91 protein-coding genes, 6 tRNA genes and 1 CRISPR repeat array (1 of these 98 running past the window's edge) are annotated in these 115,343 nt (G+C 62.1%); of the genes, 73 read left to right on the forward strand and 24 right to left on the reverse strand.

Going from position 1 to position 115,343, the window contains the following annotated elements; all coding sequences use genetic code 11:
• The 5 genes from J3T93_RS00005 to J3T93_RS00025 all read left to right on the forward strand — a co-directional run.
• On the forward strand, positions 1-935 hold a 935-nt coding region (locus J3T93_RS00005; protein ID WP_267430076.1), incomplete at its 5' end, for a hypothetical protein.
• Positions 936-949: 14 nt separating this feature from the next.
• On the forward strand, positions 950-1,264 hold the full coding sequence (locus J3T93_RS00010) for a hypothetical protein (protein WP_267430077.1): 315 nt from the start codon (positions 950-952) through the stop codon (positions 1,262-1,264).
• Between the two features lie 69 nt (positions 1,265-1,333).
• Entirely contained in the window at positions 1,334-2,578 is a 1,245-nt protein-coding gene (locus J3T93_RS00015) for a GH25 family lysozyme (protein ID WP_267430078.1), read from the forward strand.
• 13 nt (positions 2,579-2,591) lie between these two features.
• Positions 2,592-2,831: a phage holin gene (locus tag J3T93_RS00020; RefSeq protein WP_267430079.1), complete on the forward strand. Its 240-nt coding sequence runs from the start codon at positions 2,592-2,594 to the stop codon at positions 2,829-2,831.
• A gap of 74 nt (positions 2,832-2,905) precedes the next feature.
• Positions 2,906-3,247 carry a hypothetical protein gene (locus tag J3T93_RS00025; RefSeq protein WP_267430080.1) on the forward strand — a complete coding sequence of 114 codons (342 nt, stop codon included), beginning with the start codon at positions 2,906-2,908 and terminating at the stop codon, positions 3,245-3,247.
• 113 nt (positions 3,248-3,360) lie between these two features.
• Here the strand turns inward: J3T93_RS00025 and J3T93_RS00030 are convergent, their stop codons facing one another.
• Genes J3T93_RS00030 through J3T93_RS00045 form a run of 4 tightly spaced genes read right to left on the reverse strand, consistent with a single transcriptional unit; the run spans position 3,361 to position 5,690 of the window.
• On the reverse strand, positions 3,361-4,224 hold the full coding sequence (locus tag J3T93_RS00030) for a tyrosine-type recombinase/integrase (RefSeq protein WP_267430081.1): 864 nt from the start codon (positions 4,222-4,224) through the stop codon (positions 3,361-3,363).
• Positions 4,212-5,060 (reverse strand): hypothetical protein, encoded by an 849-nt coding sequence (locus J3T93_RS00035; protein WP_267430082.1) that lies wholly within the window; start codon positions 5,058-5,060, stop codon positions 4,212-4,214. The genes J3T93_RS00030 and J3T93_RS00035 overlap by 13 nt, the downstream gene beginning before the upstream one ends.
• Positions 5,053-5,388, reverse strand: a complete 336-nt coding sequence (locus J3T93_RS00040; RefSeq protein WP_267430083.1) for a helix-turn-helix domain-containing protein — start codon at positions 5,386-5,388, stop codon at positions 5,053-5,055. The genes J3T93_RS00035 and J3T93_RS00040 overlap by 8 nt, the downstream gene beginning before the upstream one ends.
• Entirely contained in the window at positions 5,385-5,690 is a 306-nt protein-coding gene (locus tag J3T93_RS00045; RefSeq protein WP_267430084.1) for a hypothetical protein, read from the reverse strand. Before J3T93_RS00045 ends, J3T93_RS00040 begins: the two co-directional genes overlap by 4 nt.
• A 159-nt stretch (positions 5,691-5,849) precedes the next feature.
• On the opposite strand from J3T93_RS00045, the gene J3T93_RS00050 reads away from it, so the two are divergent.
• Positions 5,850-6,116, forward strand: coding sequence for a hypothetical protein (locus J3T93_RS00050; RefSeq protein WP_267430085.1), 267 nt, complete (start codon positions 5,850-5,852; stop codon positions 6,114-6,116).
• A 3-nt stretch (positions 6,117-6,119) separates the two neighbouring features.
• Here the strand turns inward: J3T93_RS00050 and J3T93_RS00055 are convergent, their stop codons facing one another.
• Entirely contained in the window at positions 6,120-7,418 is a 1,299-nt protein-coding gene (locus J3T93_RS00055; RefSeq protein WP_267430086.1) for a tyrosine-type recombinase/integrase, read from the reverse strand.
• A gap of 489 nt (positions 7,419-7,907) precedes the next feature.
• Here J3T93_RS00055 and spxB point away from each other — a divergent pair, with 489 nt between their 5' ends.
• The 7 genes from spxB (at position 7,908) to J3T93_RS00090 (ending at position 17,398) form a co-directional block, all read left to right on the forward strand.
• Positions 7,908-9,662, forward strand: a complete 1,755-nt coding sequence (gene spxB / locus J3T93_RS00060) for a pyruvate oxidase (protein ID WP_267430087.1) — start codon at positions 7,908-7,910, stop codon at positions 9,660-9,662.
• Positions 9,663-9,765: 103 nt separating this feature from the next.
• Complete coding sequence (locus J3T93_RS00065) at positions 9,766-10,155, forward strand: Rid family detoxifying hydrolase (protein WP_267430088.1); 390 nt, start codon at positions 9,766-9,768, stop codon at positions 10,153-10,155.
• A 43-nt stretch (positions 10,156-10,198) separates the two neighbouring features.
• A complete protein-coding gene (gene argS, locus J3T93_RS00070; protein WP_267430089.1) occupies positions 10,199-11,956 on the forward strand; it encodes an arginine--tRNA ligase in 1,758 nt (585 codons plus the stop codon).
• Positions 11,957-11,983: 27 nt separating this feature from the next.
• A complete protein-coding gene (locus J3T93_RS00075; protein ID WP_267430090.1) occupies positions 11,984-13,555 on the forward strand; it encodes a diaminopimelate decarboxylase family protein in 1,572 nt (523 codons plus the stop codon).
• A gap of 111 nt (positions 13,556-13,666) precedes the next feature.
• The gene (locus J3T93_RS00080) at positions 13,667-15,007 is read left to right on the forward strand and encodes a homoserine dehydrogenase (protein ID WP_267430091.1); all 1,341 of its coding nucleotides are present in this window, start codon (positions 13,667-13,669) and stop codon (positions 15,005-15,007) included.
• Entirely contained in the window at positions 15,007-16,059 is a 1,053-nt protein-coding gene (gene thrB / locus J3T93_RS00085; protein ID WP_267430092.1) for a homoserine kinase, read from the forward strand. Before J3T93_RS00080 ends, thrB begins: the two co-directional genes overlap by 1 nt.
• Entirely contained in the window at positions 16,049-17,398 is a 1,350-nt protein-coding gene (locus J3T93_RS00090; RefSeq protein ID WP_267430093.1) for a Maf family nucleotide pyrophosphatase, read from the forward strand. Before thrB ends, J3T93_RS00090 begins: the two co-directional genes overlap by 11 nt.
• Before the next feature lie 22 nt (positions 17,399-17,420).
• Here the strand turns inward: J3T93_RS00090 and J3T93_RS00095 are convergent, their stop codons facing one another.
• Positions 17,421-18,365, reverse strand: a complete 945-nt coding sequence (locus J3T93_RS00095) for an AEC family transporter (RefSeq protein ID WP_220237465.1) — start codon at positions 18,363-18,365, stop codon at positions 17,421-17,423.
• A gap of 144 nt (positions 18,366-18,509) precedes the next feature.
• Between J3T93_RS00095 and dapE the strand changes: the two genes are divergently transcribed.
• From dapE to rplA, 12 genes are all read left to right on the forward strand, one after another.
• Positions 18,510-19,739, forward strand: coding sequence for a succinyl-diaminopimelate desuccinylase (gene dapE, locus J3T93_RS00100; RefSeq protein WP_267430094.1), 1,230 nt, complete (start codon positions 18,510-18,512; stop codon positions 19,737-19,739).
• A 236-nt stretch (positions 19,740-19,975) separates the two neighbouring features.
• Positions 19,976-22,621 (forward strand): Rne/Rng family ribonuclease, encoded by a 2,646-nt coding sequence (locus J3T93_RS00105; RefSeq protein ID WP_416378805.1) that lies wholly within the window; start codon positions 19,976-19,978, stop codon positions 22,619-22,621.
• Between the two features lie 155 nt (positions 22,622-22,776).
• Positions 22,777-23,085: a 50S ribosomal protein L21 gene (gene rplU / locus J3T93_RS00110; protein WP_024626855.1), complete on the forward strand. Its 309-nt coding sequence runs from the start codon at positions 22,777-22,779 to the stop codon at positions 23,083-23,085.
• Between the two features lie 32 nt (positions 23,086-23,117).
• The gene (rpmA, locus tag J3T93_RS00115) at positions 23,118-23,369 is read left to right on the forward strand and encodes a 50S ribosomal protein L27 (protein WP_015022457.1); all 252 of its coding nucleotides are present in this window, start codon (positions 23,118-23,120) and stop codon (positions 23,367-23,369) included.
• Between the two features lie 124 nt (positions 23,370-23,493).
• A complete protein-coding gene (obgE, locus tag J3T93_RS00120) occupies positions 23,494-25,173 on the forward strand; it encodes a GTPase ObgE (protein WP_267430095.1) in 1,680 nt (559 codons plus the stop codon).
• Positions 25,170-26,312, forward strand: coding sequence for a glutamate 5-kinase (gene proB, locus J3T93_RS00125; protein WP_267430096.1), 1,143 nt, complete (start codon positions 25,170-25,172; stop codon positions 26,310-26,312). Before obgE ends, proB begins: the two co-directional genes overlap by 4 nt.
• A 43-nt stretch (positions 26,313-26,355) precedes the next feature.
• The gene (locus tag J3T93_RS00130; protein ID WP_267430586.1) at positions 26,356-27,564 is read left to right on the forward strand and encodes a pyridoxal phosphate-dependent aminotransferase; all 1,209 of its coding nucleotides are present in this window, start codon (positions 26,356-26,358) and stop codon (positions 27,562-27,564) included.
• A 120-nt stretch (positions 27,565-27,684) separates the two neighbouring features.
• A tRNA-Trp gene (locus tag J3T93_RS00135) sits at positions 27,685-27,760 on the forward strand.
• A gap of 44 nt (positions 27,761-27,804) precedes the next feature.
• Positions 27,805-28,029 (forward strand): preprotein translocase subunit SecE, encoded by a 225-nt coding sequence (gene secE / locus J3T93_RS00140; protein ID WP_029678149.1) that lies wholly within the window; start codon positions 27,805-27,807, stop codon positions 28,027-28,029.
• A 30-nt stretch (positions 28,030-28,059) separates the two neighbouring features.
• Positions 28,060-28,902 carry a transcription termination/antitermination protein NusG gene (nusG, locus tag J3T93_RS00145; protein ID WP_267430097.1) on the forward strand — a complete coding sequence of 281 codons (843 nt, stop codon included), beginning with the start codon at positions 28,060-28,062 and terminating at the stop codon, positions 28,900-28,902.
• Positions 28,903-29,040: 138 nt separating this feature from the next.
• A complete protein-coding gene (rplK, locus tag J3T93_RS00150; RefSeq protein WP_015022451.1) occupies positions 29,041-29,472 on the forward strand; it encodes a 50S ribosomal protein L11 in 432 nt (143 codons plus the stop codon).
• 64 nt (positions 29,473-29,536) lie between these two features.
• The gene (rplA, locus tag J3T93_RS00155) at positions 29,537-30,226 is read left to right on the forward strand and encodes a 50S ribosomal protein L1 (RefSeq protein ID WP_029678147.1); all 690 of its coding nucleotides are present in this window, start codon (positions 29,537-29,539) and stop codon (positions 30,224-30,226) included.
• A gap of 90 nt (positions 30,227-30,316) precedes the next feature.
• Here the strand turns inward: rplA and J3T93_RS00160 are convergent, their stop codons facing one another.
• Positions 30,317-31,549 carry a PucR family transcriptional regulator gene (locus tag J3T93_RS00160; RefSeq protein WP_267430098.1) on the reverse strand — a complete coding sequence of 411 codons (1,233 nt, stop codon included), beginning with the start codon at positions 31,547-31,549 and terminating at the stop codon, positions 30,317-30,319.
• Positions 31,546-33,438, reverse strand: coding sequence for a DUF6020 family protein (locus J3T93_RS00165; protein WP_267430099.1), 1,893 nt, complete (start codon positions 33,436-33,438; stop codon positions 31,546-31,548). The genes J3T93_RS00160 and J3T93_RS00165 overlap by 4 nt, the downstream gene beginning before the upstream one ends.
• Positions 33,439-33,615: 177 nt before the next feature.
• Here J3T93_RS00165 and J3T93_RS00170 point away from each other — a divergent pair, with 177 nt between their 5' ends.
• The 8 genes from J3T93_RS00170 (at position 33,616) to J3T93_RS00205 (ending at position 50,028) form a co-directional block, all read left to right on the forward strand.
• Positions 33,616-34,722 (forward strand): biotin--[acetyl-CoA-carboxylase] ligase, encoded by a 1,107-nt coding sequence (locus J3T93_RS00170; RefSeq protein WP_267430100.1) that lies wholly within the window; start codon positions 33,616-33,618, stop codon positions 34,720-34,722.
• 64 nt (positions 34,723-34,786) lie between these two features.
• Positions 34,787-36,622, forward strand: a complete 1,836-nt coding sequence (locus J3T93_RS00175) for an acetyl/propionyl/methylcrotonyl-CoA carboxylase subunit alpha (RefSeq protein WP_267430101.1) — start codon at positions 34,787-34,789, stop codon at positions 36,620-36,622.
• Positions 36,619-38,190: an acyl-CoA carboxylase subunit beta gene (locus J3T93_RS00180; protein ID WP_267430102.1), complete on the forward strand. Its 1,572-nt coding sequence runs from the start codon at positions 36,619-36,621 to the stop codon at positions 38,188-38,190. Before J3T93_RS00175 ends, J3T93_RS00180 begins: the two co-directional genes overlap by 4 nt.
• 49 nt (positions 38,191-38,239) lie before the next feature.
• Positions 38,240-47,581: a type I polyketide synthase gene (locus J3T93_RS00185; RefSeq protein ID WP_267430103.1), complete on the forward strand. Its 9,342-nt coding sequence runs from the start codon at positions 38,240-38,242 to the stop codon at positions 47,579-47,581.
• A 254-nt stretch (positions 47,582-47,835) separates the two neighbouring features.
• The gene (locus J3T93_RS00190; protein ID WP_220236335.1) at positions 47,836-48,195 is read left to right on the forward strand and encodes a hypothetical protein; all 360 of its coding nucleotides are present in this window, start codon (positions 47,836-47,838) and stop codon (positions 48,193-48,195) included.
• Positions 48,196-48,399: 204 nt separating this feature from the next.
• Complete coding sequence (locus J3T93_RS00195; RefSeq protein WP_267430104.1) at positions 48,400-48,816, forward strand: hypothetical protein; 417 nt, start codon at positions 48,400-48,402, stop codon at positions 48,814-48,816.
• Between the two features lie 306 nt (positions 48,817-49,122).
• On the forward strand, positions 49,123-49,584 hold the full coding sequence (locus J3T93_RS00200; RefSeq protein ID WP_267430105.1) for a holo-ACP synthase: 462 nt from the start codon (positions 49,123-49,125) through the stop codon (positions 49,582-49,584).
• Between the two features lie 370 nt (positions 49,585-49,954).
• Positions 49,955-50,028, forward strand: a tRNA-Gly gene (locus J3T93_RS00205).
• A gap of 1,118 nt (positions 50,029-51,146) precedes the next feature.
• Positions 51,147-55,688: a CRISPR direct-repeat array (repeat unit 28 nt; unit sequence GTGCTCCCCGCATACGCGGGGATGATCC).
• 305 nt (positions 55,689-55,993) lie between these two features.
• On the opposite strand, the gene J3T93_RS00210 is transcribed toward J3T93_RS00205, so the two are convergent.
• Complete coding sequence (locus J3T93_RS00210; protein ID WP_267430106.1) at positions 55,994-56,200, reverse strand: hypothetical protein; 207 nt, start codon at positions 56,198-56,200, stop codon at positions 55,994-55,996.
• A 1,182-nt stretch (positions 56,201-57,382) separates the two neighbouring features.
• On the opposite strand from J3T93_RS00210, the gene J3T93_RS00215 reads away from it, so the two are divergent.
• Positions 57,383-58,099: a hypothetical protein gene (locus J3T93_RS00215; protein ID WP_267430107.1), complete on the forward strand. Its 717-nt coding sequence runs from the start codon at positions 57,383-57,385 to the stop codon at positions 58,097-58,099.
• A gap of 181 nt (positions 58,100-58,280) precedes the next feature.
• Here the strand turns inward: J3T93_RS00215 and J3T93_RS00220 are convergent, their stop codons facing one another.
• Complete coding sequence (locus J3T93_RS00220) at positions 58,281-59,522, reverse strand: hypothetical protein (protein ID WP_267430108.1); 1,242 nt, start codon at positions 59,520-59,522, stop codon at positions 58,281-58,283.
• 343 nt (positions 59,523-59,865) lie between these two features.
• Between J3T93_RS00220 and J3T93_RS00225 the strand changes: the two genes are divergently transcribed.
• Entirely contained in the window at positions 59,866-60,051 is a 186-nt protein-coding gene (locus J3T93_RS00225) for a hypothetical protein (RefSeq protein WP_267430109.1), read from the forward strand.
• Between the two features lie 175 nt (positions 60,052-60,226).
• On the opposite strand, the gene J3T93_RS00230 is transcribed toward J3T93_RS00225, so the two are convergent.
• The 3 genes from J3T93_RS00230 to J3T93_RS00240 all read right to left on the reverse strand — a co-directional run bounded on the left by J3T93_RS00230 (position 60,227) and on the right by J3T93_RS00240 (position 62,242).
• Positions 60,227-61,492, reverse strand: a complete 1,266-nt coding sequence (locus tag J3T93_RS00230; RefSeq protein WP_267430110.1) for a hypothetical protein — start codon at positions 61,490-61,492, stop codon at positions 60,227-60,229.
• Between the two features lie 64 nt (positions 61,493-61,556).
• Positions 61,557-61,856, reverse strand: a complete 300-nt coding sequence (locus tag J3T93_RS00235; RefSeq protein ID WP_267430111.1) for a hypothetical protein — start codon at positions 61,854-61,856, stop codon at positions 61,557-61,559.
• 56 nt (positions 61,857-61,912) lie between these two features.
• Complete coding sequence (locus J3T93_RS00240) at positions 61,913-62,242, reverse strand: DUF4176 domain-containing protein (protein ID WP_267430112.1); 330 nt, start codon at positions 62,240-62,242, stop codon at positions 61,913-61,915.
• Between the two features lie 392 nt (positions 62,243-62,634).
• On the opposite strand from J3T93_RS00240, the gene rpsO reads away from it, so the two are divergent.
• The 19 genes from rpsO (at position 62,635) to J3T93_RS00335 (ending at position 87,540) form a co-directional block, all read left to right on the forward strand.
• Entirely contained in the window at positions 62,635-62,904 is a 270-nt protein-coding gene (gene rpsO, locus J3T93_RS00245) for a 30S ribosomal protein S15 (protein WP_220236320.1), read from the forward strand.
• Positions 62,905-63,154: 250 nt separating this feature from the next.
• On the forward strand, positions 63,155-65,914 hold the full coding sequence (locus J3T93_RS00250; protein WP_267430113.1) for a polyribonucleotide nucleotidyltransferase: 2,760 nt from the start codon (positions 63,155-63,157) through the stop codon (positions 65,912-65,914).
• Positions 65,915-65,993: 79 nt separating this feature from the next.
• Positions 65,994-66,578, forward strand: coding sequence for a LemA family protein (locus J3T93_RS00255; RefSeq protein ID WP_267430114.1), 585 nt, complete (start codon positions 65,994-65,996; stop codon positions 66,576-66,578).
• Entirely contained in the window at positions 66,575-68,839 is a 2,265-nt protein-coding gene (locus tag J3T93_RS00260) for a DUF2207 domain-containing protein (RefSeq protein ID WP_267430115.1), read from the forward strand. The genes J3T93_RS00255 and J3T93_RS00260 overlap by 4 nt, the downstream gene beginning before the upstream one ends.
• A 78-nt stretch (positions 68,840-68,917) precedes the next feature.
• Positions 68,918-69,799 carry an aldo/keto reductase gene (locus J3T93_RS00265; RefSeq protein ID WP_267430116.1) on the forward strand — a complete coding sequence of 294 codons (882 nt, stop codon included), beginning with the start codon at positions 68,918-68,920 and terminating at the stop codon, positions 69,797-69,799.
• Positions 69,796-70,776: a polyphenol oxidase family protein gene (locus J3T93_RS00270; RefSeq protein ID WP_267430117.1), complete on the forward strand. Its 981-nt coding sequence runs from the start codon at positions 69,796-69,798 to the stop codon at positions 70,774-70,776. Before J3T93_RS00265 ends, J3T93_RS00270 begins: the two co-directional genes overlap by 4 nt.
• Before the next feature lie 118 nt (positions 70,777-70,894).
• Positions 70,895-71,686, forward strand: coding sequence for an IspD/TarI family cytidylyltransferase (locus J3T93_RS00275; protein WP_220236315.1), 792 nt, complete (start codon positions 70,895-70,897; stop codon positions 71,684-71,686).
• A 22-nt stretch (positions 71,687-71,708) separates the two neighbouring features.
• A complete protein-coding gene (locus J3T93_RS00280; protein ID WP_220236314.1) occupies positions 71,709-72,428 on the forward strand; it encodes a pyroglutamyl-peptidase I in 720 nt (239 codons plus the stop codon).
• 144 nt (positions 72,429-72,572) lie between these two features.
• Positions 72,573-74,303 (forward strand): DivIVA domain-containing protein, encoded by a 1,731-nt coding sequence (locus J3T93_RS00285; RefSeq protein ID WP_267430118.1) that lies wholly within the window; start codon positions 72,573-72,575, stop codon positions 74,301-74,303.
• Between the two features lie 176 nt (positions 74,304-74,479).
• Positions 74,480-75,463 (forward strand): CPBP family intramembrane glutamic endopeptidase, encoded by a 984-nt coding sequence (locus tag J3T93_RS00290; RefSeq protein WP_267430119.1) that lies wholly within the window; start codon positions 74,480-74,482, stop codon positions 75,461-75,463.
• A 112-nt stretch (positions 75,464-75,575) separates the two neighbouring features.
• Positions 75,576-76,940, forward strand: coding sequence for a C1 family peptidase (locus J3T93_RS00295; RefSeq protein ID WP_267399362.1), 1,365 nt, complete (start codon positions 75,576-75,578; stop codon positions 76,938-76,940).
• A gap of 169 nt (positions 76,941-77,109) precedes the next feature.
• Positions 77,110-78,231, forward strand: coding sequence for a 3-deoxy-7-phosphoheptulonate synthase (locus J3T93_RS00300; RefSeq protein WP_416378816.1), 1,122 nt, complete (start codon positions 77,110-77,112; stop codon positions 78,229-78,231).
• Entirely contained in the window at positions 78,228-79,448 is a 1,221-nt protein-coding gene (locus J3T93_RS00305) for a 3-deoxy-7-phosphoheptulonate synthase (RefSeq protein ID WP_267399364.1), read from the forward strand. Before J3T93_RS00300 ends, J3T93_RS00305 begins: the two co-directional genes overlap by 4 nt.
• Positions 79,449-79,512: 64 nt before the next feature.
• Positions 79,513-80,247 carry a 5'-methylthioadenosine/S-adenosylhomocysteine nucleosidase gene (gene mtnN / locus J3T93_RS00310; RefSeq protein ID WP_267399365.1) on the forward strand — a complete coding sequence of 245 codons (735 nt, stop codon included), beginning with the start codon at positions 79,513-79,515 and terminating at the stop codon, positions 80,245-80,247.
• A 377-nt stretch (positions 80,248-80,624) separates the two neighbouring features.
• Positions 80,625-81,146 carry a 50S ribosomal protein L10 gene (rplJ, locus tag J3T93_RS00315; RefSeq protein ID WP_024626821.1) on the forward strand — a complete coding sequence of 174 codons (522 nt, stop codon included), beginning with the start codon at positions 80,625-80,627 and terminating at the stop codon, positions 81,144-81,146.
• Positions 81,147-81,248: 102 nt separating this feature from the next.
• The gene (gene rplL / locus J3T93_RS00320; RefSeq protein WP_015022403.1) at positions 81,249-81,629 is read left to right on the forward strand and encodes a 50S ribosomal protein L7/L12; all 381 of its coding nucleotides are present in this window, start codon (positions 81,249-81,251) and stop codon (positions 81,627-81,629) included.
• Between the two features lie 384 nt (positions 81,630-82,013).
• Positions 82,014-83,579 carry an FHA domain-containing protein gene (locus J3T93_RS00325; protein ID WP_267430121.1) on the forward strand — a complete coding sequence of 522 codons (1,566 nt, stop codon included), beginning with the start codon at positions 82,014-82,016 and terminating at the stop codon, positions 83,577-83,579.
• 8 nt (positions 83,580-83,587) lie between these two features.
• Complete coding sequence (locus tag J3T93_RS00330; RefSeq protein WP_267430122.1) at positions 83,588-87,295, forward strand: helicase; 3,708 nt, start codon at positions 83,588-83,590, stop codon at positions 87,293-87,295.
• The gene (locus tag J3T93_RS00335) at positions 87,295-87,540 is read left to right on the forward strand and encodes a hypothetical protein (protein ID WP_267430123.1); all 246 of its coding nucleotides are present in this window, start codon (positions 87,295-87,297) and stop codon (positions 87,538-87,540) included. Before J3T93_RS00330 ends, J3T93_RS00335 begins: the two co-directional genes overlap by 1 nt.
• 9 nt (positions 87,541-87,549) lie before the next feature.
• Here J3T93_RS00335 and J3T93_RS00340 read toward each other — a convergent pair whose 3' ends face one another.
• From J3T93_RS00340 to J3T93_RS00355, 4 genes are all read right to left on the reverse strand, one after another.
• Complete coding sequence (locus J3T93_RS00340) at positions 87,550-87,960, reverse strand: MscL family protein (RefSeq protein ID WP_373312880.1); 411 nt, start codon at positions 87,958-87,960, stop codon at positions 87,550-87,552.
• A gap of 140 nt (positions 87,961-88,100) precedes the next feature.
• Entirely contained in the window at positions 88,101-88,988 is an 888-nt protein-coding gene (locus J3T93_RS00345; protein ID WP_267430124.1) for an SAF domain-containing protein, read from the reverse strand.
• Positions 88,989-89,060: 72 nt separating this feature from the next.
• A complete protein-coding gene (locus J3T93_RS00350; RefSeq protein WP_024626815.1) occupies positions 89,061-89,273 on the reverse strand; it encodes an FmdB family zinc ribbon protein in 213 nt (70 codons plus the stop codon).
• A 101-nt stretch (positions 89,274-89,374) separates the two neighbouring features.
• Complete coding sequence (locus J3T93_RS00355) at positions 89,375-90,052, reverse strand: 5-formyltetrahydrofolate cyclo-ligase (RefSeq protein WP_267430125.1); 678 nt, start codon at positions 90,050-90,052, stop codon at positions 89,375-89,377.
• A gap of 80 nt (positions 90,053-90,132) precedes the next feature.
• Here J3T93_RS00355 and J3T93_RS00360 point away from each other — a divergent pair, with 80 nt between their 5' ends.
• From J3T93_RS00360 to rpmG, 13 genes are all read left to right on the forward strand, one after another.
• Positions 90,133-90,786: a GNAT family N-acetyltransferase gene (locus tag J3T93_RS00360; protein WP_267399373.1), complete on the forward strand. Its 654-nt coding sequence runs from the start codon at positions 90,133-90,135 to the stop codon at positions 90,784-90,786.
• A gap of 76 nt (positions 90,787-90,862) precedes the next feature.
• Positions 90,863-92,293 carry a hypothetical protein gene (locus tag J3T93_RS00365; RefSeq protein ID WP_267399374.1) on the forward strand — a complete coding sequence of 477 codons (1,431 nt, stop codon included), beginning with the start codon at positions 90,863-90,865 and terminating at the stop codon, positions 92,291-92,293.
• Between the two features lie 178 nt (positions 92,294-92,471).
• Entirely contained in the window at positions 92,472-92,765 is a 294-nt protein-coding gene (gene groES, locus J3T93_RS00370; RefSeq protein WP_015022393.1) for a co-chaperone GroES, read from the forward strand.
• A 119-nt stretch (positions 92,766-92,884) separates the two neighbouring features.
• The gene (locus tag J3T93_RS00375) at positions 92,885-93,985 is read left to right on the forward strand and encodes a histidinol-phosphate transaminase (RefSeq protein ID WP_267430126.1); all 1,101 of its coding nucleotides are present in this window, start codon (positions 92,885-92,887) and stop codon (positions 93,983-93,985) included.
• Between the two features lie 178 nt (positions 93,986-94,163).
• The gene (gene nrdI, locus J3T93_RS00380; protein WP_267430127.1) at positions 94,164-94,652 is read left to right on the forward strand and encodes a class Ib ribonucleoside-diphosphate reductase assembly flavoprotein NrdI; all 489 of its coding nucleotides are present in this window, start codon (positions 94,164-94,166) and stop codon (positions 94,650-94,652) included.
• Between the two features lie 65 nt (positions 94,653-94,717).
• The gene (nrdF, locus tag J3T93_RS00385; RefSeq protein ID WP_229132307.1) at positions 94,718-95,713 is read left to right on the forward strand and encodes a class 1b ribonucleoside-diphosphate reductase subunit beta; all 996 of its coding nucleotides are present in this window, start codon (positions 94,718-94,720) and stop codon (positions 95,711-95,713) included.
• Between the two features lie 175 nt (positions 95,714-95,888).
• Positions 95,889-96,386: a class Ib ribonucleoside-diphosphate reductase assembly flavoprotein NrdI gene (gene nrdI, locus J3T93_RS00390; RefSeq protein ID WP_015022389.1), complete on the forward strand. Its 498-nt coding sequence runs from the start codon at positions 95,889-95,891 to the stop codon at positions 96,384-96,386.
• Between the two features lie 51 nt (positions 96,387-96,437).
• Positions 96,438-98,633 carry a class 1b ribonucleoside-diphosphate reductase subunit alpha gene (gene nrdE / locus J3T93_RS00395; protein WP_267430128.1) on the forward strand — a complete coding sequence of 732 codons (2,196 nt, stop codon included), beginning with the start codon at positions 96,438-96,440 and terminating at the stop codon, positions 98,631-98,633.
• Between the two features lie 169 nt (positions 98,634-98,802).
• Complete coding sequence (gene nrdF, locus J3T93_RS00400) at positions 98,803-99,798, forward strand: class 1b ribonucleoside-diphosphate reductase subunit beta (protein ID WP_220236288.1); 996 nt, start codon at positions 98,803-98,805, stop codon at positions 99,796-99,798.
• 116 nt (positions 99,799-99,914) lie between these two features.
• Positions 99,915-99,996: transfer RNA gene (locus J3T93_RS00405), tRNA-Tyr, on the forward strand.
• A gap of 1 nt (position 99,997) precedes the next feature.
• Positions 99,998-100,069: transfer RNA gene (locus J3T93_RS00410), tRNA-Thr, on the forward strand.
• Positions 100,070-100,073: 4 nt separating this feature from the next.
• A tRNA-Met gene (locus J3T93_RS00415) sits at positions 100,074-100,147 on the forward strand.
• 46 nt (positions 100,148-100,193) lie between these two features.
• Entirely contained in the window at positions 100,194-100,361 is a 168-nt protein-coding gene (gene rpmG / locus J3T93_RS00420; protein WP_015022386.1) for a 50S ribosomal protein L33, read from the forward strand.
• 160 nt (positions 100,362-100,521) lie between these two features.
• Here the strand turns inward: rpmG and J3T93_RS00425 are convergent, their stop codons facing one another.
• The 5 genes from J3T93_RS00425 to J3T93_RS00445 form a co-directional block, all read right to left on the reverse strand.
• On the reverse strand, positions 100,522-101,853 hold the full coding sequence (locus tag J3T93_RS00425; protein WP_267430129.1) for an O-acetylhomoserine aminocarboxypropyltransferase/cysteine synthase family protein: 1,332 nt from the start codon (positions 101,851-101,853) through the stop codon (positions 100,522-100,524).
• 112 nt (positions 101,854-101,965) lie between these two features.
• On the reverse strand, positions 101,966-103,747 hold the full coding sequence (locus J3T93_RS00430; protein WP_267430130.1) for an ATP-binding cassette domain-containing protein: 1,782 nt from the start codon (positions 103,745-103,747) through the stop codon (positions 101,966-101,968).
• Positions 103,744-105,564: an ABC transporter permease gene (locus J3T93_RS00435; RefSeq protein ID WP_267430131.1), complete on the reverse strand. Its 1,821-nt coding sequence runs from the start codon at positions 105,562-105,564 to the stop codon at positions 103,744-103,746. Before J3T93_RS00435 ends, J3T93_RS00430 begins: the two co-directional genes overlap by 4 nt.
• 9 nt (positions 105,565-105,573) lie before the next feature.
• A complete protein-coding gene (locus J3T93_RS00440) occupies positions 105,574-106,764 on the reverse strand; it encodes an ABC transporter substrate-binding protein (RefSeq protein WP_267430132.1) in 1,191 nt (396 codons plus the stop codon).
• Positions 106,765-106,814: 50 nt separating this feature from the next.
• Complete coding sequence (locus tag J3T93_RS00445; RefSeq protein ID WP_267430133.1) at positions 106,815-107,879, reverse strand: uroporphyrinogen decarboxylase family protein; 1,065 nt, start codon at positions 107,877-107,879, stop codon at positions 106,815-106,817.
• Between the two features lie 392 nt (positions 107,880-108,271).
• Between J3T93_RS00445 and J3T93_RS00450 the strand changes: the two genes are divergently transcribed.
• From J3T93_RS00450 to dapC, 4 genes are all read left to right on the forward strand, one after another.
• Complete coding sequence (locus tag J3T93_RS00450; protein WP_416378806.1) at positions 108,272-109,501, forward strand: FAD-binding protein; 1,230 nt, start codon at positions 108,272-108,274, stop codon at positions 109,499-109,501.
• Positions 109,502-109,594: 93 nt separating this feature from the next.
• A complete protein-coding gene (locus tag J3T93_RS00455) occupies positions 109,595-111,118 on the forward strand; it encodes an amino acid permease (protein ID WP_267399386.1) in 1,524 nt (507 codons plus the stop codon).
• A 57-nt stretch (positions 111,119-111,175) separates the two neighbouring features.
• The gene (gene fdxA, locus J3T93_RS00460) at positions 111,176-111,493 is read left to right on the forward strand and encodes a ferredoxin (RefSeq protein WP_015022367.1); all 318 of its coding nucleotides are present in this window, start codon (positions 111,176-111,178) and stop codon (positions 111,491-111,493) included.
• Between the two features lie 70 nt (positions 111,494-111,563).
• Complete coding sequence (gene dapC / locus J3T93_RS00465) at positions 111,564-112,718, forward strand: succinyldiaminopimelate transaminase (RefSeq protein ID WP_267430134.1); 1,155 nt, start codon at positions 111,564-111,566, stop codon at positions 112,716-112,718.
• On the opposite strand, the gene dinB is transcribed toward dapC, so the two are convergent.
• Positions 112,715-113,986 carry a DNA polymerase IV gene (gene dinB / locus J3T93_RS00470; RefSeq protein ID WP_121914074.1) on the reverse strand — a complete coding sequence of 424 codons (1,272 nt, stop codon included), beginning with the start codon at positions 113,984-113,986 and terminating at the stop codon, positions 112,715-112,717. The two genes, dapC and dinB, sit on opposite strands and share 4 nt — an antisense overlap.
• Before the next feature lie 226 nt (positions 113,987-114,212).
• On the opposite strand from dinB, the gene J3T93_RS00475 reads away from it, so the two are divergent.
• A tRNA-Ser gene (locus tag J3T93_RS00475) sits at positions 114,213-114,299 on the forward strand.
• A gap of 203 nt (positions 114,300-114,502) precedes the next feature.
• Here the strand turns inward: J3T93_RS00475 and J3T93_RS00480 are convergent.
• Positions 114,503-115,165, reverse strand: coding sequence for an IMPACT family protein (locus tag J3T93_RS00480; RefSeq protein ID WP_267430135.1), 663 nt, complete (start codon positions 115,163-115,165; stop codon positions 114,503-114,505).
• A 108-nt stretch (positions 115,166-115,273) separates the two neighbouring features.
• Here J3T93_RS00480 and J3T93_RS00485 point away from each other — a divergent pair, with 108 nt between their 5' ends.
• Positions 115,274-115,343: the 5' portion of an AbrB family transcriptional regulator gene (locus J3T93_RS00485; protein ID WP_220236268.1), read on the forward strand. It continues 563 nt past the right edge of the window; 70 of the gene's 633 nt are visible here — the first part of the coding sequence; it begins with the start codon at positions 115,274-115,276; the stop codon falls past the right edge of the window.

Consider the following 115,343-nt stretch of genomic DNA (forward strand, 5'->3'; position numbering starts at 1 on the left):
AAGTCAAGGCGGACGAGATCGACGTGGGCACGCTGGCCGCCGCCATCGTCAAGTCGGGCAGCTTCGCCACCTCGGACGGGCTGGTGGGCTTCGATTCGTCGGGCTTCTGGGCCAAGGACCGGCAGGGCCGGTACCTGTTCCGCGCGTCCCAGGACGGCGTGCAGACGGTGGGCGGGGTGCAGACCGCGTCCAGCGGGGACAGGATCCAGCTGAGCCAGACAACCATTCAAGGAACGAATGTAGGCGGCTTACAAGGAATTGGCGATGATCCCAATCACCCTTATTGGCTGATATGGGGCGAACATGAAAAGTCTGGCAATACAATAAAATCAAAATTGTTTGTGGGAACAAGTCCACAACAACCTGAATTTACCGCAACAATTAGTGATACAACAAATACAGCTTCTGTGATCGCAAAAACTGTAGGCATTACTGGTGACGACGTGCATCTGGGCGGCAGCCATGGCCTGCATCTGGATGCCGGGTCGATATGGGCCCGGGGGGTCAGGCTTCCTGTCAGCCTCCACGCCTGGGGCGGCTACGCCGACCATGCCGGCGCTTGGGAGATATCCTTCAGGTCGGCCCAGACGCGCTACGGCGACCAGCCGGCCGTCATCGCGCCGGCCTTGCAGGCGGCAGGCTTGCGCATACCCGTGTCAGGGTACTGGCTGGTCTACGGGTCGATCAACATCGGCGGGTCGGGCACCCCGACCGTCAGCCTGGGCGTGTACGACCAGGCCAGCAAGTCCATCACCTCCTACGGCGAGGGCTATATCGCTGATTTCAGCACCAGCGCCAACACCTGGCTTAGCCAGGCCATGCCGCCCACCCTGCAATGGCTGGACGCTGGCGATGTGATCATGTGGCGGACAAGCGCCGGAGTCAACATCGGCGGCGGGGCGAACAGCCTGTGCGCCGACCTGATGCCCTTCTGATAGGAGGCTGCCGAGTGTCTGACCTGCTGATGGCCCTGGTGGAGGCGGTGATCCCCATGCTCCTGACCGCGATCGGCGGGGCCTGCGGCTGGCTGTTGAAAAGCCATCGCAGGGAGGAGGCGCGCGACCAGGCCATGGAGGCGGGCCTGCGCACGCTCCTGCGGGCCGAGCTGCTGGAGATCCACGCCAAGTACGTGCCGCTCGGGCGTATCCCTGTGGCGGTCATGGATGAGGCCGAGCGCGTCTACCTCGCCTACCACCGGCTGGGCGGTAATGGGACGGGGACCAAATTGTACGAGGAGCTGAAGACCCTGCCCGCCGTGGACTGACTAGCCCGTCAACTGCCTTTGCCACCCATCCGGGTGGCTTTTTTCATGCCTACACAAAGGAGGATATGCATGCGTTTATCTCATGCCCGCCATGCGCGGGCCAAGCCCCGGTACGCTCGTATTGGCATCGGGGTGCTGGCCGCCTTGGCCATGCTCACGCCTGGAGTCGCCTACGCGGACGCGGGTTTCGACAACGCGTCCTGGCAGGGCTGCTACAACGCGCAGGCCGCCAGGGCCTCGGGAGCCTCATTCTCGATCACCAAGATCACCGAGGGGACCGGATACGTCAACCCGGCAGCCGACTGCCAGCTTCAGGCCAACCGCGCCGCGGGCCTGCGCATCGGTGCCTACGGGTACGCGCGCCCCGAGTACGGCAACAGCCCGGAGGCCGAGGCAGACTTCTTCAACGCCCAGGCGAACGCTCGTGGCCTGGTGCACGCGGGGGTGATCCCCTTCCTGGACTGGGAGCCGCCAGCATCCCAGCGGGGCAACACGGCGTGGGCGAAGCGGTGGCTTGACCGGGTGTCCGCCTACTGGGGCACCAAGCCGATCATCTACATGCAGGCCTCCAACATCACGGCAGGCGACTGGAGGGCAGTGGCGGAAGCCGACTACGGGCTGTGGGTGGCCGGCTATCCGCGAGGCTACCAAGGGGAGCGGCTGCGCGACCCGGGAGCCCCGCCCTACTCGGTGGCCCCCTGGCCTTTCGCCGCCGCCTGGCAGTACTCCTCTTCGGGGCACGTGCCCGGCGTGGGCAATGCAGTGGACGTCAACTGGTTCTACGGTGACGCGGCGACCTGGGCCAAGTATGCGAACGCCCCGGTCGGCACCCAGCCCAACCCGGTCACCCCGTCGCCCACACCCGCTCAGGGTGCTCCTGTCGGTGACGCCAACACCATCGCCACTGCGGTCATCCGCGGCGACTACGGCAACGACCCGCAAAGGCATGCCCTCCTGGGCAACCGGTATGCGGAGGTCATGGCCGTGGTCAACGAACGGCTGCGAGGCGGCTCGGGCGGCGGCACGGGCTCCGGCGTGTACGTGGTGCGCCCCGGCGACTGCATGAGCGCCGTTTTCGGCGGCTCCTGGCCCACCGTGGCACAACTCAACGGCATCCGGCCACCGTACACGATCTACCCCGGCCAGCGCCTCGCCACCGGGGGAGGCCATGGCGGCGGCCGGTCCGTGACCGTGCGCCGGGGTGACACGCTCTCCGGCATCGCAGCCCGACTCGGCATACCACAAGGCCAGATCCACGGCTACCGGTCCGGCAACCCGGGCCTCATCTACCCGGGCGAAACCCTCAACTATTAAGGAGGTGAAAATCATGACCGATACGAATCCAGCGGGCCAGGATCACGGCTACCTGCTGCCCGACAAGGTGTACCAGACGCTCAAATGGGCCGCCCTGGTGCTCCTGCCCGCACTGGCCGTCTTCGCCAACACGGTCGGCCCGACTCTGGGCCTGCCCCATGTGGACGCGATCGTGACCACGCTCAACGCGCTCGGGCTGCTCATAGCAGCCTGCATCGGCGTCAGCCAAGCCAAGGCAACCACAGGCAAGTAACCCACTATCATTTCGCCCCTGTTCCGGGAGACCGGAACGGGGGCGATTTTTGTATTTAGGGCTATGCTTATGTTATGGACAATCAATATAAGCCGTTTGACGAAGAGCTCATCCGCGATGTGAGGAAATGGTGGCCTCTGCTGACTTCTGAAGAGCAACAGACCATCAAGGGAATATACCCGGTAGGCCGAGAATTTAAAGATACTGAAACGCTCCCGGTCGGATTGGCTGAGAAAATAGAGCGATACCGGCGGTCAGCGAGTTTCGGGACGATTATAATGGAAGAACCTGGGCAGACCGGCCCTGTTGAGCCGTCTCATCCATTTATGCCTGACCTCTTTGAAGTTGAGGTGGAAGAGCTGCACAAAATATGGAAAGAAGAAGAGAATAAAACTACGCCTCAAAAGCGAGGTTGATTTGCTCCCCCTTGAGGGGAACAGGCCATCCTTGCTGTGCACTATCCTCTTTGCATTATTCCACGTCGTCCCCCGCCCTGCCTCTCAATGAAGCCCACTCGGCTGGGCCTTCCTTATGCGAGGTATTGGCTGAGCGTGTTGGTGGCTTTGCCTTGGACTGCGCGGTGGGTCATGTCGTAGTAGTCGAGCATCTGCTTGTGCGCCCATCCGCCTGCGGCCATGATGTCCTGGTCGGGCACGCCGGCCTCCCTGGACAGGGTGGCGAAGGTGCGGCGCAGGCTGTGCGGGGTGATCCGGTTGAGCCCGAGGGGCCCGGTGAGCGCGTCGAAGATGCTCATCATGCACCTGTGTGTGAGGCGGTCTCCTTTTCTGCCCAGGAAGATCGGGCCGGAGCGTCGGCGGCCGATAAGCCGGTCCAGGGCGTGTGCGGTGCGCGGGCTGATGGCGACGTTCTGCTCCCAGCCGCCTTTGCGATGCAGGTGGAGGATGGGCGGATCCCCGTGCTTGTAGTCCTCGATGTCCAATCCCAGCGCCTCGCTGATGCGCAGGCCGTTGAGCAGGAGGAGGCAGATGAGCGCGCCGAGTCTGGGATCCTGGTCCTGCTCGGCCGCGTCCAGGAGGGTGCTGGCCTGGTCCCGGTCCAGCCAGGTGCCTTCCGAGTGGGTGCGTCTGCGCGGACGGCGCACGAGCGGGGCGGGGTCCCTGTCGATCAGGCCGCGATGGTAGGCGTCGGTGTACAGTCTGCTGACTATGCCCATGGCCCCGTACTGGGTGTCGACGGAGTACCCCATCGTCTCGCGCAGCCAGCGTCCGTACAGCTCGATGTGCTCGTGGCCCACCTTCCACGGGTCTATCAGGTTTTCATGGCACCAGCGCAGCCAGTCGGCCAGATGGGACCGGCAGTATTTGCGCGTGTTGGGTGCCAGGCCGGCCACATGCAGGGCGATCAGCTCGTCCATGCTCATCATCGACGCCATATGCGCACGGTTTCCTTCCTGATGAGGGGCTTGTCGGCCGGCCCTTTCACATAGGGCGGGATCCACTGGCGGCGGCGCTTCGCGTGGTCTTTGCCGTAGGGCTGTTCACGCCAGAATCCGCGCACGATCCACCGGTGCGTGTACTCGCGGGTCTTCTCGCCAGGCTCGGCCGCCTGTCCTGGACGGTGGAGGTTCTCCCGCAGGATCAGCATCTTCACCTTGGGGATCTCCTCGCGCGCGTACCGGGCGGGCACCCGGTCCAGCGGGGTGACCTTCGGCGTACGGCTCTCGCTGATCGTGGGCTGCCCGCTCAGAGCCCACACGGCAGTCAGGATGTCGGCAAGCAGATCCAGTCGCACGCCATCCGGGAGCGTCACGCGGCCGAGTGGGAGCCGCGGGTCGCACACGTCGATGAAGGCCTGCTCCCTGGTGAAGATCTCGGTGTCGACTCTCCAGGGCTTGCCGGCGGAGGGATCCGTGCTTCTGAAGACGGTCCATGCGAGCGCGTCAACCGTGCAGGTGACCCCGTCCGGGAAGCAGTCCAAGGGAGGGCAGGGAAGCCCGTCCTGGAAGACAATGAAGCCTTTGTCGCTGGGAGGTTCCACTTCGGGGAGGTCTCCGGCCTGGGCTGTGTCCGTGGCCAGGGTCGTCATGTCCCGGCTCACCCACCACACCGGTGAGGTGCGCAGCATGTCGCCCGCGTCCCATGACCGGGCCAGCATCCTGTCGACGGCCGTGATTGTTATCCCGTGGCTGCTCTCCCATGCCGCAAGCCGGTCCCTGATGTAGGGCAGCCATATGGGAGTCAGTTTTGGAGTGCGTTTCCTTCTACTCATCGTCGTCCTCGTACACGATGCGCGCCCCGGTCTGGCAGGCCACCTGCTTGGCCACCATCCGGTGCCAGGCCGGCGGCATGACCTGCGGCCCGTTCTCATCCAGGCGCGGCACCGGCAGCGGGTCCCGCCCGGCCGCCACGCCCTCGTCGATCGCGGTCTTGGTGAAGACCTCCAGATCATGCAGGGCGGACTGCACCGAGTCGGGGATGGGGACCCGCCCGTTCTCCCAGCGCTGCACGCTCTGTCGGCGCACCCGCATATGGGTGGCGAGCCACTTCACCGTCAGGTGAAGCGACTCGCGTGTGCTCTTAAACTCCGCTGGAGTCATGATTCCTTGGTCTTGTCGTTGCGCTGAAGGATGCCATCGACGTCCACATCCCTGGCCGCCTGCGCGACGGCCTCGCGGTCGATGTCGGCCCCGGCCTCGCAGGTGGCGATGCCGCTGGCGGTCACATCCACACCCAGGGGGGTGACGGCCTTGTTGAGCTCGTCCACGTAGTCGGCCACCGCCTGGTCGATATCGAAGTCATCCGCGAAGTCGCCGGCCGCCGTGGCGATGATGTACCGGAAGTCAGGAGCCGTCTTGTCGATGATGGAAGCGAAGCTGTCGGTGTATGTAGTGCTGGTCATGATCTTTAGCCTTTCTGCTAAGCGGGAAGCCCTTGCTTCCTGCTGACATCTATAAATGTAGCACAGCGTGGGCACAGTGCAACTCATGCTATTTTCGGGCGTGTCGCAACTGCGCGATGCCTACAGCGGACACCAGAAAAGCCCGCTATCATGCCCCATATGCCCTATATCCCCGATGACATCAGCCAGATACCCGACAACCACCCCTCGTACATCCCCGCGCCGGAGGACCGCCGCGAGCGCCTCACCATCCTCCTGCACAAGCGGCTCGACCAGGTCATCGACCAGGAGCAGCAGCCAGGCCTAAGCAGGCAGGAGAGGGAGAGGCTCGCAGGACTCCACCAGCAGATCCGCGCCGACATGGCCGCCATCAGGTACGGAGCCACCGAGAAGACAGTCAGAGACCTGGAGCGAGAATACAAGTAGGGCCTACTCGCCGCTCCACCCGATCTGCTCCAGGCCCAGGCTCTCGTCCAGCGTCTCCATGGCTTTCAGACGCTCGGCATCATCCGCATGACGATAGTGCTCCACCATCGCGTCTGAGGAGTGGCCGACTATCTCGCGGATGAGCTGGAAGTCCACGCCTTGGGATGCCAGGAGCGTGACCACGCTGTGCCGCGTCTCATGGCCGGTATGCTCGGCGGGGTTGATGCCGGCAAGACGCATGAGGGCGCGGAATGCGGCCATGTCTTCCTTGGAGCCGATAGGTGACCCATCTGGGTGGCAGAAGATGAGATCGTATGGGCTTGGACGTGTGGCTGTGGCTTTACGGTATCGGCTCATGACCTCTTGGAGCGGGGGCACGATGGGCACGCCTCTGCCGGTCTGGCTTTTCGGTCTGGTGAGCGCGTAGGAGCCTGACAGGTGACGCATGTCATACCCGTCCGGGATGCGCCATCGGGCCTGCGGGCACAATCCTCCCTTGTGTTTCCCGCAGGGATACTCACCGTCGATGGGGTCTCCGCAGCCGTGGTCCCTAGGGACAGTCTGGAGTTTCCACGACACCGTATATATATTGGTACGCCGATTATAGTCCGCCCAGGTGGCTCCTAGTATCTCGCCTTGCCTCATGCCGGTGAGGAGCCTCCACCACCAGATCGCACCCTCGGTGACGCCCATATGCGATGCTGCGTCCAGCATGGCTTTGATCTCTGGCACGCTGAAGGCCCCGCGCTTGTCCACTGCGTCCTTGTTGGTGGGCGGCTTGACGGCGATGACGGGGTTGCTTGGGATAAGACGATCGGCCACCGCACTCTGCATGATCTGGTTCAGGCAGGTGCGTATCTGCTTCTTCAGACTGACCCCCGCAGGCCCTTTGACCTCGCCCTTCTGCGTATAGGCACTGGCGTTGTTGAGGATGTCGTGGATGGTGCTGGGCACGACCGATGACAGCTGCAGGTAGGCATAGTCCTTAAGATGTCGGGTGATTACGGTCTGATATTCGGCGTAGGTCTTGGGGTCCACCTCATGGTGGCGCTGGTCAAGCCACTTGGCTGCATACTCTCCCAGCCTGATACGCGAGTCGGTCGGTGCACCGTGCTGCTGTATCTCCTTGAGAAGGGCATTGAGCTTGGTCTGGCATACCCTGTATGTGGTGGCGGTGACGGTCTTGCTTTTGGGCTTGCCGCTTGGGTAGTAGCCGATGGGGACTACTGCTCTGTATCTTGTCTGTCCATGCCTGTCTTTGTATGCGCGTGCCCGGTATCTGCCTGTGGAGCTTCGTCCCATCCTCGTATCCTGCCTGTGTACGGTATGTGTACGGTATCCAATCGTACACTGACTGGGTACCGATTGGATACTGATTCTTCTAAAATGGCGTTATTCCAACGTTTCTGAACCTGAGATTGGCTTGCTTCCGCCCATGAAAAACAGTCTACCATCTAACTCCGGAACAGAAGGTCGAGGGTTCGAATCCCTTCGAGCCCACCAGGATGAAACCCCTGCAACGAGTAAGAGTGCGGGGTTTTTCTTTATATGACCCCCGTCTGTCATTGTGCCCGGGATCATGAGCATGGCACCTACTGAATGAAATGAGCGCACGCTATGCGTCGCGAATATGTGCGGTGAATCACTAAGCTTTTGAGGAACATGGCCCTTGGCCCGCTTGCTTCCACGATTTCAGGTGCCATAGTGAAAGGGTAAGACCAAACGTTGGGGAGGACCGACGCTTCCGCATTGTGGCGGAGCCTCCTTTCCCGGTGAAGCAAAGGAGTTCGCATGGCCAATCGAATCAATGCAGGGGATGCTGTTCTTCACGTCCTGGAGCAGTGGGGGGTGCCGCGGATCTATGGCCTGCCCGGCGGTTCCTTCGACTCCATGATGAATGCCATCCACAACGAGCGCGAGCACATCGACTTTATCCAGGTCCGTCATGAGGAGGCCGGAGCCCTGGCCGCTGCCGGCGAAGCCAAGCTGACTGGCCGGATTGGCGTCTGCTTCGGCTCGTCTGGCCCAGGGGCTGTCCACCTGCTCAACGGCCTCTATGATGCCCGTGAGGACGGCGTGCCGGTGCTGGCCCTGGTGGGCGAGGTGCCCCAGGCCTTTATGAACATGGACTTCTTCCAGGCCATGGATGAGGTGCCTATCTTTACCGATGTGGCCGTATTCGCTCGGGCCGCCACCAACGCTCAGGGGCTGCCTGCCCTAGTAGACGAGGCCATCCGCCGCGCCTACGCCAGCCACGGGGTCTCCGTGGTCATCATTCCCAAGGATCTGGCTTGGGCCGAGATTGACGACCGCCCGGTGGCATCTGCGTCTAACTTCCGCGAGCCGGAGCCTCTGAAGCCCGCGGCCGACCAGGTCGGCAAGGCGGTGGAGACCATTCAGTCCGCCAAGGCTCCGTTGCTCTACTTTGGTCAAGGCGCTGCCGGGGCCCGCGATGAGTTGGTCGCCATGTCCGAGCGTTTCAAGATGCCCATGGTCTCCACCTTCCCGGGCAAGGGGATTGTGGAGGACACCTATCCTGCCTATCTGCAGTCGGCCGGCCGTGTGGCCACCAAGACCGCCACGGAGGCCATCTACACTTCTGATCTGACGGTCTGGGTGGGTTCGGACAACCCCTTCGGGTCCATGTTCGTCACTCCCAGCACCAAGGTCATCCAGATCGACCTGAACCCGGTCAAGCTGGGCAAGCGCTTCCAGGCCAACGTAGTCTTGGCCATCCAAGCCGATGCCCGCGAGGCCCTCAAGGCAATAACCGCCGCTGGCCAGGACCAAGAGGAGTCCGTATTTTACAGGGCCTGCCTGCGCAGCAAGGAGAACTGGGACCAGTGGCTGGCCTCCTTTAACGAAGACACCCGCACACCCCTGCGGCCCGAGCCTGTTTACCACGTCATCGATCAGCAGCTTGAGGACAATGACATTGTCATCCCTGACGTGGGCAATGTGGACATTGACTTCCTGCGTCTGCTGCATCTGAAGCCGACCAACCGCTGGACCGTCTCCGGCAAGCATGCCACCATGGGCTACGCCGTGCCGGCTGCCTTGGCTGCCAAGCTGGAGCATCCGGAATCGACCGTCTACTCCCTGAGCGGCGACGGCGGATTCGCCATGCTCGGCGAGGAGGTGTTGGCCCAGGTCAAATACAATGCCCCGGTCATCAACGTGGTCTTCTCCAACCGTTCTCTGGGCTACATCGAGGCCGAGCAGCGCGACGACAGCCACCAGCCCCTGAGCGGAGTGGATCTGCCCGACACTGACTGGGCCAAGGTCGGTGAGGGCATGGGCGCTTTGGGCTTTACAGTGCGCACGGTGGCCGATGCCCGCCACGCCTTCTCCGAGGCTCGCAAGGCCGACAGATCTTCGGTCATTGACGTCAAGCTGACAGGAGCCAGCCCTTTGGATACCCGCTACATGCGGTTCCCGGAGACCTGCTCGGATCCGGACCAGGTCGAGCAATTCGTCAAGACCTACGAGGCCGGCGATCTGCGCTCCCTGGCCTACTGGATGGGTCAGGAGGCTCGCAAGGGCTGAGACTGGTGCCGCTTCTGCCGGGCGGGGACTCCTATAGTGGACGGTGTCCGCCCGGGGCTTCGGCCCGGCATGGGTGCGGCGGACCTGAAGAAAGGACGGACTCATGGAAGACGGACCGGAAAAGATCGGCACGCCCTATGCGCCCCGGGCCTTGGGGGCTTACAGCCAGGCTGTGAAGGCCGGGGGCTTTGTCTTTGTCTCCGGACAGCTGGGCATCGACCCGGACACCGGCGAGCTGGTGGAGGGCACTGCGGCTGACCAAGCCACCCAGGCCCTGAAGAACGTCAAGAACATCCTGGATGCAGCCGGCACCGGCATGGAGAAGGTGGTCAAGGCCACCATTCTTATGCGGCGGGTGGAGGATTTCACCCAGGTGGACCAGGCCTACTCCCAGGTTTTCATCGGCTCGGTGCGGCCGGCCCGCGTGGCCTTTGGCGGTGCGGACATCCCTAAAGGGGCCCTGGTCGAGATCGAGGTCGTGGCTCTGGCCTGAGACAGGCCGGCTACTGGTCTCCGATGTCGCTAGACTTGGGGTCATGAGTCCTGAAGCACTTGCCCGTATCATCTCTTCGACCGCCGTCCAGATGGCCCAGTCAGGCCGCCTGGGAAGCCTGGAGCCCGACATGGTTCCTGACGCCGACCATCTGGCGATCATGCGCCCCAAGGACCGTTCCCACGGGGACTGGTCCACCAACATCGCCATGCAGCTGGCCAAGAAGGCTGGCATGAGGCCTGCCGAACTGGGTCAGGCTCTGGCTGAGGCACTGCGAGAGGCCGAGGGGATCGCCCAGGTGGATGTGGCCGGCCCCGGCTTCATCAACATAACCCTGGATTCGGCTTCGGCGGCCGCTGTGGTCGATGCAGTCCTGGAGGCGGGCCCAGCCTATGGGAGCAACGATCACCTGAACGGGCGCACGCTCAATCTGGAATTCGTCTCGGCCAACCCCACGGGTCCCATCCATATCGGCGGCACACGGTGGGCGGCTGTGGGCGACTCCATGGCCCGTGTCCTGGAGGCCAATGGAGCCAAGGTGGTCAGGGAGTACTACTTCAACGACCATGGCACGCAGATCGACCGCTTCTCCCGTTCGCTGGTGGCGGCGGCCCACGGCGAACCTGTGCCTGCTGACGGCTACAAGGGTTCGTATATTGACGAGATTGCCTCTCGAGTGGTCAAGGAAGCTGCCGACGAAGGGCAGGACATCCTGGCCATGCCCAGAGTGCGCGACGAGGACGGTGCCGAGGGTGACAGCCCCCAGCGCGAGGCCTTCCGCACCCGGGCTGTGCCCATGATGTTCGCCGAAATCCAGCAGTCCATGCGCGACTTCCGGGTCAATTTCGATGTCTGGTTTCATGAGAACAGCCTGTATGAGTCCGGCCAGGTGGACCGGGCCATTGACGAGCTGCGGGCCAAGGGCGACATTTTCGAGAAGGACGGGGCCACCTGGTTCCGCTCCACTACCTACGGCGACGACAAGGACCGGGTGATCATCAAGTCCGACGGCCACGCAGCCTATGTGGCGGCCGACATCGCATACTACCTGGACAAGCGGCGCAGGGCCAAGGATCCCTGCGATGAAGCCATTTACATGCTGGGTGCCGACCATCACGGCTACATCGGCAGGATGATGGCCATCTGCGCGGCCTTCGGTGATACTCCAGGCGTGAACATGCAGATCTTGATCGGCCAGATGGTCAACGTCATCAAGGATGGTCAGACCGTGCGCATGAGCAAGCGGGCAGGCAACGTGGTCACCATCGACGACCTGGTGGATGCCGTGGGCGTGGATGCTGCCCGGTATTCCCTGGCCCGCACCGACTACAACCAGAGCGTGGACATCGACTTGGACCTGCTGGCCTCGCACACCAACGACAACCCCGTTTACTACGTGCAGTACGCGCACGCCCGCTCCAGGAATGTGGATCGGAACGCAGCCCAGGCGGGCATCGACCGGTCCGGGGCCGATCTGTCGCTGCTGGACACTGCCGCCGACAATGATGTCCTGGGTGTCCTGGCCCTTTATCCCAATGTGGTTCAGACTGCCGGCGATCAGAAGGCGCCCCATCGGGTGGCCCACTACCTGGAGCAGCTGGCTGGGGTCTATCACCGTTGGTACAACCTGGAGCGTGTGGTGCCCATGGAGCCTACTGGCAGCGCGGATTTGGATAAGGATGAGGACAGGAACCCGCAGCCAGCTCGTGCGGCGGCGCGTCTGCGGCTCAATGACGCCGTGCAGCAGGTCATCGCCAATGGTCTGGGTCTGCTGGGCGTCCAGGCCCCGGACCGTATGTAAACCCTCAAGGTCACTGGAAGGTCGTCGATGGAAACAGGGATGTGCGGGCTGGGGCCCGAAGGTTTCTGGCCCGGAGCTCTGAAGCGGGACAGCCAGGGCATGCTGACCATACACGGGTGCTCCATGGGTGATCTGTCCAAGCTCTACGGCACTCCCATCTATCTGATGGATACCGCGATGATGACGGAACGGGCCTCGGCCTTCCGCCAGGCGGTTCTGCGCGACCTGGGTGGTGCGACCACCAGGGTCAGCTACGCCGGCAAGGCCTTCCTCAGCAAGGAGACCGTGCGGATCATGCTGCGCCAGGGGCTGGATATCGACACCTGCTCCCTGGGCGAGATGCTGATCGCTCGTGCTGCCGGCGCACCTGGCCGCCGCCTGGTCCTGCACGGCAACAACAAGTCCGATCAAGAGATCGACCTGGCTGTAAGGGAGGGCTACAGGGCCATCGTCATCGATGCGCCTGACGAGCCTGCCCGGATTGCCGCTGCTGCAAGGGCCCATGGGCGTCGCGCCAAGGTCATGCTCCGGGTGACTGTGGGCGTGCATGCCGGCGGTCACGAATATATTTCCACTGCCCACGAGGATCAGAAGTTCGGCATCCCCTTGTTGCCCCAGGGAACCGACGTAGGTCTGCTGGACCTTGGGCCTGAGCCTGGTTCCTCCGAACGGGCTGGGGCAGCGATTTCGGCGGCCACGAAAGGGAACGGCTCCTCGGCTCCTGGCGATTCCGTGCTCTCGCCCTCCTCTTCAGCCCTGTATTCGGTTGCCGACGGGACTGCTGGACCGTCTGATCCCGCCCGGATCAAGGCCATGTCCGTCCTGGCTGACGGACCGGCCATCGCGATGCTCAAGGAGATTCGCTCCCACGAGCGGGAACTGGAACTGGTGGGCATCCATACTCATATCGGGTCCCAGATCCATGATTCCTCGGCCTTCATCGAGGCCGCCCGGCGCATGATGCTGCTGCGGCACACCTTCTGGGCCACCGACGGATACCTGATGCCCGAGGTGGATCTGGGGGGAGGCTTCTCCGTGCCCTACACTCCGGATGAGGATCGAATGGATCTGGACCAGACCCTGACCAGTCTGGGAGCCGACATGGTCGCCATCAACCGTCGTCTGGGCATGCCCATGCCAGTCATTGCCTTCGAGCCCGGCCGCTGGATTGTGGCACCCTGCGGCATGAGCCTGTACCGGGTGGGCACCGTCAAGCCCGTCCCCCTGTCTGACGGAAGCGTGCGCACCTACGTTTCAGTTGACGGAGGCATGAGCGACAACATCCGTCCGGCCCTCTACGGTGCCGAATACACCGCTGTCCTGGCCAACAGGCATGGAAGCGGGGACCGGATCCAGGTCCGTGTGGTGGGCAAGCACTGTGAATCGGGGGACATCCTGGTGCAGGATGTGCCTCTGCCGGCGGACATCCGCCGGGGTGACCTGCTCCTGGTGCCGGTGACCGGCGCCTACGGGCGAACCATGGCCAGCAACTACAACCAGGCCCTGATCCCTCCTGTGGTGGGCCTGGACCAGTCCGGCGCCCATCTGATGTTGCGGCGGCAAACCATGGATGACTTGCTGTCCTTGGACCAAGGATGAATCCCGCTTCGGATGAAAGCGGCCGTTGGTGTGGATACGGGTGTCGGATTGGCTTTCTAAGATGGAGCAACACACGGTGACCGGCCCCGTTGGGGCGGATGGAGGATCCATATGCCCAAGAATGCGCAACAGCAGGAGGCCCTCAGGCCTATCCGCATAGCACTTCTAGGGGCAGGGACCGTAGGTTCCCAGACCGCTCGCCTCCTGGTGGAGCAGAGCCAGGACCTGGCCAGCCGAGTGGGTCGTCCCCTGGAGTTGGTGGGTATCGCTGTCCTCAATCCTGACAAGGTCAAGGCTGATTGGATTGATCCGTCCCTGCTGACCACAGACTCAGCGGACTTGGTCACCCGGGCGGACATCGTCATCGAGCTGATCGGCGGCATGGAGCCGGCCCGCACCCTGCTGCTCAAGGCCATCGAGTCTGGCGCCAGCGTGGTCACCGCCAACAAGGCCCTGCTTGCCCAGCACGGCCCTGAGCTCTACCAGGCTGCCGAGAAGCGGGGCGTCGACATCTACTTCGAGGCGGCCGTGGGCGGGGCCATCCCCATTGTGCGGCCCTTGCGCGAGTCCTTGGTGGGCGACGTCATCACCAGCCTGGTGGGCATCGTCAACGGGACCACCAACTACATTCTGGATGAGATGACCACCAAGGGTCTTCAATTCGATCAGGCCTTGCGCGATGCCCAGGACAAGGGCTTTGCTGAGGCGGACCCCACTGCCGATGTGGACGGGCTGGATGCAGCCGCCAAGGCTGCCATCATGGCCACGCTGGCCTTCCACACCGATGTGCGCCTGGATGATGTTCCCGTGGAGGGTATCCGCGCCATCACCGCTGACGATATCGCGGCCGCACGGACCGAGCACCGGGTCATCAAGCTTCTGGCCGTGGCCGAACGCAGCAAACAGGGCATCTCCGCCCGGGTCTACCCGGCGTTGATCCCCGACAGCCACCCTCTGGCCTCGGTCCATGGCAGTTTCAACGCGGTCTTCGTCACCGCCAAGGCCGCTGACGACCTCATGTTCTATGGTCGGGGTGCCGGCGGAGCGCCCACGGCATCAGCGGTTGTGGGGGACGTAGTCACCGAGGCTCGCCACATATTCCAGCATGGCATGGGCCCGCGGGTTCCCATGTACGCGAATATCCCCATGGCTCCGTTGAATTCATCCCGTGCCGCCTTCGCCGTCCGTTTTCTGATTCACGACAAACCCGGCGTGCTGGCGGCCATCGCCCAGGTCTTTTCCGAGGCGGGCATCTCCATCAATGGAGTCAACCAGGACATCAAGCCCACCCTGCATGACCCGGGCTACAGCGGCGAAATTCAGCAACTGCGCGTGGTCACGCACCTGTGCGACGAGGTGACTCTGCGGCGGGTGGTCGAACGGATCTCCGCCTTTGACTCGGTCACCGGGCAGGCGTCCATCCTGCGCGTCTTCGATCGGCAGGCCCAATGATGACCGCAGCCGTTGAGGGCCCGTCTACTGTTCGGGTGCGTGTGCCAGCCACCAGCGCCAACTTGGGCTCAGGTTTCGATGCGGTCGGCCTGGCGCTGGACTACCATGACGAGATCGTCTTCACCCGTTCCGTGGACACGGGCGACACCACCGCCTATGTGGTCATCAAGGGGGAGGGGGAGCGGACCCTGCCCCGAGATGAGACCCATTTGGTCGTCTCCGCTTTCAGGCGGGCCTGCCAGGTCTTCGGGCTGCCAAGGTTCGGCTTCATCATGCGCGCCGTCAACCGGATTCCCCAGGCCAGGGGTTTGGGATCCAGCGCCGAGGCCATCGTGGCCGGGATCGCTGCGGCTGCGGCCTTCGCCCATGCCGGTTCCCTGCGCCGTGATGCCGTCTTTGCGCTGGCTGCCCAGATCGAGGGGCATCCCGACAACGTGGCGCCAGCTGTCTACGGGGGGCTGACCGTCTCCTATGATCTGGCCACGGGCGAGGGGGTGGGTTCCCTGCCCATCGCCGGGGGTGCGCCCTTGGAGGGCGGCTACCACACCCTGCGCTACAAGGTGGCCCCAGCCGTCAAAGCCACGGTTTTTGTTCCCGGTGCCCATCTGTCTACACAGAAGGCCCGACAGGCCCTGCCCAACCAGGTGCCCTATGCGGATGCCGTTCACAACCTGTCACGGGCTGCCCTGATTCCCGGCGCTCTGAACCCTGGGTCACTGGATGACTTGGGAACTGACGCAGCCCAACAGGCCGCAAAGGCCAATGCGCTGCTCTTCGTAGCCACCCAGGACCGGCTCCATCAGCCATACCGGGCCGGGCTCATGCCCTCCTCAACCAAGCTACTGCAGCTCCTGCGTCGTCAGGGTTATGCGGCGGCGGTCTCTGGAGCCGGGCCCTGCATTATCGTCCTGCATTACGGGGATGCTGACAATGAGCTGCGGACCCTTGCCAAGGACTATTTGGATTCCGGCCGTTGGCGGATCCTATCTTTGGACGTTGATCGCAAGGGGGTCCAGGTGGAACGGGATCAGGAAGGCAATCGTGAACGTTGAAGACAGGCATATCCCGCTCATCCTGGCCTCATCCTCTCCCTCCAGGCATCGGCTCCTGATCCAGGCGGGCATTGACCCCATCATCCGACCCTCAAAGGTGGATGAGCCGGCTGTGCTGGCGAAACGGGCTCGTAAACTGGGTTGTCGCCCGGATGACCTGGATGTGCGCGAACGGGTCAGCGTCTTGGCTGAGGCCAAGGCTTCGGCTGTCCAAGGCACCATGGATGCCGTCAAGGATGCCGAGAGGCGCTCGCGGGGCGATCTGGTCACGTTCAGGCCTCTGGGACAGAATGATCCGGATGCATCCTCCAAGGATCCCATGGGCCGGGTCATCGGGTCCTGGGGCGGGATGTTCGGCGCCGGACGCGGACCTCTCCTGTTGGGTTGTGACTCGCTTTTCAGCATGGACGGCGCCGTCATGGGCAAGCCTCACCAGCCGGAGCGTGCTCTAAAGCGGCTGATGGCCATGCGTGGCCGAACCGGCACCCTGGTCACCGGCCACTGTCTGATTGATCTGGCCACCGGCCGACGGGCCCGAGCGGTCAGCAGCGCTCAAGTGACCTTCGGAGACTATGACCGGGCATCCATGCAGGCCTATACAGCCACCGGCGAGCCCCTTGAGGTGGCCGGATCCTTCACCCTGGAAGGATTGGGCAGCGCTTTCATCCAAGGCATCCAGGGCGATCCCAGCGGGGTAATGGGATTGAGCATGCCCACTCTGCGCGCCCTGGCCCAAGAGCTGGGTGTCTCCTGGCCTGACCTGTGGGCCCGATGGGTCCTGCCCAAGCGGCAGGGGGCAGACGGATCGATGCGTGGTCCTGAAGGCCTGGTCGCCCCCGTGGAAAACGTCCATCAGCCTGGCGATGGATGGGTGAACTGCGCCTGCGGCAAGCGGCACTGGGGGCTCAACGGGGCTGCCGGAGTCTTGCTGGCCCGGCTCGATGCCCGCACGGGTGCGCCGGTCAGCGTGCTTCTGCAGCACCGGGCCCGCTGGAGCGCCGAGGGAGGCACCTGGGGTGTGCCTGGCGGTGCCATCTCCGACGGGGAGAATCCCCTGGAGGGCGGCCTGCGCGAGAGCTATGAGGAGGCCAACATCCGCCCGGAGGACATTCAGGTTGTGGGCTCCTACCTGGAGGACCACGGCCCCTGGGGCTACACGACCATCCTGGCTTTCGAGCGTCCCGGCCACCAGGTAGAGCCTCGCATGAATGACGATGAGAGCATTGCCCTGGAATGGGTGGATCTGGACAAGGTCGCCGGCCTGCCCCTTCTGAAGGCCTTCGGACGGGACTGGCCGCACTTCCGGCAACACTTGGAGACCCTGGCGGCCGAAGGCTGAGCAGAAGGCCTGGTCCGGCGTGTCAGCTCAGGAGCAGTGCAACCAAGGCGATGACCACGGGCGAGCTAATCGTGCTCAGCAGGATGCCGTCCCTGGCGAAGGTGGTTCCCACCTCGTAGCGGGCCGCGTAGTTGTAGACGTTCTGGCCTGTAGGCAGGGCCGCAAGAACCACACACCCGTACAGTTCCGCTCCGCTGAAGCCCATCATGAACCGGGCCAGCAGGTAGGCGATTATGGGCATGACCAGATTCTTCAGGATCACCGCGCAGAGGGTGGCACGACGGTCGGCGCCCCGGCCCATGGGCCGTGAACCCCGCAGTGACATGCCAAAGGCCATGAGGATCATGGGCACGGCCGACTGTCCGATCATGTCGATGGGCTTGTAGACGAAGTCGGGGATGATGAAACGACCGGCTTGGGCGCTGATGGCCGAGACCACTATGCCGCCTATGGAGCCGATGAGGATGGGCTGCTTCAGGGGCTGCTTGAGTATGGTTTTGACCGAGAGCTTGCCAGAGGTGGTCGCGTCCAGGACGGTCAGCCCGATTGGGGTGAACAGGGCTTGCTGCATGACTAGGATGGGTGCCACCAGTGAGGGATTGCCCAGAATATAGGTGGCTACGGGCAGCCCGATGTTGTTGGAGTTCAAATAGAGGGAGTCCAGGGCGCCGATGGTGGCTTCTGCAGCTGGCAGGTGGAAGCTGGCTGCGTTCAGGGCCACGAAGAGCAGTCCCACAGCCGCCGCCGACAGGAAAGCCACGATGATGCTGGGGTGGAAGATTATCGACAGCTTCTGCTTGGAGAGGATGGCGAACATCAGGCAGGGCGTTGACACAAAGAATGAGTATTTGTTGAGCACCAACTGGGCCGTGGGACCGCCAACATCGAAGCGGGCGGCCACATAACCCACGGCTATGACCACACCGATGATGAAGAACCCCTCCATGGCACTGAGCAGTCCAGGCACTCCGGCATCCTCCTCGTCTCGCATGGTGGACGGCGGCCTCCCAGGCGGAGGGCCACCGCTTCCGTCGTCCCCATTGTGCCACCCGGGCATCATGCTTGCGGCTGTAGGTCCATCCGCGCTCCTTCGGCCCGCTAGCATGGCACTATGGCCAAGAACGTACAGACGGATATTGATCTTCTCTCCGGCGTCCGAGGGGCCGAACCTGCCCAGGCCCTGGCAAGAATACTGGAGTCCATGACCGCCCTGCCCTCGGTCAGCGGTCAGGAGGGCCCCCTGGCCGATGCCGTCCAAAGGGCCCTGTCCTCACGGGCTGATCTCTTGGTCCGGCGGCTGGGCGACACGGTGGTGGCCTCCACACAGCTGGGTCGTCCCCACCGGATCGTCCTTGCCGGGCATCTGGACACCGTGCCCGTGGATGGGAACCTGCCCCCGCGCTGGCTGGAGCCCGGCGCTCCGGACATCCGCGCTGACCTGGCCGCCGCCCACCCCGGTTCCCGGGTGCTGTACGGCCGGGGCACCGCCGACATGAAGGCCTCGGATGCCGTCTTCCTCCACCTTGCGCTCACTCTGCAGGAGCCGGTCTATGACCTGACCTTCGTCTTCTACGACCATGAGGAGGTTCAGGCCGATCTGAACGGGCTGGGCCGGGTGGTGGCTGCCCATCCTGACTGGGTACGCGGGGATTTCGCCATCATCGGCGAGCCCACCGACTGCGCCATCGAGGCTGGCTGCAACGGAACCATGCGTTTCGATCTGATCACCCACGGCACGACGGCCCACTCCGCCCGGGCCTGGATGGGCAGCAATGCCATCCACGCTGCCGCGCCCATTCTGGACCGGCTGGAGCAGTACCATCCGGCCACGGTGAAGGTGGATGGCCTGGACTATCGGGAGGGGCTCAACGCCACCATGATCGAGGGCGGCCTGGGCACCAACGTCATCCCCGACCGCTGTCGGGTGCATGTCAATTACCGGTTCGCCCCCGACAAGAGCCTGGCCCAGGCCAAGGAGCTGATGATGGGTCAGCGGACGGGCGCTGAGCTGGGCAATGGTGAACACATGGCTCTGGGCGGAGTTTTCCAGGGATTTTCGGTGCGCATGTGCGACGAATCGCCCGCGGCCCGTCCTGGTCTGGACTCGCCTTGGGCGCGTTCGCTGGCGGACCTGGTCGCCCGAACCACAGGTCAGCAGCCTCGCGCCAAGCTGGGATGGACCGATGTGGCGCGGTTTTCAGCCCTTGGCCTACCAGCCGTCAATTTGGGGGCGGGGGATCCCCTGCTGGCCCACAAGGCCGACGAACAGGTGCCCCTGGATGACCTGGTTCGGCTGGAAGCCATACTGGTCGAATGGCTCAATGGACCTGGTAGCCGCTGATCTGTGACATACTAGAGGACGGTGGTTCTGCCTGACCACTTGCAGCGTAGGCGTTGATCCCCCCGGACGGAGACCCAGTGATCCGTGTGGGCGTCGGTGTCCGCCTGCGTCAGGAAGACTTTTTGCCAAGGCGTTTCGATCGGGCGCACGCAGGTGCGCGGCTGCAGTGAGAGTGCAGCGTGAGGACGGATCGGAACCGTGAGAGCGGCGCGAGGCGGCGTGCCGCAAGGAGCATTGTGCCCGAAAAAACGAATACTGAGGATACCCAGGATAATAGGTCCGCTATCAGGGATGGACAGGAAAGGCAGGTCGACCAGACCGCTGGTTCCGGCACCCGTCGCCGCGCTGGACGGCGTGTGGTCAGAGTGGCCGGTGCTGCTGGTGCCGACGTGCCTGTGAAGGTCGAGGCTGAGAAGCGCAAGGCCTCCCGCAAGGCCAAGGAGGAAGACGACGAGTCCAAGCCCTCTGCCACCCGTCGCCGTCGCGCCCGCAAGCCCAAGGAGGATCAGGCGGCCGATCAGGACGTCCAGGTGGATGAGAGTGAGACCAAGCCGACCAGGACGACCACTCGTCGTCGCACCCGAACTGCTGCCCGCCGACGCACCGAGGTGCATACCCAGGAGGGCGAGGCTGATCAGGAGCGTCAGGAGCGTGCCATTGAGGCTGTGGAGGCACTGACCTCGGGCCGTAGTCAGAGGTCAGGTCGGAAGGCCGAAGAGCAGGATGAACGCCCGCGCGCCTCCCGCCCCCGTCCTATGACATCCCTGCTCTTCCAGGAGCCCGTCATCCCCGCCACCCGGCCTGAGCACGATGAGCGCGACAAGCGGGATGATGAGGACGAGGATGCCGAGCAATCGCCCAAGGTCTCTCGCCGGAGCAGGTCCAGGAACACTTCTGAGGGCGGTTCGCGCCGTTCCCGCAGGCTCAACGCTGAGGAGCGTAGGGCCGCCGACGAGGTGGAGCGCATCGAGGAGGATCTGGACCACGAGGGCATCACCTTCGTGAACGACGAGGACCAGGAGCAGGACGAGGATCAGCAGGAGTCCGGCACCCGCACCCGTCGTCGCCGCCGTGCCAAGAGCGATGAGGAGGACTCCGAGAAATCCGTTTTGACTCGCCGCCGCCGTCGCGGGCACGAGCAGGAGAAGGACAAGGATGACGAGGACGAGGCCCCGCTGACCCGTCGCCGTCGCCGGCGCAGGGGTTCCAAGTCTGCCGAGGGCGAGTCAGAGGAGCCCAGCGCCCGCCGTTCCCGCAAGCAGCAATATATCGACGAAATCACCGATGTGGAGGGCTCCACCCGCCTGGAGGCCAAAAAGCAGCGTCGGCGGGACAACCGCCGCGAGCGCTCACGTCAGTCCCAGCTGGTCGAGCAGGACTTCCTGGCCCGCCGCGAAAACGTCAACCGTCTGATGGTGGTGCGCGAGAAGGAGCACCATACCCAGATCTCGGTCATTGAGGACGACATCCTGGTCGAGCATTACGTCTCCGACATCCAGGAGGTCTCCACTGTCGGCAATATCTACCTGGGCCGGGTCCAGAACGTCCTGCCCAGCATGGAGGCCGCTTTCGTGGACATCGGCCAGGCCCGCAACGGTGTGCTCTATGCCGGCGAGGTCAACTGGGATTCCACCCGTCTGGAGGGCCAGCCCCGCCGGATTGAGCTGGCTTTCAAGTCCGGCGATCCTGTGCTTGTCCAGGTCACCAAGGATCCCATCGGCCACAAGGGTGCCCGCCTGACCTCGCAGGTCACGCTGGCCGGCCGTTTCCTGGTCCTGGTGCCCTCGGGCGGCATGACCGGCGTCAGCCGCAAGTTGCCCGACCGCGAGCGTTCCCGCCTTAAGAGCATCGTCTCTAGGGTGGCTCCCAAGGATATGGGCGTCATCATCCGCACCGCGGCCGAGGGGGCCAGCGAGGAGGCCCTGACCAAGGATCTGGAGAACCTGCAGCGTCAGTGGAGCAAGATCGAGGACAAGCGCAAGGAGTTCCTGCACGGTAAGCGCCCCAAGCTCCTGCAGGGCGAGCCGGACGTGGCCATCCGCGTGGTTCGCGATATCTTCAACGACGACTTCGCCAAGCTGGTGGTCCAGGGCCAGAGGGTCTATGAGCGGGTCCGTAACTACCTGGAGACCATGGCCCCCGACCTGGAGGAGAAACTTGAGCACTGGGACCCGGCCGAGCACCAGGGCAAGGATGTCTTCGACCGCTGGAGCATCGACAGTCAGCTGCGCAAGGGCATGGAACGTCAGGTCTATCTGCCCTCCGGCGGCTCCCTGGTCATCGACCGTACCGAGGCCATGACCACCATCGATGTGAACACGGGCCGCTTCATCGGCAAGGGCAAGTCCCTGGAGGAGACGGTGACCCGCTGCAACCTGGAGGCTTCCGAGGAGATCGCCCGGCAGCTGCGCCTGCGCGACATCGGCGGCATGATCATGATCGACTATGTGGATATGGTCATGCCGGCCAACCGTGACTTGGTTCTGCGCCGCCTGGTGGAGTGCCTGGCCCGGGACCGCACCAAGCATCAGGTGGCCGAGGTCACCTCCCTGGGTCTGGTCCAGATGACGCGCAAGCGGGTGGGCCAGGGTCTGGTCGAAGCCTTCTCCGAGGAGTGCCCCACCTGCCATGGCCGAGGCTTCATCCTCCACGACAAGCCGACCATCTCCGCCTCCTATGCCGATCCATACGCGGTCAAGGGCGGCGACCCCTTCGTCAAGACCAACAAGCATGGGCATGGCTCCTCTTCCAAGGAGACCTTGTCCACAGGCTCGACACCTGCAGTCAAGGCCAAGCTGGCCAGGATCGCTGCGGCGGCCCAGGCGGCATCGGACGAGGACGATGCCCAGGCTGGGGCGGCGGATGTCGCCAAGGAGTCATAGACTGAATTCCGTTTTGTCGGCGGGGCAGGCGCATTTGACGACGCGGTGTGTTTGCTTCTATACTGGTTAGCTGGTGTTTGGACGGGTCCGTCAATCTTATGGCAGGGCTCGGATGCCGGACGCATACAGCTTTGGACAACAGGCAAGGTAGGGCTATGTACGCGATTGTGAAGGCCGGAGGCCATCAGGAGAAGGTCGAGGTCGGTGACCAGATCACGGTCAACCGTCTGGCTGCCAGGAAGGGCGAGTCGGTCGAGTTTCCGGTCGCGCTGGTCGTCGATGGATCCAAGGTGACCATGGCCGCCAAGGATCTGGCCAAGATCTCCGTCAAGGGCGAGGTCGTGGATGATGAGGCCAAGGGCCCCAAGATCAACATCCAGAAGTTCAAGAACAAGACCGGTGTGGCGCGCCGCAAGGGCCACCGCCAGAAGCAGACCGTGGTCAAGATCACGGCCATCGCCTGAGGGCCTAGCCCGAGGTAGGAAAGGAACCAGACATGGCACATAAGAAGGGCGCGTCCAGCTCACGCAACGGGCGCGATTCGAATGCACAGTACCTGGGCGTCAAGAAGTTCGGTGGCGAGGCCGTAGTGGCCGGCAACATCATCGTTCGCCAGCGTGGCACCAAGTTCCATCCCGGCCAGAACGTCGGCCTGGGCAAGGACCACACCCTTTTCGCCCTGACGGACGGAACCGTTCGGTTCGCCAACCGGCGTGACCGCAAGGTTGTTGACGTGCTTACCGCCTGATTGATCGGTATCGGCCAAGGGCCATCCCTGCCATAGGGGTGGCCTTTTGCATAATGTATGGGGATGCCGGGCATTCAGCTCTCAGGGGCCGCATGTCAGACAGGATTGAGTACCATGGGCCCCTATGAGTGCATTTGTGGATCAGGTCACCGTCCATGTCAAGGGTGGCGACGGCGGCAATGGGGCGTCCTCCATCCGCCGCGAGAAGTACAAGCCCCTGGCCGGGCCCGATGGTGGCGACGGCGGTCAGGGCGGCTCGGTCATTTTTCAGGCCGACGCCAACGCCACCAGCCTGCTGGACTACCGCTTCCTGCCGCACCGCCAGGCTGAATCGGGCACCATGGGTCTGGGCGGCGACAAGGACGGCAGCCGCGGCCAGGATCTGATTCTGCCAGTGCCGGTGGGCACTGTGGTCTTCACCGCCAAGGGAGGCCAAGGTCAGCGCAAGCAGCCGGGCGAGCGCCTGGCTGACCTGGCTCATGTGGGGGACCGGTTCGTAGCGGCCCAGGGTGGCGTGGGCGGATTGGGCAACCGCTCCCTGGCCACCAAGGCCAGGCGGGCTCCCGGCTTCGCGCTGCTGGGAGATCCCGGGCAGGAACGCGACCTGGTGCTGGAACTCAAATCCATCGCCGACGTGGCCCTGGTGGGTTTCCCCAGCGCAGGCAAGTCCAGCCTGGTGGCGGCCATGAGCGCGGCCAGGCCCAAGATCGCCGACTACCCGTTTACTACTCTGGTGCCCAACCTGGGCGTGGTCCAGGCAGGGGAGGGCCGCTTTACCATGGCCGACGTGCCAGGGCTGATTCCGGGGGCCTCCCAGGGCAAGGGCCTGGGGCTGGAGTTCCTGAGGCACATCGAGCGCACCGAGATCATCGCCCACGTCATCGATTGCGCCACCCTGGAGCCTGATCGGGACCCCATGAGCGACTATCGGGCCCTGGAGGAGGAGCTTTCCCGCTATGCCGACCGCCTGGAGCTTCCGCTGGGGGTCATCCCCATGGCCGAACGGCCCAGGGTGATCATCCTCAACAAGGCCGACCTGCCGGAGGCTCGCGAATTGGCCGAATTCGTGCGTCCTGACTTCGAGGCTCTGGGTCTCAAGGTCTTCATAGTCTCCACAGCCTCGCATCAGGGGCTCAAGGAACTAGGGTACTACCTGGCTGGTCTGGTGGATCGCCTGCGCAGGCAGCTGCGTGAGCAAGAGGAGGCCAGGCATGAGGAGCGCGTGGTCATCCGCCCCCTGGAGCGTCGGCGCAGGAATGCCGACCAGTCCGGGGACTTCACTCTTGAGCGGCATCAGACCCGGTCCGGACAGACCTGGTTCAGGGTCTGCGGAGCCAAGCCCGAGCGCTGGGTTCGCCAGACCAACTTTGACAACGAGGAGGCCGTGGGCTATTTGGCTGACTGCCTGGCTCGGATGGGCGTGGAGGATGCCCTGTGCAAGGCCGGAGCCAGACCTGGGGACGAGGTGCGCATCGGTCCGGGCGACGATGCGGTGGCCTTCGACTGGGATCCGAGTGTGGCGGCCGGCGCCGAAATGCTGGATGGCACCCCCCAGGTGGCCCGGGGCCGTGACCTGCGTCTGGAGGAGAGCCAGGGGCTCAACCGCCGCCGCACCAACAGCGAACGCCGTCGCCAGTACCACCAGATGATGGACGCCCGACAGGCGGTGCGTCAGGTCATGGAGCAAGAGCGGCGCCAGGGGCACTGGGCCGACCCCTCCGTGGACGACGATCCCCACGACAGGCAGGGCCTGCTAGGGCGCGGAGAAGCGGAAGCCGCCGGTTCGGAGGAGGCTGGGCAATGACCGGAGGGGAGGGATCCGACGAGGCCGCGGTCCGTTCCCGGGTGGCCCAGGCCCGCACCATGGTGGTCAAGGTAGGATCCAGCTCCCTGACCGATCTCCATGGGCACCTGGACCTTGGCCGCCTGCGTTCGGTGGTGGGCGCCCTGGCCTCTGCGGCCGTCAACGGCGCTCGCCTGGTCTTGGTCACCTCCGGGGCCATCGCAGCTGGTTTCGGCGCCCTGGGATTCGATGAGCGCCCTGGTGACGTGGCCACCCAGCAGGCTACGGCCTCGGTGGGCCAGGGTCTGCTCATGGCCCAGTACGAGATAGCCTTCGCCCGCTATGGCCTGCGTGTTGGCCAGATTCTGATCACCGCCCGTGACACCACTCATGCTGTCCAGTACCGCAACGCCCGACGCACCCTCTGCCGTCTGCTGGATCTGGGGGCCATCCCCATCGTCAACGAGAACGATGCCCTGGCCAGCAACGAGATTCGCTTCGGCGACAACGACCACCTTTCGGCCTTGATCGCCAACATCGTCAGTGCCGATGCCCTGGTCCTGCTGACTGACGTGGATGCCCTCTACACTGAACCCCCATCCAGGACAGGGGCGCGCAGGATCGGTTTCGTGCCCGATGTGGCAGCGATCAAGGACCAGGTGGATGCTCAGGGGTCCGTCTCCGGGCTGGGGACCGGGGGCATGTCCACCAAGCTGGAGGCGGCCCGCATTGCTGCGGCCTCCGGCATGCCCGTGGTCCTGACCTGCGCCGACCTCGCAGGCCCTGCCCTGGCCGGCGACCAGGTGGGCACCCTCTTCGCCCCCATCCATCCCCGGGGCTCTTTGCATCGGCTCTGGATCAAGTTCGCCTCCCGTCCCCGAGGCGGCTATTTGGTGGATCAGGGGGCTGTCAAAGCCCTGCGCGGCGGCCGGGCCAGCCTGCTGGCAGCTGGCGCCAGATCGGTCCAGGGCGAGTTTTCGGCCGGGGATCCTGTCTGGATCCACGATGCGTCTGGTCGCCAGGTGGCCAAGGGCCTGTCCGGCTACGATTCCGAGGAGGCCCAGGACATGCTGGGCCTAAACACCAAGGAGCTCCGCCGCCGACTGGGCGCCCACTATGCCCATCCGCTGGTGCATCGGGACTCTCTGGTCCTGGTCTGAGCACAGCCCTGGGGGTGCCAGGCAGTATCATAGCAATATGACTATGGCGCAATGGCAGACCCTGAGCAGACGCATAGATGCAGTGGCCCCCAGTGCCACTCTGGCCGTGGATTCAAAAGCCAAGGCCATGAAGGCCCAAGGCATGAATGTGATCAGCTTCGGCGCCGGCGAGCCCAACTTTCCCACGCCTGACCATATCGTGCAGGCGGCGGCCCGCGCCTGTCTGGATCCGCGAAATCACCGCTATACGCCCACAGCAGGCCTGCCCCAGCTCAGACAGGCCATCGCCGACAAGACCATGCGCGACTCGGGCTATCAAATCGACCCGGATCAGGTGGTGGTCACCAACGGCGGCAAGCAGGCCGTCTACGAGACCTTCCAGATCCTCTTGAACCCCGGCGATGAGGTCATCATTCCCGCACCCTACTGGACCAGCTATCCCCAGATGGTTCTGCTCGCTGGCGGTCGGCCGGTTCCGGTGCTCAGTGGAGCCGACCAGGGCTATATCCCCAGCCTGGAGCAGCTGGAGGCGGCCCGAACCGAGCGTACACGTGCCATCGTTCTCAACCTGCCTGCCAATCCTACCGGAGCGGTCTGGGACGACGACCTGGTGGCCGCCGTGGACCGCTGGGCCATGGAGAACCAGATCTGGGTGATCAGTGACGAAATCTATGAGCATCTGACCTACCAGGGGGCGAGCACCCCCTATCCGGGCGCTCTGGTGCCCCAGGTGCGCGATCAGCTGATCGCGGTCAACGGTGTGGCCAAGACCTATGCCATGACCGGCTGGCGGGTAGGCTGGCTGGTTGCACCCCTGCAAGTGGCCCAGGCGGCTGCCAAGCTTCAGGGGCATATGACCTCCAACGTGGCCAACGTATCCCAGCAGGCGGCCCTGGCAGCTCTGACCGGTGGCCTGAAAGACGTTGAGGCCATGCGGTCGGCCTTCGCCCTGCGTCGGCGGGCTATCGTGGATGCCCTGAACGCTATGGAAGGGGTGACCTGCCCAGAACCCCTGGGCGCCTTCTACGCCTTTGCTGACGTGACTGCCCTGCTGAATAGGCCGGTGGGTCCGGAAGGCACGGTCTGCTCTACTTCGGGTGAGCTGGCCGAGACCATCCTGGAGCAGATTCAGGTGGCGGCCGTGCCCGGTGAGGCCTTCGGCGCGCCCGGCTGCCTGCGCTTTTCCTATGCTCTGGCCGACGATGATCTGGCCGAGGGCATGCGGCGCCTTGGGGACTGGGTCAGCGCCTGATCCGGCTTCTGGGCAAAATGCTCTCGGGGCAACACGGTTGGACGCAATCCAACCTTTAGGCTAGACTTGCGATTTGGCGGTTTTTCCTCCCTGCCGAGTAGGCTGGTGGGAAGTTCCGATAGGGAAGTGGCGCAATTGGTAGCGCAACGGTCTCCAAAACCGTAGGTTGTGGGTTCGAGTCCCGCCTTCCCTGCCAAGGCTTGCAACAGATGATGCAGAACAAACGAAGGACGGATGACCATGGCACAGAAGGATGGGGCTGAGGAAGCCAAGCCGAACTTCTTCATGCGTATCGGGCTCTTCATCAAGCAGGTCATCGATGAGATCCGCAAGGTCGTGACCCCTACGGGCAAGGAACTGGTGGGCTGGTCCGTGGCCGTCTTCATCTTTGTGTTGCTGCTGATGGTCTTTGTGACCGTGATGGACTTCGGGCTGGGCAAACTGGCCTTCCTGATATTTGGCTGAGCCGTGACAAGGTAGAAGGTGGAGTGATCCATGAGTGATGATCTGACCAGAGAGGGATTGGACCCCGATCAGGCCGCAGAGCCGGTCCCGTCGGCGTCCGACGATGTCCCCACGCAGGAGGATGCCCAGGTCCAGGATCAGCCTCTCGGGTCCCCTTCTGAACAGGCTGAGCAGGACAGCACACCAGCTGAGCCTGCCCAGGCCGGGGCCACCCCGGTCGATTCTTCCGACTCCGACGACCAGATCGACCAGGAGGACCCCGGTCAGCGTGCCGTGGACGAGTTCTCCAAGAAGCTGCGCACTCTTGAGGGCAAGTGGTACGTTCTGCATACCTACTCAGGCTACGAGAAGCGCGTCAAGGCCAATGTGGAGTCCCGCGTGGCCTCCTTCGGTCTGGAGGACAAGGTCTTCCAGGTGGAGATCCCCATGGAAGAGGTCGAGAAGCACACCGACAAGGGCAAGAAGGTCGTCACCCGTGTGCGTGTGCCTGGCTATGTGCTGATTCGCATGTGGCCCGACGAGAACGCCCGCCGCATCATTCGCGACACCGAGGGCGTCACCGGGTTCGTCGGCCCCAGCAAGGAGCCGGCTCCGCTGACCCGCAAGGAGGTCGTCCAGATGATGGCTCCCATGATCGCCTCCGAGGCGCTGAAGGCCGCTGGGGACAAGCCTGAGGCCGCCAAGAAGCGCACGGTGGAGGTCTCCTATGCCGTTGGCGATCAGGTCACTGTCACCGAAGGGCCCTTCGCTACCATGGCCGCCGTGGTTTCCGATGTGGAGCCCACCACGCAGAAGTTGACCGTTCTGGTCTCCATCTTCGGCAGGGACACTCCTGTGGAGCTGGGCTTCGACCAGGTCGAGAAGATCGTCTGAGCGCCGTCGGCCGGTCCCCGGTCGATGCGATAATCGTCAAGCTTGTGCCCCCCTGTGGAGCGCATTTGGAAAGAACAGGTTGCGGGAGGGGACCTATGGTCTCCGACATCACCGCTTCGTAGAAAGAAGAACCAGCATATGGCTGCAAAGAAGAAAGTCACCGCGCTGATCAAGGTGCAGATAGAGGCCGGCAAGGCCAACCCCGCGCCCCCTCTGGGCCCGGCACTGGGTTCCCACGGCGTGAACATCATGGACTTCTGCAAGCAGTACAACGATGCCACCAAGGACAAGATGGGCCAGGTCATTCCCTGCATCATCACCGTCTACGAGGATCGTTCCTTCACCTTCATCACCAAGACTCCGCCGGCAGCCGATCTGCTGCGCAAGGCGGCCGGTGTCTCCAAGGGTGCCGGCAACCCGCTGACCACCAAGGTGGGATCCGTCACCAAGGCTCAGGTCCGCGAGATCGCCCAGACCAAGATGGAGGATCTGTCGGCCCGCGACGTCGAGGCCGGGATGAAGATCATCGAAGGCACCGCCCGTTCCATGGGCATCACCGTCACCGACTGAATTTTTTGTTGTGAGCGGTAGGGCATACGCTTGCCCGCACCGCGACTGCTGATAGGAGAAGCAGATGACCAAGCGTTCCAAGAAGTACCGCGAGGCGGCCGAGAAGGTCGATCGCACCAACCTGTACACCCCTGAGGAGGGCATCGCCCTGCTCAAGAGCATGCCCAAGCGCGGGTTTGACGAGACCGTAGAGGCCGTCTACCGTCTGAACGTGGATCCCCGTAAGGCCGACCAGCTGGTCCGCGGCACCGTCAGCCTGCCCAACGGCACCGGCAAGACCGTGCGCGTCCTGGTCTTCGCTCGTGGTCCCCAGGCGACTGCAGCCGCCGAGGCCGGAGCCGACGAGGTGGGCGACGACGAGTTGGTGACTAGGGTCGCCGGCGGCTACCTGGACTTCGATGCCGTGGTGGCTACCCCCGACATGATGGGCAAGGTCGGCCGTCTGGGCCGCGTGCTGGGTCCCCGTGGCCTCATGCCCAACCCCAAGACCGGCACCGTGACCATGGATGTGGCCAAGGCGGTCACCGAGATCAAGGCTGGACGTATCGAGTTCCGTGTGGATAAGAACGGCAACCTGAGCTTCCCCGTGGGCAAGGTCTCCTTTGAGCAGCAGGCTCTGGAGGAGAACTTCCACGCGGTCGATGAGGAGATCAAGCGCCTGAAGCCGGCCACGGTGAAGGGCCGCTACATCACCAAGGCCACCGTCACCACCACCATGGGTCCGGGCGTTCCCCTGGACATCGCGGTGCTCTGAGCCGGTTCTGCTGTAAGCTTCCAGGGCGGGAGACCTCCGGGTCCCCGCCCTTTTTATATCTTGGTCTGGCGACAGTCGGTCGGGCAGCAGTCAGTCGGCGCGCGGATGCGATCTGCGGATTCTGCCGATGATCAGGGCCGCCTGGAGGACGAAGGATTCCCGTGGGTCCATGGCGTCCCAGCCGGTCACCTCCACGCAGCGCCTGAGCCGGTAGCGCACGGTGTTGGGATGGATGCCCAGCTTCTTTGCGGTGAGCTCCAGCGAGTTGCCAGAGCGCAGGAAGGTGAGCAGGGTGATCGGCAGAGGCCCGTCTGGATCCTGTCCGGCCAGGCTCAGATAGACTTCCTGGTAAAGCTGGTCGGCAGCGTCTGTGTCCCCGTTGAGGGCTCGTTCGGGCAGCAGGTCGTCGGCGTGCAGCGGCCTGGGCAGGGCGGCGGTGATGGGGTCGGCCACTGCCGGTGCCGCCGCGTGCGTGCTCAGGGCGGCTCGGATGGAGGCTCCCGCACCGGAGATCCCATGGCCCAGGGGCCCCATGCAGACAGCTGACTGGTCGGCGAAGAAGCGCAGGATGGACGCGCAGAAGTCGGTCGGTGTGCCCGAGCGGTTGGGGTCGATCAGGACCACCATGAGCCCCTCGCTCTCGCCCACCAGAGCCCTGCCGCCTTGACGGGCCACCGTGGTGTGTATCGGCTGGCGTGCGTTCTCCATGCCCTGTCCCTCATCGTTGCACCGGGCCTCGCCAGCGACGGCGAAGCAGTCGAATTCGGTCGGCCAGCCCAGCCGGGCCAAATCGTCAACAGTGCGTGTGTCCGCCGCTTTCTCAGTCACATGCCGGATGATCCTGGACTCCGTTGCGGCATTGCGTCCGTTCCTTGCCTCGGCCAGATCGGCGTAGAGAGCGGCTGCTGAGGTGGCGGCATGACGGGTGTAGACCAGCGTGGACCGCTCCCCCTCGGCACCCATGGTCCGGCCGGCCTCCTCAAGCATGTCCAGAATGAGTCGGGTCAGCTCCATGGCCCGGTGCGAGCCCAGGCTCCGGGAGAGCTCGGCTGGTACGGGGGAGGGGATTTCGCTGCCTTCTGTGCCTGGGGTGTCAAGTCGGGAGAGCAGGTCGTCCAGAGCTGTTCGTATGGCCCCCTCCAAGGTTCTGCGGCCATCGGCGGGCAGGGACCTGGCCCAGGGCAGCGCCTCCTCCAGATGGTCTAGTGTCTTCCGCAGAATCTGCTCCACGGCGGCATCGGAGGCGTCAGGTGCCTGGTGACCTTGCTGCGCTTCTGCAGGGTCGTCGTCCTGCGGCCTGGACCGCTTCGACTGGCCGATCATGTCGGCCGGTCCATCGGGTTTTCGACGCGGGCACGACGGCTCTGCCGGACCATGTCCAGGATCAGGAAGGGCACCACCATGTCCACCGGCAGCATGTGCCGTTCGAAGTTGTTGGCGGGGGCAGTGATCATGACCCCCATGACCAACAGAAGGGGGAACCAGCACAGGGCCCCGCGCCAGCGGCCGGCAGCCAGACGGGCCATGATCAGCAGCAGGGCGGCCACCACCCAGAAGTTGGCCCGTGCCACCAGGCCCAGCAGGGGGGTGTCGGCCCAGGTTCTGACGAATCCGGTCACCCCGTTGCGCCAGTTGTGGCACCAGGCCGCCAGCCAGGAGCCCGAATTCTGCACGTAGCCGTTGTTCAGATAGTAGGACATGGCCACGTAGGCAGGGTCGCCGGGGTCGAAGTAGCCGTAGGACTCGGCCATGAAGGCATCCAAGTAAATCAACGGGTTGCGCAGTCCCACCTGAAGCCAGGCTCGGTTCAGCCGGGACAACTGCTCGGGCGTGACGGTCCTCCAGCGATAGACGATCAGTTTGGGCTGGTTGCCTGAGGACTTGACCCGGTCGGCCTCCCAGGGGGTGTATTGGATGGCGGCATTATCCAGGTCCATGATGGGCTCAAGGTCGGCCCTTGCCTGGGCCGGAACCCCTCGGGGGTTGAGCTTGGCCACCCGGGCGATTTGCTGCAGCTGGATGCTGCGGCTTTCTACAGGGTCACCCTGGATGACTGTCCCTGTGGCCGTCAGGGACCCGGTCACCCCTGTGAACAGGACCAGGGGCAGCAGGAGTCCTATTAGGATGGTGGCCCACTGGCGGCGGTGGATGATCAGGGCCAGGACCAGCTGGGCCAGAATGATGTAGAGGGCGTACTTGGCGCTGATCAGCATAATCAGGGTGCTCAAGGCGAGGCCGGGCCGCAACCGGGCCGCTTGGCTGGTATGGAGTGGCGAGTTCTTGCCTCCTGACTCCAGCTGGTGCCAGATGCCGAACCACCAGATGAAGGCGAAGGCGAAGAGGGGGGACTTGGTCAGGCTGAAGGTGCTGAAGACCACGAAGGGGGAGAAGAGGAAGAAGAGCATGACCAGGGTGCGGGCCAGGGCACCGACATATTCAGTTTTGTCGCCGCGCAGGAAGCGATCGGCTGTGACGGCGCAGCAGAAGGCCGCGAAGACAACCTGCAGCCCTGCCAGGAGCACGATGCCCGCATCATAGGATCCGGTCAAATGGTTGGAGGCCATGATGGTCATTCCGTAGAACAAGGTCAGCACCATGTTGTGCTGGTCGGTCAGGAAGGCGGGGTGCCCTGGCCACAGGTAGTGGCCGATGGGATAGACGTCCATCTGGGTGAAGGCATTGCCGCCGTAGGGGGGCTGATCGCCCTGCAGCTGGGCCAGGAAGTTGGCGCATTCCTGGGTCTGCGCGTACAGGTCGGCCCCGTAGGCGGCCAGCAGGGTAAGGAAGGCCCAGGCCCAGCCCAGCAGGAGCAGACGCATGATGGGTCGCCAGCCGCTGGTTTGTCTGGTGATGAAGGCCGCGTAGGCACGCATCCGCGGGCGCTGTGCCAGGGCGGTCAAGCGCTGTGGCATCCGGGGGGGTTCGCAACCCAGCAAAATCCGGCGGCAGGCCAGGACCAGGATCAGGCAGACGGCCAGGGTCCCCAGCATGATCAGCACCTGGGGCAGGCCCACCTGTGTCAGCGAACCCTGCTGACGGTAGAGGGGGCCCAGACCGGTGCAGCAGGCAATCCAGAGGCAGGCCAGCTGGGCCAGGACCAGGCCGACGGTCCGGGATGCACGGGAACCAGGCCTTCCGGTCTTCAGGGCTGACGTCTGTACAGGTTGTTCGCCCGCCTCTCTCGGTTGCGCCCTTCCGCTGTCTGCGCTCAAAAGAACCCCTTTCGCGGGTCATGCCTGGTGTATGGCTTCCCCATTTTATCCAGTGCCCGCCCGAGGATGCGCTCAGGGCTGTCCAGGGATCTCCTGTGAAAAGATACAAAAACCGGCCGTCGCTTTTGTGGGTGGTTCGCTATCGGGGCTGACCCCTTGTGCCGTATAGTGGAACGCGTGCCTCATCAGAATATCAAGTGGCAGCCATCGGCATCGCTGGACAGTGGCGTACTCTCCTCGATCGTGGTGCTCGACACCGTTGATTCGACCAATACGCTCGTGGCTCATGCTCTGGAAGCCTCGACGTATTCGGATGCGCGCGACCGGGTCGAGCGGCTGTTTGGGGGCGGTGAATCGACAACGAGCACGGAGACCGTGAAGGGACTGGCCTCTGGCACAAGGGGAAAAGCCGAAGTTACGCCTCGAAAAAATGCCCGTCAGGGTGTTTCTACGACTGCACGGTACGAGGGAAGAGTCGCAAGTAAAGGTATTCGGCGATGGCCGGGCGCCGGGGGGAGCACCATGCCGCTGAGCGTAGCGGTTGCCGATGCGCAGTCCCGGTGCCGCGGTCGTCTTGCCCGAACCTGGGCCAATCAGCCACGACGCTCCTTGCTGGCCACTTGGGCCTTGCCGCTGCCCACCAGCCTGCTGGCTGGACCCTTTGGCGGATGGATGCCCATGGTGGCGGGGTTAGCTGCTCTGGAAGGCCTGCAGGACGTGCTTGAGTACCACCGTTGCCTGCTGGCTGACGGTGGCGACCCTGAAGAGGTCCTGATGCTCAAGTGGCCCAACGATCTGTTCTGCCGCGGGGCCAAGCTGGGAGGCATCCTCTGTGAGCTGGTCCGGGTTGATCAAGACTGGTCGGCCCTGGCTGTCGGCGTTGGCATCAACCTGTTCCTGCCTCGGCAGGCGCTGCCTATTGTGGAGTCCACCTCCCTGCAGCTCCACTACCAAGACCTGCCCGATTACCAGACCCTGCGCGACGACCTGGTCGACGCCATCAGCTGGCGCCTGAGCGGGGAGATGGCCCCCCTCGGCGTTGACGGGTCGCTGGACAGGTCCTTGAACGGGCCCCAGGGGCTGCGCTCGCGGATTGCCACGCTCAGCTGGACATTGGGCAGGTGGGTCAGGGTCGTTCCCGTGGCCGGTGAGCCCGTGGAAGGCCGTGCCCTGGAGATCAATCCGGACGCCTCCCTGCGTGTGCGGTTGCCCGACGGCAGCCGAGTTGACGTGTCCACCGCCGACGTGGGCGTCCTGCCTGAAGTGGCCGCTGTGGGTTCCTAATCCCCAGCCTGTTCATGTTTTCCGCCAGTCCAATCACCCTTGTGCAACCAGTGAGGAGAGGGGAATGAAAAAACTGCTGATCGCCAACCGCGGCGAGATAGCCCTGCGGGTTGTGCGCAGCGCCCAGGAGATGGGCATCGCCACTGTGGCCGTCTACGCCGACCAGGATCGTGATGCCCCCTATGCCCAGATGGCGGACGAGGCCTACCTCTTGCCTGGGGACACCAACATGGAGACCTATCTGAACGAGGATCTGATCGTCTCCATCGCCCGCCGGGCCGGCGTTGATGCCCTCCACCCGGGCTACGGCTTCCTGTCCGAGTTCTCCTCCTTCGCGCGGAAGGTGATTGAGGCGGGCATCACCTGGGTGGGGCCGGATCCGGAGGTCCTGGACGAGTTGGGTGACAAGATCACCGCCTGCAAGGTGGCCGAGCGGGCCCGGGTGCCCGTGGTGCCGGGCCTGAGCGAGCCCGTCACCGACATGCGTCCCCTGCTGGACTTCGCCGACGAGCATGGCTATCCGGTCATGATGAAGAAGGCTGACGGCGGCGGCGGCCGAGGGATCACCCTGATCAACGACAGCGATGAGCTGCGCACCTTCTACATGAACCATGATGCCATTCAGGGCGGCGACCTGGGCGACTACTTCATCGAGAAGTTCGTGGACCGGGCCCGGCACGTGGAGACCCAATCCGGCAGGGACAGCCACGGCCAGTTCACCGTCTACTCCACCAGGGACTGCTCGGTCCAGCGACGCAACCAGAAGCTGGTGGAGGAGGCCCCGGCCCCCTTCCTGTCCGACGACGTGATCGCCCAGCTGGAGGGATTCTCCCGCCGCCTGTTCGACACGGTGGGCTACGTGGGCTTGGGCACATGCGAGTTTCTGGTCACACCCAGAGACGACGTCTACTTCATGGAGGTCAACCCCCGGCTGCAGGTGGAACATACGGTCAGCGAGCAGGTCTGCGGGCTGGACCTGGTCCGCGAGCAGCTGCGGATCGCTGACGGCGGCTCCCTGAACGTGGCGCCTCCGCCCCGCGGCCACAGCTTCGAGCTGCGCATCACCAGCGAGGATCCGGCCACCAACCTGACCCCCAGCTCAGGGACCATCGAGTCGATTCAGTGGCCCTCCGGCCCCGGCATCCGCGTGGATTCGGGCGTCGAGGTGGGCGACACGGTCTCACCTAGGGACGACTCCATGATGGGCAAGCTGATCGTGACCGCCCAGGACCGTCCGGCGGCTGTGGCCAGGGTTCGTCGGGCCCTGCGCGAGATGAGCATCAGCGGGGTTCCCACCCCGGCCGGCCTCTTCCAGAAGATCTTCACCAATCCTGAGTTCACTGCCGAGGATGGGCACTCCTTCGATGTGTCCACCAAGTGGCTGGAACGGGTCTACCTGAACGTGGAGCCTGCCTCCAACGGCAGCGGCCAGCCCGCCTCGGTCTCCAGCGCCTCCGCCCAGGAACAGGACCGGGACAGCGATCCCATGGAGACCTACAACGTGGAGATCGACGACAAGCGGGTCAAGCTTTCCCTGCCCCAGTCACTGCTGGGAGGCATGGGTGGAGTCGGCGGCCACGGCGGCATTTCCAGGCCCAGGCAGCCCCTGCGAGGGCGCGGGCTGCGAGATCAGGAGCCTTGCGCACCCCGGCAGGACGCAGCCCGGTCCGGCGTTATAGTGGCCACCATGCAGGCGGTGGTCACCCGCATCAACGTGGCCCCCGACCAGGAGGTGGACAAGGGCGACCTGTTGGTGGTGCTGGAGTCCATGAAGATGGAGAACTACGTCTATGCCCCGGCCAAGGGCCGCGTGAAGGCCATCGATGTGTCCGTGGCCCAGGGGGTGGATCCGGGCCAGACCCTGGTCACCCTGGATCTGGGAGGGGAGGATCAGGCATGAGCGCCACCGAATCCACCTTGGGCTCCCAGCCGGTGCGCCAGGGCATCCATCGGGCCGCCGCCCTGGCCAAACAGGCTGAGGAGCACGCCCGCGACCGTCAGCATGCCAGGGGCAAGCAGACTGCCCGGGAACGCCTGGACCTGCTCTTCGATAAGGACACCTTCGAGGAGGTGGGCCGCTTCGCCGGCGGTGACATCGCCGGGGATCGAGCGGGCTCCGCAGTCATCACCGGTTTCGGCCTGGTCTACGGGCGCAAGGTCGGCGTCTACGCTCAGGACTTCTCTGTTCAGGGCGGCACCCTGGGCCGGGCCGAGGGCGAGAAGATCTGCCGGCTCATGGATATGGCCCTGAGGATCAAGGTCCCCATCGTGGCCATGATCGACTCGGGAGGCGCCCGCATCCAGGAGGGTGTGGCCGCTCTGACCCAGTACGGCCACATCTTCCGCAAGACCTGCCAGGCCAGCGGATTCGTCCCGCAGATCTCCCTGATCCTGGGGCCCTGTGCCGGCGGTGCCGTCTACTGCCCGGCCCTGACCGATTTGATCATCATGACCAAGGAGAACTCGGACATGTTCGTCACCGGTCCCGACGTGGTCAAGGCTGCCACCGGCGAGACCATCAGCATGGACCAGCTGGGCGGAGGCTACGTGCACAACACCCGTTCCGGCGTGGCCCACTACCTGGGTGAGGACGAGGCCGACGCCATCGACTACGCCCGGACCGTGCTGGCCTACCTGCCTTCCAACAGCGCACAGGAGCCTCCCCGGTACGCCTTCATCTCCGGCCATGCCGAGCGCCAGGCCGCCAAACGTTTGGCCACGGTCATCCCTGAGAACGACCGGCAGCCCTACGATGTGCTGGACGTCATCCACGCCATCGTCGATTACGGCGAGCTGGTCCAGGTCCAGGAGCTCTACGCCAGGTCCGTCGTGGTGGGCTTCGCCTGCCTGGAGGGCCGGCCGGTGGGGATCGTGGCCAACCAGCCCATGGTGGACGCGGGCAGCCTGGATGCGGAATCCTCTGAGAAGCTGGCCCGTTTCGTCCGACTCTGCGACGCCTTCAACCTGCCGGTCATCACCCTGGTGGACACCCCTGGCTACAAGCCGGGCTCGGACCAGGAGCACGCCGGCATCATCCGTCGTGGGGCCAAGGTCATCTATTCCTACGCCAACGCCCAGGTGCCCATGGTCACCATTGTGCTACGCAAGGCCTTCGGCGGCTCCTACATCGTCATGGGCTCCAAGACCATCGGCGCGGATCTCAACTACGCCTGGCCCTCCTCGCAGATCGCAGTGCTGGGAGCCCAGGGAGCGGTCAACATCATCCACCGGCGCGACCTGCAGGAGGCCAAGGAGGCCGGCCGGGACGTGGATGAGCTGCGCAGCCGGCTGGCCCAGGAGTACGAAACCAGCACCGTCAACGCCAACCTCTCCCTGGAGATGGGCGAGCTGGACGGCATGATCGACCCGGAGCAGACCAGACCGGTCCTGATCCAGGCCATGGACCTCCTGGCAGACAAGCAGCGCGTCAGGGTCAACGGCAAGCACCACGGCAATCAGCCTCTGTGATCTTCCTCGTCATTATCAGCAATCCCCAACTCTCTATGAATAGGACATCATGACCAGTACATTCTTCATCAACCGTCTCGCCGAGCAGCCGCACGCGCTCATGTTCGCCGGACAGTCCAACCCTTGGACCGTGGCCCTGGCCGATCTGCAGGGCGATCCCGACATCGACAAGGCCTTGAGGGAGCGGATGGCGGCGGCCACCGACCTGCTCAGGGCAGTCAAGCCCGACCTGCTGGCCACCAACGGTCGTCAGCTGGACCTGTTTGGCTACAAGCCCGACCCGGTCAGGCTGGGGCCGGCCGCCGACGCGGCCGTCAGTGTGCCCGGCATCGCCCTGGTGCAGCTGGGCGCCCTCATGGATATGGATCAGCTGGGCTATGACGCGGCCCAGGCCCGTCCCGTGGCCCTGCTGGGACACTCCCAGGGCATCATCGGCGTCCACATGGTCCAGGAGACCCAGGCTGCAGGGTCCCTCAAGGCCGCCCAGGGCGCCATCGACCAGATTCTGGCCACCGCCATGCTGATCGGCGCGGCCGGAACCCGCCAGGCTCGTCGTCTGGGCATCCATCGCCAGGGTGAAGCCACGCCTATGCTCTCGGTGCGCGGCGCCACCCGCCGTCAGGTGGAGGTCCTGGTCGACCGGGTGCCTGGCGCTCGCGGCCCCATCAGCGTGGCCGTGACCAACTCGGATCGCAACCTGGTCCTGTCCGGCTACCCGGAGGATCTGGCCGCCTTCGCCATCGAGGCGAGCAAGGAGAGCGAGCACCAGCTCCAGCTACGCGAAGACAAGGTCCGTGGCGGAACCGCCTTCTCTCCGGTTCTGGAGTACCTGGATGTGACACTGCCCTTCCACTCGCCGCTCATGAAGGAGGCTGTAGATCTGAGCGTGGACTGGGCCTCCCGCTGCGGTCTGGACACCGAGCGCGCCCGGGTCCTGGCCGAGGAAGTCCTGCTCAACCATGCCGACTGGGCAGGCCGGATCGCCGAGGTCATGGACCAGCAGGATGCCGCCTCCCTCTGGCTGGTGGATCTGGGCCCGGGCGAGACCCTGGGCAAGCTGGTGGACAACCTGGTCCAGGGCACCGGTGTGGGCGTGGTCGAGGCCTCCAACCAGGCCCGGCGCGCGCAGCTGTCCACCATGGAGGAGGACCCGGCCAGAACCCAGGACTGGTCCAAGCTGGCCCCACGCTTGCTTGAGACCCCGGCTGGCCCTCGAGTGGAGACCGCCTTCAGCCGGTTGACCGGCAAGCCCCCGGTCATGCTGGCCGGCATGACCCCGACCACCGTGGAGCCCGAGATTGTGGCTGCGGCCGCCAACGCCGGCTACTGGGCCGAGCTGGCCGGTGGCGGCCAGGTGACCGCCGAGGTCTTCGACCGCCATGTGTCCCAGTTGGAGGACCAGTTGCAGGAGGGCCGCACGGTCGAGTTCAACGCCATGTTCATGGACCGATATTTGTGGAACCTCCAGTTCGGCAGCCAACATATCGTGCCCAAGAAACGTGCCTCCGGCACCCCCATCGACGGGGTGGTCATCTCTGCCGGCATCCCCGAGCTGGACGAGGCCGTGACCCTGATCCGTCAGCTCAACGAGGAGGGTTTCCCCTATGTGGCCTTCAAGCCCGGCACGGTAGACCAGATCCGTCAGGTTGTGGCCATCGCCCGCAAGGTCGCCCCCACCCCCATTCTGATGGAGGTCGAGGGAGGGGCCGCCGGCGGCCACCACTCATGGGAGTCCCTGGACGACCTGCTTTCGACCACCTACGCCGAGGTTCGCGCCTGCCCCAACATTGTCCTGGTGGCCGGCGGCGGCATCGGCACCCCTGAGCGGGCGGCCGACTACATCAGCGGCCAGTGGTCCCGCGCCTACAACCTGCCGGACATGCCCGTGGACGGCGTCATGATCGGCACAGCGGCCATGACCGCCAAGGAGGCCCATACCAATCCCGAGATCAAGCGGGCTCTGGTAGCCACTCCCGGCATCGACAGCTCGACTCCGGATCCGGACCCCTTCGCCCCCATGGGCGAGAAGTGGGTGCCCAGCGGCAAGTCTGTGGGAGGCGTAGGCTCCGGCCTGAGCCATCTGCACGCCGACATCTACGAGATGGAGAACTCCTCCGCCGAATGCGGCCGCCTGCTGGTCCGAGTCATGAAGCACCCCGAGGAGCTGGAGACCCGCCGTGGAGAGATCATCGAGGCTCTGAATAAGACCGCCAAGCCCTACTTCGGCGATCTGGAGACCATGACCTACCAGGACTGGGCCCAGCGCTTCGCCGACCTGGCCTGCCCCTGGGCCGATGACACCTACGTCGACCGCTTCCTGCACCTGCTGCGGCGCATCGAGGCCCGTGTCTGTGAGCGCCAGAGCGGCGAGTTCGACTCCATCTTCGTCTCCAGGCAGGATGTGGCCGAGCCCGAGCAGGCGCTTCGTCGGCTGCATGAGGCCTACCCTCAGGCAGCAGAGCTCAAGGTGGTGCCCACCGACGTGGCCTGGTTCCCCGCCCTGGTACGCGAGTACCCCAAGCCCATGCCCTTCGTGCCGGTCATCGACAACGATCTGCTGCGCTGGTGGGGTCAGGATCAGCTCTGGCAGTCAGAGGACCCCCGCTACGGCGCCGACTCGGTCAGGGCCATCCCCGGGCCCATCTCCGTGGCAGGCATCACCACGGTGGACGAGCCGGTGGCATCCATTCTGGGACGGTTCGAGCAGGCGGCCATAGACCGGGTGCGCAATCTGGGCAAGGGCCCAGCCAAGGCTTACAGCCAGCTGGCAGGCGCCGCTGACGCGCAGGAGTTCATCCGTCGCAGCCCCAACATCTCCTGGGTGGGCCACCTGATGGCCAATCCGGCTTACGGAACGGCCATAGACGACCCCAACTACACAATCACCGCCACCGGCCAGGACGACCAGGGCGAGCACTACGACCTGGACATCCATCTGGACACCTACTGGGATGACGACCCTGACGGCGGTCTGGACCGGCATGCGGTGCGCGACATCGTCGTGCCGCTGACCCTCAAGAGCGACCAGGTCGGACTCTTCCCTGTGGTCGACCGCAGCCGCCTGCCCAAGGACGTCTACGCCATGCTGGCCGATACAGCCGGCATCGGCAACACCACCATCACCGGCGACAGGCTGGAGGCCATGCCTGTCATCGAGAATGACGATGACGATCCTGGCCACCCCTTCGGCCTGGCCCACAGCGGCTACACCCTGGCATCCAACCTGGGCTTCGACCATGAGGCGGCCACCGGAGGCGCCCTGCCCGATGCGCTGATCCCCTCCGGCTTCGCCCCTGACGCCCTGGTAGGTCCGGCCTGGCCGGCCATCTACGCAGCCCTGGGATCCGTCTATGTGGATGGCTTCCCCATCATCGAGGGCCTGCTCAACGCGGTCCATTTGGATCACTTGATTGAGCTGGAGGTCAGCGAGGAGCGCCTGCTGAAGTACACCGGCCAGCGGATCGAACTGACCAGCTGGGCCGAGCCCTACCAGGAGTCCGCCTCCGGCCGGGTGGTGACCATCCACGTGGTCCACACCGCCCAGGACGGGACCGTGCTGGCCCGCGAGGTCGAGCGTTTCGCCATCCGTGGTCGCGCCTACAGCAACCAGCTGCCTCAGGAGGCCCCCGAGTACGGCGGCATCCGTGCCGACACCGTGGATACACCCCGCAGGCTGCTGCGCCGCGTCACCGTCACCGCCCCCAAGGACATGACCGCCTTCGCACGCACCTCCGGGGACTTCAATCCCATCCACACCTCCAAACGAGGCGCTGCTGTCTCCGGCCTGTCTGCGCCGCTGGTGCACGGCATGTGGCTGTCGGCCACCGCCCAGTACGCGGCGCAAGCCACCGACGAGCAGGGCATCCACTACGAGATCGTCGGATGGACCTACAACATGTACGGCATGGTCCAGCTGGGCGACAGGGTGGAGATCAGCCTGGAGCGTGTGGGCAAGGTCCGCCATGGCGGTCTGGTCCTGGAGGTCACCTGCAGGATCGACGGCCAGCTGGTCTCCCGCGGCACGGCAATCGCCCGAGCACCACGGACCGCCTACGTCTATCCCGGCCAGGGAATCCAGCAGCAGGGCATGGTTCTTGACGAGCGGGTCAAGTCTCCGGCCGCCCGTGAGACCTGGGAACGGGCCGATGCCCTGACCCGCAGCAAGCTGGGGTTCTCCATCCTGGCTGTGGTGCGTGATAACCCGCATACCCTGACGGCCAAGGGAGTCACCTACCACCATCCGGAGGGGCTGCTCAACCTGACCCAGTTCACCCAGGTGGCCCTGGCAACCGTGGCCTTCGCGCAGACCGCACGCCTGCGTGAGTCCGGCATGGACATCTGGCCCGCCTACTTCGCCGGCCACTCCCTGGGCGAGTACAACGCTCTGAGCTCCTTCGCCGGGGTCATGTCCCTGGAGACGGTCCTGGAGCTGGTCTTCCACCGCGGGTCCACCATGCACTCCCTGATCGAACGCGACGAGCAGGGGCGCAGCAACTACCGGATGGGCGCCCTGCGTCCCAACCAGTTCGGTGTGGGCGACTCCGGTGTCAAGCAGTATGTGGAGTCCGTGTCCAAGGAGTCCGGTGAATTCCTTGAGATCGTCAATTATAATCTGGCTGGTCAGCAGTACGCCGTGGCCGGTACCATCGCCGGCCTGGAATACCTGCGAGCCGATGCCAACCGCCGGGCCAAGGAGGCGGGCGGCAAGCCGGCCTTCATGTATGTGCCCGGCATCGACGTGCCCTTCCACTCCACCCTGCTGCGCAAGGGGGTGCCTGAGTTCCGCGACACTCTGGATGCCCTGCTGCCCGAATACATCGACTATTCACGCCTGGAGGGTCGCTACATACCCAACCTGGTTGCACGGCCCTTCCAGATGACCAAGGAGTTTGCGGCCTCCATCCTGGAGGCGGTTCCCTCCGAACGCATCAAGCAGGCTCTGGACGATCCCCAGGTCTGGGACCAGTATGCTGCCGACGACCAGAAACTTGGCCGCCTGCTGCTGACCGAGCTGCTCTCCTGGCAGTTCGCTTCCCCTGTGCGCTGGATCGAGACCCAGGCGATCATGTTTGACGCCCCCGAGCAGGGCGGTCTGGGCGTGGAACAGCTGATCGAGGTAGGGCTGGGCCATTCGCCCACCCTGGCCAACTTGGCTACCAAGACCCTGAAGCTGCCCGACTTCCGCGAGCGTCATGTGAGCGTCTACAACCTGGGCAGGGACGAGAGCCGGGTCTATCTGACCGACACCGATCCCATGGCACCGGTGGAGGAGGAGATCACGGCTGCTCCGGTCCAGGACTCCATCCCTGATCCAGCTCCGGCACCAACGGCTGCCCCTGAGTCGGCTCCAGCCTCGGCCCCTGCTGGAGACGGCTCGGCTCCGGGTCAGGCGACCGGCGGTCCATCGGGCGCCGATATAGCCGACCTGCCCTTCAGGGCCTCGGATGCCATCGCTGTACTGCTGGCCTACTCCACCAAGATTCGCCCCGAGCAGATCGGGCAGACCGACACCACCGACACCCTGACCAACGGCGTCTCCTCCAGACGCAACCAGCTGCTGATGGACATCAGCTCCGAGCTGGGCGTGGCCAGCGTGGACGGTGCGGCCGAGGCCAGCATGACTGACCTGAGCGCCCTGGTGAACAAGGTGGCCCCCAACTATCGGCCCTTCGGCCCGGTGCTCTCCGACATCGTGCGTGAGCGCATCCGTGACCTCTTCGGCCCATCAGGCATCAAGCTGCAGCAGGTTGAGCAGCGGGTCACCGATGTCTGGCAGCTGGGTGCTGGCTGGGTCTCGGCCACTGTAGCCAGCCTGGTCCTGGATACCCGCGAGGGTGCCTCTTCGCGTGGCGGCGACCTGGCCCTCCTGCCTACTGAAGCCGTCTCCACTGTGGCCGCGGCCAATGCTCTGATCGACCAGGCCGTTCAGCAGGTGGCCCAGCGTCACGGCGTCACGGTCTCCATGCCCTCTGCAGGTGGTGCCGCTGGCGGTGCCGTGGTTGACTCCGCCGCCTTGGATGCCTTCGCGGCCCAGGTGACTGGCTCTGAGGGTGTGCTGGCCTCCACCGCCCGCTTCCTCCTAGACAAGCTGGGGCTTAAGCCCCCGACCGTCCAGCCCGGCGAGAATGAGGATGCAGCCGTCGTGGCCGCCGTCGATGCCGAGCTGGGCAGCGACTGGCCCGAGCAGGTGGCCCCACGGTTCGAGGCTTCACGCGCCGTCCTCTTCGACGATCGCTGGGCCAGCGCCCGCGAGGATCTGGCACACATCTACCATGAGCACGATGATGACCGCAGCCGTCTGAGCTTTGTGGGCGCAGGACGGGAGGTGCACGATCAGGCTGTCTGGTATGCCGATCAGGCGCGCAAACGCGGCGAGCAGGATCTGGACCGGGTCTTCAGCGGCATCGCTGACCAGGCCATGACCCCTGCCGACTCGGACCAGACTGCCGCCCGGTTCGCCAAGGACGTGGCCGTGGTCACCGGCGTGGCTCCCAAGTCCATTGCTGGAGCGCTGACAGCCGGCCTATTGGAGGGCGGGGCGACGGTCATCGCCGTTTGCCACTCCCTGAAGCCACAGACCGTCATCTGGGCACGCGACCTCTATCGCCGCCACGCCGTGGGCGAAGCGCGTCTCTGGATCGTGCCCGCCAACCTGTCCAGCTACCGGGATGTGGATGCCCTGGTCGACTGGGTCGGCAAGGAGCAGCGCAAGACCACAGGGGCTACGACCACCGTGCTCAAGCCTGCCTACGAACCCACCCTGCTGCTGCCTTTCGCAGCCCCCGCCATGCACGGGACCATGGCCGACTCGGGTAGGCTCTTCGAATCCCAGGCCCGGCTCATGCTCTGGAGCCTGGAACGCCAGATCGCCGGGTTCGCCAGCATCGGAGCGGACACCGATGTCGACCACCGTCTGCATGTGGTCCTGCCCGGCTCGCCCAACCGTGGCATGTTCGGCGGCGACGGAGCTTACGGGGAGGTCAAGGCCGCCCTGGACGCCATCGTCAACCGGTCCCGCCCCGAGCAGGACTGGTCCGGCCGGGTCACCTTCGCCCACCCGCTGATCGGCTGGGTCCGTGGCACCGGACTCATGGGCGGCAATGATCCGCTGGTCCAAGTCGTGGAGCGCCATGGCATCCGCACCTACTCCACCGAGCAGATGGCTGATTCTCTGTTGGAGCTGTGCACTGTCCAGGCTCGCCAGCAGGCTCTTCAGGCCCCGCTTCAGGCCGACCTTACCGGCGGCCTGGGCTCCAGCCCGCTAGATCTTAAGGCCCTGAAGGCCGAGGCTGCCCAGGACGACGATTCGTCGACGCCGGCTCCGGCCGGAAAGCCCGGGGATGCGCTTGCAGATGCCGAAAGGGATCCGGACCGGGTCATCAAGGCCCTGCCCACACCCCGGGTGCCTGCCCAGGCTCCGGTAGACCTGCAGGATTGGCAGGGCGTGACCGCTCGGCCCGAGGATCAGATCGTTATCGTATCCATCGGCGAGATGGGCCCCTGGGGTTCCGGCCGCACCCGCTTCGAGGCCGAGATGGGCATCCATTCGGACGGCCAAGTCGACCTGAGCGCCGCCGCCGTCCTCGAGCTGGCCTGGAACATGGGCCTGGTCGAGTGGCAGGACAGCCCCAAGCCGGGCTGGTACGACACTGACGGCGAGCTGGTGCCCGAGCAGGACATCGCCGAGCGCTACCACGACCAGGTGGTGGCCCGCTCCGGCATCCGTCCCTTCGACGATGGGATGGGTTCCGACTACCGCCAGGGCACCAACGAAGAGGAGGTCGACGTCTTCCTGGATCACGACGTGGCCTTCTCGGTGCCCACCAAGGACATGGCCGAGGAGTACGTGGCCCAGGATCCTGACCACACCAGCATCGCCCGCGACGAGCAGTCCGGCGAGTGGACCGTCACCCGCCTGCCCGGCTCCCGCATCCGCGTGCCGCGCCGGGCCACCATGTCCAGGACTGTGGGCGGTCAGTTCCCCCAAGGCTTCGATCCGGTCAAGTGGGGCATTCCGGCCTCAATGGTCGGGGATGTGGACGAGATCGCCCTCTGGAACATCGTGACCACCGTGGACGCCTACCTGTCGGCCGGCTTCACCCCAGTGGAGATCCTCCAGGCGGTGCACCCCTCCAAGGTGGCCTCCACTCAGGGGACCGGCTTCGGCGGCATGGCCTCCATGCGCAAGCTTTACCTGGACCGCTTCCTGGGCAAGGAGATCCCCACGGACATCCTCCAGGAGGCGCTGCCCAACGTGGTGGCCGCGCACGTCATGCAGTCCTACATCGGCGGCTATGGCAACATGGTCCAGCCGGTTTCGGCCTGCGCCACGGCTGCTGTTTCCCTCGAGGAGGGCGCCGACAAGATCGCCCTTGGCAAGGCGGATTTCGTGGTCACGGGTGCCATCGACGACATCGGCGTGGAGTCGGTCATCGGCTTCGGCAACATGAACGCCACCGCCAATTCCGCCGAGATGTACGCCAAGGGCATCCAGCCCCGGTTCTTCTCCCGGGCCAACGACCGTCGGCGCGGCGGCTTCCTGGAGTCCCAAGGCGGCGGAACCATCCTCCTGACCAGGGGAGACATCGCGCTGCGCATGGGTTTGCCCGTGGCTGGCGTAGTTGGATACATCCACTCCTTCGCGGACGGCGCTCACACCTCCATCCCCGCACCTGGGCTGGGGGCTCTGGCCGCCGGCATGGGCGGCAAGGACTCGGATCTGGTGCGCTCACTGGCCAAGCTGGGCGTGGCCCCTGACGACATCGCGGTGGTCTCCAAGCATGACACTTCCACCAACGCCAACGACCCCAACGAGTCCGAGCTGCACAACACCCTGGCCCACGCCATCGGACGGACGGATGGGAACCCGCTCTACGTCATCTCCCAGAAGAGCCTGACCGGCCACGCCAAGGGCGGTGCCTGCATCTTCCAGATCAACGGACTCACCCAGCTCTTCCGGTCTGGGGTCATTCCGGCCAACGCCTCCCTGGACTGCGTGGATCCGGTCCTAAAGCGTGACGACCATCTGGTCTGGCTGGAGCAGCCCCTCAAGGTGGGCAAGGTCAAGGCCGGGCTAGTCACCTCCCTGGGCTTCGGCCACGTCTCCGGCATCGGGGTCATCGTCAGCCCTGGAGCCTTCGAGGCGGCAGTGCTCAAGGCTTCCGGTCGGCAGGCCCTTGATGCTTGGCGTCAGCGGGCCAACGACCGCCTGGCCTCTGGTCAGCGCCGCCTGGAGGAGGGGCGCATGGGCCGGGTCCCGCTCTACGAGTCTATTGACAATCGTCGTTTCCACGAGGACGGCCGCGGCTACGTCGGCCACGAGGTCGAAAAGGCCATGCTCCTGGATCCGAATGCCCGCCTTGGTGCTGACGGATACTACGACCGATCCTGAACCTGACGGCCTGCGACGGCCTGCTCCTGCTCGGTTTATGCCGGGCCGGAACAGGCGGTTTTCTTGTCTGGCAGTGGTTGATTTGTTCGTCTGGGCGTCAGGCAGGTGGTTGCAGAGGCTGATAATGGTGGATTCTGTGTAGATGGCAACGGGGTAGGTGATTCGCGTTCTCAACGGAGTCCGCCTGGCTCATACCATGATGGATATGAGGACCGGATGGCCTTCTTTGCAACCAGAAGGGAAGAGGTCGGACAATGGTTGATCAGGATAACCGGGACCAAGGCAGTAGTCAGTTGGATAATCATGGCGAGATGAAGGCCGATGGTCCGGACAGCCGCCCGGTCAGCTCCATGGCCATCGTCAGCCTGGTGTTGGGAATCGTCGCCCTGCTGGCCTCTTTCTTCAAAGAGATTGATCTGGTGGCCCTCTGCCTGGGCGGCCTCGGGGTCATCTGCTCCCTGCTGGGGTTCTTCTTCGCTCGGAGCGGCGGTCGGCACAAGGGGAAGGTCATGGTCATCTTCGGCCTGGTGATGAGCCTGCTGGCCATCGTCATTGCCTTCTTCATGCATGGCGGGATCAGCCAGCCCTTCGTCATGCCGACCTTCCGGTTCTGATCTGTTGGCAGCCTGGGATCAGAGTCAATTCTGAACCCGGGCTTGGGTGGCCCTTGACAATGGGGCTGACCAGTGGTTCCGGACTCCGGACGAGCCATCAGGGGTCTCTGGTGCTGAGATGGAATGTCTGGTAGTGTTTGCCTCAACTGGGTAATACCCGTAGTGTGGCGGGCATTGCATGGTTCAATCCTGATAGGGGAAGCCATGAAGACAAGACTGCTGGCATTGGTTCTGACGATTATGTCCGGGGCTGTTTCCCTTGCTGGGTGCGGGGGTTCCACCCGCTCGGAGCCGAGCCTGGAAGATGTCAGCGGCAGATTCGCCGCAATGAAGACATACGACCTGACCGGGGATGGCGGCAAAGTGACTATTTCCGCCAAGAAGCAGGGTACCGTCTACCTCCTCGCGATGAGGCCGGACCTGCGCAAGGTGGATGCCGGGCGGTGCACTGTCGACGGCAAAACAATGCGGTCCTCCTCTTCAAACCTCAATTACCCCGCAGGACAGGGGAAGAATTTCTTTGCCTTTGCCGAGTCCTCGATCGTCGGCGGCAATCATCAGCTCGCCTGCACCCAGAACGAGGGGACAAGGTTGCTGGCCCTGGTCGAACCTGCTTCCTGATGGCTGCGACGTATCCGGAGATATGGCACGGCAGCCATGAAACAGGATTGGAATCCGGATTGAGATGCCATGTCCGACCGTATTGCCGCCAGATGCCTTATGCGCCATGGAGCCGAATGCCTGCTATATGTAGAGCGACCGCCTGAAGCTGGGGATGGCGCTTGAATGGGCCGTACGGGTCTGGTCGCGAAGGCAGTAGGAAGGGCTGGTCCCACCAGGTGTATGCCTAAGCTGGCCTCCAATCCCTGCTTTTGACTGGCGACCCAGGACTTGCCGATGGCCTTCCATCAAGGGCATACTCATATCATGGGTTTTTCGGGTGAGAAAACTGTGTTGGGACTGGGGCATGATCTGGTCTTCATAGCCGATTTCGCCGAGCGGTTGGCCATGCCAGGTACTCGGATGAGCAGTTTGTTTTCAGTCCGTGAGCGACGGCAGTCCCAAGAGCGGGCCCGGGTCAAGGGCGATAATTCCGAATCGCACCTGGCAGTCCGTTGGGCCGGCAAGGAGGCTGTTCTGAAGGCCTGGTCTGAGGCGCTTGAAGAGAGGAGTGCCCCCTATGGCCTGGATGACTTCCCTTGGGGTGCAATTGAGATCCTGGATGATAGCCGGGGCAGACCTGGTGTCTATTTGGCGCAAGATCTGCAACTGGCTCTGTCTGATTCCCTGGGCGCTGATGGAAACGATCGGCTGGCATGGCATATTTCCCTCACCCACGACGCAGGACTGGCTTCCGCGGTTGTCATGCTGGAACGGCTCTTGTCGTGAGCTGAACGCCTCTGCTGTTCACCCCCTGAACTTCGGAAAACGGCGGCAATCTGAATCCGGGATGTCAACCTGTTTTTGTGACCACCGCCTACCTGGGATCCGTATGTCGCGGCTCTTGCGCGACGCGTGGATTCCCAGCAAGGCGGGAAGAGATGCCAGACTACGACTTCTTGGAAAGGATGATCTCTTTCGATGGGTCCGTCTTCACAACGAATCCCCCGGTACCGGCTTCAATGGCTTTTCTGCCATGCGGGGTCGGGGAGCCCGCGGATCCATTTGGTGGCCTCAATGCGATCGCATTCAGGATGACAGGCACTGGCAGTCGAGATGTCGCACCCTGTGGTAAGCTCTTTACCGAGCCAACGGCTTTGCGGGCGTAGCTCAATGGTAGAGCCTCAGTCTTCCAAACTGATTACGCGGGTTCGATTCCCGTCGCCCGCTCCATGGCAATCTTTGATATTTTATTCAGCAATTGGGCGAATATCTTGTAGGTTTTCTTACCGAGGAGATAAGAAGCGTCTCATATTTCAGAGTAAAAAACAATCCAATATCAGACGCAATCTGGGGAACAGCACATAAAGTGGCAAGTTTATTGTGTTGCTGCTTCAGGTGCTGCTGCTGTTTGAACCTATTGCGTATGTTCAAATTCGTTGTAGAGAAAGGGCGAAATGAGCAGTTTAACAGGTAGTGGTTCGGGCGGCCTGAGTTCATCCCATAAGTACACTTCTGTGGCTGCCTTTACCGATTTATGAGGTTGCAAGGTCTTCGAACTATGACAAGGTGATTTGCTACGAGGCCAATAAGGGAATACTCGGACCCATGGATATTGCCGGGTTTGAACAAGTGTTGGGTCTGGGCTATGATTTGGTCGACCTGCAGGAGTTTGGTCGGTAGCTAGCCATGTCAGGCACGCGCATGCTCAGTTTGTTCTCGATGCGAAAGCGGCGGCAGGGTGAGCCGAGAGCATTGATCAAGGATGACACAGCGGCGCACTAGGCATGCGCTGGGCCGGTAATAAGTGGAATCGGTGCTCAAGCCTGGCCTCAGGCACTGGGGTTTGAGCCATCACCCTATGAGTTGGATGACTGCTCCTAGAGCTGGGCGGATATTCCTGACGATAGTAGAGGTTGACCGAGTGTCCGCTTGAGTTCCTCTCTGGCAGCCAAGCTTCATGATTTCTTGCCTCTAACCGGTGGTCAGGTCAATCGAGTGCAGTTGTGCTGGCACATCGCTCTCAGTCATGCTGGACCGGTAGCTTCGGCTGTTGTGCTTCCGTGCAGGCGCGTCTGGAATGAGGTTAAGGCATCAGCTGTTTGGATGAATTCCTGGCTAGTTCGTTGGGCTGTCCAAAACAGCAGTTCGGCAGATGGGACGATGTTGGAAGTCGTATCGGTTGCCAATGGTCTCAAGAGCGGTCAGCAGCGTGCATTACAGGCGTTTTTCAGGCGAGCGACCACGGTTTCGGTGTAGACTGACTGCACGTTGCCTCTTCTTGAGGTGTGCTCCCCTCATTGTAGGGGGGATGGCCCTCATTGGCGTACGACTATTCTACATTCCCAATAGTGCTCCCCGCATACGCGGGGATGATCCCGAGTTTGAATTCTGTCGCTATTGTTTTATATAGTGCTCCCCGCATACGCGGGGATGATCCTCCTCGAACGCGGCTGAGCTTAAGCTCTCCCAGGTGCTCCCCGCATACGCGGGGATGATCCCACGCACGGCGACATCATCGGCGGGGCCATGGCGTGCTCCCCGCATACGCGGGGATGATCCCTGGGCCATCACCGCGAACATGCCGAAGATCATGTGCTCCCCGCATACGCGGGGATGATCCATTTTACGTAAAAAAGGACGACAGATTTGAAGAGTGCTCCCCGCATACGCGGGGATGATCCCCGCAATACGGACAGAGGGGGTATGTATGATCGGTGCTCCCCGCATACGCGGGGATGATCCGGACAAGATCATGTCAGTACAAAGCAAGGCCCAGTGCTCCCCGCATACGCGGGGATGATCCCTGGTGTACGGCATCAAGGCAGTCTATGTCATGGTGCTCCCCGCATACGCGGGGATGATCCCTCCATCCGACCCACAGCGCCGCGTTTGCGGCGGTGCTCCCCGCATACGCGGGGATGATCCCAAGTCCTCCGGATCGCAAAAAATGTTAATCCTGTGCTCCCCGCATACGCGGGGATGATCCCCACGAAAACAGGCGCACCATCCTCAGCCCTATGTGCTCCCCGCATACGCGGGGATGATCCTCCGCGTTTATGTCAAAAGGTCTTACGGCTAGGGTGCTCCCCGCATACGCGGGGATGATCCCCCGTTGCAGAAGGCCATGAGAAGCAGAGAGTTGTGCTCCCCGCATACGCGGGGATGATCCCTCATGATCCGGGGTCTTCTGGTCCGCCTGCTTGTGCTCCCCGCATACGCGGGGATGATCCCACCACGCAGCAAAACGGCGAACAGAACATCGAGTGCTCCCCGCATACGCGGGGATGATCCCGCTTTTCACTGACTGAACTTCATCTTCAGTTAGTGCTCCCCGCATACGCGGGGATGATCCCGTAGGCGCCTTGACATCAAAGATATCCTTGATGTGCTCCCCGCATACGCGGGGATGATCCTATGATGTCACTGAAAGATTTCCTGGTGCAAAGGTGCTCCCCGCATACGCGGGGATGATCCCGAATCCACGCCGTTGCGCAGGACCTGCGGCACGTGCTCCCCGCATACGCGGGGATGATCCCGACCCGTGAGGCCCTCCACCTGCCGCAGCAGTGTGCTCCCCGCATACGCGGGGATGATCCCAGTGACTGTCATTACTACCGCAAGATAAGCAGGTGCTCCCCGCATACGCGGGGATGATCCCAGAGTGATTACCGGTAACGCCAACGACGGTTAGTGCTCCCCGCATACGCGGGGATGATCCCTCACCGAGAAATTCCGCACTGACTTGCTGGTAGTGCTCCCCGCATACGCGGGGATGATCCTCGGACAGGTAGATTACCGGATTGACCCCGGTAGTGCTCCCCGCATACGCGGGGATGATCCCGCCAAGCGGCAGGCATGAAAAAGACCGGACCTGTGCTCCCCGCATACGCGGGGATGATCCGTCAGACGCGCGCACGTCGCACACGAGCATCCAGTGCTCCCCGCATACGCGGGGATGATCCGGCGCAGCAGGCAAATACACGTCTGGCCGAACCGTGCTCCCCGCATACGCGGGGATGATCCCGACACCGTTAATCATGCAAACCTGAAGATGCTGTGCTCCCCGCATACGCGGGGATGATCCCGAGATGAGCACGCTCACCGCGCCGTAGCCCTGGTGCTCCCCGCATACGCGGGGATGATCCTTCAACAAAGGTATACCGATCAACAACAATCAGGTGCTCCCCGCATACGCGGGGATGATCCTGTCTGACCATTGTGCGCCGTCCCAGATCCAGAGTGCTCCCCGCATACGCGGGGATGATCCCCTTACTTCCCTTCACATGGACGCGAGCCGGGCGTGCTCCCCGCATACGCGGGGATGATCCCTCGACAAAGCAGACCCCATCTGGTAGCCGCATGTGCTCCCCGCATACGCGGGGATGATCCTCCTATAGATACGGCCTGTGGAGCAACCCAAAGGTGCTCCCCGCATACGCGGGGATGATCCCAAACGGGAACAGAACATACGTCATTCACCCCCGTGCTCCCCGCATACGCGGGGATGATCCTCAACGAAGGCCTTGCCGTTCCATACTTGGATGGTGCTCCCCGCATACGCGGGGATGATCCCTGCCACAATTTGCACGACGCCATGATGAACGGGTGCTCCCCGCATACGCGGGGATGATCCGCTGAACGAGATCTACTCCCAGCTGGGCATAGAGTGCTCCCCGCATACGCGGGGATGATCCCTTCCCGAAGATTATGAAGAACCTCGGCTATTCGTGCTCCCCGCATACGCGGGGATGATCCGACCACAAGACGGTAGGACCCGTCCGGGAAAGGGTGCTCCCCGCATACGCGGGGATGATCCTCAAAGCCGAATACCAGCATATCGCCACACGCAGTGCTCCCCGCATACGCGGGGATGATCCCGGCTTATCCTTCTCGTCCCCGGCCATGATTACGTGCTCCCCGCATACGCGGGGATGATCCGGGGTCCAGAAAATGCTTTCACGCTCCTGGTTGGTGCTCCCCGCATACGCGGGGATGATCCCTCCCACGCTTTGACCGGCTGCCAGATGTCCGGGTGCTCCCCGCATACGCGGGGATGATCCCGGCTCCACCTCTCCCGGGGTCCTTCCTTCGAGGTGCTCCCCGCATACGCGGGGATGATCCAGCCACACGCCGGATATCATCAGGAGTCAGCAAGTGCTCCCCGCATACGCGGGGATGATCCTGTGACTTCCGCACCGTCCTTCCATGCGGCCTTGTGCTCCCCGCATACGCGGGGATGATCCCGTGGACAAGCAGACCCTGGAGCTGATGGATCTGTGCTCCCCGCATACGCGGGGATGATCCCGTTTTGATATCCTCCCCTTCGGCGGCGGACAGGTGCTCCCCGCATACGCGGGGATGATCCCGGGTCTGCCGCGCCGAGTAGTTGAGCGGCAGCGTGCTCCCCGCATACGCGGGGATGATCCGTCATCGGCCTCGTCTGGGTCATAACGCGCAGCGTGCTCCCCGCATACGCGGGGATGATCCTTGCCTTTATCTGAGTGCTTCAGCATGTCATCGGTGCTCCCCGCATACGCGGGGATGATCCTAGTATCTATTCGACCGCTTGAAGCACCAGCTGGTGCTCCCCGCATACGCGGGGATGATCCCGACCATCGACTCTCACGGTCTGCTCATGATACGTGCTCCCCGCATACGCGGGGATGATCCTGGATTTCGTAGGAATCGGAAAGATCGTAGTTAGTGCTCCCCGCATACGCGGGGATGATCCATCCGCAGGCACGCCGCCATCCAGGCTCCCATCGTGCTCCCCGCATACGCGGGGATGATCCGCAGGGGTCCATGCGCGCCTGGACGCTGTTCATGTGCTCCCCGCATACGCGGGGATGATCCTTGCCAACCACTCTGGGTGGGGGCGGGGAGATGGTGCTCCCCGCATACGCGGGGATGATCCCGGAGCAATGCCGGCCTGCAGGCGGCCGGGGCGGTGCTCCCCGCATACGCGGGGATGATCCCAGACAGCACCACTACCAGACAGCGCACCACACGTGCTCCCCGCATACGCGGGGATGATCCTAGGTAAGATTCTCAAGAAGTGGATCAAAGCGGGTGCTCCCCGCATACGCGGGGATGATCCCGTCACCGGCTGGTAAACCCATCGACCACGGCGGTGCTCCCCGCATACGCGGGGATGATCCCACGGATGCGGACCCAAGGAGGACGGGGCATGGGTGCTCCCCGCATACGCGGGGATGATCCTTGTATTTTGACGCACGATTGAAAGCGATAGGCGTGCTCCCCGCATACGCGGGGATGATCCCGACAAGCAGGCCATCCGCCTCAAGGAGAGGGTGTGCTCCCCGCATACGCGGGGATGATCCCGGCCGAGGAATCCGCGAATACTCGTACGCTGCGTGCTCCCCGCATACGCGGGGATGATCCCACCTTGGATAAGCACCGGCAGTGTGGTGGTTAGTGCTCCCCGTATACGCGGGGATGATCCTCTAAGTCCTGAGGATTTTATAGGTAAGTATTTGTGCTCCCCGCATACGCGGGGATGATCCCAGACGGCGCCACTGCCAGACAGCGCACCACACGTGCTCCCCGCATACGCGGGGATGATCCTCCGTGTTTATGAGTTGCAAACCGTTTTTCAGTGTGCTCCCCGCATACGCGGGGATGATCCTTCGTGTGGCTACTCATTCCACACTTACCAGTGGTGCTCCCCGCATACGCGGGGATGATCCGGACACAGATCATGACCATGACAGTATACAGCGGTGCTCCCCGCATACGCGGGGATGATCCGGCCGGATTGCGGACCAGCTCTACACCCCGCGAGTGCTCCCCGCATACGCGGGGATGATCCCATGAATAGGCAAATTCACAGGCTCACGAGTGCGTGCTCCCCGCATACGCGGGGATGATCCAGTGTACTAGGGTCTGGACCGCGCCAGCTTTCCATGCTCCATGCATTGGCAGAGATAATTCTAAGCCCCAGCACTCACGGGAGATATAAGTGCTTCTCGCATTTGTGATGATAAATAATTCTTGATTTTCACCGTGCTTCCATTGTTCCTTCTTATTGGCATTCTGCACGCGTTCTGCTGGATGCTGCTTGTGTGCGATCGGCTTTGCGGTTGCCGTGGTTGTTTCTTTATGCCAGCGCTGTGAATGTGAAAAGACCAATGGGAACTTCCCGATGTTTATTAGGTACAGGTAGGTTGGTTGGTGCTCATGTGTTCAGATACTCCCTGAAGGGTTCAAGATCAATAAACTCGTGGCCGTTGGCCATCTTCCTTACTTGGGCTGGGGAAAGCCGCATCAGCTTGGGGTGACCGCATACGGCGTCGAGCACGCTCTCGATGGCTGCCGGCGACTCACCTGCTGTGAGAGCATTCTCCGCGTCGTCCTCGCTGTATGTCCAGGCTTTGTCGGGCAACTGCCATCATGGCATCAAAGCTGATGTCAGTCATCCATGTCCTCCTTTCAGTGTCCCTGCCTGTTAGGCTATGCTTCCCGCATCCGAACGTGGTGACTCGTTGTCTGCGTTTCGCTGTGGTTCGGGACGCAGACCAAGATCCTTTGGTCTTGTCCTTTATATGCTGTTCGTGGCCATAGCTCAAATTTGTGAAGGCGTGAACTTCTAGCTGGGTTCTTTAAGGTGGAGAGCAGTGAGTTCGGATGACTTGTTCTTGGCATCGGGCTCTCGAGTAGCGCCTTCAAATGTTTGAGAGCCTTCGCATCCGTTGAGCTTAACTTGCTGGCGGAAATACACAGTTGACTGCAACCTCTTTCTTCCGACAAGTTGGCATCCTTGCAGCAGCACGGCATATTCAGTAGACCGGAATTAATATCCAGCCTTTCCGGTTTGTGTTGTATCGCCTGCACAAGTCAATATCAGAAAATCGAATAATCGAAGAGATTCATGCTTTGTAATCATAATAGGGCTAAAAACTGGATAAATGATTAGCTGGGCCAGAACCTTACGTGCTGCAGGTATGCACAATGCGCAAAGGGGGAGAGCCTCCCGAGCGCTCATAATTTTTGATGATTATATGAATACCATCGACGGGGATCCGACCACAGAAAAACTGATGCCCCTGATCGAGGAGGCAGGATCTTCGGATATCGATGTGTTCTGCTAACCGATCTATTCAAGCTGGGATCCAGGTGAAGCGCGCGATATAGGCAGAGCACTCGCCTTGAAGGAAGATGCGTCTGCTGTGTTTGCTGGCAAAATTTTGTGGAGGCAGGCAGATTAACAGCAGGGAGCAAGAGCGGGATGATGCGATTGTAGACAAGAATAAAGAAGGTATGAGAACGGACATCCATGGCAAATTGATAATTCGTGGATCCGTTCCCAAACCTCAGTGGTTGATGGTTTGTCTGTTCTTAGTTTTGGAGCTTTCTGAACAGGATTTGACTTTTCGATTCATGTGCATGTGTGTCTTAGTCGTCTAGTGATGAAAAACGAGCGGCAGGGGGATATGGCAACTGAAGTGGATGGTCAGCTGCATCAGGTCTATGCGATGACTTTTGCGTTTCTGGGCACGAGTGTGCTGCCCGGTATAAGCTGTAGGCGATGTGTTCACGAGTGGCGGACTTGGAGGTGTGGTCGCCGATGGAACAATTCGACGATACGAATGGTGCGGAATCCGCCAGAGGCGATGCAGCTGGTTCCGTAGCCGTGCCGACGCACACGGATGAAGCAACTGCTGTGAACAAGGTTTCGGCCCATCCCGAGGCCACTATTCCAGATTCGGAATACTCACTGGCTGAGATCGAGCAGCGCCGTGCCCGTCCGGTCCGCTGGGTCGTCTTCGCGCTGGCAGTCCTCTTGGCCATTGTCATTCCTTACGGATACGGTCGCTCGCTGGCCATCAACCACACCCAGGGCGTACTCCACTATGCCTCGGTCCTGGATCCGCGAGGCATAGCCCTGATTGCCTGGACGGTGACCGTGCTGACCTTTATGGGTATCGCCATGTCCATCATTGAGTCGTCCTCCTGGTTCTGGCGGGTGGTCTTCGTGCTGGGGCTAGCCGCAGAGCAGCTGATCGCCGGCCTCTGCCTGCTCAAGATGAATTTCTGGTACAGCACCTTCGTGGTCTACCAGCATCAGGCCATCCTGGCCAACGCGGCCAACCTGGGCATCATCGCCGCTGGCTTGGGCGTGGCGGTCTTCGCCATCCTCTTTGTGGCCATCCTGGTCTGCGTCAAGAAGGATTCCCCCTGGAACGCGCTGACCCACAGCTGGTCGGCCCTGTCCATGTTCTTCATCATTGAACTGATTGCCATAGCCATTGTCCTCTTCGGCGGTCTCATCACCGCGGTTTGATTCGTAGGGCAGCTAATTCGCGAGAAATAGGTCGCCCGATATGCTGTAACCGACGAGTTGGGGTTTTCAGGTTGGTTTTCGTCTGCACACGGCAATAGACGTGGTTGTAAGACCACGATGCTATGCCCCACTGATTGCTGCAGAGCATTTGACCGTCGGGGATGAGTTGTTGTGTGTGATTCTATTCTGCTAATTCCCGATCCAGACGGTTGGCTATCCAACCAGCGTAGAAGACGTCTATGGTGGATATGATCAAGCCGATCCCCGCGAGAATGAAGGTGGGCCAGAACAAATAGGCCTTAAACCAGTCGGGGAGGTTGTCGATACCGTGGATGAAGAAGTCGTCCATGAAAGGGTAGGCCATCATCAGGACGAGTGCGGTGTAGGCGAGGGCGTGGATGGTGTAGGGGATGGTGGTCCCGGTGATGTATCGCATGCCGATGTTGAAGTTGTCGAGGGCGGTTTGGAGTTCGCGGCTGCTGGCCGGGGTCATGAGGTGTGGGGGGAATTGCCTGCGGGTGGCCCAGATCCATGTGCCGATGCCGAGGGCGAGGCCCAGGACGCAGCAGACGATCTCAGAGGTCAGTGGGGGCATGCCCAGGAGGGCCTCGCTGGCATGGAGGGGAGGGTGCGGCCTGGAGCTGCGCCTTACGCGGGCTATTCCGAAGGCGACCATGAGGATGGAGATGATCAGCGCGGTGACGTATATGGGGGCGGCGTAGTGTTGCTTGTTGTATTCCCTGGCTTCCGGGGTCCGGTAGTTCATGGGGGCTTTGAGGGGCTGGTTGCGGACGCGGTCCCAGTAGACGCGGGTGAACTGGTCGGGCAGGTAGCCGATGGCTTCGTAGCGCCACCATGCGGGGCGGCGGGCGTGCCAGTGCGGTGTCGGCTGTGTCCTGCGGCGGACGGGGTCCTCCCACTGGTGGCCGTGGGCGAGGGCGCGGACCTGGCGGGCGCGCAGGAGCCTGGTGACGGGGTTGTCGGGCCCTTTCCAGGCGAGGAGGCTGACCTGGTCCTGGGTGAAGGTGACCAGGTCGGGGTCGGGGCCGGGGGTGTGGCCGACGCCGACCTCGGGCAGGGGGATGTCGCCGCCGGGGATCACGCCGGGGCCGCGGGCGTCGCCGCCCACGGAGCAGATCCTGCCCGCGTACCATGGGCCGGTGGCCTGTTCGGGTGGCTGCACGTATTGGCCGACCAGGCGGACCACCAGCCCGTTCTCTCCCAGCCCGTCGAACAGTCCGGCGCCCCTGCAGGCCCCCGATACGGTGGCGGGCCCGTCGGCCAGGACGACCAGCGATCCCAGGGGCAGGACCTGCCCGGGCCGGGGCCGGCCGATCCTGCGGCGCCGCCGCCACACGTGCCCCTGGAAGGTCTGCAGGCACAGGCCCCGCGCCAGAAGGTAGGGCGCCAGGACACGGTCCATCAGCCGCCTCGACCTCCACGCATTGAACGACACCACCGCAAACAACCAGACCAGCACCGCCCCGAAAAGCAGCAAACCGACCATCAAATACAACATCAGTGCATCATCCCTATACCTCCCCGGTTTCTATCCGGGTCACGGAACCGGCCTTCTCTCCCTCTCATTTTCGCTGCGACCGGTACCAGTCATGCGACATTCCCCGATGCCGGCACAGGCCACCGCCGTTATCGGATAAACGGAAGAGGAAGATGAACCTCATACTGTATCAGTATGATACATTAAAAAATACGTTCTCCCCGCGGGTGCAGGGATGGCCCACGTCTTTAAAGAGGAAGGCCCCGTAATGTCTGGTCCAAACAACAGAAAACTGTATCGGTACTGCGCGCTTCTTGGGATCTTCACCAATTTGATTGCCTTGAGTGTCGTTCTCGACATTATTCCTTTAGTGATTGCGTTCGCTGGCATTGAGCTGTGTCTGCTCGTGGCGATCGGCGTGCAGATCGGCAAGCGCATCTCATCCAGGCATTGAGGGTATATGACAAGATGCCCTAATCTGTTCAGAGTTCGACAGGAATCAGGGTGGCGAGCCATGGCATGTATGGCCGCGCATGCCTTACCGCCCCGAAAAGCAGCAAACCGACCATCAAATACAACATGAAAATCCTTTTGTAAGCCTTAATTCTAAGAATTGCTTTCTCCGGCATTCACCAAACGTTATCCCGAATATGGTCCCATAAGCCATCGCCTTGGCCACGCTTGACATTATTGTCGTAAAAGCAGTTTCTAAATGCCGGTATTACAACGCCAACTATTAAGCCAACTATCGCACCTGCTATTGTGCCGACTCCGGGGGCGAAGGCGGTACCGATAAGAGTGCCTATATAAGCGCCGGTTACGGCCCCGCCAAACCCTCCCACTGTGGTGAAAGCTCCATGAACAAGAGCATCTTGAGTTGCGGCATGCTCTCCATAGGCTTCTTTCCGATCAAAGTAAGTACCGGAAGCGTCAGCCACTCCGCCGACCAAGCTGCCAACCACGCTTATCGTTCCAGCTTTGGTTGCGGCTTTGCCGGCAACCTTGTATATATCTTCTGCTGTTTTAGATGCTGGTGCAATAAGATCACCGCCCTCAACGAGTCCACCGACAATAGGAGCATACCAATTCCCTGATAATCCTTCTCCAATGAGTCCTGCGGTCTTTAGCCCCTCAATCAGGGCTGGATCAGCTTTCATAAGTTCAGCTATTCTGCTCAGTGCTTCAAAACCGCCTGAGAGAACACTGCCGACCGTGAAAGAGCGGTTCAATGTGCTCAGTTGCATGGCCTTGGCGGTTGCTTCATCAACGCATCCGTCAAGGTCGTTTTTGGTTTTCCTGGCAGCGTCCTTGTATTGTTCCCTGGCCTGGCTGACTTCAAGCTTCAACCGATTGATTTCGGCATTGTCGTCGGCAATTTGCCCTTGGTAACGAGTTATGCTCTCGTTTGTCGAATCAATGATACCAAGCAGACGATTGGTCTCCCGCGACATGCTGTCCCCATTGGTTTGCCTGACTCTCTCCAGATTATCGCTGGTTCTTTTCAGTGACTGCTTCGCCCGGTTGATTTTCTTCCGATTCCTCGCGGTTGAGTCGCGAAGGTTCATTGCCTTTCGGCAATCTCTGTATGCGGTATCTTGGCTCGTGTCGACTGCAGACCCCCAGCTTCTTAATGCTTGGTCGATGCTCCCGTAGACCTCTGAAAGGCGTCCGGCAAACTGTGCCACTTGAGAAAGGGACTGTTGGAGCTGTTCTGCTGAATCGCCTTTGAAATCAGGTGCCTTTCCGCAAACGCTGGTTATGGAGTGACTCACTTCCTGGCAACGTTTACCGTTCTCGGAAAACTGCGAGGCCAGTGCGTCGATTGTGCTCTTCCATCCTGGTACAGGGTTCTTTGATAGGTCTAGAGCCGACCAATCCAAATCTGAAGCGCCCATGATGCCGTATCCTTAAGTAGTGTCATCCCGTTCAATGCAAATATCAAAAGTTGTAATTTTTTTTTTATTTGCGCTTTTTGATTTCAACGCTCAACTTGTCATCGACATTGCTTGTCTGCATGGTTACCGATTTAATGAACTGATTAAGAACGCGAACAGATTGCTGCAGGTTCAACATACGCTGTTTTAGGTTGTCATTGGCCCGATTCGTACTGTCGGTTACTGAGTCGTCCCCTAATCCGTCTTCACCCTGAACGCTGTCGACGTTAATGGTGTTTACTTCATACTCCCAGTTTTTGTCGGCTTGGTTCAAGGTTCTGCTCATGTCGCCAAGCTGACCGTAATCCACGGAAAAGTCCGCCATGGTCTTCTCCCGTCTCTCCCTTTTATCAAGTATGTCCTATGTGGCCGGTAGCTGAATCAGAGATGAAGGTGGGGGTAGTCGGTTGATTTGGTGGCTTCGTCAAATGTTCGTTCATAGGATTGTTCCTCGGCGTTGATGTATCCCATGAACATTATTTCCGTCACGTCTGGACGGTTGAAGAAAATCGTCTTGGCCGGATCGGTCATGCCATATGGGAATTGTACGGCACCATAGTCAAAGTAACCCGTTGTTCCATTCATGACTGTCAACGGAGCGCGGGCGATGATAACCAGCAGGGTACCCGGGTCCCTTTTGGTCCTCACCACGGATCCCAAAGGAAGAATGGTGTCTTCCGATTTGATGGAGTTCTGATCGGATTGTTTCATTGGGTGCTCTTCTTTGATGGATGGATGAAGTTACATTCCTTCAACTTCTCTAACAACCTATGGCGGTACCACGCAGTACATCACGGTCGTCTCATGTAACACAATACAACATCTTCGCTACGGTGCAAGCAATAACCACGTTCAAGGCAGCGGTGCCATAGTTGGGGAAAGGAATCGATTGTGTTGATTCGTCATGGCCGAGCAGGGGAATTGGCGGAGTTGCACATGTGTATTCATGCAGTACCGACTTCTTTCATTTTGCTGATTCCGTCACTGTTTGCTTGGTCCGCAAAATGTGTATAATGGCTGTTTGGCGTGTTTCGCCCGCGGAACCAGAGCGCTTCGGCATTGGGCCGGTGCACCGCGTAACGGAAAGAAACAGAGGAGGAGCCGTGGCTCTTACGACTGAGCAGAAGCAGGCAATCGTCAAGGAATACGCGACGCACGAGGGCGATACGGGTTCCCCCGAGGTCCAGGTGGCCTTGCTGAGCAAGCGCATCTCCGACCTGACTGAGCACCTCAAGGAGCACCAGCACGACCATCATTCGCGCCGCGGCCTCCTGCTCATGGTCGGCCATCGTCGCCGGTTGCTGGACTACCTTAAGAAGGTGGATATCAACCGCTACCGTTCCTTGGTGGAGCGTCTTGGACTACGCCACTAATATGCATGCTTTCGCCCGGGCCTAGCGCTCGGGCGCTTTTGCATGACTGAACCAGGCGCCGTCGACCCCGGGATGGGGTTACAGAAGATGGTGCCAAATTGAAATGCAAGGCTGGTTCGCAAGGCATAAAGATAGCCGGACACGGGGTTCGGCAGGGCCAGGCCGAAGTACACGGATCTCCGGCAGTTAAGTGATGCCGAGCATCCTGACATCAGGTAGTAAACAAGCAGTAAACAAAAGGAGGAACCCTATGGAGGGTCCCGAAATCACGGCTGTAGAAGCCACGATCGATAACGGATCATATGGCAAGCGCACGGTGCGCTTCGAGACGGGTCGTCTCGCCCAGCAGGCGGATGGGGCAGTAGCCGCCTATCTTGATGACGATTCCATGGTGCTGTCCACGACCACCGCCGGGTCCAGCCCCAAGGAGAACTACGACTTCTTCCCGCTGACCGTCGATGTGGAAGAGAAGATGTACGCCGCGGGCAAGATCCCCGGGTCCTTCTTCCGCCGCGAGGGCCGACCCTCAAACGAGGCCATTCTGGCCTGCCGGCTGATTGACCGCCCCTTGCGCCCCCTCTTCCCGCACACTCTGCGCAACGAGGTTCAGGTCGTGGAGACCATCCTGGCTGTCAACCCCGAGGATGCCTACGACGTGCTAGCTCTGAACGCGGCATCCGCCTCTACCCTGATTTCAGGTCTGCCCTTCGAGGGTCCGGTTTCTGGTCTGCGCCTTGCCCTGATCGATGGTCAGTGGGTGGCCTTCCCGCGCTGGAGCGAGCGCGAGCGTGCCGTCTTCGAGCTGGTCGTAGCCGGTCGTGTGGTCGAGGACGGGGATGTCGCCATCGCCATGATCGAGGCAGGCGCCGGCAAGAACGCCTGGAGCCTGATCTATGACGAGGGCCAGATCAAGCCCGACGAAGAGGTGGTCGCCCAGGGCCTTGAGGCTGCCAAGCCCTTCATCAAGGTGCTGTGCGAGGCCCAGAGCGAGCTCAGGGCCAAGGCCGCCAAGCCCACCAAGGACTTCCAGCTCTTCCCTGAGTACACCGACGAGCTTTATGCTCGCATCGACCAGGTGGCTCATGCCGACCTGGACCAGGCCCTGTCCATCGCGGAGAAGCTGCCCCGCCAGGATCGCATTCACGAGATCAAAGAGAAGGTCCGCGAGGCTCTGGCTGATGAGTTCACCGACATGGACGAGGCCGAGAAGGACAAGGAGCTGGGCAACGCCTTCAAGGAGCTCCAGCGCCAGATCGTCCGCCGCCGCATCCTGACCCAGGACTACCGCATCGATGGCCGTGGCCTGCGCGACATCCGCACACTGTCCGCTGAGGTGGACGTGGTGCCCCGCGTGCATGGTTCCGCCCTCTTCCAGCGTGGCGAGACCCAGGTGCTGGGCATCACGACCCTGAATATGCTGAAGATGGAGCAGACCATCGACGCCCTGTCTGGCCCCACCACCAAGCGCTACATGCACAACTACGAGATGCCACCCTATTCGACCGGCGAGACCGGCCGTGTGGGTTCGCCCAAGCGTCGCGAGGTGGGTCATGGCAACCTGGCCGAGCGCGCCCTGATCCCGGTTCTGCCCAGCCGCGAAGAGTTCCCTTACGCCATCCGTCAGGTCTCCGAAGCCATCGGCTCCAACGGGTCCACCTCCATGGGCTCCGTCTGCGCCTCCACTCTGTCCTTGCTGGCTGCCGGCGTGCCCCTGAGGGCTCCTGTGGCGGGCATCGCCATGGGCCTGGTCACAGGCGAGGTCGACGGTCGGCCCACCTACAAGACCCTGACCGACATTCTGGGCGCCGAGGATGCCTTCGGCGACATGGACTTCAAAGTGGCTGGCACCTCCGAGTTCATCACTTCCCTGCAGCTGGACACCAAGCTGGACGGCATCCCCGCCGACATCCTGGCCGCCGCCCTGCAGCAGGCCAAGGAGGCCCGGGCCACCATCCTCGACGTGATCAACGAGTGCATCGACGGGCCTGCCGAGATGAGCCCCTATGCGCCGCGCATCATCACCACCCAGGTCCCGGTTGACAAGATCGGCGAGGTCATCGGTCCCAAGGGCAAGATGATCAACCAGATCCAGGAGGACACCGGCGCCGACGTCTCCATCGAGGACGACGGCACGGTCTACATCGCCTCCGAGGGCGGCGAGGCGGCGGCCAAGGCCAAGGAGGTCATCGACCAGATCGCCAACCCGCACGTGCCCGAGGCGGGGGAGACCTTCAACGGCAAGGTGGTCAAGATCACCAGCTTTGGCGCCTTCGTCAACCTGACACCGGGCACCGACGGACTTCTGCACATCTCGCAGATTCGCAACCTGGCCAACGGCGAGCGCATTGACTCCGTGGAGGATGTTCTCAAGGAGGGCGACACCGTCGAGGTCATCGTCCAGGGTGTGGATGACCGAGGCAAAATCTCCTTGGCAATCCCAGGCTTCGAGGACCAGGAGTCTGCAGGAGGCCGTGACCGTGGCGGCCGTGGAGACCGTCACGAGCGCGGCGGCCGTGGTGACCGCGATCGTCGTGATCGCCGCAGCCGTTCCTCCGAGCGCGAGGATCGGTATGAGGCCCCGCGTCGCTCCCGTTCCGAGCGTGATGATCGCTACTACGATGACGAGGACCAGGAGGACCGTCCCCGGCACCGTCGTCAGAGCCGCGACCGCGACTATGAGGATGACGGTGACTGGTTCGAGGACGAGGACCGTGGCTCCCGTCGTGCTCGCCGTCGAGTCTCCCGCGATGATGACGAGGATCGTGGCGGCCGGGGCCGTGGCGAGCGTCGCGGCCGCAGCAGCCGTTCCGAGCGTGATGGCCGCAATGATCGTGGCGGTCGTCATGAGCGTCGCTCCTCCGGACGTGGCGGCTATCGTGGCCGCAGGGAGAACCCGCGCTATGCGGCCGACGAGCACTACGACGAGTACCGGGCTGACCGGGAGGAGCGCTCAGAGCGCCCCCGTCGCCGCGTGCGCAGGGACTTCGATCCCTTCGACAGTGAGGACTGATTCCCGCTGATGACAGGACCCCGTCTGTTGGACGGGGTCCTGTTTTGTCTGCAGACCCTCCCGTGAGAGAACGGGAAACATGTCCGTATCACTGATTGTGCTTATCGTCATCGTCCTGCTGGTCGTGTTGCTGGTCATCTGGGGCATCAGGGCTTATAACGGCTTGGTTAATCTGCGTAACCGGGTGGCCAATGGCTGGGCGCAGATCGACGTTCAGCTCAAGCAGCGTGCCGACCTGGTGCCCAATCTGGTCCAGACGGTTAAGGGCTACGCCTCACACGAGTCCACCGTCCTGGAGGAGGTCACCAAAGCCCGCGCTGATGTGGCCCAGGCTCAGACGGCTGGCGGGGATCAGATGCAGGCCCGTGCTGATGCCGAGCAGCGGCTGGGTCGATCCCTGGTCACTTTGATGGCTCGGGCGGAGGCCTACCCTGAGCTCAAGGCCAACCAGAACTTCCTGGACTTGCAGCGTCAGCTCAAGGACCTGGAGGACAAGATCGCCTACGCCAGGCAGTTCTACAATGATGTGGTTCAGAAGTTCAACACCCGCATCGAGACGGTCCCCTCAAACATCATCGCATCCCTCTTCCACTTCCGTCAGGCCCAGTACTTCCAAGCCGACGAGGGCAGCCGTCAGGCGCCAGTTGTGGACTTCGGACAGTGAACGCCCCAGCAGCCTCCTCCGGGAAGGCGGCCTCGAATCATCCCTCCTCGGGCCATCCCTCTTGGAGCACCTCACGCTTTCTCGGGGCCTTGGCGCTGGCTCTGGTGGCAGCCTTGGTGACGTGCCTCGCTGTCCTGTATATCTCCAACAGGAATCGTCCCGACCTGGTATACGATTCGGTGGATTATGATGTCCAGGTCCTGAATAATGGGGATTTGCGTATCAGTCAGACCCTGACTGTCACCATGAATTCCCGCGAGGACGACCACGGCAAGAAACGCCCTTGGCGGGAGCTCTACCACCGCTATCAGATCAAGCCTGACCGGTTGACCGGCATAAGCGACGTAAGCGTGACTGACCTGACTAATGGCTCCACATATAGGCAGACCAACCCGCTAAAGTATCCTGATGATGTCAGGTACATTCACGACTGGGACAAGAACTGGGCTGGCACCTGGTATATGGGCATAGTCTCGGACTCAGAATTGGAATCCTACGAGCCGGGCGACCCGAACCAGGGGTCCGCCTGCGGCGATCAAGGGAACCAGTGCCAGGTGGAGCTGGGCTGGAACATTCCGCAGACTGCCAAGGATTCAGGACGGCGCTTCCGCATCGACATGACCTTCCACGGGGTCACCACTGCCCATCCCGATGTGGCCGAATTCCAATGGGAGCCCGTGGGCGACACCAACCAGATTCCCGTTGAGCATATGAGCGCCAATGTCAAGCTGCCCAAGCAGACAGGAACGGAGAAGGGCAAGGACGCGAAGGCCTGGCTGCACTTCGTTGGCAGGGGTTCCTACGATGTGGTAGATGACAGCCGTATCCGATTCTCCGCAGACCACATCGAGCCGGGCCAGCATCTGGATTTGGTGGTGCTCTTCGATGCGGGGAGGACTTCCTCGGTGGTCAGGATCGATTCCCGACCGGCGCGTGTCCGTATCGTCGATCAGGAACGCCAGCAGTATGATCGCTGGCACGCTGAGCAGACCAGACGGGCGCGGATCGGACTCTTGACGGGCGTCTTGGTGCTCTTGGCTGCTATCGCGCTGATTGCAGTAATGCTTTGCCATGCCTTCCGCAATTATGGAGACTCCCAGTACCAAGGCGATATCATCTACTACCGTCAGCCTCCTGATCTGTCACCCGCCGTGGCCGCCGTTATCAACGATGTGATGCTGACCCGAGAATCCCTTATTGACAGGCAATTGTCAGCAACCATTCTCTCCCTGGCCTCCAAGCGGGCCATCGCTCTTGTTCCTGTCAAGTATGAGGACCGGGCGAGTTTCTGCGAAGGATCCGTGACCACCCAGGTGAGGCGCTTGCTGCTCAAAGGCAAACAGCAGTCCATGGAGGTGGTCATCAATCCGGTCTGCAGCAAGGATCGAGCATCCCTGGCCCTGTCCTCAAGCGAGGAAGCCTGCCTGAGCATGCTGGAAGGTGCCTCCACTCTGATTGGCTCCGAGAATGAACGCTTCGACCTGTATGAGATGATTGCGCTCTTCGCCAAGACTGAATCCGATAATGGCAGGGCCTACCTGGATGCTTTCTACCAGGCTGTCGAGTATGAGACCGACAATGCCGACCTGCGCGCCTATCGTCATAATGTAGGAATCTTTGCCTTCCTGGCTGTGCTCTTGGCTGCTTTCATTCTGTTGGCCGGATTCCTGCCGGGCACCGTACTGGTACGTGCGCCCTTGGCCATGCTTCTGGTGGCTGTGGTGACATTCTCCTTGCGCTATAACTGTTGGCGGGTGCTGAGCAGGAATGGACAGCCCATGGCCGGCCAGGTGTCGGGACTTCGGCGCTATCTGCTTGACTTCAGCGATTTTAGCCACCGTGGTGTGGAGGATCTGGTGCTCTGGGACCGTTACCTGGTTTACGCTACGGCCTTCGGCATAAGCGACCGGGTCGTCGCTCAGCTGGCACAGGCCAGCCCTGAACTGACCGACTCCGACTGGCTGAATGACAATGCGCGCGGCAGCCTGCTCTACTGGACCTTCCTGCCTTACAGCCAGGATGTTGCGGCGGCTTCCTCCCTGAGTGACCCTGAAGCATTGGCTGTCAATTCAGCGCTCGGCCAAGGTGGCGTGATTGATTTGGGTACTCAATTGACCCAGGGACTCGACCAGATTGGCGGCCTGATTGGCATGGCCAGCGGCAACGGCTCTGGCAGTGTTATTGGTGGGTTTGGCGACGGCGGTGGCTCCTTCGGCGGTTCCGGTGGTGGTTCCGGTGGTGGTTCCTTCGGCGGCCGCTGAGACCGGGCCGCCAGTTAAGCTCGATGGGAGGCCGGCGGTGTCGAAGCCGGCCTCAATCTACAAGACGGGAGTACATGCATGACATCGTCGATGCGGGCCTTGGGGCCCTTTACTACGACAGCGGTCGGACTGGGTTGCATGGGATTGTCCATCGAGGGCAAGCCGGACCAGGCAACGGCCATTGGCGTCATCCACCAGGCCCTGGATGCCGGTTGTCGACATCTGGATACCGCCTGGTCATACTACGAATCGGGCGGCCCCGAACAGACCAACGAGCGACTGGTTTGCCAGGCTTTGGACTCCTGGAAGGGCCCCCGTCAGGACGTGCTGGTGGCCACCAAGGTTGGGCACTACCGCAACTTCACCGACGGACGGCCCACCTGGGCTGTGGACGGTCGGCCGGAGAGCCTGATCCGGCATGCCAAGGAGTCCGCTCAGGCCTTGGGCGTGGACACCATTGATCTGCTCTACATGCACCGGCCTGATCCGCAGGTGCCCTACCAGGAGTCCCTGGAGGCCATGGCCGAGTTGGCCAAGCAGGGCGTGGCCCGGACCTTAGGCGTCTCCAATGTAGATATTGAGCGGATGGACCTGGCTCGCAAGATTCTGGGCGATGACCTCGTAGCCGTGCAGAATCAGTTCTCGCCTACCTTCACCAGTTCCCGCCAGGAGCTGGACCATGCGGCCGAACTGGGTCTGGCCTTCGTCTGCTGGAGCCCCCTGGGAGGGTTCCGAGCGCCCAAGGACGAAACCCGTTATGATGCCTTCCGGCAGGTGGCTCAGGAGCGCGGCGTCTCCCACCAGCGCGTGGTCCTGGCCTGGGAACTGTCCCAGAACAGCAACATCTTTGTGGTTCCCGGGGCTCACAGGGCGGCCACCATTCTGGATTCCCTACAGGCGGCTGACATGGAACTGAGCGAGGACGAGATGGACCGCCTGAACCGGGCGGCGACTGCATGAGTCCCAAGCCTGAACCAAGAGAGCAGGGCAGCCAGAGCGCTCAGGGCCAAGCCTGGGATCGGGAACGGACCTTACTGGACAGCAGTCCCCTGTCGCCACTGGACGATCAGGGCCGGCCGATCCCAGTCACCATTCCCATTGCCTTAGCGCCTGGGATCAAAGTGGTCTACACCACCAGGCTGGGCGGGGTCTCCTCGGGCGATTATGCCCAGCTGAATCTCGGCGGCAAGGGGGGCGACGACCCACAGGCGGTGGCTGCCAACCGTCAGGCCCTGCGCCGCCAGCTGGACCGTCCCATGGTCCTGGTGGATCAGGTTCACTCAGCCAGGGTCTGGGACGCTGACCAGGGTCAGCCCCAAGGGCGCTGCGAGGCCGATGCGCAGGTGACCACCCGTCGTGACCTGGCCCTGGGCATCTTCGCGGCCGATTGCCTCCCTGTGCTGCTGACCGACCCCCAGGCCGGCGTGACGGGTGCGGCACATTGCGGTCGTCGTGGTTTGGTGGCTGGCGTCATTCCAGCCACAGTCCAGGCTATGGCCGACAAGGGCGCCAACCCCTCCAGGATCGTGGCAACGCTGGGGCCTCGGATCTGCTCAGACTGCTATCAGGTGCGTTCGAACCTGGCTGATGACTTCGAGAAGCGCTTCCCTGGCGCACCCGGACCATGCCGATTCGGCGGAATCGCCATCGACATCGCCGCTGCAGCCAGAATGGAACTGAAGGCGGCAGGAGTGACCCGTATCGTTGACTCCACCCCGTGGGTCGCTGCCGCCACCAGTTACCTTTGCCAGGATCCGGATCTGGAAGAGCTCTGCAGCCATGACAATGAGGGCCCCTCCCTGTCGAGGCGTCTTGAGGACCTGTGCCGACCCTTGTGCACCCTGGAGAATCCGCTCTGGTACTCCCACCGCCGGGCCTCGCTGGCCAGCAAGGCGGGGGAGGGGCGCATGCTGGCCCTTATCCTGGCCGACGACTGATGCAGTATATTGATTGATTGGCTTCTGACAGCTGGAGCAGGCCTCGGGTGCAGATGTTCGGTGCAGATAGCACCGGGTCTGCGCCCCTTCCTGTCCTGGCGTGAGTACCGTTGAGTTTATGAGTGAGAGCAGAGCATCAGCAGCCCCGTCCGAGGCCAGTCAGGATAGCGCAGAGCCGGAGGAGCAGATTCAGCCAGTTGTGGCGGTGATTCTGGCGGCCGGGCTGGGCGTTCGATTCGACGAGAACAACCCTAAGCAGCTGGTGCAGGTGGGCGGCAAACCCATTATCACCTGGTCAATTGACGCCTTCCAGCTCAATGCCCGCGTCACCGACATCCTGGTCGTGGTCAATGATCGCGTGCGGGAGGCTGTCGAGGCTATCGTGGGCGATGACACCTATGACAAGGTCCGCACGGTCATCCAGGGCGGCATCGAGCGCATGGACAGCACCGAGGCTGCCCTGCAGACCCTGGCTGATGCGGAGATCCCCCAGGATGCCAAGCTGCTCATCCACGATGCGGTACGCCCTTTCGTCAGCCAGGAATCGATCGATGGCTGCATCGATGCCTTGGATGCATTCAACGCCGCAACTGTGGCCGTGGCCTCGACCGACACCATGCTGATGGCCGGCGACCTGGGCGAGCGCAAGGTGGTGCGTCAGGTGCCCAATCGTGACAACATGTTCCGGGCTCAGACCCCGCAGGCCTTCCGCTTCGGCACCCTCCGCAAGGCCTACGACCTGGCCGCTGCGGACCCTGATTTCCATCCCACTGATGACACCAGGGTCGTGGTGGACCGTCTGCCTGAGGAGCCGGTGGCCATTGTGGCCGGCAGCGTGACCAACATGAAGATCACCCTGCCATCGGACGTGCCCATGGCTGAATGGATAGCGCGCTCCCTGGCCGGGTGAAGTCCTGTGTACCATGGGGCACATGGAGCAGATCAAGGTCATCGTCGCCGGATACGACCATTACAAGGGTGTTGACGTCAACCCCTCAAGCCAGGTTTCCCAGGCCCTGGCCGAGCATGGCATGGAGGGCATGCGCCCTGCCGGTCCCACTGAGGAGGATCCTTTGGAGGGTGTGGATCTGGCTATTTCATCCGTCACCATGCCTGTCAGCTTCGCCAAGGCCTGGCCTATGCTGCATGAGGCCATAGAGCGGGTGCACCCCGATATCATCATCGCCACGGGGCTCAAGCGTCGGGCTCGTGGCATCGCCATGGAGCGCTGCGCCGTCAACCTCAAGGAGGACGACGCTGACGACCATGAAAACTCAGGGGAGCAGGAGCCTCGCAATCCCGTCCGCAAGACCAGTAGCCAGCCCATAGATCCCCAAGGTCCGGCTGCCTACTGGACCCGACTGCCGCTGAGAGCCATCCTGCACGATTTTGGCACCTGCGGCATTCCGGCCACACTCAGCTCGGACGCGGGCACCTATGTCTGCAACGCGCTTTTCTACAACCTCTTGGCATGGGCTGCAGGACACAAGGATGTCCTGGCCGGGTTCGTCAGCCTTCCCCTGGTCAACGAAAGCGGCGGACAGGAGTGCGGCCTGCCCCTGGATCAGCAGATACAGGCTGTACGCGAGGTGGTCAATGAGACTATTCGCTACTATCGGAGGCCCTCCTCCAGCCCCATTCTTATTGCCTGAGCCCCGTATGTAAGGTCAATGTGTCGGCAGCTTGTCAGACGGCAAATTTCGGCCTGTCATGGGGTAGAGTCGAGGTAAATCCACCGGACCGAAGACATCTTTGTCACGGGCCGGCATGTCCTGGTGGCGAAGAGGAGTGTTTCCATGGCCGAAGATCAGTTTCCCGTTGTCCTTCGAGGCTATGACAAGGAGCGGGTCGACCAGGCCCTGGCGGCCTCGCGGAGCAATCTGGCCCGGTTGCGTCAGCAGATCAAGGCCGATGACGATCGCATTCTGAAGCTGGAGGCGGAACTCCAGGAGGCCAAGTCACGCAAGGTCGAACAGCCGCGCAACTCATTCGCCTCCCTTGGGGCCAACGCCCAGCAGCTGCTGGCCTCGGCCGAGCAGACCAGCACCGAGCTGCTCAACCGCGCCAAGCAGGATGCGGCATCCACTAAGACTTCCGCCCAGGAGAAGGCGACGACCCTGGTCAACGAGGCCCAGCTTGAAGCCAAGCACATCGTGGACGAGGCCAACGCCAAGGCCAAGTCCATCGTCGAGGCCGCCAACGACGAAGCCAGGACCGTCACCACCACCGCCAAGCAGCAGAGCGAGCAGAGCAAGTCCGCAGCCGACAAGGTTGTGGCCGAACGTCGCCAGGCCCTGGACCTGGAGCTTCAGAACTCCCGCGAGGAGCACGAGAAGCGGCTGGCCACCAGCAAGGCCACCCAGGACAAGGAGCTGTCCGAGCAGAAAGCCAAGGCCGCCAAGGAGATCGCCGACAAGCGGCGCAAGAGCGACGAGGAGATCGCCAAGCTCAAGAAGGATGCCAACGATCAGATTCAGAAGGCCCTGGCTGAGGCCAACAAGAAGCTGGCCGACGTGCGCGAGCAGGTCTCCAAGAGCCTGAATGACGCCCGCAGGCAGGCTTCGGAGATCACCGACAAGGCCAAGTCCGAGGCCCAGCAGATTGTGGACGAGTCCAAGGTCACCAGCGCCGAGACCATGGCCAAGGTCAATGCTGAGGCCGAGCAGGTCCGCTCCGATATTGCAGCCCAGCAGGAGGATGCCACCAAGAAGGTGAGCGAGCTGCTCAAGAGCCTGGAGGAACGGCGGGTCAAGACCGAAAAGGAGACCCAGGAACTGATTGATCAGGCCAAGGCCACCCGCAAGGATGCCGACTCGTTCGCCTCCTTCAAGCGTGAGGAGTCCGAGCGCAAGGCCAGCCAGCTGCTGGAGGAGGCCAAGCAGCGCGCCCAAACCGAGATCGAGGACCAGCGCAAGGCCGCCCAATCCGAGCTTGACGGGCTCAAGGACCACATCGCCAAGCTGCAGCACCGGGAGGCCACCATTACCTCTCGGGTCGACGAGCTGCGGAACATCTTCTCCAAGTCCTTCGGCAATTTCGACGGCTTCCATGATGAGGCTGTGATCAATGACCAGGACGAGGGGCAGGCGCCCAGCGTGCCAGTGGTCAACGCTGTACCTGCTGCGGATCCGCTGCCGGCCCCTGCTTCGTCGGCTTCGGCGACATCCTCGGAGGCTGAAGGCGAGGATCAGGCCGTCGATCAGCCCCTTGCCGATGCCCAGGCAGACGCCCCTCAGATACCGGTCGATCCGGTTCCAGCCAGCCAACCGACCGATGGCGTGGCCACTGATTCCACCAGTAATTCCGAGGATGATGCCAACGTAGCTGCGTCTGTCAGGTCCTCAGCCAATATGCCTACTCAGGTTCTGCCCTCTCCGGCGCCGAGCGCCCTTCCCGATGCATCCGCCCAGGCCGATGACGCGCCGGCCCAGGATGAGGCCGGACAGGTGGAGAAGGCAGTCACCGATCAGGAAACTACGGTTATTCCGCCCATCAACGACGACGCTACCCCGACCGATCGGGACTGATCAGCAAAGGACATTGTTCCTTGGGGCCGGATCGCAGGCATGGTCTGCGATCCGGCCCTGTTGTTCTGCCTTGCTTGGAAGTTGGGTAGCCGTCAATCTCGGCCAGAACCCCTGCTGAGGCCTAGAGTCGATAGTGAAGAGGTGCAGGCCAAGGGTCACGGGGTTGGGAGAGCGTCATGCAGCAATCACGGCACGCGTCATCACATGTGTCTGGCACGGGGTCGTCCGGGTCGGCTGCGGCTTCTCGCCCATGGAGCGCCCAGGTGCGCCGTGGAGTGGACCTGCAATCCCTCTATGCCCTGGTGTATCTGGTGGTGGCCAACCTGATCGCAGGGGTTCTGAATCTGCCCTCGGTGGCTGCGGCCCTGGGCATTGCCCGTCAGCCAGGGCTGGGGGATCTGCTGGGCGATCTGGTCATGCTGGTCTTTCTCTTCGGCACCCGCGGCCAGGATCTGCTCGGGCGCGGTTCCAACCCTGTGCAGTACAAGGCGCAGACCAATCCTGGTCCGGCCGTGCTGATCGGGGCCATCCTGCTGATCATGCTGGCCAGCAGCATCGAGACCGGCTTCACCTGGGTGGTCAACCAGGGATCACAGGCCCTGGGGCTGGTCTACCACTCCACCACCTCCCAGATCGCGGCGGGCCAGCATGGGTTCCTGTCGCCCCTGGATACGGCCATCCTGGTCCCCGTCGTCGAGGAGTTCCTGCTACGCGGCGTGGTCATGGGCAGGCTCAAGCCCTACGGACGAACCTTCGCCATCATCACCTCCTCCTTTATCTTCGCCTGCCTGCACGGAGACATCACCCAGAGCCTGTTCACCTTCCTGCTGGGTCTGGTTTTGGGTGTCATCGCCATGGAATACTCCATCCTCTGGTCCATGGCCCTGCATATCTTCAACAACCTGGTTTTGGCTGACGCCATGATGTGGCTTACCCAGACGGTGCCGGCCCGCACCGGCATGATGATCAACCAGGTGATGACCCTTCTGGGCTTGGTTGGGGGACTGATCGTCCTTTGGCTGATTCGTGGACAGCTGGCAGATCGCCTGCGCGCCAATCGCTCACGCCCCGGAACCTACAAGGGCTGGATCTCCCTTGGGCTGGCTGTCCTGGTGGTCCTGGCAGTGGTCAATGCAGCCCAGCGCTTCTCCCTGGCCTGACAGGTACAGTTGTCCACATCCTCCGCCAGACGAACCCTCAATGACCGATTCCCGCTATGCTGGATGCAGGGATGCAGAAACATCCGCATGAAAGGAAACAAGGACAGACCGTATGACATCAGCACTGACACCACTGGATCAGAACCGCTTGGAGGATCTGCGGACCGCCTTCGATGAGCGCGAGGCCAACCATGTCGCCATGAACGCCGTCACTCAGGTAGGCATTGACGAGGTGGCCCACAACTATAATCGCTCCCGCCTGCTTCAGCACCGATTTTCGGTCAGCATCGACAATGGCACGGTCACCTCGCAGGCGCACTCCGGCCGTTGCTGGCTCTTCAGCTCGCTGAATGTAGCCCGGTTCGTGGCCCGCAAGGCTCTGAACATTGATGGCGAAAGCACAGCCAACCCCATGGGCGACTTCGAGCTGTCCCAGAACTATGCCATGTACTATGACAAACTTGAGCGCGTCAACTACTTCCTGCGGGATGTGGCGGTTCTGGTGCGGGCCGGCGAGCCTGTCGACTCCCAGCTCATGCGCTTCCTGATGGGCGATGTCATGGGCGATGGCGGCCAGTGGATCATGGCCATGAACATCTATAAGAAGTACGGCGCAGTGCCCAAGCAGTTCTATCCCGAGACAGCCTCCTCCCAGAACACCAGCCAGATGAATGATCAGCTGCGTCGCCTGCTCCATCAGGCCACGGCTCACATGGTGGCCAACCCGGACGGGATCGACGGGATCATCGACCGGACCCTGGAGGCCGGTCACCGTATCCTGACCATTCATCTGGGCACTCCGCCCACCAGCTTCGACTGGGAGTGGACCGACAAGGATGGCGTCTTCCACCGGGATGGGCGGATCACCCCGCAGGAGTTCTGGAAACGCTACGTGAATGCCGGGCTTGAGGACTATGTCTGCCTGGTCGACGATCCGCGCCCCGAGCACCCCAAGGGCCGCAAGATTGGCATCGAGCACCTGGGCAACGTGGCTGGCGGCGATCCCACCGAGTACCTGAACGTTCCGGTGGAGGTCATGAAGGACTGTGCTCGTCGTCTGATGAGCGAGCATGGTCTGCCGGTCTGGTTCGGCGCCGACTGCCACCCCATGATGGACCGCAAGGCCGGTCAGTGGGCCACCGACCTGTTCGAGTACGGCCGGGTTTATGGTGTGGACTTTGACATGGACAAGGAGCAGCGGGTGCGCTTCGGCGATTCGGCCCAGAACCATGCCATGGCATTCGTGGGCGTAGATGTGGCCGATGACGGCCGGACCACCAACCGCTGGCGGGTGGAGAACTCCTGGGGCGGGGACATTGCCAACAAGGGCTACTTCATTATGAGCGACGACTGGTTCAGTCAGTATGTCTATGAGGTGGCCGTGCCCAAGTCCATGCTGTCCGAGGAGTATCGCCAGGCCTTCGATCAAGAGGCCATCATGCTGCCCGCCTGGGATCCCATGGGTGCCCTAGCCTGATCAACGTCATCAATTTATCCATCTAATTGTTCGTTTCCGTGGTCTGCATGGATCGCGGGAACGAACCGTCCGCATTGGTCCGGATGCGGGCGGTCATAAGGAATTCGGGCAAGATCGTCGCAGTACGACAGAGAGGAGAGCGACCGTGGCATTCGTCAAGGAACCGGATATCATCCCGGAAGAGGGGCGGCAGTATTTTGCCGATACGGCCGTCTTTCCCGAAACAGTGGATGTCAACATTCGTCAGCTGGATCCCATCCCGGCTCCCAGGGTTTTTCTGCGCTCGCGACCCCTGGATCCGGAGCGTATGGAGCTGGTACGGGACTCCCGCCAGGCCATTCGCAATGTTCTGCATGGCAGGGACGACCGGCTGCTGGTCATCACCGGCCCCTGCTCAGTCCACGACCCGAAGGCTGCGCTGGAGTACGCCCGTCGCCTGTCGGCGGTCAATGAGCGGTTGAAGGATCGGCTGCTGATCGTCATGCGGGTCTACTTTGAGAAACCCCGGACCACGGTGGGATGGAAGGGGCTAATCAACGACCCCGACCTGGATGGAACGTTCAACATTCGCAAGGGGATTCGCCTGGCTCGTCAGGTGCTCTGGCAGGTCTTGGGCCAGGGGATCCCGGCGGCCACAGAATGGCTGGATCCCATCACCCCACAATATCTCTCTGACGCGGTCAGCTGGGGAGCCATCGGTGCTCGGAACACGGAGAGCCAGGTCCACAGGGAGCTGGCCAGCGGCATGTCCATGCCCATGGGTTTCAAGAATTCGACCGAGGGCAGCGTAAAAGCAGCGGTCGATTCCTGCCTGGCAGCATCATCCGAGCATCACTTTCTGTCCATCAATCTGGATGGCCATGTCATCGCTGCCGAGACCAGGGGCAATCCAGATTGTCACTTGATTCTGCGCGGTTCCAGCCATGGCCCCAATTACGATTCGGAATCCGTCCGGTCCGCCCTGGAAGTCATGCATCAGGCTCCGCTGGGTCCTGGAGCCTGCCGGGGCCTGATCGTCGATGCAGCCCATGGCAACTGTAGCAAGGATCCAGTGCGTGAGGCCCAGGTGGTTGAAGAGTTGGCAGACCGCCTCGCCAAGGGTGAGCAGGGCCTGTCAGGCATCATGATGGAGAGTTTTCTTGAGGGCGGCCACCAGAAGCCGGCCCCACTGGATCAGCTGGTCTTCGGCCAGTCCGTCACCGATGCCTGTATTTCCTGGGACAGGACCGAGGAACTGCTGCAGATCCTAGCCGATGCTGTGCAAGCTCGTCGGGAAAGGATGAAGGCATGAGCCGGATGAAGGATGAGCCGCAAAAGCCTCTGCCCCGACCCAGCAAGGCCTACGAGGTTGAACTGGTGCACAAAGCATTGGCGGCTGGCGTCAACCCTTTGCAGACGGGGAACGTGCCCAGGTGGGAGGACGAGGTAGGCATAGGCCGGATCGTCAACAGGCGAGTTTTTGAGCTTGACCGTTTGCCTTCGCCCGCGCAGATGCTGACTCGTTATCCCTTGGATGGACCGGCCAAGGAACTGGTCATCCGCTCCCGGCAGGAGATCGTGGATTGCCTGCATGGGCGGGATGACCGGTTGTTGGTCATTGTGGGCCCCTGCTCCATCCACGACCCCGATGCCGCACTGGACTATGCTCGTCGTCTGTCGGCCGTCAATGAGCGGTTGAAGGATCGGCTGCTGATCGTCATGCGGGTCTATTTCGAGAAACCTCGGACCACTGTCGGTTGGAAGGGTCTGATCAACGATCCCGACCTGGATGGCAGCTATAACATCCAGAAGGGCCTGGTCCTGGCACGGCGCATTCTGCTGGGGGTGCTGGAAACCGGACTTCCGGCGGCCACGGAATTTCTTGAGCCTACATCGCCGCAGTACATTTCTGATGCGGTCAGTTGGGGGGCCATCGGTGCCCGGAACACGGAGAGCCAGGTCCATCGGCAGCTGGCCAGCGGCATGTCCATGCCCATCGGCTTCAAGAACGCCACGGACGGCAGCGTGGATGTGTCCATTGATTCCTGCTATGCGGCCTCTCAGCGCCACACCTTCTTCGGGATAGACCATGAGGGTCAGGCTGCGGCAGTGGCGACCATGGGCAACCCCGACTGCCATCTGGTCCTTCGCGGCTCCAAGTCCGGCCCCAACTATGATCAGGATTCGGTGCGGGCAGCCCTTGCCGTACTGCGCAAGCGCATGCCTAAGGACAGCGCGGCTGCCCACGGACTGCTCATCGATGCTTCCCACGGCAATTCCGGCAAGGACGAGCGCCGCCAGATCCAGGTTGTCCATGAGCTGGCCCGGCGGATAGGCGACGGTGAGGAAGGCGTCACTGGCCTGATGATGGAGAGTTTCATACGTGGAGGCAATCAGCAGCCGGCCCCATTGGACCAGCTGGTCTACGGGTGTTCGATCACCGACCGTTGCATCTCCTGGCCTGATACTCAGGACCTGCTGGAGGAGCTGGCAGGAGCAGTGGACCGCCGTCGAAGCGCGGCTCGTTGACTTGCGCCTGCAGTAGTCTGGTCGGGCTGCAGTTGCAGGTGAAATCTTGGATAAGGAGTCAGGTATGAGCGAAGCGGATGCTTCCCTGAAGGGTGAAGATCGGCGGCCGGTTGCCGTCATCGGGGCCATGGATGAGGAGGTGGCCCTGATCGGCCGAGGTCTGAAGCAGGGGGATCGGGATCCCCATGCTGGTGATGCTGGCCTGAAGGTCATATGTGGCACCCTTGATGGGGCACACGGCCCGGTTCGTCTGGCTGCCACCGTGGGTGGCATGGGCACTGTCAACATCGCCGCCACCACACAGTATTTGATCGATGCCTTCCATCCCAGGGCCGTTATCTTCTCTGGTATTGCGGGCAACCTGAACAAGGATCTGCACATCAACGACGTGGTCCTTGGAGGCACCCTTCGCTATCTGGACACTGATATGCGCTTGGTGGCCCAGTCGGCCCCCGGCACCGAGGAGTTCCACTCGGATCCTCACCTGCTGGATCTGGCAAGCCGGACCCTGGACTCCATGGGGATCAAGCACATCGTTGGCACCATTGCGACAGGTGACTACTTTGTGGACAGCCCTGAGAAGATTGCCGAAGTCAAGGAGCAGACCGGGGCCGATGCGGTCGAGATGGAGGGAGCAGCTGTCTGCCATGTGGCGGCCCGCAACAAGGTGCCAGCCCTGGTTATTCGCGCTCTGAGCGACAATGCCGACACCGACTATGAGGTCTTCCGGGAGTTCGACATCTCCGAATATGCCGACACGGCCGCCAGGCTGGTGCTGGGCATCGTGCGCGAGCTCTGAACGCCGGTCAGCAAGGAGCCCTCGGCCGTGCAGCTTGGCACCTATGGGCTAGCGATTTGATGGGTTGCGTCCGTCGTGGCCTGGGTGCCATGAATCTGCTGAGGTCCTGCAGTCCGCAAATCTGGCTGGAGGCGAGCTCGTTGCGCCTGCGAACTTGACGGCTGCAGCTGACCTGTGTACTATTGCCCCTTGCATACCAAAGACCGTTGGTCGGGACCCTTGGGTCTCCTAAGTTCGGTTGATCGAGCCAGCACAGGTTGAGTTTTAAATTGGTCCTTGTGGCCTGTTTTCCGCTCTGCCTGTCGGCAGGGCTTTCTTTTTGCCTGCCATGCTCGGTCGTCCGGTTCCCTCCAGAGGTCTGTCTAGGAAGGAACGCCATGAAAAGGCCCGAAAAGGAAGAGGCTGTCGCCAGGCTGACGGACAAGTTCCGTGACGCCGATGCCATCATCCTCACCGAGTACCGCGGGCTCAGTGTTCCGCAGGTCGCCGATCTGCGGAACAAGCTAGGCCGCGATACTTCCTACAACGTGGCGAAGAACACGCTAGCCCGGATTGCGGCCAAAGAGGCTGGAATCGAGGGTCTCGATGAGATGCTTGCCGGCCCCTGCGCCATCACCTTCGTCAAAGGTGATTACGTCAATGCCGCCAAGACGTTGCGTGATTTCGCCAAGGACAACCCGGCATTGATCGTCAAGGGCGGCTTCATCGATGGAGCCGTTGCTGACGCGGATGCCATGAAGAAGATCGCGGATCTGGAATCCCGCGATGTTCTGCTCTCCCGTATGGCCGGCGCGCTCAAGGGCACCATGTCCAAGGCCGCCAACCTGTTCGTCGCTGTGCCTACCAAGGCTGTGCGCACGTTCGACGCCCTGCGCGAGAAGCAGGAAAAGGCCGCCTGAGTCCACGGCCACTGGCCCGGATCCATACGGCAAACACAAAAAAAGATGTTCGGTGATCGGCTACCAGTCAATGCCGGTCGTCACAAATGAAAGGAAGCCATTATGGCCAAGCTCTCCGCTGACGAGCTCATCGACGCGTTCAAGGAAATGACTCTGGTCGAGCTGTCCGACTTCGTCAAGAAGTTCGAGGACGAGTTCGACGTCGAGGCCTCCGCCCCTGTGGCTGTGGCGGCTGCCGCCCCCGGTGCTGCTGCTCCGGCCGAGGAGGAGAAGACCGAGTTCGACGTCGTGCTCTCCGCCATCGGCGACAAGAAGATCCAGGTCATCAAGGCTGTCAAGGCCATCACCAACCTGGGCCTGGCCGACGCCAAGGCTCTGGTCGACGGCGCCCCCAAGACCGTTCTGGAAGGTGCCAAGAAGGAGGATGCCGACAAGGCCAAGGCCCAGCTGGAAGAGGCCGGCGCGACCGTCGAGCTCAAGTAGTCATCGGCTCTTTCTGAGCCCTTGCATGCTGGAAAGCCCTGTGTCGTCACCGACGGCCCGGGGCTTTCCCATACCCTGGGGGATTGGTGTGCCTGTTGGGTCGGCCTTGGACCAAACGATTATGAGTCGTTTGCTATCCGCACAAGAGTGGATCGAAGTGTCTGAATTGATTCATGGCAGGCAATGAGCCACCTGCCGTTTACCACAATCAGACCTGCAGATACTCCCGATCCGGACGGCTCCAAGAGGTGCGCTATGCCTGCGAGCCTCTCATGTGTCCTTTATCAGGTAATTCGGCACGCAATCAATCCTATCTCTGGGTTTCATGACAGAATAGGCGGTAGTACCGAGTGAAGGCGGCTGCAGATTTGGGAGGTCGAAAACGTGAGTGACGATCGGCGACCGGGGCAGGTGTGGATAATCAAGTTCAATGGGGCGGAAGAGACCCGGCTCAAGCCTGGCGAGACCGTCGAGATTGGCCGCAAGCCCCTGCGTCCGCTGGCCGATGACGGTCGGCGCCGTCTGGAGGTGCCCGATCAGACTAAATCCATGTCCAAACGACATGCCATTTTTTCCGTTGACCAGGACGGTCTGGCCACCCTGCGCGATATGGGTTCCACCAACGGCTCCTATCTGATCCAGTCAGACGGCTCCCTGGTCAGGCTGCCTGTGGACGCCGCCTTCCCCCTATCCAGCAGCTCGGCTCGCTTCCAGTTCGGTGATGTCCCCGTCGACTTCGTGCGCATCAACAATCCCGAAGAGGATACGACCAATCCCTCGCCCCAGGTGCCTGACCTTTTCTCATACTCCACACAGCCCCGGGGCATGGTGGAGCCTGATGCGGCTGAAATGTCTGTCGATGACATTCTGGACATGCGCGCCGGCGAGCCCACTGGCATCTTCAAGGCCGACGGGGTTCGCAACCGGGTCACTGCCCTTCACGATATGGCCTTGGGCGCTGCCAAGACAGCCGATTCTTCCCCAGAGACCGGCGGCGCTTCACCAGATCGTCCCAGGAATGCCCCAGCCACTCGCGGTTCGGAGGGCAATCCGTCATCGACTTTCTCAGGTAGGCCGGAACCAGCAGATTCCCAAGGCCCGCAAGTTCGTTATTCTGACAATGCTGATTCAGCCGAGCATGGCCAGACCGACAGGAGACCGGCCGATGTCGGTTCGGCTGAGGGCCAGGAATCATACCCTCGCGGAGCCTATTCCGACCAGCCGGATGATGGAGTATTCGAGGACCGCGAAGGTGGCCGGCGTGGTGGCGATGCTCGCCAGCCTCTGCCATGGCAGGAACGCGAATCCGAGCAGAGTCTTCCCTTGGTCGGTATTCGGGAGGAGGATAGCCTGCCGGTCGATCGCGATCTTTTCGCTGATGCTCGTCGTTCCCGTTCCGCTGAATCGGCCCCCGATCAGGATCGCTATGACCAGGATGCTCGCGATGATCGCCGTCATCGTGATGATCGCGCAGTTTCCGGCCGCAGGGGTTATGCAGATGGTCAATCTCGGCAAGGCCGGGTGAGCGAAGCGGACACAGGCCAGGGATTCACTCCACTGGGGGCCGTAGAGCTGGCCCGCCTTTCCAAGAAGGAGTCAGATCAGGATCGACGTCCTCAGCCAGCGGATCAGCCGGATGATGACCAGCGGTATCAGCCGGCTTTCGAGCCTGGATCCGTTTTTGAGCGGGTTTCCAAGGGTGACTATGACCGTGGTCAGGAGGCCATCGAGGTGGATGGGATGAGCTCCGATGATGCCAAACGCACCGGGGATTTCGCCCTGCAGTTCGCCATGGCCAAGCATCGCCAGTTGCTGCCCTTCCTGGCGATGAATCCGGCCCTCTATGATGATCTGTACGCCTGGTTGGAGGCTCAGGGCGACCAGGACATCGACGCGGCCCTGCGTAACAATGACGGGTATCACGAATATCTGAACGCCGTGCGGAAGTGAGTGGACGGATGAGCGAGACGGTAATGAGCACCGGTGGATCGGAAGAGGACAAACGGGCTGATGCACAGGCATCAGCGGCTGGGTCCTCCTCCGAGCGTGCGGCAGAAGAGGTCAAGGCTCCGTTGACTCCCCTGGAGCGAATCCGGGGATGGCGCCAGGACTATCAGAACCAGGTGGGACTGACTCCCTTGGAGAATGTGTCGCAGCTGGCCGCGCAGATGGATCTGACGCACGCGCATCCTTCCGGGATTGCCCAGCTTTTCGCCAGCGGCCAGGTTCATCTGGATGCGCTTTTCCGGGATCGCGGCATGCTGCGTGCGGCTCACCGTCGTATGGAGCGGGTTCTGGATGATCAGGCCGCCAAGGAGCGTGCCAGCGGTTTCGCCCAGCTCTCCATGGTGGTGGGGGTGGCTGCCTGGCAGGGGCGCGACATGCCCGTACTGCTCTATCCCGTGCGCATCGATGAGAGCACACAGGGGGCATCCAGGGCCTCTATCAGATTCACAGGCAAGGTGGATCTTAATCCTGCTTTGATCTCGGCCATGCGCGAGCGGGGCATCACCCTGGATCCGGATCGTCTGTTTTCCGCCTCCCATTATCAGGGCGGCACACCTGAAACCTCGTCGCTTTTCAAGGACATGACGGCCCTGATCACGCCGCATATCAGCGACTTCACCATTGGGCGGAAAATCGTTCTGGGGTGCTTTATTGAGCCATCGGCACAGCTGTTGGGCGAGAGCCTGCGGATTCTGGACCGGATGACCGCTGGATCCACCGGCAACGATTTGCTCGATGCCCTAGCTGGCGACCAGGCAGCCTCCGAGCGGCTCAAGGGCGGACCAGTGCCCGACTACAGCCCCTTCGATGCTGACCCTCACAGCGAGTTTGAGGCTGGAGATGTGGACAACCGGGTCCGTTATGCTGCCCAGCTGGTGGCGACCGGGCACAGCGTGCTTGTGGATGAGCAGACCGGCCGTCACAGCGCCGATGATGCCCTGGCCATCGCCTCGCGCTGCGTCACCGCCGGCAGGACCGTGCTCTATGTGCCCTGCGTGGTGGAGGAGAAGCGGCGTTTCCAGCATCGTTTGGATGCCGCTGGGATGGCTGACATGGCCCTTGATCTGACCGACGACCAACTGGGCAGGATCCTGGACCAACGACTGATCGATGCAGTGGGGTTCAAACCCGGCAAGTCCAGCGAGCATTTTGATCAGGTGGCTGACGAGCTTGTGGGTGTCCGCTCCCGACTGACCCGCTACCTGGGCGATCTGCATGGGGTGGATTCCAGTTGGGGGGTTTCGGCCTACCAGACCATTCAGAATCTGGCCAACATTGCCAATATGCCTACGCATCCTGCCACCCGTGTCCGTCTGGGCGCGGCCACGGCCCACAACCTGCAGCCCGAGCTGGATACGTGGGCGGACAAGCTGGAGAGGGCTGCCGAGCTGGGCGAATTCGTCATCGGTCCCCAGGACACCCCCTGGTACGGCGCCACCCTGGTCAGCGAGAACGAGGCTGTGGACGCTTACTCCCGCGTGGTTCGTCTTCTGCAGCGGCTTCTGCCGGACACCCGTGAGCAGGTCAAATCCACTGTAGAGACCTGCGGATTCCCTGTGCCGGCCACCGTCAAGGATTGGGGGCGGCAGGTGGTGGTCCTCAAGAACCTGCGCCGGGTCCTGGATGTCTTCCAGCCCTCCATCTTCGAGCGCGACATCCCCGCCATGATCGAGGCCACCAAGTCCAAGGCCGATCGCAAGGCCAATGGCACCAATCTGGGATTCTGGGAGCGTAGACGTCTGGTCAAGGAGGCCAAGAGCCTGCTCAGGCCCGGTGCCCAGGTCGAGGATCTGCATGAGTCGCTGGTGGTGGTCTCCAAGCAGGCCGAGCAGTGGCGGACCTTCGTCCCTCACGGTGGCTGGCCGGTCCTACCGCCCAAACTGGACGTCATCATCGACACGCAGGAATCCCTGATCCGCGACATGACAGCTCTGGACACCGTCCTGGATTCGACTCCGGCAGGCGGCGATCTGGAGACCATGGACTTCAACAAGGTGGAGGAGCGGCTCAAGGCGCTCTTTGACGACCATACAGCCTTGGATACCTTGCCCGAGCGCTGCGCTTTGGAGGGTGAATTCAGCGAGGCAGGGCTGCAGGACCTGGTCCAGGACCTGCGCAACCGTCAGGTTGAAGGCAAGGCGGTACGGGCCGAGCTGCAACTGGCCTGGTGGACCACGGTCTTCGATGACATCATGCGCTCCTCGCAGATCATCTCCAACCAGGATGGTTCCGCCCTGTCCAACGCAGCCGACCGTTTCAGCCAGGTGGATGCCCAGCATGTGGCCAGCGTAGGGCCCATGGTTGCCCAAGAGAGCGAAAAGCGTCTGTCTGAGCTGCTCTTTTCGCGCACCCAGGAGGCCAATCAGCTGCACACTATGCTGGCCGGCAACCCCGGTGCCTCCCTTGCGGTCTTCCAACAGGCCCACCCTGGCATACTGTCGGCGGCCAAGCCCATCATCATCGCGACTCCGGCCACGTTGGCAACGAGGACCAATCCGACACAGCTGGCCGACACGGTCATCATCGATGCCGGGGCCCATATGCCTTCCATCCAGGTGCTGACTGTGCTGGCTCGGGCACGGCAGGTGGCGGTCATCGCCCACCGGCCTACCATCACTTCGGATGGCCTTCTGCAATTGATCGACCATCTGGTCCCGGTCACCGTCAAAGCCCGCCCCTCACGCCGCTCGACTCGGTTAGGCGCCTTCCTGAAGGATCACGGCTATGGGGATCTGTCGGCACCTGTCCCCGATTGTCGGGAACCTGGCAGGGTTACCCTGACCAGGGTGGAGGGCGCTGGCGTCCCGGTCATGGCCACCGGTCTGGTCGAGTCCAGTCAACAGGAGGTCGCTGCCGTTGTCGACATGCTCAAGCGCAGGGCAGGATCCTTCTCCCTGGTGCCGAACAGTTATCTGCTGACTGTGGTCACCCTGTCGGCAACCCATCGTTCCCGGCTAGGTGCCGAACTCAAATCGGCAGCAGCCAAGGACAGGGTTTTTGCCAAGTTCCTGCGGCATGTACGCATCGTCGGCATTGACGAGGTTTGTGGTGCTCGAGCCACGGATGTAATCCTCACTCTGGGCTTTGCCAAAACCACCCACGGTCGTCTCCTGCAGCAGTTCGGCGATCTGGAAGGCGAAGGGGGCAAGGGCATGCTGCTGGATGCTCTTGTTCTGCCGGATCGGAATTTGGACATCGTCGCGGCATTTTCCGCCGAGGATCTGGAGGACGACCGCCTTCACCAGCCCGGGCCGCGTCTGCTCAAGGATCTGCTGACCTGGGCTGAGCACCCTGATGCGGAACCGGTCCGACCTGAGCAGGCCGAGCAGTCCACCAATGTGCTCTTCCGGGATCTGGCCCAGCGGCTGCGGACCCGGGGACTGGATGTAGCCCTGGATTACGGGTACGACCAGGCGCCCAGAATTCCGCTGGTGGTCGGGCTCAAGAACAAGCCCTATGCTTTGGCGGTGCTGACAGACGACGCCGAGTTCATGCATACCCAGTCCACCCGGGAACGTCACCGTTTCACCACCGAGGACCTGCAGTATCTCGGATGGTCGGTTATGACCGTCTGGAGCGTTTCGGCCTTTGTCAACCCTGACAAAGAAGCCGACAGGATCGTCGCTCGCCTTGCCGATATCTACCAGCAGGCGCGTTAATGGCGAAGGATGATCAGCCAGAACGCGGGAAGCAGAACGGTGAGCCCAGTGAGCCTGCAACTTCGCGCCCGCGTCGGCATCACCGGGTGGTTCGCCCAGGCAGGGAACGGTTCGATGTTGATGGCACCGAGGAAGATCCTCAGGACCGGGTCTGCGCGCAGGATCGTCTTGACGGGGATGACCGGAGGATCCTGGGCGAGCTGCCTCCGCATTGGGGGCTCTTCCCCAATGAGCGCGGCGACTGACCGCTGATCCTAATCCTGACCCTTGGGCAGTTCGGTTCCATCCTGTTGCCTGTCTGTACCTGTTGACCGGTGGATATCGTCGGCGATCTGGCGAAGCAACTGCAGGCTCTGGTCTTGCGGGCTGGGTGCATTGGGCTGGTCCTTGATGCCCGAGGCCGCCCGGCTCAGTTGCCGCAGCTTGTTGATGGGCATGATGATGCAGAAGTAGACGGCGATGGCGATTAAGAGGAAGTTGAGCAGAGCCGTCAAAATGGCGCCAAAGGAAATAGTGGCGTTCCGGTAGCTGATGGTCAGGAGTCCCGACAGGTCCGGTTTGCCGAAGATCATGGCGATCAGCGGGCTGATCAGATTGTTGACGATGGCGTTGACCACGCTGGTCACCGCCGAGCCCATGACCACGCCCACGGCCATATCCACCATGGATCCGCGCGAGATGAACTGCTTGAACTCGCCCAGCACGCCCTTGTTGCTGATCTGTGAGATTTTGTGGACTGCTTCGGCGGTATCCTTGGCCGCCACCTGATTGATCGAGGCCATCCTGCATCCTTCCGTAGCTGATGTCAGGCATGGGAACACCCATGCCTGCTTCTTCCTCCATTATCGCGGGCCCAGAATGGTTTCGGTTTTCCGACATGATTAGAGAGTGTTGATGTGGGAGTGCTGTCGGGGCGGATGGCGATGACGGGGGTGGATGGATCCAGCGACAACAAGAGCAGAGCCTGACCAGCGTTCAGGGCGAAGACGGCCTGGGATGCTTGCCGGACTTGGTCGCCCTCCCGTCCTTCCGGGTCGGATCGATCCCTGGGGATTGTCTGCGCCGGTTGTAGCGCCAGAGCTTTCTCGGCTATCATGCAGTTTCCGCTGCCTGAAGTTTGCCCGGAAGTCGGCGTCTGCAGGTCGCTGGCTTGCTGGCTATGGGGAAGCCCCGGCGTCCTATCAGAACCTGGTCGGTCTTGGGCGGGATGCGGGCTGGTGGCGGCTGGGCAGTTCCCTGAAGCCAGCAAACTCACCTGGTCGCCAGCCTGCAGGTTGCCCGGATCGTAGGCAAGGCGGACCGTCACCGGGGTCGTTCCGGGTGGCTGTGCCGGTCTACTACTGATCATGGCCGTGGTCAGCGGTTGCCCCGAATGGACGCTGATCATCAGCCGCCGTCCGCGAACTTGTGCAAACGAAGAGATCAGGCCGGGCAGACCTTCCCTGCCATGCATGATCCGCGTTTCAACCATGGCAGGTTCGATGGCTGATCCTCGTGCAATGGGTCGTGCGGCGACCAGTATAGACAGGCGGCCCTGGGCCTGGATCAGGATCTGCAAGGTGCAGAAAACTGCCAGCCCCAATGCCAGGGCGGTTCCCAGGCGCCTCAGCCGAAAAAGTCGTCGTCGGCGGGTCAGGGATCCGGCTGCCGCTGAAGGCTTACCCTTGTTGCTGAAAATGGAAAAATCGACCATGCCCCCAGCCTGCCAGAAGCTTGGCCGACGTCAGGGTCTGCATGGTCGATGTGGTCGAATGTGCCTCTTGGTCTACTTGCTGCTTGTGGAGCTCGAAGAGGAGGATGAGGCTCCATCGGTCCGGTAGAAGCCATGGCCCTTGAACTCGATGGGCACTGCGGAGAAGATCTTACGGACCTGCTGTTGCCCGCACTTGGGGCAGATGGTGATGGGTTCGTCGTTGAAGGACTGCTCCTTGGTAAAGTCGTATCCGCAGTTCTTGCAACGATAATGATAGGTGGGCACCGTTCTTTCCCTCCGCTGATGGTCGGTTTGCGCGACGATTGGTTCAACATCCAATATCCTAGTGGTGGCTTCGACCAGAAGAATCGGCACCGGGCCTCTCGTCAGTCTTGTCCATCACCATTATGGCCTGTGCCGGGCTTTCGTGACAGACCTGTGGCTGTGGGCGTGAAACCTTCAGGCGTCAGGACTGCATCCACGGGGAGATCATGGTCGAGATGGGGCAGGGGGGCTTCCACGAATTCGCCGGGCCAGCAGATGCCCACCACTGGGGCCTGTTCGGCACGCAGGCCTAGGGCGCGGTCATACCAGCCGCCGCCCCGACCCAGACGAATGCCGGCATGGTCAATGGCCAGCGCTGGCACCAGAATCAGATCGGCCTTACCCAAGACCTGTGCCGGTAGGGCAGGCATATCGGGTTCGTCGGGCCGCCAACCTGGAATCCGCTTCATGTCATCCAGATCCTGCCTTGATTGCAGTCGACCCCAACCTACCTGGGTGCCTGTTCCCAGCATGGGGATGAGCACCTGGTCGCCCCGGCCCAGTAGCAGGTCCAGGCTGGGATCCATGGCTATCTCCCCGCGAATGGAGGCGAAAGCAGCTACGGTCAGGCTTTGGCCGCCTCGGGAGCGTCCGATCCTGGCAAGTACCTGGCCTGCCAGCAGATCGGCAAGCTTGCGTCCTGCGTCCAGGCACTGGGCCGGGTCGATACGTCGTCGGGCTTCAAGCAGCCGGCTGCGTCGATCCTGCTTGTCCCTATCGATGCGTTCCTGCTCGTTCATGTCCTCAGTTCTACCAGCAGGGGGTTCTCCCTGGTGGACGCATGTCTGCCTCAGCTGACGTTCGGTGAGAACATGGAGTCATGTCGGTTCTGCATACCTTCCGCCAGGTCTGGCAGGGTTCCCGAGCCCGTTCGGACCATGCCCTGGATTTGCCTGACGGTCTGACTGCGCCCCCAGGTCATGGGGACTTCCTACTGAGGCCCATCCGCGAGGGCGACCAAGCAGCCTGGAACGCGGTCCGATGGAGGAATCGCGATTGGCTGGCCCCATGGGAGTCAGGGGATCCCCGCCACGGACCTGGCATGACCTATGCCCAGTGGATGCAGGAGCTGGAACGTGCCCGGCAGGAGGGGACTTCCGCGGTCTTTCTGATGGAGTTTCATCAGAGCATCGTGGGGCAGATTTCCCTGGGCGCCATCCGCTACGGATCCATGCGCACAGCGACAGCGGGCTACTGGGTGGATCAGGACTGGATTGGTCATGGGTTCGCACCCCTGGCTCTGGCCATTCTGGCTGACTGGGCATTCAGAGACAGGAGGGGACCCCATCTGCACCGGCTTGAGGTGGCGATTCTGCCTGAAAACGAACGATCCCTGCGCGTAGTCCAGAAGCTGGGCATGGAGCCGGAGGGGCTGCGCCGCAGTTACATGTATGTCAACGGACAGTGGCGGGATCACCTGACCTTTGCCTGGATCAGCGACCAATTCGATCCGGATTTGCTGGCTCGTTTATGAGCCCCTGGGACGGACATGGTCGACACGCTGGGTTTGACTTGCCGCTTGGGGCATACCGTCAACTAACGTAGTACCTATGGTTTATGAATCACTCAGCAGCATCGTGGTTTTGGTGATTGCAGTGATTCTGGTGCTGGGTTGGTTGCCGTTTCGCACCGTCAAGGGCATGAAGCGGGCCTCGGAGCATCGCCAGGACAGGCTTTCCACCTCCCTGCATATGGTGGGTCGGGAAGACGGTATGAGGTTCTGCGACAGGCAGTCGAGGACGGTGAAAGGGTTGGTCATGCAGCAAGGGCAGCAGGATGGCAACCGGCGCAGTCAAGCCCAGCGCATCAAGCAGATCAGACAGTTGCGCCGCGCGGCCATACGTCGTCGTCGCATTCTGGTCCTTGCTCTCTTGGTCGTCACCCTGCTGGTGGCTGGTTGCTCCTTCCTTATGGACTACAGCCCATGGTTTACTCTGATTCCCTTGGCGCTGGTGGTGGTGGTGTTGGTCGCTGGCGCGCATGCTTCGGCCCAGGCCCGGGCCTGGGAGCGCAATTTAGCTCAGCGGCGTGCCCGGCAGCGTCGTCAGCAGGCAGCCATTCTGACTAAGAGCAGGACTCCTAGCAAACCTGGGCAGGCCAAGAATGGAGGCGGCACGGAAACTGCCACGGATGTGCTTGATCAGGGTGAGATTCGTCAAACACTGGCCCAGGCCAAGGCTGATCAGCAGGCAGCCCTCAAAGCCAGGCAGCACAATTCGTCCAAGCCTGCAAAGTCTGCAGTCAGTAGCAGCAAGGCCAAGAGTTCAGCCGGGTCCGCCAAGTCGAGCGAAAAGACTGCTGCACAGACCGCACATACGTCGAACAAGCCGTCCGCCGCCAAGAAAGCCTCTGAACGGACCCCAGCCAAACAAGCGGCTTCTCGACCGGAGGCTTCGAAACCGGCAACTACCAAATCTTCGAGGGCCCAAAAGGCTGCCTCCAAGCCGGCGGCGCCCAAGTCGTCAGTGGACAAGTCCGCCGCCTCTCCGCAGTCGGCATCCGTGCAATCCGTCGCTACTCAGTCGGGTAAGTCTGGATCGGCCTCTGCGTCTGCCGGCAAAGAGCGCCCAGCTTCGTCGACTCAGTCCTCCACATCCGGGGGATCATCGTCCTCGGCAAAGGCTCAGGACGATGCCACCAATGAACTCAAGCGCATCAATCCCTCTCCGGCCTTGGACGCTTTCGGCATGGCGGCGGGCCAGGATCTGATCTCCTTCTCCCTGGGTTCAGCCCGTGGTGAGGGATCAGACAAGGGCGGCAAGAATAACGAAGACGAGGGTCCTCACAGCCTGGAGATCAAGTCCACCCGGCAGGTCTCCGTGGCCCGTCCCCCCGAAAAGAAGAAGGCCGATGGGCAGCCCGACGACTTTCACAAGAGGGAGATGCAGGCTCAGGTCGAGGTGCCCGACCGCAGCGAGGACTCCCTGTCCATCGGCGTGGAGGCCATATTGGCTCGGCGTCGTCCGGCAGACAAGTCCTGAGGGACCAATCCGCGATCATTCTTTCACCACCAGCGTTAGCACTCAAGTTGGCAGAGTGCTAATTTCGCGCTACTATGACTTGTAGCGCAAAGGAATGCGTGGTGAGTGTTCGTCAGCCTCTCATCGACGTTCCGGCGTGGGTTCATTGGCTGTTCTCACAAGATGTAGGAGGTCCACAGTGTCGATTTCACTCACACCGTTGGAAGACAAGATCGTCATCAAGCAGGCTGAGGCGGAGACTAAGACCGCTTCCGGGCTGGTCATCCCCGATACCGCCAAGGAGAAGCCCCAGCAGGGCGAGGTGCTGGCGGCAGGCCCCGGCCGTCGTGACGACAAGGGCGAGCGCATCCCCATGGATGTCAAGGTTGGCGACAAGGTTCTGTACTCCAAGTACGGCGGCACCGAGGTCAACTACGGCGGCGAGGACTACCTGATCGTGTCCGCACGCGACGTTCTGGCCATCCTCAAGTAAAGAGGCGGTGATAGTGGCCCCTGGTCCTGCGCAAGGACCGGGGGCCATTCGCGTCTCGGGAGGACCGTGCAGCGGAACAGACACCGCAGGAGCATACGGCGGCCACTAGCATGGTGCCCATGTACTATCGTCATCGCGCCAGCATTGATTCCCTTCCCGGATACCGGCAGGGCAGCCCGGCACCAGCCGTTCCCGGGTTGACCAGCTACAAGATCTCCAGCAACGAGAACCCCTATCCGCCCCTGCCGGGCGTGGTTCAGACCGTCTCCGAACAGGCCTTGGGCCATCTGAACCGTTATCCGGATATGCGTGGCACCCGTCTGGTAGAGCGGCTGGCCCAGCTGCACGGGGTGGATCCCGCATGCATCCAGCTGGGATGCGGGTCCACTGAGGTCATTACCCAGCTGGTTGACCTGGTGGCCGGCCATGGCGACCAGGTGGTCTATCCCTGGCGCAGTTTCGAGGCCTATCCCATCATCGTCACCTCGGCTGGAGCCACAGGGGTGCCCGTGCCCTTGGATAAAGAGGGGCGGCATGACATCGGTGCCATGATCGCCGCGGTCAACGACCACACCAGACTGGTCATCGTCAACAATCCCAACAATCCGACCGCGACCAACGTCGACCGCGACCAGGCCGAACGTCTGCTGCAGGCCCTGCCCGCCGACCTGCCGGTGCTCTTTGACGAGGCCTATATACAGTTCAATGACGACCCTGACCGCGCCGACGGATTGTCACTCATGCGCGAGCATCCCAATGTGATAGTGGCCCGGACCTTCTCCAAGGCTTACGGACTGGCGGGGCTGCGGATTGGATACGCCGTGGCTGCCGAGCCGATCATTGCCGGCATGAACAAGGTGGCCCTGCCCTTCGGCGTCTCCGATGTGGCCCAGACGGCGGCAATGGCCAGCCTGGACGCACAGGACCGCCTGGCCGAACGGGTCCAGGCACTCAAGCAGGAACGGGCCAGAATCCTGGCTGGTTTGCAAGAGCAGGGGTGGAACATCCCCCAACCCCGAGCCAACTACTACTGGCTGCCTCTGGGCCAGGCCTCCACGCAGGCTGATCAGCGTTTCCGCGATGCAGGCCTGTCGGTCAGAACCTTCCCTGGTGAGGGCATCCGCATCACCGTGGGGGAGAGGGAGGCCAATGACCGGGTCCTGGAGGTTTGCGCCGACCTGCGGCGACAGGGCCTGCCTCAGGGCCCAATCTCTGACTGACGGTCGCCATGGTGCGAGTGTAAAGGCAAATGCTTGCCGTCTCCGTCCTTGTATGGAATCTCACAGCGGAGGTGGTTTTGCTTCTGTGAACTTGTGTCGTCTTGGATAAACCTATATATTGTGGTTGGCTGGCCAAGTCAATCCAATATATAGTGTTTACCAAGGAGCAGCAGTCCCTATGTCTTCAGCAGATATGGATCGGCACGATCCTCCCGATGGTGCCTCCAGGCTGGTGTATTTCTCCAGCGTCTCCAACAACACCCACCGCTTTGTGCAGCGGCTGGGCGTGGAGGAGCCCATCCGCATCCCCCTCTACGAGCGGCGCCAGCCCATGCCCGTTATGGATGCGCCCTACCTTCTGCTGGTGCCCACCTATGGCGGTGGGTCAGCCAAGGGGGCCGTGCCCAAGCAGGTCATCCACTTCCTGAACAATCCAGTCAACCGCGGACTGATCCGCGGGGTCGTCACCTCGGGTAACCGGAATTTTGGCAGCGCCTATTGCGCGGCCGGCCCGTTGATAGCCCGCCGGTGCGGTGTTCCTGAGCTCTATCGTTTCGAGCTGCTGGGCGCCTCGGAGGATGTTCAGGCGGTCAGAGCCATTTTGGCCGGAATGGGAGTGCAGCTCCAGCAGCAGTCGGCTGATTCACGAAAGGCGGTTTTGTCATGAGCCAGCAGGAAAGCACCAAAGAGAGCACCAAGTCAGAGGCCGGTATCTATGCCGACGACGAGATGATGCGCAAGTCCATCACCCCGCCCCAGTACCGTGTCACCCCTGAGGCTAGGATTCGTCCGGTCAACTGGAACAACATCACCGACGAGAAGGATCTGGAGGTCTGGAACCGCTTGGTCTCCAACTTCTGGCTGCCCGAAAAGGTGCCGCTGTCCAATGACATCCCATCCTGGAATACCCTGACCGATCATGAGCGTCAGACCACCGTCCGCGTCTTCACCGGATTGACCATGCTGGACACCACCCAGGCCACCATCGGCGAGCTGGTGCAGATCGATCACGCCCGCACCGAGCAGGAGCAGGCCATCTATACCAACATCGCCTTCATGCAGTCGGTCCACGCCCGGTCCTACTCCTCGGTCTTCTCCACCCTCTGCTCCAGTGAGGAGATCGACAAGGCCTACCGCTGGGCTGTAGCCAACGACGTCCTCCAGGAGCGCGTCCACACGGTCCTGCACGAGTACGTCAGCGAGGATCCCCTGAAGCGCAAGGTGGCCTCCACCATGCTCTCCTCCCTCATGCTCTACGCAGGCTTCTATCTGCCCCTCTACTTCTCCAGCCATGCCAAGCTGATGAACACGGCTGATATGATCCGGCTGATCCTGCGCGACAAGGCTATCCATGGCTATTACTCGGGCTACAAGTATCAGCGGGGTCTGGAGGAGAGGACCCAGGCCGACCAGGCCATGCTGGAGAAGTTCACCAACGATTTGCTGGACAAGCTCTACGATCTGGAGATGGTCTACTCCGGGCAGATATATGACGGCTTCCCCTTCGTCGATGATGTCTTCGCCTTCGTTCGCTACAATGCCAACAAGGCGCTGATGAACCTGGGCTATCCGGCCCGGTTCGCAGCCGACCAGACCGATGTCAGTTCGGAGATCCTGGCGGCCCTATCGCCATCGGCCAACGAGAACCATGATTTCTTCTCGGGTTCGGGCTCTTCCTACGTCATGGGGCACTCCGAGTCCACGGACGACGACGACTGGGACTTCTAGGCGAGTTGGAATCGGTGTGATATTGGGCACAGAAAACCCTAGATATGCTCACCGTTTCCGATATCAACAGCACATATAGTAGTTCAGGCTCGCGCTGGGCGGGTTCTGATCGGTCCGTCCTCAGGGCGGGCATCATCGTCAAGACAGGCTCTGGATGGCCTGATCAGGAGGAAGCATGGAGCAACAGCAGACCGCCGGAACTGATTCGGAGCTCAGTGCTCCCGAGTTCGCCGCCCAGGGTCAGCGCCTGGGGGCCGTGGTCTACTTCTCGTCGGCCTCGCGCAACACCGCCCGGTTCATTGCCAACTGCCATTTGGATGACGAAGGGATTGACGTCTTCCGTATCCCTCTGAGACCCAAGGATCCGCCGCTCAACATCCGGCAGCCCTACATCCTGATCGTTCCCACCTATGGGGGCGGATCAGCCAAGAAGGCGGTCATGCCGCAAATCAAGCGCTTTCTGAACGACCCGGCCAACCGGGCCGGGATTCGTGGGGTCATCGCCTCGGGCAACACCAACTTTGGGGAGGCCTTTTGCATGGCGGGGGACATCATCTCCCGCAAGTGCAATGTACCCTTCCTCTACTATTTCGAGCTCATGGGCACCAAGGAGGATCAGGAGAAGGTCCGCCGTGGGGTTGTGGATTTCTTCCGCAACCACCCCGAGTCCTGAGCCAATTTCATTACACGCACTATCACCGCAATACTCATGAAAGGACACCCGATGGGAGCAAACGAGGACACGTCCCTGGCCCTGGATAGGACCGCATCCGAGGATGAGGAGACCTTCGATCCGGCTCACGACTACCATGCCCTGAACGCCATGCTGAACCTGTACGACAAGGACGGCAGGATTCAGTTCGACAAGGACCACGAGGCCGAGCGCCAGTACATGGACCGGCACGTGCGGCCCAACACCATGACCTTCCCCTCCACGGCTGAGAGGATTGCCTACCTCCTGGATCACGAGTACTATGACCGGAAGGTTTTTGATCGTTACACACCGGAGTTTCTGGACAAGATCTATCAGCATGCAGCCGAGAGCGGCTTCGAATTCGAAACCTTCCTGGGGGCCTTCAAGTTCTACACCTCCTATGCGCTGAAGACCTTCGATGGCAAGCGCTACCTGGAGGACTTCCCCCAGCGCTGCGTGGCCGTGGCCCTGGAGCTGGCCGACGGGGATGAGCAGGCCGCCATGAAGTACACGGATGAGATCATCTCCGGCCGCTTCCAGCCCGCCACCCCCACCTTCCTGAATCTGGGCAAGGCCCAGCGCGGTGAGCCGGTCTCCTGCTTCCTGGTGCGCATCGAGGACAACATGGAGTCCATCTCCCGTGGCGTCAACGCCGCCCTGCAGCTGTCCAAGAGGGGCGGCGGCGTGGCCCTGCTGCTCAGCAACCTGCGCGAGATGGGTGCACCCATCAAGCACATCGAGAACCAGTCCAGCGGCGTGGTCCCGGTCATGAAGCTCCTGGAGGACTCCTTCTCCTATGCCAACCAGCTGGGTGCCCGCCAGGGTGCCGGCGCCGTCTACCTGTCGGCCCACCACCCCGACATCATGCGCTTCTTGGATACCAAGCGGGAGAACGCGGATGAGAAGATCCGCATCAAGTCCTTGGCCCTGGGCGTGGTCATCCCCGACATCACCTTCGAGCTGGCCAAGCGCAAGGAGCCCATGGCTCTCTTCTCGCCCTACGACGTGGAGCGGGTCTATGGCAAGCCCTTTGCTGACATCTCCATCACCGAGCACTACGAGGAGATGGTCAAGGACAAGCGGATCCACAAGAAGTACATTGACGCCCGTGACTTCTTCATGACCCTGGCCGAGATCCAGTTCGAGTCCGGTTACCCCTACATTCTCTTCGAGGACACGGTCAACAAGGCCAACCCCATCGACGGGCGAATCACCATGTCCAACCTCTGCTCGGAGATCCTGCAGGTCCAGGAGCCCAGCACCTACTCCGAGAACCTGGACTATGAGCATATCGGCCGCGACATCTCATGCAACCTGGGGTCCCTGAACATCGCCAAGGCCATGGACGGCGGCCTGGCTGACACGGTCGAAACCTCGGTGCGGGCACTGACCTCCGTCTCCGACCACACCAACATCGAGGCCGTCCCCTCCATCAAGCGGGGCAACGATGAGGGCCATGCCATCGGCCTGGGTCAGATGAACCTCCATGGCTTCCTGGCCCGCGAGGGCATCCACTACGGGTCCGAGGAGGGGCTGGACTTCACGGACATGTACTTCATGACCGTGGCCTACCACGCCTACAGGGCCTCCCATGCCCTGGCCGTGGAGCGGGGGAAGGCCTTCGCCTCCTTCGCCAAGTCCGACTACGCCAAGCCGGCAGGCCAGGGGAACTACTTCGACAAGTACACCGAGGGCAGCCGTTCCCTGGAGCCCAGGACCCAGCGGATCAAGGACCTCTTCGACCAGTACCAGGTCCACATCCCCACGGTTGAGGACTGGAAGGAGCTTCAGGCGGCCATCCTCAAGGACGGCATCTACAACCAGAACCTCCAGGCCGTTCCTCCGACCGGGTCCATCTCCTACATCAACCACTCCACCAGCTCCATCCACCCGATTGCCTCCAAGATCGAGATCCGCAAGGAGGGCAAGATCGGACGCGTCTACTACCCGGCTCCCTACATGACCAACGAGAACCTGGACTACTTCGAGGATGCCTACGAGATCGGCTGGAAGAAGATCGTGGACACCTACGCCGAGGCCACCCAGCATGTGGATCAGGGGCTCTCGCTGACCCTCTTCTTCCCTGACACGGCCACCACCCGCGACCTGAACAAGGCTCAGATCTACGCCTGGCGCAAGGGGATCAAGACCCTCTACTACATCAGAATCCGCCAGCAGGCGCTGGAGGGCACCGAGGTCGAGGGCTGCGTCAGCTGCATGCTCTAAGGCATCTGCCCTAGGCATATGCAATCCCAGGTCGGTGCCGTCTTTGAGGGCGGCGCCGGCCCTTTGGTATCCACATCCACAGGCCGGGTCCGTCCATGCGGTAGACTGACGGTCCTGTCGTGATCCGCGTCGCACTGTCGAACACTTATCCAACAAGGAGCAATCAACCATGGTCCCACCCATTTCCATTCCCCGGCAGCCGCTGAAGCTGATTGACCGGGTCTCCGCCATCAACTGGAACCGTCTGGAGGACGAGAAGGACCTTGAGGTCTGGGACCGTCTGACTGGCAACTTTTGGCTGCCCGAGAAAGTTCCCGTCAGCAATGACCTGCCCTCCTGGCAGGCCATGAGCGAGGAGGAGCACACCCTGACCATGCGGGTCTTCACCGGGCTGACCCTTCTGGACACCATCCAGGGGACTGTGGGCGCCGTCAGCTTGATTCCGGATGCGCTGACCCCCCATGAGGAGGCTGTTTACACCAATATCGCCTTCATGGAGTCGGTCCATGCCAAGTCCTACTCCTCCATCTTCTCCACCCTGGCTTCCACCCCTCAGATCGACGCTGCCTTCGAGTGGAGCGAACACAATGAGTTCCTCCAGCGCAAGGCCCAGATCGTTCTGGACTACTACGAGGGCGACAACCCCCTGAAGCGCAAGGTGGCCTCCACCCTGCTGGAGTCCTTCCTCTTCTACTCGGGCTTCTACCTGCCCATGTACTTCTCCAGCCATGCCAAGCTGACCAACACAGCCGATCTGATCCGCCTGATCATCCGTGACGAGGCCGTGCATGGCTACTACATCGGCTACAAGTACCAGAAGGGGCTGGCCAGGGTCTCCGACTCCGAGCGTCAGGCCATGAGCGACTACACCTACGAGCTCCTGGGCGACCTGTACGACAACGAGGTGGAATACACCGAGAGCCTGTACTCAGGGGTGGGCCTGGTGGAGGATGTCACCAAGTTCCTGCGTTACAACGGCAACAAGGCCCTGATGAACCTGGGCTATCCTGCCCTCTTCCCCTCGGACACCACCGATGTGAATCCTGCCATCATCGCCTCGTTGAGCCCCAACGCCGACGAGAATCACGACTTCTTCTCCGGCTCGGGCTCCTCCTACGTCATGGGCAAGGCCGTGGAGACGGACGACGACGACTGGGATTTCTGACCTGTCTGTCCCGCTCTGACGCGGAAGACACGACCTTGGAGCAAGACTTGCGGAAAACAGAAAAACATGTCATTATAGGCAAGTTGCCGTACGGAGCTCCGGTTCTAGTGCGACATGGCGGATTTCCCAAGCGGTCAAAGGGAGCTGACTGTAAATCAGCCGCGTAATGCTTCAGAGGTTCGAATCCTCTATCCGCCACGCCTCGGTAGCTCAGTGGCAGAGCACTTCCTTGGTAAGGAAGAGGTCGTGAGTCCGATTCTCACCCGAGGCTCTCTGGCGGGGTAGCTCAGCTGGCTAGAGCGTACGACTCATAATCGTAAGGTCAAGAGTTCGAGTCTCTTCCTCGCTACTGTGGCCGACATACGTCGGTCGTGCAACGACTATAGAGGTGAACCATGGCAAAAGCCGCAGATATCCGTCCTGGCATTACGCTGGCGTGCACCGTGTGCAAGGAGCGTAATTACATTACGACCAAGAACCGTCGTAACACTCCTGACCGTCTGGAGCTCAAGAAGTTCTGCCCCCGTTGCGGCAAGCATACCCTGCACCGGGAGACCCGCTGAGTTCTTCCCGTCTTTTGGCTTCATCAGAACCCGACCATTTGGCTGGGTTCTTTTTTATACACAGGTTCTTCTTTATGCAAATCTGCCTATATGCCTACTCCGCATTATCTGAAGATACTGCTGGGAGCAGAACGGGTTTGGTGATGTAGGGGACTCAGCCTTAGAGAGTGCCCTGGTAGGCGGTCGCAAATGCCTGATCCAGATCGGCGATCAGGTCGTCCGGGTTCTCCAGGCCTACGGAGATTCGAATCAGGTCGTCGCCCACACCGGCGCTGAGGCGGTAGGGTTCTGGAACCTCCCTGTGGGTGATCCTGGCCGGGTCCACAATCAGGGTGCGACAGTCGCCGATGTTAGGCATGTAGCTCATGAGATGCACCGAGTCCACAATGCGCTTGACCTGCTCGTAGCCTCCCTGGACTTTGAAAGACAGGATCGTGCCGACGCCCTTGGGCAGCAAGGTTGATGCCAGATGGTCTTGCTGGTCCGTATCGCCCTGGTGCCGACCCTCGGGAATGCCCGAATAGTTGACCTGCTCCACCTGGGGAATGGTCAGCAGGTGGCGGGCCAGAATTGTCGCCGTCTTCACCTCGGTGGCGACCCGCTGGGCCAGGGTCTCAAGGCCGGTCAGCTGCAGGTAGGCGGTTAAGGGGCTCATGACCGCTCCGAAGGTGTGCAGGTACTTGGTATGGACCCTGCGGAGAAAGGCCATCTTGCCGAAGGCATCCAGAAAGCTGACCATGGACCCGTGCCGCTCGTCGCTGATGATCAGTTCGGGCTGGCTCATCTGTGGGAAGCGGCCGTTGCCCCAGTCGAACCGTCCTGCGTCCACGATGACCCCGCCCAGAGAGTTGCCATGGCCGCTGATCCCCTTGGTGGTCGAATGGACGACGATGTCGGCACCGAAGTCGATCGGGTTGAGCAGGTAGGGCGTGGGCACCGTATTGTCGATGATTAGGGCCAGCCCATGCCGATGGGCCAGGTCGGCAAGGCCGGGGATGTCAGCTATGGCCGTGGACGGATTGGCCACGGATTCGGCGAAGATGGCCCTGGTGTTGTCCTGGATCAGGGATTCCACGGCATCAAGGTCGTTAATGTCATCCACGAAATCCGTTTCGATGCCGAAGTTGGGGAAGAAGGTCTTCATGGCATCCACCGAGGTTCCGTAAAGATCGACCGGGGAAATTAGTCTCCCGCCGCCCTCGGCGGCACACATGAGGGCTGACGATACAGCGGCCATCCCCGAGGCCATGGCCACGGCCCCCTTTCCCCCCTCCAGGCTGGACAGGCGGTCCTCCAGGACCTTGACCGTGGGGTTGGCTAGGCGTGAGTAAGAGAACCCTTTTATCTCGCCGGCGGCCAGGGCGTCTCCTCGGTCGGCGGTGACCATGTCAAAGGCGGCCGACTGGTAGATGGGGACGCTGGCCGCGCCTCCGCCCTGGCTTTGACAGTCATAGCCGTCATGGACGGCTTTTGTTGCAAATCCTTTGCTCATGTGGGTGTCTTCCTCTGCTTATGTCCGGTCGTGAATCCTTCGCTAGCCCACCATCGAATCTTCTTTCAGGGTCTCGGGCAAGGCTCCGCTCATAGGTGTTCCTTATTGCCCGCTATCGGGAGGTTCCCTTGCCCAGGTATGCCTGGCGAACACGTTCATCATTCAAGAGCTGTCGGGCGGGCCCCTCCAGACGGATTAGGCCGTTCTGCAACACGTACCCGTAGTCGGCGATGGACAGGGCCAGCTCGGCCTGCTGCTCGACCAGAAGGATGGAGATGCCCAGCTGGTCCCGAAGGGAGGCGATCTGCTCAAGCACCTGGTCGACCAGCTTGGGGGAGAGACCCATGGTCGGCTCGTCCATGCATATCAACCGGGGATGGCTCATCAGGGCCCTGCCGAAGGCCAGCATCTGCTGCTCGCCTCCTGAAAGGGTGCCGGCCTGCTGCCCACGACGTTCGGCCAGGCGGGGGAAGCGCTCATATATAGCTTCCAGATCCTCCTCAATCTGACTGCGTTCCCTTTGGGTGTAGGCACCCATGCGCAGGTTCTCTTCCACGCTCATGGCGGCGAAGACCCTTCTCGCTTCAGGCACCGAGGCGATTCCGGAACGGACCCGATCCCTGGTGGGGGTATGGGTGATTTCCCGTCCATCCAAACGGATGGTTCCCTCCTTTGGAGCCAGCAGACCCAGGATGGTCTTCATGGTTGTGGACTTGCCCGAAGCATTCCCGCCCAGAAGGGAGACGATGCCGCCTTGGGGAACGCGAAGACTGACATGGTCCAGGGCCTTGACCGGGCCATAGCTCACATCCACGGCATCCAGGGAAAGCAAGGTTCGGTCCCCCTCGGCAGTTGGCTTCCCCCTATCGTCATCCGACGACTCAGCTTTGGTTTTTAGCTTGGTTCCTGTGCTGTCGGGATCCTGGCCATCGATCGGTTCTACAACGGTGGCCGGAGCCAGGGCGTTCTGCCGGGCCAGAACATCTGCCTGCCCGTTCATGGGGGCATCGTTGCGGGGTCTGCGGTCGCCCAGGTATGCGGTGATGACGCGGGGATCGGCACTGACCTGCCTGGGAGGTCCGGAGGCGATGATCCTGCCGCCGTCCATGGCGATGACCTGATCGCACAGTGCTTCGATCAGGTCGATCTTATGCTCGACCAGGAGCATGGTCTGCCCTTGGGCCTTGAGCTCCAGAAGCTGTTGCAGCACTTCGGCGGTCTCCGATTGGTTCATTCCTGCCGTGGGTTCGTCCAAAACCAGGATGTCGGGGGAGCTGACGTGGGCTCTGGCTATCTCGGTGCGTCGCCGGTTGGCGTAGGAGAGTGTGTAGGCGGCCTGGGTGCGATGTTCCTCCAGGCGCTCGCTGAATCTGTCAATTTCGGACTGGACGGCCTTGCGCTCGACGACCGCCTCCCTCCGGCAGGCGGGACCGGGCACCAGCGTCAGCCAGGTCTGCGTCAGCAGGGGGATCCATCGCAGGATGGGCCACCGCTCTAGGCGGCGAAAGGGTCTGTGGGCTTCCAGGCGTCTATGGAACCCTACAGCCACATTCTCCTCAACGCTCATGGTCGGAAAGACCCTGCCGTTCTGGAAGGTGCGGGACACCCCCTGCTCGGCCATGTCCGTAGCGGGCAGGCCGGTCACGGTGCGTCCCTTAAGGCTGATCTGGCCCGAGTCGGGCTTGAGAAAGCCGCAGATCAGGTTGATGGTCGTGGACTTGCCTGATCCGTTGGGGCCGATAATGCCTATCACCCGGCCGGATGCCAGATCCATGTTCACGTCGGCCACTGCCTGCAGTCCCTGAAAGCTCTTGCTCAGATTGCGCACGCTGAGCAGGGGCTGATCAGCATTGTCGCGTACAGGTTCGGGATTATGCCGGCTGCCCGTCATCATGCCCTCCTTTTGGTTGAGAACAGACCCTGTGGTCTGCAGATGATGAAGATGATCAGGACGAGTCCGTAGGCCATGATTCTCACCTCGGGCAGGATGCGCAGCAGTTCAGGGGCCCCTACCAGGATCAGGGAGCCGATCACAGCTCCGGTCGGGGACTTCATACCACCCAGGACGATGATGGTCAGAATCAGGGTCGACATGGTCGGGTTGAAGAGGGTCGGGTCGATATATGTGTACTGGTGCGCCAGCAGAGCACCAGCGATACCCGCCGATCCGCATGCCAGGGCGTAGGCCAGCGCCTTGTAGGCCCCTGTCCTGATCCCTAGGGACCAGGCCGCTTGTCCGTCCTCGCCGATGGCTTCGAAGACGTGGCCCAGATGTGAGGACCTGATCCGAGAGATCACTGCGAGGACTAGTAGAAGAACGATCAGGTCCAGTAGGTACTGCATCTGCTGGGTGCAGAGCGGCTTGCCCAGGAATGTTGGCAGCGGAATGCCCTGCAGACCTAGCGAGCCCCTGGTCAGAGGTTCCCAGATGCGGATGATGGCGACCATGACTGCTCCCACCCCTATGGTGGCGATAGCCACATAGTGGCCACTGAGCTTCCATACAGGGAATGTCAGCAGGGATGCGGCCAAGGCGGCGATGACGGCCGCGCCCAGCAGGGAGAGCGTGAAAGGCCAATGCAGACGCATGGTCAACAGAGCCGAGGCGTAGGCTCCCACGGCCACAGGTCCCGCCAAGCCCAGGATGGTCTGCCCGGCCGAGCCCGAGATCAGCGTCAGGCCCACTGCGGCAATGGCGTATATGGCAACCTGGGTTCCGATGCCGGCCAGATGGTCGGAGAAGATGAATGGGGTGGCCAGAGCGCCTGCTGCAAGGCCGAGGTTGGCCCAAAGTGGCAGTCGAATGGGTCTGGCGGCTTCCGGGAGGGTTCCGGTCATGGGCTCCTTGCCCATGTCTGCCTTGCGGCCTAGGAATCCTGAAGGCCTGAGGATCAGAACCAGCAGGAGGGTGCCGAAGGTGATTAGATCATGTACACCATCGCCGAAGAGTCCTACGCCGACGGCCTCGGCCAAACCCAGCACCAGGCCGCCAATAATGGCTCCGGGGATGGAGCCCAGTCCGCCGATGGCTGCAGCCACGAAAGCCGTCATGCCGATGGCGTTGCCGTCCATGGGGTTGATGTTCGTCTTGAACAGACCGATGAAAATTCCGGCGATACCAGCCAGGACCGAGCCGATAACGAAGGCTATGGTGCGAATGGAGGTGACAGGTACTCCCATCTGCAATGCGGCCTGGGAATCCTGGGAGGTGGCTCTGATGGCCTGCCCGGTCCTACCGTAGGTCAGGAAGGCCCAGAGCGCAGCCATGCTGGCCAAGGCGACCAGACCCATGACCAGGTCGGATGTGCCGAAGCTGATGCCCAGCGCATGCAGGTTGTGGGTGGGCAACAGCTGGGGGAAGGGCCTGGTCTGAGAGCCAAAGATCAGCTGCATCCCGTTATCCAGGACCTGTCCTAGACCCACGGTGCCCAGAAGGGCGGCGATTGGTTGCCGACCCTCCAAGGGAGTGATGACCAGGAGGTTGGTGATCAGGCCGATCAGGCCCGTGACCAGGACGACTGCCAGGATGGTGGGAACGAGTCCCCAGCCTAGGGAGGAGCCTACCCACCAGGCCGTCATCATCCCGACCGCTACCAGGGATCCTTGTGCGAAGTTGGCCACATTGGTCACTCCGAAGACCAGGGACATACCCACGGCGGCCAGAGCGTAAACGCCGCCGTGGATGAGTCCGGAAAAGAGCGTCTCGACCATGATCGCAGCTCACTCCTCGATCTGTTTGAATTTGCCCTGATCGACCTGGAGGAGGATGGGCTTGATCGTATCCGCCCGGCGGGTCTTGGTGTTGAACCGGAAAGTCCCTCCCTGGCCTTGGTAGAGCGGGAAGTCCTTGACCTTGCTTAGGGCCTCCTGGATGCCCTCCCTGGTGGGGCTGGTCTTCTCGCCCGCGTAGGCCAGGTCCTTGATGGCCTGGTAGGCAGTGATTTCGAAGTTGCCGGGGACGGTGTGATACCGGTCCTCAAAGCTCTTGACGAAGGCTTTGGCTTCCGCATCCTTGGTGCCTGTTGCCGAAAAGACGCCGGTAATGATAGCCCCTTGGGCGTTCGCTCCGGTCAGGGAGAGGAACTCCTTGGTCTCCTGACCGCCAAAGAAGGGTCCCTTATAGTCCAGTTTGTCCCGCAGGGTGTTGGCGATCAGCGCCCCATCTGGCCCGTAGCCGATGTCCACCACGGCCTCGGGGGCGGCATTCTTGGCCGGGATCAGTATTGGAGTCAGGTCCGTGGAATCGGGCAGATAGGAGGACTGGTAGACGATCTGCACCCCGAGCCGTTCCGCAGCCTCCTTGAAGTACTGGAAGGATTCCTTCCCCCAGTCGTTTTCTATATAGACGACGGAGATCTTTTCGGCTCGCTTGGACACCGCCTCAGCGTTGACTTCCTGGTAAGTCTTCTGCGATATTTGAGGTGTCCATACATGATCACCCGAATTCGTGAAGGTCGGCGAGGAGTTGTTGAAGCCGTAATGGACCAGCCCGGCCTGTTGGAAAATAGGCGATGCGGCTGAAGAGGCCGGCGAGGAGTAGTCGCCCACAACGGCGATGACTGATTTATCGGAGGCGATCTTTGGGGCGACGGCGGCATCCTGTTTGGCATCTGATTGGGTGTCGTAATAGTCGATGTCCAGGCGCTTGCCCTGTATTCCGCCCTTCTTGTTGACCTGGTCCTTGGCCAGGTCGAAGCCCTGCTGGAACATCTTTCCGTACTCGGCGTAGAGACCGGTCTTAGGGTAGATGGCAGCGATGGTCACATGGTCTGACGATCCTGCGGAGGAGCCCTTGTCGCCTCCCAATCCGCAGGCCGACAGCGCTCCGGCCATGGCCATGGTGGTCATGAGGGCAACCATTGCCCTGATGGTGCCACGATGCTGCCGGTGCTGCTTTGATGTGATGACCATGATGTCTCCCTTGGAGTTTGACGGTTGATGTCGGTGGGTTGTTTGTGGTTTCAGACTTGCTTGGGGGCCCGGGTTCCGCTCAGAAGGCGCAGGGCCTCCTCGTCGGCGGGCGTCGGGATGGTGCATGAGGGCGCCAGGAGGAAGGGACGGCCTTGACGGGCCTGGATGGTCTGATCCAATTCCTGGCGGATCTGATCCACGTCGCTGCCCGGATTGAAGAGTTCGAAGTCGGCTCCTCCCACGGGTACCGCTGGAAAATCGGTGCTGATTTCAGGATTGCCTGGGCGGAACTGGTCCCAGTGGAGAAAATCGGGATTCAGGGCGGTGAATTCTTCGGGATGGGCATCTTCCTGGCAGGTATGCACCAGGACCAGGGCTTCCGGATTGGCCTGTCTGACCGCTTGGATCACGATCCGGTCATAGGGCTTGGCCCATTCCTCCAGTTGCGCCTGGTTGAAGTAGCCATGGCTGGCCAGACCCGTCTCGGCGAAGAAGATGCCGTCCAGACCAGCCCCGCCCTGCTCCTTGGGGCTGACCAGCAGAGCTGCGTAGTCGGCAAGGGTCCGGGCGATCTTGTCCAGCGCTGACTTGGCCGCCTCGGGCTGGTCGAAGATCAGCGTCTGTCTGTTCAGGCCCCTGTCATTCTCCTGCGCGGAGCCCTGCCCGTCGGGATAGAGGGGGAGATCGGCCAACTGAAGGAGGACTGAGAGCGGGGAGAAGACCGTGTCGATGACTGCTCGGTCCTCAAGGCCGTCTCGGATGCCTCTGGCAGCTTGGATCTGCTCTTGGAGCACCTTGTTGGTTTCGGGGTCGCGATAGTCGATGCGGGCGATATCCCCTGCCTCCTGGATGGCCGTGCGGACGGTGCGCGGGATCAGCCAATCATAGTGATCCTTGTCGTAGACTGCGTCCCAGACCTCGGCGTAGTAGATGGCCCTCGGGTTGATCTTGACCCAGTCCCAATCCCACTTGCGAACGAAGTCCAAGGTGGCTGCAGCAAAATTCTCAGCACCGTACTCGTGTCCGATGTGGTGCTGCCAAGCAGAGGTCAGCCAGGGGCGGCTTGTCTGGCCCTGGGCTATCTGGTGGAACTGGGTTCTTCTGTCTTCTGTCATTGCATGCTCATTTCCTGGTATGTGTTCTATGAACGCCCGGTCAGGTGTCCAGGTAGTTCCGGTGCCCTTCGTCCGGAAACAGGGCTTTGGAGATTCCCCTTCCCAAAGCTCTTGTCACATAAAACCCCCAGGAAGCAGGCCCGTCAACGACCTGGCATATAGGTAATATCTATCGCCGCTAATCGTCCCCTGACCCTGCGCGGGTCTTGCGAAAGCTATAGGAAAAGCTGATAGGGGGTCAGACAGGACTTCGCAGTCACCTTGATGCCCTTGCTTTGCTATCTGAGTATGACCGATTGATGATCGCTAAGGGCGACAGGGGGCATCTTAGGTCTGTCATGGCTCCTGCTCGGGAGAGGCCCTCATAAGGGGACGATGATACAGTGAATTGCATGTCTGACGTATCCTCCAGAGACACCATTCCGACCTTTGCCGATATCACCACTGTGGGTGTGGGCGGGAGCATGGCCGCCTTCGTTCAGCCCCAAAGCCGTGTGGGCATGATCGAGGCTGTGGAGGACGCGGATTCCAAGGGGCTGCCCCTCTGCCTGATCGGCGGGGGATCCAACCTGCTGGCCTCCGACCAGGATTTTTTCGGTGTGGTTGTGCGTGACACCCGTCAGGACATCAGCGTGCCCGACGAGGTGGCTCCGTCTGAAGGTGGTGCTCCCGTCGTCCACATCAACGCAACGGCTGGGACCAACTGGGATGATCTGGTCTCCTACTGCGTGCGCATGCACCTGATCGGGGTAGAAGGCCTATCCGGCATCCCCGGGACTGTCGGGGCCTCGGTGGTTCAGAACATCGGCGCATACGGCCAGGAGGTCGGCCGCCTGGTCGACTCGGTCGAGGTCTGGGACCGCCAGGACAAGGTCACTGCCTATCTGCGGGCCTCTGATCTGGATTTCGGATACAGGACCTCCCTGCTCAAGCAGACCATGTATCAGGCGCCGGCTGTGCCCGACGCACGGTTCTTCCCCACGCCGCGCTACGTGGTCCTTTCGGTCACCCTGGTCCTGCGACATGGGTCCGCCGCTCAGGTGGGTTCCGCCCAGCTGGCTAAGACCTTGGGTGTGGAGGTCGGGGCAACCCTTCCCTTGGAGCGGATCCGCCGGGCGGTTCTGACCGTCAGAGCAGGCAAGGGGATGCTGGAGGATCCCTACCGGTACCTGACCGATTGGATGGGATCCTGCCGTCGAACCTCCGACCTGGAAGAAGCTCTGGAGGCAGTCCAGGATGACCTTCACGGCCCCAGGGGCGAGCGGGTGCTGCTTGATCGTCACAGCTGCGGGAGTTTCTTCACCAATCCGATCATCAGCCCTGAGGCCGCGGATGCCCTACCGGCGGATGCCCCACGCTATCCTGTCGAAGACTCGGCGTTGGTCAAGACCTCAGCGGCTTGGCTGATCGATCATTCAGGCTTCCACAAGGGATTCGCCCTGGAGGAGGCGTCGGCTGCCGCCCTGTCCGACGTGCACACACTGGCTTTGACCAACCGCGGAGGTGCCGGGTCCGATGACATGGTGGCCCTGGCTCGTGCCATCCAGAAAGGCGTGGATTCCACCTTCGGCATCCGCCTGATTCCCGAGCCCGTTACCCCAGGCATCGACCTGGCTTGGTAGCTCCTGCTTTCACCTGATGAGCGTATTTCGGTTTTGTACGGCACCATATCCTATGATTACTGGCCGGAGCGGGACTCGTGAGTCGGGAGCAAGATGGAGTTATTCAGGAAGAAATCGGTTGAACAGACCCTGGCAGAGACCGGGGAGGAGGGCAGGTCCCTCAAGCGGACGCTGACCACCTGGGACCTGGCCATCATGGCCGTCGCAGTGGCCGTGGGCGCCGGCATCTTCTCGGTGGGAGCCCAGGCAGCGGCCTTCCATGCGGGTCCGGCCGTCATTATCTCCTTCGTCATCGCAGGCATCGTCTGTGCGGCGGCCGTCATGTGCTACGCGGAGTTCGCCTCCATGATCCCGGTTTCAGGTTCGGCCTACACCTTCACCTACAACACCATGGGCGAACTGGTGGCCTGGATCATCGGATGGGACCTGATTCTTGAGATGCTCATGGCCGCGTCGGTGATCTCCAAGTACTGGGGTGTCTACCTGAACGACTTCATCCACCTGATGGGCGGCACTTCCTTCAGCTCCAGCTTCCATGTAGGCGGCCTGGATGTGGACTTGGCCCCGTTGGCGGTCGTCACCCTCTTCACGGTCCTTCTGGTCCTGGGCACCAAGCTTTCAGCCCGGTTCGACGGTGCCCTGACCGTCCTCAAGATCGGTATTGTGGTCTTCGTCATCGTGGTGGGCTTCTTCTACGTCAAATTGGACAACTACCGGCCCTTCATCCCGCCCTCTGAGCCTGCTTCTGCCGTTCCGGGTGCCAGCGTGCCAGGGATCATGGGCCAGCCCCTTTGGCAGTGGGTTTCAGGCATGCAGCCCACCATCTACGGTATCCCCGGCATCCTCTCAGGCGCGGCCCTGGTCTTCTTCGCTTTCGTAGGTTTCGATATCGTCGCCACCACCTCCGAGGAGGCCAAGGAGCCCCACAAGACCATTCCCCGCGGAATCGGCCTGGGTATGCTGATCGTCATCACCCTGTACATCCTGGTCGCCATCGTCACCACCGGCATGGTCTCCTACAAGGATCTTGCCAAGGCCAAGAACCCCTCACTGGCCACCGGCTTCGAGATGGTGGGGGCTCCCTGGGCTGCCAAGATCATCTCCTTCGGCATCGTGGTGGGGCTGACCACCGTGGTCATGGTGCTCTTGCTGGGGCTGACCCGCATTGTCTTCGCCATGAGCCGCGACGGGCTTCTTCCGCGTGCCTTGTCCCGCACCGGCCGCCATGGCACGCCGGCCCGCATTCAGATCCTGGGTGGCATCGTGGTTGCCGTGGTGGCATCCTGCTTCCCCATAGACGTCTTGTCCGACATGGTCAACATCGGCACGCTCTCGGCCTTCCTGCTGGTGGCCATCTCCCTGCCCATCATGCGCAAGCGCCGGCCTGACCTGCCCCGGTCCTTCAAGATGCCCGGCAACCCTTGGGTGCCCATTCTGATCGCCCTGGCCTGCCTCTGGCTCATGCTCAACCTGACCGTGCTGACCTGGATTCGATTCGTGGTCTGGCTGGCTGCAGGCCTGGCCATTTACTTCGGCTATTCCTACCGGCACTCCCTGCTCGGTCGTCATCAGCTCAGTGGGAAGATATCCAAGGCCACCCAGGCGGGTCTGGACTGACCTGGAGCGTCGGCGCTGCAGTGTAGAGTGAATATTCGCATACTCAGGAGGTAACCCATGACCTACGTCATCGCTCAGCCCTGCGTGGACGTCAAGGACAAGGCCTGCGTGGACGAATGCCCGGTGGACTGCATCTACGAGGGCGTCCGTTCCCTCTACATCAACCCCAACGAGTGCGTGGACTGCGGCGCCTGCGAGCCGGTCTGCCCGGTGGAGGCTATCTTCTACGAGGATGATCTGCCCGAGGAGTGGACCTGGTACAAGGATGCGGCGACTGATTTCTTCGCCCAGGTGGGGGATGCCGGCGGCGCTGCTGCGGTCGGCCCTTACGATCATGATCCGGAGGGTGTGGCAGCCCTGCCCCCAAACAAGTAGTCGATTCAGGCTGACGAGCCGCGGATGGGAGCCATCCCTCCGCGGCTTATTTATACGAGAAAGGCTGACCATGGGTTTTCACTCCTTCGAATCCCCCTACGACTGGTCGAGGATTGACTCCTATCGGCGGCGTGCTGAGCAATGCCCCGGCGGTCTGGTCGATCTGTCGGTGGGTTCGCCGGTGGACCCTGTACCCAGGTCGGTCAGGGATGCTTTGGCTGCCGCTTCGGATGATGGTCAGGCACGAGGTTATCCCAAAACTGCCGGTGATGGATCTCTGAGGCAGGTCGCGGCCGACTGGTTCCGTCGTCGCCGCGGGGTAGATCTGAATGCTCTTGGCGCGGATCTGGTGCCCACGGTCGGATCCAAGGAGGCGGTGGCGCTCATGGCTTCCCTTCTGCATCTGGGACCGGGGGACCGGGTGGTGCAGCCGACGGTATCCTATCCCACCTATGCCATCGGAACCCAGCTGGCTGGGGCCCAGGTGACGACCGTGGACGATCCGACTGATACGGATTCATGGGTGAATCTGCTCGGCGTGCGAGCAATATGGATCAATTCGCCAGGCAACCCCAGTGGGCGGATCATCGACCGAGCCGGGCTGGCGAAGATTGTACGGGCGGCCCGTTCGATAGGTGCCACGGTCCTAAGTGACGAGTGCTACGCCCTCCTGGATTGGTCAGAATCCGCCCGGGTCGGGCAGGATGTGCAAATCACCGCCTCGCCCTGCATCCTGGAGCCCCAAGTCTGTGGCGGCGATGCCAGTGGGATACTCTGCCTGTACTCAATGAGCAAGCAGTCCAACATGGCCGGATACAGGGCAGCTTTGGTGGCGGGAGATGCTCATCTGGTAGAGGCCATGACCGCCTACCGCAAGCAGATGGGGCTGATTGTGCCAGGTCCGGTGCAACGGGCCATGCGGGCCGCCTTGGAGGATGGCGATGCTGTGATGACCCAGCGCGAAGTCTATGCCCGTCGCCTGCATGCCTTGGCTGAAGGTCTCAGATCTTACGGATATGATGCCGTCATGCCGCAGGGCGGCCTATATATCTGGGCACAAGCCCGCTCGGGCGACTGTTGGGCCGATATGGCAGACCTATCCCGTCTGGGTATTCTGGCCAGTCCCGGGGAGTTCTACGGGGATGGCCACTATCTGCGATTTTCGTCAACCATCACTGACGAGCAGCTGGAGCTGGCCTTGGGGCGTCTGCGGAGCGCCGCTTAGAGGCCCATGCTGACCGAGCCCTTGCCATAGCGGCTCCTGATGGAGTCCATGGTGGCCTCTGCCTGATCCAGGCGCTGGGCCTCGCTGCCGGTGCGGCGTTTGCTCTCGTGGATGATGTCATCCAAGGATGGCTGGATGGGAGTGTCTTCCACCCGGCTCAGACCGGATGCGCTGACACCGGCCAGGCGGATCAGCCTGGGCAGGGGCGTGTCCATGGGCACACCATCGGGCAGCCCCAGCATGGCCTTGAGCAGACCGACTGCTTGCGGATAGATGCGGTTGGCTGAGTTGACCGGGGTCTCCAGGGTGTGGGCCTTGGTCATATAGCGCAGGTCATCGAAGCGTAGTTTGACGGTGATGGTTCGGGCGATCAGGTCGTGCGATCGCAGTCCGGTCGCCACTTCGTTGCTGCAGACGCGCAGGAGGTCGCAGACCTGCTTCATGCTGGTGGTATCGTGCAGAAAGGTGCGTTCCGCGCCTAGGGACTTCTCTGGCGCTCGCGGCTGGACAGGATCGTCGTCCAGACCGTGGGAGGCCTGTGCCAGCTTCCTGGCTGTAAGGTTCGAACCTGTGGCCCGAGTCAGATCCCGCTCGCTCATGGTAGCCAGGTCGGCCACGTCCTTGATGGCCCAGGCGTTGAGCCGCTTCTCCAGGGCCGGTCCGATGCCGGGGATGCCGCGCAGGGGCATCAGCTGGACGAACTCGGCCTGTCGGGCCTTGGGAATCAGCAGCATGCCGTCGGGCTTGGCGTTGGTGGAGGCCATCTTGGCTACCAGTTTGTTGGTGGCGATGCCCACCGAGCAGGTCACGTGGAATTGGCGGGCTACGCTGGCTCGAATCCACCGGGCTATGGCCGTAGGCATGCCCCAGCGCATGAGTGCCCCGGACACGTCCATGTAGCACTCGTCTACTGAGACTTGCTCGATCTGATCAGTAATTCGTGAGAAAACCGTATCAAATATCCTTCGTGAGATATTCCGGTAATAGGTCATGTCGACCGGGAGGAAGACCCCTTGAGGGCACAGTCGTTCGGCACGTGCTAGAGGCATGGCCGAGTTGATGCCGAAAGCCCGGGCTTCATAGCTGGCCGCAGAGACCACCGAACGCCGTCCGGTGCCGATGATGACCGGCCGGCCCTGCAATTGAGGGTGTCGGGCGACTTCGCAGGAGGCGTAGAAGGCATCCATGTCAATGTGCAGCACCGTGCAGCCGGTCTCGTCATGTCCCCAGTCTTTCTTGGCGGCTGCAAGCCTTGGTGCGGTACTCATGGCTCCATGATAGAAGGGGGTCCCAGAGGAACATGCAATAAATTATTCTCAGTCGTAAATTCTTGGAAAAGATTTACATTTATGGTTTTTATCCATGAAAATGAACGAATCCGCCCTGTGCTGCATTGCACCCTGTCGCACCGGCGAGTCAGGTCGGTCTATCATGGTATTCTATTGTTTTGTTCTCGAGACTTTGGGACTAGGGTCCTGAATCGGGAGCCTGCATGGAGACGTGCCTGAGTGGCCGAAAGGGGCACCCTGCTAAGGTGTTGACTGCGCAAGCGGTCCAGGAGTTCGAATCTCCTCGTCTCCGCCTGATGGCCGGTGATCGCTGATCTTGCACGATCGCCGGTCTTATCCGTTTCCAACGGGCTTTATTCGCCTATATTCTTTTTCAAGCCTCGGCCTGGCAGAGTCCTAGTTTGCGCGGCAGAGGACCGGTGGTGCTTGGCATGAGCCTGTCTGTCTGGCAGGCAGACCGCAGCCAGGCACTGGCTGTATGGCTCGCCTTGGCTGTCATGAGGCAGGCGAAGCCTGGCTCCCGGACAGGGGTATCAGGCTGCGGCTTTCGCCAAGTGCAATGGGCTGGGCCCGGCCCTGCAGAAGGTCGTCCAGTCGGCCGTGAAAGGCCGGCACGGCTGCGGGCTCCAAGTCGTAGGTCAATCGGACCCGATCAGTGAAGTCCTCGGTCTCCACGTGCCCACCAGAGGCGCGGATCAGACGGCGGAGGGAGTCGTACTCTGGATAGCCCAGAGTGATCGTGAAGCGTTGCGTCGGGAGTACGCGTGCTGATCTCGCCGCCTTGAGCGCCAGGGAGGCGGCTGAGGAATAGGCCCGGATCAACCCCCCTGACCCGAGAAGGATCCCCCCGAAGTATCGGGTCACCGTCAGGACGCAGTCGGTCAGTCCCTGCCGCCGCATGACTTCAAGTATGGGCTTGCCGGCTGTTCCGGAGGGCTCCCCGTCATCGCTCATACGCTCGCTGGTGCGGCCCTCGGGTCCCCAGATGGCGCAGTGACAGATGTGCCGGGCCTTGGGGTGTTGCGAGCGGACCTCCTGGACGAAGGCAATGGCCGCCTCCTGGTCCTCCACATGGCAGGCCTGACCGATGAACTCGGACTTGCGCTCGGTCAGTGAGCCTGTGGCTGGTTTCTGCGGCGTATCCAGTATGGTGAGCAAATCGGCTTGCCTCCTATGACTATCGTCTCCTCAATTTCCTCGCTATCTCCATGCTAGAGGGGATGCCGGGCCTAGTCCGAAATCGGGGAGGCGGCCTAAGCTGGCCGCATGACCAATCCCCAGGACCAACCGGAAACCGAATCATCGTCAGCCGGCAAGCCCTACGAGGCTCTGACCG

The organism is Bifidobacterium sp. B4111 (assembly GCF_026537235.1).
Taxonomy (GTDB): Bacteria; Actinomycetota; Actinomycetes; order Actinomycetales; family Bifidobacteriaceae; genus Bombiscardovia.

Coding starts and splice junctions, on each gene's coding strand:
- J3T93_RS00015 (WP_267430078.1), top strand. CDS start 1,334: ATGCGTTTATCTCATGCCCGCCATGCGCGGGCCAAGCCCCGGTACGCT.
- J3T93_RS00020 (WP_267430079.1), top strand. CDS start 2,592: ATGACCGATACGAATCCAGCGGGCCAGGATCACGGCTACCTGCTGCCC.
- J3T93_RS00025 (WP_267430080.1), top strand. CDS start 2,906: ATGGACAATCAATATAAGCCGTTTGACGAAGAGCTCATCCGCGATGTG.
- J3T93_RS00030 (WP_267430081.1), bottom strand. CDS start 4,224: ATGGCGTCGATGATGAGCATGGACGAGCTGATCGCCCTGCATGTGGCC.
- J3T93_RS00035 (WP_267430082.1), bottom strand. CDS start 5,060: ATGAGTAGAAGGAAACGCACTCCAAAACTGACTCCCATATGGCTGCCC.
- J3T93_RS00040 (WP_267430083.1), bottom strand. CDS start 5,388: ATGACTCCAGCGGAGTTTAAGAGCACACGCGAGTCGCTTCACCTGACG.
- J3T93_RS00045 (WP_267430084.1), bottom strand. CDS start 5,690: ATGACCAGCACTACATACACCGACAGCTTCGCTTCCATCATCGACAAG.
- J3T93_RS00050 (WP_267430085.1), top strand. CDS start 5,850: ATGCCCTATATCCCCGATGACATCAGCCAGATACCCGACAACCACCCC.
- J3T93_RS00055 (WP_267430086.1), bottom strand. CDS start 7,418: ATGGGACGAAGCTCCACAGGCAGATACCGGGCACGCGCATACAAAGAC.
- spxB (WP_267430087.1), top strand. CDS start 7,908: ATGGCCAATCGAATCAATGCAGGGGATGCTGTTCTTCACGTCCTGGAG.
- J3T93_RS00065 (WP_267430088.1), top strand. CDS start 9,766: ATGGAAGACGGACCGGAAAAGATCGGCACGCCCTATGCGCCCCGGGCC.
- argS (WP_267430089.1), top strand. CDS start 10,199: ATGAGTCCTGAAGCACTTGCCCGTATCATCTCTTCGACCGCCGTCCAG.
- J3T93_RS00075 (WP_267430090.1), top strand. CDS start 11,984: ATGGAAACAGGGATGTGCGGGCTGGGGCCCGAAGGTTTCTGGCCCGGA.
- J3T93_RS00080 (WP_267430091.1), top strand. CDS start 13,667: ATGCCCAAGAATGCGCAACAGCAGGAGGCCCTCAGGCCTATCCGCATA.
- thrB (WP_267430092.1), top strand. CDS start 15,007: ATGACCGCAGCCGTTGAGGGCCCGTCTACTGTTCGGGTGCGTGTGCCA.
- dapE (WP_267430094.1), top strand. CDS start 18,510: ATGGCCAAGAACGTACAGACGGATATTGATCTTCTCTCCGGCGTCCGA.
- rplU (WP_024626855.1), top strand. CDS start 22,777: ATGTACGCGATTGTGAAGGCCGGAGGCCATCAGGAGAAGGTCGAGGTC.
- rpmA (WP_015022457.1), top strand. CDS start 23,118: ATGGCACATAAGAAGGGCGCGTCCAGCTCACGCAACGGGCGCGATTCG.
- obgE (WP_267430095.1), top strand. CDS start 23,494: ATGAGTGCATTTGTGGATCAGGTCACCGTCCATGTCAAGGGTGGCGAC.
- proB (WP_267430096.1), top strand. CDS start 25,170: ATGACCGGAGGGGAGGGATCCGACGAGGCCGCGGTCCGTTCCCGGGTG.
- J3T93_RS00130 (WP_267430586.1), top strand. CDS start 26,356: ATGGCGCAATGGCAGACCCTGAGCAGACGCATAGATGCAGTGGCCCCC.
- secE (WP_029678149.1), top strand. CDS start 27,805: ATGGCACAGAAGGATGGGGCTGAGGAAGCCAAGCCGAACTTCTTCATG.
- nusG (WP_267430097.1), top strand. CDS start 28,060: ATGAGTGATGATCTGACCAGAGAGGGATTGGACCCCGATCAGGCCGCA.
- rplK (WP_015022451.1), top strand. CDS start 29,041: ATGGCTGCAAAGAAGAAAGTCACCGCGCTGATCAAGGTGCAGATAGAG.
- rplA (WP_029678147.1), top strand. CDS start 29,537: ATGACCAAGCGTTCCAAGAAGTACCGCGAGGCGGCCGAGAAGGTCGAT.
- J3T93_RS00160 (WP_267430098.1), bottom strand. CDS start 31,549: ATGATCGGCCAGTCGAAGCGGTCCAGGCCGCAGGACGACGACCCTGCA.
- J3T93_RS00175 (WP_267430101.1), top strand. CDS start 34,787: ATGAAAAAACTGCTGATCGCCAACCGCGGCGAGATAGCCCTGCGGGTT.
- J3T93_RS00180 (WP_267430102.1), top strand. CDS start 36,619: ATGAGCGCCACCGAATCCACCTTGGGCTCCCAGCCGGTGCGCCAGGGC.
- J3T93_RS00185 (WP_267430103.1), top strand. CDS start 38,240: ATGACCAGTACATTCTTCATCAACCGTCTCGCCGAGCAGCCGCACGCG.
- J3T93_RS00190 (WP_220236335.1), top strand. CDS start 47,836: ATGGTTGATCAGGATAACCGGGACCAAGGCAGTAGTCAGTTGGATAAT.
- J3T93_RS00195 (WP_267430104.1), top strand. CDS start 48,400: ATGAAGACAAGACTGCTGGCATTGGTTCTGACGATTATGTCCGGGGCT.
- J3T93_RS00200 (WP_267430105.1), top strand. CDS start 49,123: ATGGGTTTTTCGGGTGAGAAAACTGTGTTGGGACTGGGGCATGATCTG.
- J3T93_RS00215 (WP_267430107.1), top strand. CDS start 57,383: ATGGAACAATTCGACGATACGAATGGTGCGGAATCCGCCAGAGGCGAT.
- J3T93_RS00220 (WP_267430108.1), bottom strand. CDS start 59,522: ATGGACCGTGTCCTGGCGCCCTACCTTCTGGCGCGGGGCCTGTGCCTG.
- J3T93_RS00225 (WP_267430109.1), top strand. CDS start 59,866: ATGTCTGGTCCAAACAACAGAAAACTGTATCGGTACTGCGCGCTTCTT.
- J3T93_RS00230 (WP_267430110.1), bottom strand. CDS start 61,492: ATGGGCGCTTCAGATTTGGATTGGTCGGCTCTAGACCTATCAAAGAAC.
- J3T93_RS00235 (WP_267430111.1), bottom strand. CDS start 61,856: ATGGCGGACTTTTCCGTGGATTACGGTCAGCTTGGCGACATGAGCAGA.
- J3T93_RS00240 (WP_267430112.1), bottom strand. CDS start 62,242: ATGAAACAATCCGATCAGAACTCCATCAAATCGGAAGACACCATTCTT.
- J3T93_RS00250 (WP_267430113.1), top strand. CDS start 63,155: ATGGAGGGTCCCGAAATCACGGCTGTAGAAGCCACGATCGATAACGGA.
- J3T93_RS00255 (WP_267430114.1), top strand. CDS start 65,994: ATGTCCGTATCACTGATTGTGCTTATCGTCATCGTCCTGCTGGTCGTG.
- J3T93_RS00265 (WP_267430116.1), top strand. CDS start 68,918: ATGACATCGTCGATGCGGGCCTTGGGGCCCTTTACTACGACAGCGGTC.
- J3T93_RS00270 (WP_267430117.1), top strand. CDS start 69,796: ATGAGTCCCAAGCCTGAACCAAGAGAGCAGGGCAGCCAGAGCGCTCAG.
- J3T93_RS00275 (WP_220236315.1), top strand. CDS start 70,895: ATGAGTGAGAGCAGAGCATCAGCAGCCCCGTCCGAGGCCAGTCAGGAT.
- J3T93_RS00280 (WP_220236314.1), top strand. CDS start 71,709: ATGGAGCAGATCAAGGTCATCGTCGCCGGATACGACCATTACAAGGGT.
- J3T93_RS00285 (WP_267430118.1), top strand. CDS start 72,573: ATGGCCGAAGATCAGTTTCCCGTTGTCCTTCGAGGCTATGACAAGGAG.
- J3T93_RS00290 (WP_267430119.1), top strand. CDS start 74,480: ATGCAGCAATCACGGCACGCGTCATCACATGTGTCTGGCACGGGGTCG.
- J3T93_RS00295 (WP_267399362.1), top strand. CDS start 75,576: ATGACATCAGCACTGACACCACTGGATCAGAACCGCTTGGAGGATCTG.
- J3T93_RS00305 (WP_267399364.1), top strand. CDS start 78,228: ATGAGCCGGATGAAGGATGAGCCGCAAAAGCCTCTGCCCCGACCCAGC.
- mtnN (WP_267399365.1), top strand. CDS start 79,513: ATGAGCGAAGCGGATGCTTCCCTGAAGGGTGAAGATCGGCGGCCGGTT.
- rplJ (WP_024626821.1), top strand. CDS start 80,625: ATGAAAAGGCCCGAAAAGGAAGAGGCTGTCGCCAGGCTGACGGACAAG.
- rplL (WP_015022403.1), top strand. CDS start 81,249: ATGGCCAAGCTCTCCGCTGACGAGCTCATCGACGCGTTCAAGGAAATG.
- J3T93_RS00330 (WP_267430122.1), top strand. CDS start 83,588: ATGAGCGAGACGGTAATGAGCACCGGTGGATCGGAAGAGGACAAACGG.
- J3T93_RS00335 (WP_267430123.1), top strand. CDS start 87,295: ATGGCGAAGGATGATCAGCCAGAACGCGGGAAGCAGAACGGTGAGCCC.
- J3T93_RS00340 (WP_373312880.1), bottom strand. CDS start 87,960: ATGGTGGATATGGCCGTGGGCGTGGTCATGGGCTCGGCGGTGACCAGC.
- J3T93_RS00345 (WP_267430124.1), bottom strand. CDS start 88,988: ATGGTCGATTTTTCCATTTTCAGCAACAAGGGTAAGCCTTCAGCGGCA.
- J3T93_RS00355 (WP_267430125.1), bottom strand. CDS start 90,052: ATGAACGAGCAGGAACGCATCGATAGGGACAAGCAGGATCGACGCAGC.
- J3T93_RS00360 (WP_267399373.1), top strand. CDS start 90,133: ATGTCGGTTCTGCATACCTTCCGCCAGGTCTGGCAGGGTTCCCGAGCC.
- J3T93_RS00365 (WP_267399374.1), top strand. CDS start 90,863: ATGGTTTATGAATCACTCAGCAGCATCGTGGTTTTGGTGATTGCAGTG.
- J3T93_RS00375 (WP_267430126.1), top strand. CDS start 92,885: ATGTACTATCGTCATCGCGCCAGCATTGATTCCCTTCCCGGATACCGG.
- nrdI (WP_267430127.1), top strand. CDS start 94,164: ATGTCTTCAGCAGATATGGATCGGCACGATCCTCCCGATGGTGCCTCC.
- nrdF (WP_229132307.1), top strand. CDS start 94,718: ATGCGCAAGTCCATCACCCCGCCCCAGTACCGTGTCACCCCTGAGGCT.
- nrdI (WP_015022389.1), top strand. CDS start 95,889: ATGGAGCAACAGCAGACCGCCGGAACTGATTCGGAGCTCAGTGCTCCC.
- nrdE (WP_267430128.1), top strand. CDS start 96,438: ATGGGAGCAAACGAGGACACGTCCCTGGCCCTGGATAGGACCGCATCC.
- nrdF (WP_220236288.1), top strand. CDS start 98,803: ATGGTCCCACCCATTTCCATTCCCCGGCAGCCGCTGAAGCTGATTGAC.
- rpmG (WP_015022386.1), top strand. CDS start 100,194: ATGGCAAAAGCCGCAGATATCCGTCCTGGCATTACGCTGGCGTGCACC.
- J3T93_RS00425 (WP_267430129.1), bottom strand. CDS start 101,853: ATGAGCAAAGGATTTGCAACAAAAGCCGTCCATGACGGCTATGACTGT.
- J3T93_RS00430 (WP_267430130.1), bottom strand. CDS start 103,747: ATGATGACGGGCAGCCGGCATAATCCCGAACCTGTACGCGACAATGCT.
- J3T93_RS00435 (WP_267430131.1), bottom strand. CDS start 105,564: ATGGTCGAGACGCTCTTTTCCGGACTCATCCACGGCGGCGTTTACGCT.
- J3T93_RS00440 (WP_267430132.1), bottom strand. CDS start 106,764: ATGGTCATCACATCAAAGCAGCACCGGCAGCATCGTGGCACCATCAGG.
- J3T93_RS00445 (WP_267430133.1), bottom strand. CDS start 107,879: ATGACAGAAGACAGAAGAACCCAGTTCCACCAGATAGCCCAGGGCCAG.
- J3T93_RS00450 (WP_416378806.1), top strand. CDS start 108,272: ATGTCTGACGTATCCTCCAGAGACACCATTCCGACCTTTGCCGATATC.
- J3T93_RS00455 (WP_267399386.1), top strand. CDS start 109,595: ATGGAGTTATTCAGGAAGAAATCGGTTGAACAGACCCTGGCAGAGACC.
- fdxA (WP_015022367.1), top strand. CDS start 111,176: ATGACCTACGTCATCGCTCAGCCCTGCGTGGACGTCAAGGACAAGGCC.
- dapC (WP_267430134.1), top strand. CDS start 111,564: ATGGGTTTTCACTCCTTCGAATCCCCCTACGACTGGTCGAGGATTGAC.
- dinB (WP_121914074.1), bottom strand. CDS start 113,986: ATGAGTACCGCACCAAGGCTTGCAGCCGCCAAGAAAGACTGGGGACAT.